The 107,187-nt window shown below is 40.3% G+C and carries 99 protein-coding genes, 1 tRNA gene, 1 other RNA gene and 1 riboswitch; of the genes, 28 read left to right on the forward strand and 73 right to left on the reverse strand.

Features of this window, described 5'->3' with window-relative positions:
• Positions 1-41: 41 nt before the first annotated feature.
• Positions 42-1,256, reverse strand: a complete 1,215-nt coding sequence (locus tag OMHG_RS08550; protein ID WP_010650111.1) for an ABC transporter permease — start codon at positions 1,254-1,256, stop codon at positions 42-44.
• Positions 1,249-1,995, reverse strand: coding sequence for an ABC transporter ATP-binding protein (locus OMHG_RS08555; RefSeq protein WP_010650112.1), 747 nt, complete (start codon positions 1,993-1,995; stop codon positions 1,249-1,251). The genes OMHG_RS08550 and OMHG_RS08555 overlap by 8 nt, the downstream gene beginning before the upstream one ends.
• 727 nt (positions 1,996-2,722) lie before the next feature.
• On the opposite strand from OMHG_RS08555, the gene OMHG_RS08565 reads away from it, so the two are divergent.
• The 3 genes from OMHG_RS08565 (at position 2,723) to OMHG_RS08575 (ending at position 4,386) form a co-directional block, all read left to right on the forward strand.
• Complete coding sequence (locus OMHG_RS08565) at positions 2,723-3,148, forward strand: HIT family protein (RefSeq protein WP_010650114.1); 426 nt, start codon at positions 2,723-2,725, stop codon at positions 3,146-3,148.
• Positions 3,149-3,314: 166 nt separating this feature from the next.
• Positions 3,315-3,836, forward strand: a complete 522-nt coding sequence (locus OMHG_RS08570; protein WP_010650115.1) for a tryptophan transporter — start codon at positions 3,315-3,317, stop codon at positions 3,834-3,836.
• 190 nt (positions 3,837-4,026) lie between these two features.
• Positions 4,027-4,386 (forward strand): YtxH domain-containing protein, encoded by a 360-nt coding sequence (locus OMHG_RS08575; protein ID WP_044476879.1) that lies wholly within the window; start codon positions 4,027-4,029, stop codon positions 4,384-4,386.
• A 49-nt stretch (positions 4,387-4,435) separates the two neighbouring features.
• Here the strand turns inward: OMHG_RS08575 and OMHG_RS08580 are convergent, their stop codons facing one another.
• A complete protein-coding gene (locus OMHG_RS08580; protein ID WP_237566163.1) occupies positions 4,436-4,804 on the reverse strand; it encodes a DUF1878 family protein in 369 nt (122 codons plus the stop codon).
• Between the two features lie 186 nt (positions 4,805-4,990).
• Between OMHG_RS08580 and OMHG_RS08585 the strand changes: the two genes are divergently transcribed.
• Positions 4,991-5,530, forward strand: coding sequence for a DUF3267 domain-containing protein (locus tag OMHG_RS08585; protein ID WP_010650118.1), 540 nt, complete (start codon positions 4,991-4,993; stop codon positions 5,528-5,530).
• Between the two features lie 439 nt (positions 5,531-5,969).
• Entirely contained in the window at positions 5,970-6,902 is a 933-nt protein-coding gene (locus OMHG_RS08595; protein WP_010650120.1) for a peptidylprolyl isomerase, read from the forward strand.
• A 56-nt stretch (positions 6,903-6,958) separates the two neighbouring features.
• On the opposite strand, the gene OMHG_RS08600 is transcribed toward OMHG_RS08595, so the two are convergent.
• The 11 genes from OMHG_RS08600 to OMHG_RS08650 all read right to left on the reverse strand — a co-directional run bounded on the left by OMHG_RS08600 (position 6,959) and on the right by OMHG_RS08650 (position 18,951).
• Positions 6,959-7,153 carry a sporulation YhaL family protein gene (locus OMHG_RS08600; RefSeq protein WP_010650121.1) on the reverse strand — a complete coding sequence of 65 codons (195 nt, stop codon included), beginning with the start codon at positions 7,151-7,153 and terminating at the stop codon, positions 6,959-6,961.
• Between the two features lie 67 nt (positions 7,154-7,220).
• A complete protein-coding gene (yhaM, locus tag OMHG_RS08605) occupies positions 7,221-8,168 on the reverse strand; it encodes a 3'-5' exoribonuclease YhaM (protein WP_010650122.1) in 948 nt (315 codons plus the stop codon).
• 24 nt (positions 8,169-8,192) lie between these two features.
• A complete protein-coding gene (locus OMHG_RS08610) occupies positions 8,193-11,162 on the reverse strand; it encodes an ATP-binding protein (protein ID WP_010650123.1) in 2,970 nt (989 codons plus the stop codon).
• 5 nt (positions 11,163-11,167) lie between these two features.
• Complete coding sequence (locus OMHG_RS08615; protein ID WP_010650124.1) at positions 11,168-12,388, reverse strand: metallophosphoesterase family protein; 1,221 nt, start codon at positions 12,386-12,388, stop codon at positions 11,168-11,170.
• A 309-nt stretch (positions 12,389-12,697) separates the two neighbouring features.
• A complete protein-coding gene (locus OMHG_RS08620; RefSeq protein WP_010650125.1) occupies positions 12,698-13,930 on the reverse strand; it encodes an NAD-dependent epimerase/dehydratase family protein in 1,233 nt (410 codons plus the stop codon).
• Positions 13,931-14,514: 584 nt separating this feature from the next.
• Entirely contained in the window at positions 14,515-15,084 is a 570-nt protein-coding gene (locus OMHG_RS08625) for a manganese catalase family protein (protein WP_010650127.1), read from the reverse strand.
• A gap of 199 nt (positions 15,085-15,283) precedes the next feature.
• The gene (locus OMHG_RS08630; protein ID WP_010650128.1) at positions 15,284-15,547 is read right to left on the reverse strand and encodes a spore coat protein CotJB; all 264 of its coding nucleotides are present in this window, start codon (positions 15,545-15,547) and stop codon (positions 15,284-15,286) included.
• Positions 15,540-15,767, reverse strand: a complete 228-nt coding sequence (locus OMHG_RS08635; RefSeq protein ID WP_010650129.1) for a spore coat associated protein CotJA — start codon at positions 15,765-15,767, stop codon at positions 15,540-15,542. The genes OMHG_RS08630 and OMHG_RS08635 overlap by 8 nt, the downstream gene beginning before the upstream one ends.
• A gap of 246 nt (positions 15,768-16,013) precedes the next feature.
• Positions 16,014-16,220, reverse strand: a complete 207-nt coding sequence (copZ, locus tag OMHG_RS08640) for a copper chaperone CopZ (protein ID WP_010650130.1) — start codon at positions 16,218-16,220, stop codon at positions 16,014-16,016.
• A 30-nt stretch (positions 16,221-16,250) separates the two neighbouring features.
• Positions 16,251-18,632, reverse strand: coding sequence for a heavy metal translocating P-type ATPase (locus OMHG_RS08645; protein ID WP_010650131.1), 2,382 nt, complete (start codon positions 18,630-18,632; stop codon positions 16,251-16,253).
• 16 nt (positions 18,633-18,648) lie between these two features.
• Positions 18,649-18,951: a metal-sensing transcriptional repressor gene (locus tag OMHG_RS08650; RefSeq protein WP_010650132.1), complete on the reverse strand. Its 303-nt coding sequence runs from the start codon at positions 18,949-18,951 to the stop codon at positions 18,649-18,651.
• A 345-nt stretch (positions 18,952-19,296) separates the two neighbouring features.
• Here OMHG_RS08650 and OMHG_RS08655 point away from each other — a divergent pair, with 345 nt between their 5' ends.
• On the forward strand, positions 19,297-19,518 hold the full coding sequence (locus OMHG_RS08655; protein WP_010650133.1) for a hypothetical protein: 222 nt from the start codon (positions 19,297-19,299) through the stop codon (positions 19,516-19,518).
• Positions 19,519-19,765: 247 nt separating this feature from the next.
• Positions 19,766-20,092 (forward strand): four-helix bundle copper-binding protein, encoded by a 327-nt coding sequence (locus OMHG_RS08660; RefSeq protein WP_010650134.1) that lies wholly within the window; start codon positions 19,766-19,768, stop codon positions 20,090-20,092.
• A gap of 203 nt (positions 20,093-20,295) precedes the next feature.
• On the opposite strand, the gene OMHG_RS08665 is transcribed toward OMHG_RS08660, so the two are convergent.
• The 4 genes from OMHG_RS08665 to OMHG_RS08680 form a co-directional block, all read right to left on the reverse strand.
• The gene (locus tag OMHG_RS08665) at positions 20,296-20,556 is read right to left on the reverse strand and encodes a metal-sensitive transcriptional regulator (RefSeq protein ID WP_010650135.1); all 261 of its coding nucleotides are present in this window, start codon (positions 20,554-20,556) and stop codon (positions 20,296-20,298) included.
• Entirely contained in the window at positions 20,546-20,917 is a 372-nt protein-coding gene (locus tag OMHG_RS08670) for a rhodanese-like domain-containing protein (RefSeq protein WP_010650137.1), read from the reverse strand. Before OMHG_RS08670 ends, OMHG_RS08665 begins: the two co-directional genes overlap by 11 nt.
• Positions 20,918-21,063: 146 nt before the next feature.
• Positions 21,064-22,317 carry an ABC transporter permease gene (locus OMHG_RS08675; protein WP_010650139.1) on the reverse strand — a complete coding sequence of 418 codons (1,254 nt, stop codon included), beginning with the start codon at positions 22,315-22,317 and terminating at the stop codon, positions 21,064-21,066.
• Positions 22,310-23,209 (reverse strand): ABC transporter ATP-binding protein, encoded by a 900-nt coding sequence (locus OMHG_RS08680; RefSeq protein WP_010650141.1) that lies wholly within the window; start codon positions 23,207-23,209, stop codon positions 22,310-22,312. The genes OMHG_RS08675 and OMHG_RS08680 overlap by 8 nt, the downstream gene beginning before the upstream one ends.
• 132 nt (positions 23,210-23,341) lie before the next feature.
• Here OMHG_RS08680 and OMHG_RS08685 point away from each other — a divergent pair, with 132 nt between their 5' ends.
• The gene (locus OMHG_RS08685) at positions 23,342-23,527 is read left to right on the forward strand and encodes a YhzD family protein (RefSeq protein ID WP_010650143.1); all 186 of its coding nucleotides are present in this window, start codon (positions 23,342-23,344) and stop codon (positions 23,525-23,527) included.
• A 99-nt stretch (positions 23,528-23,626) separates the two neighbouring features.
• Here the strand turns inward: OMHG_RS08685 and OMHG_RS08690 are convergent, their stop codons facing one another.
• Complete coding sequence (locus OMHG_RS08690; protein WP_010650145.1) at positions 23,627-23,977, reverse strand: YlbF/YmcA family competence regulator; 351 nt, start codon at positions 23,975-23,977, stop codon at positions 23,627-23,629.
• A 158-nt stretch (positions 23,978-24,135) separates the two neighbouring features.
• On the opposite strand from OMHG_RS08690, the gene OMHG_RS08695 reads away from it, so the two are divergent.
• Both OMHG_RS08695 and OMHG_RS08700 read left to right on the forward strand, forming a co-directional pair.
• Complete coding sequence (locus OMHG_RS08695; protein ID WP_010650147.1) at positions 24,136-25,029, forward strand: PucR family transcriptional regulator; 894 nt, start codon at positions 24,136-24,138, stop codon at positions 25,027-25,029.
• Between the two features lie 90 nt (positions 25,030-25,119).
• Positions 25,120-26,217: an ABC transporter ATP-binding protein gene (locus OMHG_RS08700; protein ID WP_010650149.1), complete on the forward strand. Its 1,098-nt coding sequence runs from the start codon at positions 25,120-25,122 to the stop codon at positions 26,215-26,217.
• A 173-nt stretch (positions 26,218-26,390) separates the two neighbouring features.
• Here the strand turns inward: OMHG_RS08700 and OMHG_RS08705 are convergent, their stop codons facing one another.
• Positions 26,391-26,591 carry an alpha/beta-type small acid-soluble spore protein gene (locus OMHG_RS08705; protein ID WP_010650151.1) on the reverse strand — a complete coding sequence of 67 codons (201 nt, stop codon included), beginning with the start codon at positions 26,589-26,591 and terminating at the stop codon, positions 26,391-26,393.
• A gap of 598 nt (positions 26,592-27,189) precedes the next feature.
• On the reverse strand, positions 27,190-28,575 hold the full coding sequence (gene fumC, locus OMHG_RS08710; protein ID WP_010650153.1) for a class II fumarate hydratase: 1,386 nt from the start codon (positions 28,573-28,575) through the stop codon (positions 27,190-27,192).
• Positions 28,576-28,873: 298 nt separating this feature from the next.
• Here fumC and OMHG_RS08715 point away from each other — a divergent pair, with 298 nt between their 5' ends.
• On the forward strand, positions 28,874-29,785 hold the full coding sequence (locus OMHG_RS08715) for a zinc dependent phospholipase C family protein (protein ID WP_010650154.1): 912 nt from the start codon (positions 28,874-28,876) through the stop codon (positions 29,783-29,785).
• A 342-nt stretch (positions 29,786-30,127) separates the two neighbouring features.
• On the opposite strand, the gene OMHG_RS08720 is transcribed toward OMHG_RS08715, so the two are convergent.
• Positions 30,128-31,432: an MFS transporter gene (locus OMHG_RS08720; protein ID WP_010650155.1), complete on the reverse strand. Its 1,305-nt coding sequence runs from the start codon at positions 31,430-31,432 to the stop codon at positions 30,128-30,130.
• A 383-nt stretch (positions 31,433-31,815) separates the two neighbouring features.
• Positions 31,816-32,049 carry an IDEAL domain-containing protein gene (locus OMHG_RS08725; RefSeq protein WP_010650157.1) on the reverse strand — a complete coding sequence of 78 codons (234 nt, stop codon included), beginning with the start codon at positions 32,047-32,049 and terminating at the stop codon, positions 31,816-31,818.
• A 295-nt stretch (positions 32,050-32,344) separates the two neighbouring features.
• On the opposite strand from OMHG_RS08725, the gene OMHG_RS08730 reads away from it, so the two are divergent.
• Positions 32,345-33,223, forward strand: coding sequence for a cation diffusion facilitator family transporter (locus OMHG_RS08730; protein WP_010650159.1), 879 nt, complete (start codon positions 32,345-32,347; stop codon positions 33,221-33,223).
• 273 nt (positions 33,224-33,496) lie between these two features.
• Here OMHG_RS08730 and OMHG_RS08735 read toward each other — a convergent pair whose 3' ends face one another.
• Positions 33,497-33,787: an AzlD domain-containing protein gene (locus tag OMHG_RS08735; RefSeq protein WP_010650160.1), complete on the reverse strand. Its 291-nt coding sequence runs from the start codon at positions 33,785-33,787 to the stop codon at positions 33,497-33,499.
• Positions 33,784-34,509, reverse strand: coding sequence for an AzlC family ABC transporter permease (locus OMHG_RS08740; RefSeq protein ID WP_010650162.1), 726 nt, complete (start codon positions 34,507-34,509; stop codon positions 33,784-33,786). The genes OMHG_RS08735 and OMHG_RS08740 overlap by 4 nt, the downstream gene beginning before the upstream one ends.
• A gap of 847 nt (positions 34,510-35,356) precedes the next feature.
• Here OMHG_RS08740 and nhaC point away from each other — a divergent pair.
• A complete protein-coding gene (gene nhaC / locus OMHG_RS08745; RefSeq protein ID WP_010650164.1) occupies positions 35,357-36,724 on the forward strand; it encodes a Na+/H+ antiporter NhaC in 1,368 nt (455 codons plus the stop codon).
• A gap of 299 nt (positions 36,725-37,023) precedes the next feature.
• Here the strand turns inward: nhaC and map are convergent, their stop codons facing one another.
• The 9 genes from map to OMHG_RS08785 form a co-directional block, all read right to left on the reverse strand.
• Positions 37,024-37,779 carry a type I methionyl aminopeptidase gene (map, locus tag OMHG_RS08750; protein WP_010650165.1) on the reverse strand — a complete coding sequence of 252 codons (756 nt, stop codon included), beginning with the start codon at positions 37,777-37,779 and terminating at the stop codon, positions 37,024-37,026.
• 254 nt (positions 37,780-38,033) lie between these two features.
• On the reverse strand, positions 38,034-38,153 hold the full coding sequence (locus tag OMHG_RS17900) for a YjcZ family sporulation protein (protein ID WP_010650166.1): 120 nt from the start codon (positions 38,151-38,153) through the stop codon (positions 38,034-38,036).
• Positions 38,154-38,457: 304 nt separating this feature from the next.
• Positions 38,458-39,213 (reverse strand): (S)-benzoin forming benzil reductase, encoded by a 756-nt coding sequence (locus tag OMHG_RS08755; protein ID WP_010650167.1) that lies wholly within the window; start codon positions 39,211-39,213, stop codon positions 38,458-38,460.
• A gap of 99 nt (positions 39,214-39,312) precedes the next feature.
• A complete protein-coding gene (locus OMHG_RS08760; protein WP_010650168.1) occupies positions 39,313-40,680 on the reverse strand; it encodes a dipeptidase in 1,368 nt (455 codons plus the stop codon).
• A gap of 91 nt (positions 40,681-40,771) precedes the next feature.
• Positions 40,772-41,905: a bifunctional cystathionine gamma-lyase/homocysteine desulfhydrase gene (locus OMHG_RS08765; RefSeq protein WP_010650169.1), complete on the reverse strand. Its 1,134-nt coding sequence runs from the start codon at positions 41,903-41,905 to the stop codon at positions 40,772-40,774.
• Positions 41,906-41,920: 15 nt separating this feature from the next.
• A complete protein-coding gene (locus tag OMHG_RS08770) occupies positions 41,921-42,847 on the reverse strand; it encodes a PLP-dependent cysteine synthase family protein (protein WP_010650171.1) in 927 nt (308 codons plus the stop codon).
• 30 nt (positions 42,848-42,877) lie between these two features.
• Positions 42,878-43,339: an S-ribosylhomocysteine lyase gene (locus tag OMHG_RS08775; protein ID WP_010650173.1), complete on the reverse strand. Its 462-nt coding sequence runs from the start codon at positions 43,337-43,339 to the stop codon at positions 42,878-42,880.
• A gap of 24 nt (positions 43,340-43,363) precedes the next feature.
• Positions 43,364-44,002 carry a class I SAM-dependent methyltransferase gene (locus OMHG_RS08780; RefSeq protein WP_010650174.1) on the reverse strand — a complete coding sequence of 213 codons (639 nt, stop codon included), beginning with the start codon at positions 44,000-44,002 and terminating at the stop codon, positions 43,364-43,366.
• Positions 44,003-44,170: 168 nt separating this feature from the next.
• Positions 44,171-44,773 (reverse strand): YhcN/YlaJ family sporulation lipoprotein, encoded by a 603-nt coding sequence (locus OMHG_RS08785; protein WP_010650175.1) that lies wholly within the window; start codon positions 44,771-44,773, stop codon positions 44,171-44,173.
• Positions 44,774-44,943: 170 nt separating this feature from the next.
• Between OMHG_RS08785 and OMHG_RS08790 the strand changes: the two genes are divergently transcribed.
• Entirely contained in the window at positions 44,944-45,177 is a 234-nt protein-coding gene (locus OMHG_RS08790; protein WP_010650177.1) for a YhdB family protein, read from the forward strand.
• A 43-nt stretch (positions 45,178-45,220) separates the two neighbouring features.
• Here OMHG_RS08790 and OMHG_RS08795 read toward each other — a convergent pair whose 3' ends face one another.
• The 6 genes from OMHG_RS08795 to OMHG_RS08820 all read right to left on the reverse strand — a co-directional run bounded on the left by OMHG_RS08795 (position 45,221) and on the right by OMHG_RS08820 (position 53,203).
• A complete protein-coding gene (locus tag OMHG_RS08795) occupies positions 45,221-46,474 on the reverse strand; it encodes an anti-sigma-I factor RsgI family protein (RefSeq protein ID WP_010650179.1) in 1,254 nt (417 codons plus the stop codon).
• Complete coding sequence (sigI, locus tag OMHG_RS08800) at positions 46,471-47,202, reverse strand: RNA polymerase sigma factor SigI (RefSeq protein WP_010650181.1); 732 nt, start codon at positions 47,200-47,202, stop codon at positions 46,471-46,473. The genes OMHG_RS08795 and sigI overlap by 4 nt, the downstream gene beginning before the upstream one ends.
• A gap of 548 nt (positions 47,203-47,750) precedes the next feature.
• Entirely contained in the window at positions 47,751-48,482 is a 732-nt protein-coding gene (locus OMHG_RS08805; protein ID WP_010650182.1) for a PRC-barrel domain-containing protein, read from the reverse strand.
• A 69-nt stretch (positions 48,483-48,551) separates the two neighbouring features.
• Positions 48,552-49,376, reverse strand: a complete 825-nt coding sequence (locus tag OMHG_RS08810; protein ID WP_010650183.1) for a S1C family serine protease — start codon at positions 49,374-49,376, stop codon at positions 48,552-48,554.
• Between the two features lie 45 nt (positions 49,377-49,421).
• Entirely contained in the window at positions 49,422-51,455 is a 2,034-nt protein-coding gene (locus OMHG_RS08815; protein ID WP_010650184.1) for an ABC transporter ATP-binding protein, read from the reverse strand.
• Positions 51,455-53,203: an ABC transporter ATP-binding protein gene (locus tag OMHG_RS08820; protein ID WP_010650186.1), complete on the reverse strand. Its 1,749-nt coding sequence runs from the start codon at positions 53,201-53,203 to the stop codon at positions 51,455-51,457. The genes OMHG_RS08815 and OMHG_RS08820 overlap by 1 nt, the downstream gene beginning before the upstream one ends.
• A gap of 882 nt (positions 53,204-54,085) precedes the next feature.
• On the opposite strand from OMHG_RS08820, the gene OMHG_RS08830 reads away from it, so the two are divergent.
• The 7 genes from OMHG_RS08830 (at position 54,086) to OMHG_RS08855 (ending at position 62,255) form a co-directional block, all read left to right on the forward strand.
• Positions 54,086-54,637: a beta-class carbonic anhydrase gene (locus OMHG_RS08830; RefSeq protein ID WP_010650190.1), complete on the forward strand. Its 552-nt coding sequence runs from the start codon at positions 54,086-54,088 to the stop codon at positions 54,635-54,637.
• 130 nt (positions 54,638-54,767) lie between these two features.
• Entirely contained in the window at positions 54,768-56,270 is a 1,503-nt protein-coding gene (locus OMHG_RS08835; RefSeq protein WP_010650192.1) for a spore germination protein, read from the forward strand.
• Positions 56,271-56,281: 11 nt separating this feature from the next.
• Positions 56,282-57,388, forward strand: a complete 1,107-nt coding sequence (locus OMHG_RS08840; RefSeq protein ID WP_010650193.1) for a GerAB/ArcD/ProY family transporter — start codon at positions 56,282-56,284, stop codon at positions 57,386-57,388.
• Positions 57,389-57,392: 4 nt separating this feature from the next.
• A complete protein-coding gene (locus OMHG_RS08845; protein WP_010650194.1) occupies positions 57,393-58,517 on the forward strand; it encodes a Ger(x)C family spore germination protein in 1,125 nt (374 codons plus the stop codon).
• 141 nt (positions 58,518-58,658) lie between these two features.
• Entirely contained in the window at positions 58,659-59,108 is a 450-nt protein-coding gene (locus OMHG_RS08850) for a MarR family winged helix-turn-helix transcriptional regulator (protein ID WP_010650195.1), read from the forward strand.
• Complete coding sequence (locus tag OMHG_RS19020) at positions 59,105-60,127, forward strand: MMPL family transporter (RefSeq protein ID WP_237566164.1); 1,023 nt, start codon at positions 59,105-59,107, stop codon at positions 60,125-60,127. Before OMHG_RS08850 ends, OMHG_RS19020 begins: the two co-directional genes overlap by 4 nt.
• 7 nt (positions 60,128-60,134) lie before the next feature.
• Positions 60,135-62,255 carry an MMPL family transporter gene (locus OMHG_RS08855; RefSeq protein WP_237566165.1) on the forward strand — a complete coding sequence of 707 codons (2,121 nt, stop codon included), beginning with the start codon at positions 60,135-60,137 and terminating at the stop codon, positions 62,253-62,255.
• A gap of 111 nt (positions 62,256-62,366) precedes the next feature.
• On the opposite strand, the gene OMHG_RS08860 is transcribed toward OMHG_RS08855, so the two are convergent.
• On the reverse strand, positions 62,367-63,440 hold the full coding sequence (locus OMHG_RS08860) for an undecaprenyldiphospho-muramoylpentapeptide beta-N-acetylglucosaminyltransferase (RefSeq protein WP_010650197.1): 1,074 nt from the start codon (positions 63,438-63,440) through the stop codon (positions 62,367-62,369).
• Positions 63,441-63,553: 113 nt separating this feature from the next.
• Here OMHG_RS08860 and OMHG_RS08865 point away from each other — a divergent pair, with 113 nt between their 5' ends.
• Positions 63,554-64,924 carry an MATE family efflux transporter gene (locus OMHG_RS08865; RefSeq protein ID WP_010650199.1) on the forward strand — a complete coding sequence of 457 codons (1,371 nt, stop codon included), beginning with the start codon at positions 63,554-63,556 and terminating at the stop codon, positions 64,922-64,924.
• A gap of 29 nt (positions 64,925-64,953) precedes the next feature.
• Here OMHG_RS08865 and OMHG_RS08870 read toward each other — a convergent pair whose 3' ends face one another.
• From OMHG_RS08870 to OMHG_RS08900, 7 genes are all read right to left on the reverse strand, one after another.
• Complete coding sequence (locus tag OMHG_RS08870; RefSeq protein WP_010650201.1) at positions 64,954-66,141, reverse strand: NupC/NupG family nucleoside CNT transporter; 1,188 nt, start codon at positions 66,139-66,141, stop codon at positions 64,954-64,956.
• 440 nt (positions 66,142-66,581) lie between these two features.
• The gene (gene odhB / locus OMHG_RS08875) at positions 66,582-67,844 is read right to left on the reverse strand and encodes a 2-oxoglutarate dehydrogenase complex dihydrolipoyllysine-residue succinyltransferase (protein ID WP_010650202.1); all 1,263 of its coding nucleotides are present in this window, start codon (positions 67,842-67,844) and stop codon (positions 66,582-66,584) included.
• Complete coding sequence (locus OMHG_RS08880; RefSeq protein WP_010650203.1) at positions 67,831-70,701, reverse strand: 2-oxoglutarate dehydrogenase E1 component; 2,871 nt, start codon at positions 70,699-70,701, stop codon at positions 67,831-67,833. Before OMHG_RS08880 ends, odhB begins: the two co-directional genes overlap by 14 nt.
• 461 nt (positions 70,702-71,162) lie before the next feature.
• Complete coding sequence (gene trmL / locus OMHG_RS08885) at positions 71,163-71,636, reverse strand: tRNA (uridine(34)/cytosine(34)/5-carboxymethylaminomethyluridine(34)-2'-O)-methyltransferase TrmL (RefSeq protein WP_010650205.1); 474 nt, start codon at positions 71,634-71,636, stop codon at positions 71,163-71,165.
• A 111-nt stretch (positions 71,637-71,747) separates the two neighbouring features.
• Positions 71,748-72,602, reverse strand: a complete 855-nt coding sequence (locus OMHG_RS08890) for an amidase domain-containing protein (RefSeq protein WP_010650207.1) — start codon at positions 72,600-72,602, stop codon at positions 71,748-71,750.
• An 86-nt stretch (positions 72,603-72,688) separates the two neighbouring features.
• Entirely contained in the window at positions 72,689-73,831 is a 1,143-nt protein-coding gene (gene queG / locus OMHG_RS08895) for a tRNA epoxyqueuosine(34) reductase QueG (RefSeq protein ID WP_010650211.1), read from the reverse strand.
• A 22-nt stretch (positions 73,832-73,853) separates the two neighbouring features.
• Positions 73,854-75,557 (reverse strand): ABC-ATPase domain-containing protein, encoded by a 1,704-nt coding sequence (locus tag OMHG_RS08900; RefSeq protein ID WP_010650213.1) that lies wholly within the window; start codon positions 75,555-75,557, stop codon positions 73,854-73,856.
• Between the two features lie 434 nt (positions 75,558-75,991).
• On the opposite strand from OMHG_RS08900, the gene OMHG_RS08905 reads away from it, so the two are divergent.
• Positions 75,992-77,182, forward strand: coding sequence for an IS110 family RNA-guided transposase (locus OMHG_RS08905; protein WP_010650215.1), 1,191 nt, complete (start codon positions 75,992-75,994; stop codon positions 77,180-77,182).
• Between the two features lie 565 nt (positions 77,183-77,747).
• Here the strand turns inward: OMHG_RS08905 and OMHG_RS08915 are convergent.
• A tRNA-Gly gene (locus OMHG_RS08915) sits at positions 77,748-77,821 on the reverse strand.
• Positions 77,822-78,187: 366 nt separating this feature from the next.
• Here OMHG_RS08915 and dat point away from each other — a divergent pair.
• From dat to OMHG_RS08930, 3 genes are all read left to right on the forward strand, one after another.
• Entirely contained in the window at positions 78,188-79,063 is an 876-nt protein-coding gene (gene dat, locus OMHG_RS08920) for a D-amino-acid transaminase (protein ID WP_010650217.1), read from the forward strand.
• A 187-nt stretch (positions 79,064-79,250) separates the two neighbouring features.
• On the forward strand, positions 79,251-79,754 hold the full coding sequence (locus OMHG_RS08925) for a DNA topology modulation protein (RefSeq protein WP_010650219.1): 504 nt from the start codon (positions 79,251-79,253) through the stop codon (positions 79,752-79,754).
• 89 nt (positions 79,755-79,843) lie between these two features.
• Positions 79,844-81,847 (forward strand): S9 family peptidase, encoded by a 2,004-nt coding sequence (locus OMHG_RS08930; RefSeq protein ID WP_010650222.1) that lies wholly within the window; start codon positions 79,844-79,846, stop codon positions 81,845-81,847.
• A 55-nt stretch (positions 81,848-81,902) separates the two neighbouring features.
• On the opposite strand, the gene carB is transcribed toward OMHG_RS08930, so the two are convergent.
• The 11 genes from carB to OMHG_RS08985 form a co-directional block, all read right to left on the reverse strand.
• Positions 81,903-85,133, reverse strand: coding sequence for a carbamoyl-phosphate synthase (glutamine-hydrolyzing) large subunit (gene carB, locus OMHG_RS08935; protein ID WP_010650224.1), 3,231 nt, complete (start codon positions 85,131-85,133; stop codon positions 81,903-81,905).
• A complete protein-coding gene (locus tag OMHG_RS08940) occupies positions 85,120-86,217 on the reverse strand; it encodes a carbamoyl phosphate synthase small subunit (RefSeq protein WP_010650226.1) in 1,098 nt (365 codons plus the stop codon). The genes carB and OMHG_RS08940 overlap by 14 nt, the downstream gene beginning before the upstream one ends.
• Positions 86,214-87,416, reverse strand: a complete 1,203-nt coding sequence (locus tag OMHG_RS08945; protein WP_010650228.1) for an acetylornithine transaminase — start codon at positions 87,414-87,416, stop codon at positions 86,214-86,216. Before OMHG_RS08945 ends, OMHG_RS08940 begins: the two co-directional genes overlap by 4 nt.
• Positions 87,409-88,212, reverse strand: a complete 804-nt coding sequence (gene argB / locus OMHG_RS08950) for an acetylglutamate kinase (protein WP_010650230.1) — start codon at positions 88,210-88,212, stop codon at positions 87,409-87,411. The genes OMHG_RS08945 and argB overlap by 8 nt, the downstream gene beginning before the upstream one ends.
• Positions 88,213-88,221: 9 nt before the next feature.
• Entirely contained in the window at positions 88,222-89,445 is a 1,224-nt protein-coding gene (gene argJ / locus OMHG_RS08955; protein WP_010650232.1) for a bifunctional ornithine acetyltransferase/N-acetylglutamate synthase, read from the reverse strand.
• A gap of 13 nt (positions 89,446-89,458) precedes the next feature.
• Positions 89,459-90,499 carry an N-acetyl-gamma-glutamyl-phosphate reductase gene (gene argC / locus OMHG_RS08960; protein WP_010650234.1) on the reverse strand — a complete coding sequence of 347 codons (1,041 nt, stop codon included), beginning with the start codon at positions 90,497-90,499 and terminating at the stop codon, positions 89,459-89,461.
• Positions 90,500-90,777: 278 nt separating this feature from the next.
• Entirely contained in the window at positions 90,778-91,734 is a 957-nt protein-coding gene (locus OMHG_RS08965) for an alpha/beta hydrolase (protein ID WP_010650236.1), read from the reverse strand.
• An 851-nt stretch (positions 91,735-92,585) separates the two neighbouring features.
• A complete protein-coding gene (locus OMHG_RS08970; RefSeq protein WP_010650239.1) occupies positions 92,586-93,089 on the reverse strand; it encodes a DNA-deoxyinosine glycosylase in 504 nt (167 codons plus the stop codon).
• Between the two features lie 47 nt (positions 93,090-93,136).
• The gene (locus OMHG_RS08975) at positions 93,137-93,697 is read right to left on the reverse strand and encodes a maltose acetyltransferase domain-containing protein (protein WP_010650240.1); all 561 of its coding nucleotides are present in this window, start codon (positions 93,695-93,697) and stop codon (positions 93,137-93,139) included.
• 80 nt (positions 93,698-93,777) lie between these two features.
• Complete coding sequence (locus tag OMHG_RS08980) at positions 93,778-94,392, reverse strand: YdcF family protein (protein ID WP_010650241.1); 615 nt, start codon at positions 94,390-94,392, stop codon at positions 93,778-93,780.
• Between the two features lie 119 nt (positions 94,393-94,511).
• Positions 94,512-94,901 carry a hypothetical protein gene (locus OMHG_RS08985; RefSeq protein ID WP_010650242.1) on the reverse strand — a complete coding sequence of 130 codons (390 nt, stop codon included), beginning with the start codon at positions 94,899-94,901 and terminating at the stop codon, positions 94,512-94,514.
• A 193-nt stretch (positions 94,902-95,094) separates the two neighbouring features.
• Here OMHG_RS08985 and OMHG_RS08990 point away from each other — a divergent pair, with 193 nt between their 5' ends.
• Complete coding sequence (locus tag OMHG_RS08990) at positions 95,095-96,051, forward strand: DMT family transporter (RefSeq protein WP_010650243.1); 957 nt, start codon at positions 95,095-95,097, stop codon at positions 96,049-96,051.
• Between the two features lie 32 nt (positions 96,052-96,083).
• Positions 96,084-96,653, forward strand: coding sequence for a nucleotidyltransferase family protein (locus OMHG_RS08995; RefSeq protein WP_010650244.1), 570 nt, complete (start codon positions 96,084-96,086; stop codon positions 96,651-96,653).
• A gap of 46 nt (positions 96,654-96,699) precedes the next feature.
• Here OMHG_RS08995 and OMHG_RS09000 read toward each other — a convergent pair whose 3' ends face one another.
• From OMHG_RS09000 to OMHG_RS09050, 13 genes are all read right to left on the reverse strand, one after another.
• The gene (locus OMHG_RS09000) at positions 96,700-97,998 is read right to left on the reverse strand and encodes a nucleobase:cation symporter-2 family protein (RefSeq protein WP_010650245.1); all 1,299 of its coding nucleotides are present in this window, start codon (positions 97,996-97,998) and stop codon (positions 96,700-96,702) included.
• Positions 97,995-98,582: a xanthine phosphoribosyltransferase gene (locus tag OMHG_RS09005; protein WP_010650246.1), complete on the reverse strand. Its 588-nt coding sequence runs from the start codon at positions 98,580-98,582 to the stop codon at positions 97,995-97,997. The genes OMHG_RS09000 and OMHG_RS09005 overlap by 4 nt, the downstream gene beginning before the upstream one ends.
• A gap of 133 nt (positions 98,583-98,715) precedes the next feature.
• Positions 98,716-98,817: riboswitch (purine riboswitch) on the reverse strand.
• 196 nt (positions 98,818-99,013) lie between these two features.
• Positions 99,014-99,382, reverse strand: a complete 369-nt coding sequence (locus tag OMHG_RS09010) for a VOC family protein (RefSeq protein WP_010650247.1) — start codon at positions 99,380-99,382, stop codon at positions 99,014-99,016.
• 159 nt (positions 99,383-99,541) lie between these two features.
• Positions 99,542-99,725, reverse strand: a non-coding RNA gene (ssrS, locus tag OMHG_RS17905) — 6S RNA.
• Positions 99,726-99,793: 68 nt separating this feature from the next.
• Positions 99,794-100,042 carry a hypothetical protein gene (locus OMHG_RS09015; protein ID WP_044476886.1) on the reverse strand — a complete coding sequence of 83 codons (249 nt, stop codon included), beginning with the start codon at positions 100,040-100,042 and terminating at the stop codon, positions 99,794-99,796.
• A 17-nt stretch (positions 100,043-100,059) separates the two neighbouring features.
• Positions 100,060-100,200, reverse strand: coding sequence for a small, acid-soluble spore protein L (sspL, locus tag OMHG_RS17910; RefSeq protein WP_010650250.1), 141 nt, complete (start codon positions 100,198-100,200; stop codon positions 100,060-100,062).
• A 66-nt stretch (positions 100,201-100,266) separates the two neighbouring features.
• The gene (locus tag OMHG_RS09020) at positions 100,267-101,871 is read right to left on the reverse strand and encodes an acyl-CoA synthetase (protein WP_010650251.1); all 1,605 of its coding nucleotides are present in this window, start codon (positions 101,869-101,871) and stop codon (positions 100,267-100,269) included.
• Positions 101,872-102,037: 166 nt separating this feature from the next.
• A complete protein-coding gene (locus tag OMHG_RS09025; RefSeq protein WP_237566167.1) occupies positions 102,038-102,673 on the reverse strand; it encodes a 3'-5' exonuclease in 636 nt (211 codons plus the stop codon).
• Positions 102,674-102,785: 112 nt separating this feature from the next.
• Entirely contained in the window at positions 102,786-103,478 is a 693-nt protein-coding gene (locus OMHG_RS09030; protein WP_010650253.1) for a CBS domain-containing protein, read from the reverse strand.
• A gap of 35 nt (positions 103,479-103,513) precedes the next feature.
• Complete coding sequence (locus OMHG_RS09035) at positions 103,514-104,452, reverse strand: nucleoside hydrolase (RefSeq protein WP_010650254.1); 939 nt, start codon at positions 104,450-104,452, stop codon at positions 103,514-103,516.
• Positions 104,453-104,497: 45 nt separating this feature from the next.
• Positions 104,498-105,427, reverse strand: coding sequence for an MBL fold metallo-hydrolase (locus tag OMHG_RS09040; protein ID WP_010650255.1), 930 nt, complete (start codon positions 105,425-105,427; stop codon positions 104,498-104,500).
• A gap of 382 nt (positions 105,428-105,809) precedes the next feature.
• Entirely contained in the window at positions 105,810-106,559 is a 750-nt protein-coding gene (locus OMHG_RS09045) for an amino acid ABC transporter ATP-binding protein (protein WP_010650257.1), read from the reverse strand.
• A gap of 15 nt (positions 106,560-106,574) precedes the next feature.
• Positions 106,575-107,187, reverse strand: a 613-nt coding sequence (locus OMHG_RS09050) for an amino acid ABC transporter permease (protein ID WP_010650258.1), incomplete at its 5' end; no start/stop codon positions are given.

A 107,187-nucleotide genomic window follows, 5' to 3' on the forward strand; every position in this document is an offset into this window, starting at 1 on the left:
GGATTTTTTTTTGGGCTAAAACCACATGTTCAGCCTCTTTCCTATTTTAATCTTGGTTTAATATAGCCGTTTACGAAGACAAAGGTAAATAGCAGCCCTGCGGGAAGTACCATAAAAAATCCAACGTATTCTCTTAATAATATAAAAATAATGGAGAATAGGATTGTTTGCGTAATACTGAGCTGATAAATGATTTTTAGGACAGCCTGCTTCCTATATTCCATCTTGACAGGATATAGATCAAGCCAAATATTTGTCCGATGGTGCTGATAAAGTGCCATCATCTGGAACGTGCTCAAGTAAAGAAACAGAATGGCAAATAAAAGTTTCATCCATAAATTCGGAATGAAATAAATAAATAATCCTCCGAGGACAATGAGTCTGACATACATTCCCAAGTAATCCCCGCTTCTGATAAAGGAAATGCGGAATAAATAATCATAGGTCGCTTTCTTTTCAAACGGCAGGCTTTTGCTGAAAATATTCACGAGCCATTGTCGCTTCTTTACTCGATTTTTCAGATGCGGAACATCGGCAAACATATTAGCCAGTCGATAAAACGCCTGCATCCGGTTTTGATCTTTCTCCACGAGTAAATCCCAGACGATGCCGGATTGTTTCCCAGAAAAATAATAATCATAAAGGAATACGATCACAAATAATACAGAGGTTATTCCTGCAAACATCATTTCTCCCTTAATGATAAAGTAAAATACAGCCATATTTAAGATGGTACGGATTAGGAGGTCTGTATTTCTGAGTGCCGTCTCCCTTACCTTAAGCATCCACCAGCTAGCCAATAAGTTCGCAACTTTAAAGACGAGCAGCAGTACAAGGGTCAGTAAATAGACATTTCCCTGCCTGTCCGGGTAAGATGCAAAGTATAATGGGCCGAAAGCAGCCGTAAACAGTAACACGAGATAAAGTTGGATGAAGAAACTGTAAATGATCGTATTACGGAAATATGGTCCCATTTTACTTTCCGCCACAATGATAAAAACAAGGTCAGGTTCCTTTAAAAGTGTTCTTACCGGACTGTAGCTCACAATAAGTCCAAAAGTAACCCCTATGAGAAGTGCAGTCGGAAAATTGTCAGGCAGCTCTGTGAGCCATTGCTGATAATAATAGGCTAATGCAGAGATAAAAAAAAGGATTGCAAATGCCATATGACCATTAAAGATGTACTTTAAATAACGGCTTGTCTCCTTGAGATGAGACGATAGCCGCTGTTTATAAAATTCCTGTGAATCAAACATGGCTATCTTCTTCCTTTGTTAACTGGACATAGAGATCATCCAGGGTCGAACCGGGCATCTGGAAGCTCTCCCTCAATTCTTCCAGTGTACCGATTGCTCTGATCTTCCCGTCATGCAGGATTACAAAGCGATCACAATAGCGCTCCGCAGTAGCTAGGATATGAGTGGACATCAGTACACCGGAGCCATTGCTTTTCATTCCGTCCATTAATTGCAGATAGGATTGAATGCCCAGCGGATCCAGTCCAACAAACGGTTCGTCCACAATATAGAGTGGAGGCTCAATCAAAAACGCACACATAATCATCACTTTTTGGCGCATGCCTTTAGAAAAGTGAACCGGAAACCAGTTTAACTTTTTTTCGAGACGGAATTCCTTTAACAAGGGAGGCAGCCGCTTCTCAAAGTCTTCCTCCGACAAACCATAGGCTGTTGCAGTCAAATGAAGGTGTTCATATAGTGTTAACTCATCATACAGTATCGGCATTTCTGGAATGTAGGCAAGCTGGTTACGATATGTTTCTGGATTTTCCTTAAAGGACTTCCCGTTTACTCTGACCAATCCTTTTTTCGGCTGCATGAGACCGATGATATGTTTAATGGTTGTACTTTTTCCAGCACCATTAAGGCCGATCAGCCCAACTATCTCCTTTGGCTGTACATTAAAGGAAATGCCATGCAGTACATTTTTATGTGTATACCCGCCATGCAGGTCATCAATATGTAATAATGGTTCCACAAAAGTCCCTCCTCATTATTAAATTTAATTTTATCATTATTGGGGAGCATTGCCAAAGTCAAACTGAAATTAAGTTTTCAGCAGAAAGTGACACCCGATGTCGAATAATGGACAACAGTGATCTTTTCTGAAATCAGTATTTAACCTGCCTGATAAACCAAAGCCAACTCTACATTTCATTTCGGAAATTTTCCATGTATAAGCCTTTCATTTCGGAACAAAATAGAAAGGAAGAAACGAGGGTGTCTCACATCAACAAAAATCTTGTCAAACGCAAATGAGGTGTCAGCGATCGAATATCTAATGTAATTTCGTGTAATAAACACAAAATGAGGTGTTAGTGTTCGATAATTGTTCTGAATTTCGTAATAAACAAGATGGGGTGTTAGTGTTGGGCTATTAATGAGATAAAACCTTCTTACCAAGATCCACTTCTTCTGAAATGGATAATTGGTATAACGGTTTTGTAAATGATGAAAAGCTTCATCCACAACATGATTTACAAATTGACTTACGAGTCCATGCATTCGTGCAGACATCCTCTTTCTTCTTAAAGCAGGCAGATTCGCTCCCCGCGGATCTGACCTGTTTCTTCATGTTCACCAGTTAAAAAGAACACCCTTCCCTCATTTTTAAGCCATTACCGCTTTTCTTAGAGGAATTGCTTTACTTTTCCGTCCTAACATTTATACAATATGAATAAATGATTGAAGGAGAGTCGATTGGGATGGGACATGAGGATTGTATTTTCTGTAAGATTATTAACGGGGATATACCTTCTGCAAAGGTATATGAAGATGAACAGGTATATGCATTCTTGGATATCAGCCAGGTAACAAAGGGACACACGCTTATTATTCCAAAAAACCACATGAAAAACATTTATGAGACAACACCTGAAGCGGCAAAGGAATTATTTGCCAGGGTTCCAGTCATTGCCAATGCGATTAAAAAGACCTATAGCCCGCTGGGGATGAACCTATTGAATAACAACGAAGCTGCTGCAGAGCAATCTGTTTTCCATCTGCACATCCATCTTATTCCGCGATATGGCGAAGGTGATGGCTATACACCAAACTGGACTGTACATACAGACAATTATACTTCAGAGGAACTGCAGACGATTGCCAAGGAAATTCATGCAGCCATCTGAATAAAAAATCGCCGTAAAATGAAGAGCCGAGACACAAACAGATTGCTGCAGCTAAATTAATGCTTTTGATTGCATGGTTCTTCTGTTATAATGTTTCTAACATTCCGCAGCTGACAACGAGTGTACAGCTGGGAATATAATTAGCTGAGTAGAGGAGAGTTTACAAATGAATACTAGAATTTTGGTTATTTTATCGTTATTGGTGGGGATTGGTGCTGTACTGCATACCGTTGTGCCACCTATGTTATTTGGAGTTAAGCCAGATATGCTGTTATCGATGATGTTTTTGGGGATATTACTCTTTCCAAAAGCGAAATACGTTCTTATTCTTTCTTTTGCAACGGGCTTCATCTCCGCATTGACAACATCTGCACCAGGTGGACAGATTGCCAATATGATAGATAAACCCATCACAGCAATGTTGTTTTTCGCATTATTTTTGCTGGTAAGAGACAAGATCACTACAAACATAAGTATCCCTGCACTTACTGCAGTCGGTACAATGATCAGCGGCTCTATTTTTCTTAGTGTTGCACTGTATATCGTAGGATTGATGGAAGGCGGATTTTTAGTCTTATTCGCAACAATCGTATTGCCTGCTGCAATCGTAAACACCATCATCATGATTCTTGTCTATCCAATTGTACAAAGAATCATGAAGAGATCAAAACCGATTACAGTTTCTTAATCTAATTGACAATCCTCCGGCATGATTAGCCGGAGGATTTTTTGCCTTAGAATATAGGGATGATAATGGCATTATACAGGAAGATTTTCTATAATAAACTTATAGGAAGACAGTTTTTGCAAAAATTATGTTTGATAACAGTATGAAAAGAGGAAATGATATAATAGAAGCAGGAAAGGAGCGCGTTGCAATGTCTAAAGGAAAATCATTAGTATTAGGGCTGCTTGTCGGAAGTACTGTTGGAGCAGCAGTTACATTATTAAGCACACCTGAGTCTGGATATGCGGTAAGAGGCCGTGTCAGAGACCAGGGAATGGAATTGAAAAATCTGTTATTTACTTTAAAAGAAGATGGTTTACGATTGAAGGATCAGCTTAAAAAGACCTCTAAAGAAGGTGCCGTTTTAATGAAGGATCTAACAGAAGAAATCAAGAAATCGGTCGAGGACTGGAAAGAAACGGTTGAACCTCATCAAGAAAGCATTTACCAGTCACTGGAACAGATTGAAACAAGCCTTAAGGACCTTGAAGATAAAATGAAAAATCAATAATGGCTGTAGAAGAGCTTCCCGCGAAGCTCTTTTTTACTGCTTCCTGAAGTTATTTCCTTCGGTTCTTCGTTTCCCCTTTTTCCACTATACGAATAAACTCTTCCATTAATTTTGTGTAATATCCTTCTTTCCTTAATGCCCGAATCGTTTGATTGGGATCAAGTTTTTCATTCAGCATACCTGCAAAATGGATTAAAAGCGAAGTGAAATCCAATAATCCCTCCTCTTGCTGAAGCTCATAGGTATCATTAAGCCTCTCCAGCATCTCCATCAGCTCATTATACTCCTCAAGTGAAATATTTTTTTCTATCATTAATTTAATCAAGGGGTATTGATTCATATCGATAATTTTTGAAAGCAATTGAATGTGAAAAGCAGTTCCGCCATTCATTTGATCGTATCCTTCCAATTGTTGCACCCCTCACTAAAAAAACTTTTCATATCATAGCAATTCTATTGTACAGCAACGGAAAATGACATGTAAAAAAATTTACAAATAAATACTTCAAAAACTATTGATTTTTATCCATAAACATACTATTATTCTCTAAGTGCTTATTACTGCATGTAATACATCTTATGAAAGCTGTGAGGTGATTCGAAAATGAATTGCTGGAAGTCTATTAATATAAATAAAGAAATCGGCCGTAATCGTCTCATTTTAATATCCCTGCTGATTGGCATTCTCTCATTCATGCTATTATTTGTTCCGTTTTCCCTTTTCCATGCTGGAGTCAATGTGACAGGGAATGGTTTACCATTTATTAACGTGTTATTATTATTGCCCTTATTGCATTCATGTATGAATATTTTACCACTGATTATCATGAAAAAAAGAATTAAAATTTCATTTAGACCAAGAAATAAACTTTTTCCAACATTCAACTACCATACCGAAAAACATCTGACAAAAGTAGAATCGCTGTTAGTTGGACTTGCTCCAACGCTATTCCTGACAATACCGGGATTGGCTGCAAGTTTCATTTTTACCGATTTCTATGTTTATACCTTATTGCTGACATGCATGCATATAGGTATATCGTACATTGACTTTCTACTGGTTATCCATGTAATCAAGGCACCAAAGAAAGCATATATACAAAATGTATATGATGGATTTGATATCCTTCTTAGAGAAAACTAGGAGACGGCTTTTGCCCGTCTCCTTTTTCGTATTCTTCCGATTAGCACATTCCATTTATTTTATCGAATATGCCTGTTCATAAGCAGGACTTTTTGGTAGAGTATAGAATATGAAAAGCAATGGGAGTGAAGGGGGTTGGTATCATGATGATTTTTTACATGATATTTGCATTTATCGTTCTGGTGATATTTAATTTTCTTACTAAAACGTTCTGTATAAAAATGCAATTGGATAAAGCTAAACAAGCTAAAAACTTTCGTGTAATCAATATGATCATGGTTGCATTGCTTGTATGTTCTTATCTGCGTGTAATAAATGTGGCAGTTTAAAGGTATTTTATAGGTTTTCTACATAACACTATTTTTTATCGGATGAAGTATGATATATTTATCATTGTGAAAGCTAGAAGTAACCAAAAGATTAGGAGTGTTTATAGAATATGAAGAAATTGGCATTAGCTGCTACCTTAACAGCAGGCGTATTTACATTGGCTGCATGTAACTCAGATGCAGATTCAGAAGTTGTAGCGGAAACAGCTGCAGGAGACATAACAAAAGAAGAATTTTATGACGAGTTAAAGGACCGTAATGGTGAAGCTGTTCTAGAAGAAATGGTTACCATTAAAGTACTTGAGGATAATTATGAAGTAACGGATGAGCAAATTGATGCAGAAGTCAATGCCGCTAAGGAGCAATTCGGCGATCAATTTGAAATGGTTCTTCAGCAAAGCGGATTCGCTGATGAAGAGGCATACAGAGAAGTTGTCCAAATAAGCTTGCTGCAGGAAGCTGCACTAACAGAAGACGTGGAAGTTTCAGAAGAGGAAATTAAAGAACGTTATGACCGTATGGGAACTGAAATTGATGCACAGCATATTTTAGTTGCGGATGAGGAAACCGCAAAAGAAGTAAAAACCAAGCTTGACGAAGGTGGAGACTTTGCAGAACTTGCTGCTGAGTATTCTACAGATTCATCTGCCCAGGATGGCGGAAACCTTGGTTATTTCACAGTTGGCGACATGGTGCCTGAATTTGAAGAAGCAGCGTACAGCATGGAAGTTGGTGCCATCAGTGACCCTGTTGCTACCGAACATGGTTTTCACATTATTAAAGTAAATGATAAGCGTGAAACCGAGGAAGAAATTGAGAAGTATGAAGATGTGAAAGAAGAGCTTAGACGTGATATTGCAGCATCTAAAGTAGATATGACGAATGCTCAAAGCAAAATTGACAGCTTAATTGAAGAAGCAAATGTAGATGTTAAAATAGAAGAGTATAAAGATATGTTTGCACCTGAAGAAGCTCCAGAAGAAGCAACTGAAGAACAACCAGCAGATGAACCTGCAACCGAAGAAGAAGAGACTCAAGAATAATAGCATCTGCCTATAAAACAGGCTGTCAAGGAGAATCACTCCCTGACAGCCTGTTTTTAATTTGATTCCTGCTGTTTACTTGCTTCACGCTTCTTCCTTGCTTCCTGTATGCGTTCCAGATAGATTTTCCCCTCTCGTTCGATAAATTGCTGATCCAGTTTCCTTTCTGCAAGCATTGCGCGAAAGGCCATATACCCACTAAGGAAAATCAGGATAATTACAGCGAATACCCAAAAAGGAATTGCTTCCATTATTTATCCCCCTTGTCCAATCCTTTCTATCATATATATGAACAAAAACCGGGAAAATAACTAGAGGTTAATTTTCTTCGAATAAAGGCTTATAAAATGAGCGGTTATCCATTGCAAATAAACGATCTGTGAACTCGCCAGGCTTCACTTTGTCCAAAGCACGATTGAGCATATTCATTTTTGCATCAATCAAATCGATAAAATGCAGCAGCTCTGCTTCACGCACTAACGGTGGGGTCGGGCTCCCCCATTCTGCCTTTCCATGATGACTCAAAACAAGGTGCTGAAGAATCAATACTTCTTCGCCTTCAATTTGCAGGTCTCCGGCCATCACACCGATTTCTTCTACCATAATCGGTATATGGCCAAGGAGTTTCCCTTCAAGCGTGTAGGATGTGGAGACAACTCCAGAAAGCTCTTTTAACTTACCGAGATCATGCAAAATGATTCCCGCATATAATAAATCTTTATTCAGCTGTGGATATAGTGTATGCAGTTCTCTTCCTATTTGCAGCATACTGACGATATGATGGGCCAGTCCTGATGCATATTCGTGATGATTTTTAGATGCCGCCGGATAGGTGAGCAGCCCTTCTTGATATTTTTTAATGAATGCCCGTACAAGTCGCTGGATTTTAGGATTTTCCATTTCAAAGATTGCTTCAGTCAGTTTTTCGGATAAATAGGACATCTCAACAGGTGCTTTCTCAACAAAGTCAGAGACCTGAACCCCATCTGTCGGTTGTGCAGGACGCAGAGATAAAATCTTCAACTGCGACTTTCCCCTGAACTGGTTTATCTCCCCCGTCACCTTGATGATCTGTTCAGGGACGAAAAGCGATTCATCTTCTTTCGTTGCATCCCAGAGCTTTGCTTCAATTTCTCCCGTAGCATCACGAAGTATTAGGGTCAGAAATGGTTTACCATTGCTTGCTACACCTTTCATAGATTCCTTGATCAATAGAAAGTCATCAAATGTATCTCCAACAGAATTGTAGCCGATTCCCTTTTTCATTTATTTCCCTCCCTAATTTATGGTTTATACACGCATGATATCGTGAAGATCAATACGATCCATACCTGACGCAGCGTCTGCAATTTCTTTTTTGCAAGTAAATAAGATTACCTGCTGTTTTTCAGCAGCATGACCTAGAATGTTCATCATTCTGCTTATCCGAACGGCATCAAAATGGACAAATGCATCATCCATGATAAATGGCAGCCCATGTTCCTTACTCATTATTTCGCTGATTGCCAATCTTAGCGAAACATAGAGCTGATCAATCGTCCCCTGCGATAATTCTTTAACAGTGTATCGCAGATTTTCATATGATTCTACCTGAAAGGGATTGCTTTCGGTTGGTGGATAGACATGCTGATACACGTTCCCTGTAATTTCCGTAAAATATTTCTCTGTTGTTTCAATTACTCTTGTTAAATATTTATCTCGATAGTCTTTCTTAGTCTTGCTCAGCATTTCCTTGGCTGTTTTTAAAATCGACCATTCCCTGGCCGTTTTCTGCAGCTGATCTGTTGCCATTTCATATTGATGGAGGCTTTGGGAATAAGAATCAGATGACTCCATTGCGGCAAGATTCGCCCTGAGCGATGCCAGTTCTTCCCTCACCTTTTCCAGTTCGTGTTCCAAATCCTCTATTGCTTTTACAGTGTACTCTTGGCGCATAAGCAGATTTTCTTCTGTTTCTGCCTTTTCAAGAGCCTCCTTCATACTATCTTCTGGTAATATTTTCAACAGCTGATCAACCGTTTTTTTCAGCTCCAGCTGTAATTCCCTCTTTTCATTAAATTGCTTTGCCCGGTAATAAAACAAATCTTCTGTTTCTGCTTCTGCAATTGTGTATAAGTGCCTGACTTCCATTTCATAGGCAGTTATTTTCTGCTTTAATTCTTCTCTTTTTTCTTCCATTTCGTTTAGCTGTTCCCGGTAGTTAGAGCGTTCCTGAAGTCTTTCTGATTGTAACTTAACCATATTTGCAATAATGTCCAGCATCGCATCCATATCCAAATCTGCAGCATTTTGCTGGCTAGCTGATCGCTCTATAAACTCTTCTGCCTTTAAACGAAAGGAAGCAAGCTGCCCCTCTATCTCAGCAGCTTCCCTTATATGTTTCTGCCGATCGTTGTTCATTTTTAATATCTGTTTCATGCTGTGATAGAATTCCGGCCAGTAGGCGATGTCGACCCTCTTTAAAAATGGATATGCGTCATATTGCTGATGTATCTGTTGCTCGAGTATCCTTTCTTTTTCATCAAGCTGCCTTTTCTTCTCTTTCCATTGAATGAAATGAATGCCGCTCAGCTTCTCCTGTTCTTGAAATGCTGCCTGCTCATTTTTGTTTGTACGATGCATCTCCAGAAGGTTTTCAGCTTCCATTTTTTCAGCTTCTGTTACGTCAATCGGTAAGGGATTGCTATCCGTTTGGAGCAGTTCGTCCATTTCGTCTACGGAATGTTTTGTCAACAGCCACTGTGCCATGCCGGCTGCAATGAAGAGCATCATTACAGCATATAGCCATCCAATACCAGCAATAATTGCAGCTCCTCCTGAACAAATGGCTGCAATAATACTTCCTGCCAATACGGTTGAAGAAACCTTTTTCCTTGCAGCTTTCTTTTTCACCCATGTCTTCTTTCCTTGATCCGATTCCCGTTTCATTTTCTGAAGTAAACTATATTCATTGAATGCATTCACTCTGTCATTTAGCTCGCGAACCTGGGCATCAGTTAAAAGACCACCTTCTATTTCTTTCATTTGGTTCAATATATAATTACGCTGCTGCTTTAATTGACTTTCTTCATTCGAGATTTGTTCTTTTTCCAATTTAAGCTGTTCATGTTCATTCCTCAGCTTATTCCAGGTTTTTTCCAGATAAAAAGGAAGTTCAATCCTATCAAGTTCCGTTAACTGCAATCCGATATTCAATCGGTCTGCTTCTTCGTTCAATTGGAGCTGTTCGTGATCGATTGTATTTCGGATTCTATTAAGTTCCTGTAATTGCATGTCAATCGTCGCTTTGTTATTCAGCAGGGTCTCTGCTTCCAATTGGGTTTCTTTGGAAAGCAGCCTATGTTCAGCTGCTTCCAACTTACCGTTGTATTTCGTTTCATTTTCCGCTAATATATTCCATTCACTTTGCAGCGGCAACAATAATTCTTTCCATTTCTCAAGACGTTCCAATCCACTTTCCGGAAATGATATCTGTTCCGGATAGCCAGCAAGTCTATTTTCTATTTGATGGTATTCCTGGATGAGCGGGAGCGCCTGTAATTGTTTGTCGATGGCGAACATCTTCGCTTTTTCGTCTTTTAGATTTGATTGCAGGGCAGTCAATTGACGATCATAAAGCTCAATGGATTCCGTCTTATCCCGGTAAGAGGCTTCCGTCTCGCGAAAGCTTTGTAAGGAGGCAGAAATAGTTTTCAGTTCGTTAATTTGCTGGTTAATCGCAGGTTTATTTCCTTTGGGTTTAAAAAGCTCTCCAATCCGTGTCTCCAAGCGCTTTTCAATCGAATAAATACTTGCTGAACCAGTTAATCCAATACCAAGGAGGATTTCACCTAAGTCCTCGTCCTTCATCGTCCGAATATCCGCCAAATCTAAAGCAGAAAAGGAAAAGATAGACTCGTATGTTTTGACTGTCATCCCGTTCAACCTTTTTTGCAGCCATGCCTCATCATGGACATTTCCATCCCGTGTAAAGCATATGGCGGCGCCGTTTTGGACTTCGTCAAAGCGCTCAATGTTAAAAACCCCAATTTCAGGGTCATCAAGGGTCATCCTTCCCCCCATCTTACCGCTGGTTTTAGGGCGGTAGAAGTTGCGCTGTTTTGGTGGAAGACCAAACAGCATAAATAGAATAAACTTTTGAATGGTAGTTTTCCCTGACTCGTTTTCACCATAAATGCATATTGCCGATTCCGGAGAAAAATCGACGTTATAATCAACCCATTTTCCAAATCCATTTATCGTTGCACTTCGGATCTTCAACTATTTCACCCTTTCAGCAGTTCATTGACAAGAAGCTGCTTTGCTTCTTCTTTTATCTCTTGCTCTTCCTCTTCAGACAGTACATTTAAATATTTCCTTGCCTGCCGATGCTGATAGAGCTCGCTGACAAATGGGAGAATGGATTCCTTTTCAAAGTGATGTGACAATTCTCCGATAAAATGTGTTTCTTTTAAAAGCTCCTGCCCATAAATGTCGGTATCTATATGTACGGAGACTCTGAAGATAAACTTCCAATTTTGCTGATTGCTTGTAGTTTCATTCACAAGATCTATCACATCTTCAACCAGTTTCTCGTTCTCCCATTCTTTTAACCGTATGGACTCGCTCCGCAAGGTCACATCCAACAGCTGCGGAGTATCCGCTTCTGCCAAAGCGTTCAGGATGAATTTTTCCAGATCATGTATTTGCTTGCATTCCGAGACGCTGATTTCGATTGCCTGAAACTGAATTGCCTGCAGAGGAAGGAAAGATAGCTTGGTCTCATTCTCCCGTAATATCACATGATAGCAGCCCTTCTCACCTGTTTCCTTCCTGTTCCGCCCTTGAAGGTTACCAGGATATAGAATTGGTGGGGATTGCTTTAGAATCTCCCGTTTATGGATATGCCCAAGCGCCCAATAATGGAAGTTTTCCTTAAGCAGTTCATTTATTTGAAATGGTGCATATACATCATGCTCGGTATTGCTTACAATACTTCCATGCAGCATCGCAATATGAAATGGTATCTGCGGATTGCATATTTTATATTCTGCAGCTTTCCTATCAAGAACTGCCCGGTTCTCATAGCTGAATCCATAAATCCGCGCTAATTCCTTGCCATCTTTCATAAAGGTAAAATGACTAACCTTTTCACCTGAAAATATAAAAACATTATCTGGATATGCCACCGGATGGACATTTCCTTTTATGTAATCGTGATTTCCATAGGACAAATAAACATTAATCCCGTGCTTCTGCAATCTTTCAAAAGATTTGCGTAGCCGGATCTGTGCTTTCAAGCTCTGCTTTTCGTTATCGAATAAATCTCCGGCAATCACTAAAAAGTCGACATTTCGGTCAATAGCCGCCTCGACCAGATGATCCAAGGCCATAAACGTACTTTCCCTCATTTCCTGGAAAATGGATGCAGGGGCATGTGCCATACCTTTAAACGGACTGTCCAGATGCAGATCAGCAGCATGGATAAAAGAAACCTGCTCTGCCATATAATTCCCTCCCTTGCCTTTTGATACTTATCTCCATTCTATCAAAGCAAACAATAGAATGCACGTTCTACATCAGAAAAAAACTTCCTAATATAGGTATAAAATCGACATACTAACCATCTCCTATGATTCTTTCATTACTCCCTTTGGCAGCAACTGGAATCGAAATACAAAAATTGATAGAAACAGGAAGACTCTTATGTGGGCAAGCGGTAAACATTCCTGGTAACGAAAAAGGGCGACAACGATACGCTATTGATATCGATGTCGCCCTTTTCACTTATTAGGTTATTGTATTTTTTCCACCTATTAAACCAAATCCTTAGACCTTCCAACAAGGACACCTGGCTGTTGTTCCTGTGTCCACGTGCTCTTCGCCGGAATTTTAGAATGGTCTGCTCGATGGGCATATTTTTTTGCAACCTTCGAAACTTCCTGCAGCAACCCTTCATTTAACGTAATCGGTTCTAGACCTTTTGATAAGAAGAGGTCATTTTTAACGTGCAGTTCATTTTCTGCAGACTCTTTTCGTGGATTAGAAACATATGCTATCTCGCCACCAGTAAGCTCACTGATAAGCTTGGCCAAATCATTGACTCGATGGGTTTCAGTCATTTGGTTAAATATCATCACCCGATCCTCGCGGCTTGGGGGATTCTCAATCGCCAGCTGGATACAGCGAACCGTGTCTTGGATATGAATAAACGCTCGAGTCTGTCCACCTGTTCCATGAACGGTAATTGGATGATCTACTGCAGCCTGCATAAGAAAACGATTTAATACGGTCCCATAATCACCATCATAATCAAAGCGATTGATTAATCTTTCATCCAATTTAGTTTCTTTCGTATTCGTTCCCCAAACGATTCCTTGATGGAGATCTGTGATTCTGACGCTATCATTCTTATTATAGAATTGGAAGAGCAGCTGATCTTGTGACTTCGTCATATGGTAGACTGAACCAGGATTTGTCGGATAAAGGATTTGCTGATCAACCCTCTCTCCTGTTTCTGTCTTAACTTCAACGTCAAGATAGCCCTCAGGAATCTTCATACCAGCAGTTCCATAACCATAGACTCCCATTGTTCCTAAATGAACAAGATGGATATCAAGTCCAGAATCGACAATGGCACATAACACATTATGTGTCGCATTCAAATTATTATCAATCGTATAACGCTTATGCTTTGGCGATTTCATGGAATACGGGGCAGAACGCTGCTCGGCAAAGTGTATAATGACGTCAGGCTGCTCGTCCTTCAATACTTTCAATAAATGATCATATTCATCTGCAATATTGATATTATAGTAACCAATCTTCTTCCCGGAAACCTCTTCCCATACCCTTAATCTCGTACCGATTGGCTGAATTGGTGTTAATGATTCAGCTTCCAATTCATTATCAATATTGCGTCGAGATAAATTATCAATGATAATAACTTCATGTCCCGCATTCGAAAGATGAAGACTTGTTGGCCATCCACAAAACCCATCCCCGCCTAAGACAATAATTTTTTTAAAGTTCTTATCTTCTAAGTTCAATTTCTATCATCCTTTGTCTGTTATTCTATCTTCAAATTTTAAAGAAGGTATAGGAGAACCAACTCTTATTATATTCAAAGTATAACTTGAATAATAAAATAAAAACAACAATTTACCATAACAGCGATTTTTGATACTGGTTTTGTTTATACACAATCGATAGCCTTTTTCGAAAATATCAGCCTGTTTCACCGGCTTAGCAATTTTTTTGGAGAACATCTATACCCTGGATACGTACGTTAATCAGTATTCATGAAAACTTATTCGTATTGTTGACGTTTTCCAAATTAGTATTTTATTCCCAGTTGAAAAGTGATTACCGTAATGCGTTGCTGCCACCTCCTATTCCATCAGTTGAATGCCTAAAAAATTGTCTTTAACGTATTTTACGTTTATCAATCAATAAAAATGAATAACGATTGAGGAAACAGACTCCACAATCGTTATTCACTATAAAGCTATGGATTTTCATAATGGAAAGCGAAGCTACTATATTTCTATAAAGAGAGGAATTTTACTAGGTGGGTTTGGAAAGGATGTTATTGTTTAATGGAATAGACTGCAGAGCAAGATCGGCGCTATTCTTAGAAAACTTTCTTTGTTGTTCTGTCTTCTATCAGAATCTCTACCGCTTCTCTAAAGCGCTGTGAATGAACAATCTCTCTTTCTCTTAGATATTTCAGACCATCATTTAAGTCCGGATCATCCGACATATCTATAATCCACTGATAGGTTGCACGGGCCTTCTCCTCAGCGGCAATATCCTCATAGAGATCTGCAATCGGGTCACCTTTGGCCTGAATGTACGAAGCTGTGAAAGGAACACCAGCTGCATCATGATAGAAAAGCGCCTTATCATGATTGACATAGTGGTCTCCAAGACCTGCTGCTTTTAACTGTTCTGGGGTAGCATCCTTGGTCAGCTTATAAACCATGGTTGCTATCATCTCGAGATGGGCAAATTCTTCTGTCCCAATATCATTTAACAGTCCTACTACCTTGTCTGGAATGGTATACCGCTGATTCAGATATCTGAGAGCGGCGGCCAGTTCTCCATCAGCACCTCCATATTGTTCAATTAGGAACTTTGCCAGCATTGGATTGCACGTGCCTACTCTAACTGGATATTGGAGCTTTTTTTCATAATACCACATTCCCATTTCCCCCTCGCCGTTACTTCATTCCCTTACATTATCAGTAATACAAACTAATAAATTCACTTGAAGACTTCAAAAAACTTGAATTTAGGTAGAAACTTTTAACAGCAACTTTAGATAAAAACTTCGAATTAAAAATTCAAATAGAACATTTAAGTAGAAAATTAAATAGAAACTTAAATAGAAACAAGTTGAATCAAACCTGCCACGGCCACGGTGTATCATTCCAATTCCAAGGATAACCGGAAAAACTTTTTCCAAAGTGCATAAGCGGACCAAATTGTTGTTCAAATTGAATCTTTAACTCCATACTCCTTTTCGAAAGATCGTTAAACTGCTTTATGGCTTCGTAATCGTCGGGATGGGTATCCAAGTATAAGTTTAATTCAAGTACGACAAAATCATTTGCTTGGATCTCTTCAAGCAGCACGTAAAATTCAGGTGGCATTTCCTTATTCATCATTATCCCCCCTTTGCTGTGGATTGGGATATGGACTATAAAGCTGCGGCCAGAGTGTGCCAGCATAAAGCGCTTCTTTTGCGGTTTGGAATTGTGCTAATCCCGGTGGCTGGAAACCCATATACAGCTGCGGCGGAGTGGAATAGCTCTTCACTCTTATTGGCTTGCAAGGATCAAATGGACTAATGTACGGCTCCCAATATTTATATTGTGTAGGCATAGTATCCTCCTTTCTAATGCAAACGTATCTCCAATATATATGTGCCTAATTCCAATTCTATTCCTTGAATCTTTCTGTTTGATACAACTTCAACCACCCTTCATTTCCCAGGAGAATCTGACCAAAGCCATCGTTTTATATTAAACACAACAGTGCAACTTTTATTTCATCACAAAAAAAAGCACTGCAAACGCAGTGCTGATTGATTTGAGAGTTGTTGAAACTCCATTATTTTCTGTAGCCTAATTAAGCTACAACATCATAGCCTTGTTCTTCTACAGCCAGACGCATGGCATCCAATGTTACTTCTGCTTCATCATATGTTACGTCAACCTTACCGGAAGCAAGATTCACTTCAGCACTTTTGACGCCATTCAATTCATTCAGGGCACCTTCCACCGACATTTTGCAATGCCCGCAAGTCATTCCTATTACACTTAAAGTAGTTTTCATTCTTTATCCCTCCTTCAAAATCAACGATGATTATATTTTAACCCGCTTTAGCCGAAGTGCGTTTGTAACGACACTCACTGAGCTTAAAGCCATGGCTCCACCAGCAATCCAAGGCGCCAATAATCCTAAAGCAGCTATCGGAATTCCTGCAGTATTATATCCGAAAGCCCAGAATAGGTTCTGACGAATATTTTTAATAGTGGCATGACTGATCTTAATTGCTTTTGGTATAAGCAATAGCTCTCCACCAAGAATTGTGACATCTGCTGCTTCAATCGCAACTTCCGTGCCAGTTCCGATGGCTATCCCTATATCTGCTGTCGCCAGTGCAGGTGCGTCATTTACCCCATCACCCACCATAGCTACTATTTTACCTTGCCGCTGGATTTCTTTCACTTTATCTGCCTTTTGCTCGGGTAATACTTGTGCCATTACCTGCTCAATTCCAACCTGATCGGCAATTGCTTTTGCAGTACGTTCATTATCTCCAGTCAGCATAAATACTTGCAGCCCCTGTTCTTTCAGCTGTCGAATGGCTTCTGGTGCAGTTTCCTTAATCCTGTCTGCTACAGCTACCGATCCTTTATATATTCCATTGACTGCAATCAGCATTGCTGTTTTTCCTTTTAATTCAAAATCAACCAGTTCCTGTTCCGCATTAACATTTATTTGGTTTTCACGCATCAATTTTCGATTGCCGACAATAATACGATTGCCAGAAATTGTTGCTTCGATACCCCTGCCCGGTAGTGCTGAAAAAGAATCTACAGCGATAAATTCGATATTCTGATCTTGTGCATAGGCCACAATTGCTTCTGAAAGCGGGTGCTCAGATCCCTTTTCCGCACTGGCGAGTAATTGAAGTGTTTCTTCGTTGCCTGTAAAGTCCGTTACTTCTGGTTTTCCCTTTGTGACTGTTCCTGTTTTATCCAGAACAATTGCATTTAATTGATGGGTCCGTTCCAGATGCTCCCCGCCCTTGAACAATATACCGCTTTGGGCTGCTCTTCCAGTTCCGACCATGATGGAGGTCGGTGTCGCCAGTCCCAGTGCACATGGACAAGCAATAACAAGTACAGCTATTGCAGCCACCAATGCTGGCTCAAATTCTCCTTGCTCGACAAAAGCAAGCCAGACAATAAATGTCAACACTGCGATTCCGATGACAATTGGAACAAAATATCCGGAAATCACATCAGCTAAGCGCTGGATCGGTGCTTTTGATCCTTGGGCATTCTCAACAGCTTTTACAATGGAAGCAAGTGCTGTATCTTTCCCAACCTTTGTAGCTTCCATTTCAATCAAGCCATTCTTATTGATTGTTGACCCGATTACCGGCGCATTGGTGCCTTTTTCAATCGGAATCGATTCTCCGGTTATCATCGATTCATCAATGGCAGTTCTCCCTTTGGTAACAATACCGTCGACAGGTATCTTTTCTCCCGGCTTTACAATAAGAAGGTCACCAGCAATCACTTCTTCAACCGGAATCATCAATTCCTCTCCATTTCTCACGGTACGAGCCTGTTTTGCCTGAAGGTTAAGCAATTTGGAAATAGCAGCAGATGTCTGCGTTTTGGCCCGTGTTTCCAAATATTTACCAACTAAAATCAGTGTGATCAGAATGGCACTCGTTTCAAAATATAGATGCGGCATGTATTCCGGATTACCGATGCTTTTGATTGCTTCATATAAACTGTAAAAATAGGCAGCACCTGTCCCCATAGCAACAAGGACATCCATATTTGCTCCACCATTTCTCAGGTTCTTATATGCACCAACATAGAATTGCCATCCAATCACAAATTGAACCGGGGTTGCCAAAGCAAATTGGAACCAAGGATTCATGAAAATTGCCGGTATATCTCTCCCTAATAAATGGACAACCATTGTTAGCAACAACGGTAAGGATAAGACAGCTGAAATCATTAGTTTTATTTTCATTTGACTTAACTGCTTCTCTTTATATGTCTTCTTCTGGTCTTTATCAGTTTTAGGATTTGCGTCATAGCCGATTTTCTGAATCCTATCAATGATTGCAGCTTCATCAATTATTCCCGGATTATATTCCACGGCAGCACTTTCCGTTGCAAGATTGACAGTAGCCAGCCTGACACCATCCTGTTTGTTTAGCACTTTCTCAATTCTCGTGGAGCATGCAGCACAGGTCATTCCGAATATATCAAACTCCGCCTTCTCAATTAAAACCCCATATCCAATATTTTCTATTTTTGAGGTGATTTCTTCGATGGACGTCTTTGCTGGATCATAATCAACTGTAGCCTTTTCTGTCGTTAGATTGACTTGTGCTTCAACACTGTCCATCCTATTTAGCACCTTTTCAATCCTGTTGGAGCATGCGGCACAGGTCATCCCGGTTACACCCAATGTTGCATGTTCAGAAGCACTCATTTTGAATCCGCCTTTCCTATTTAGAAAACTGTTTCATTACACCCATCAGTTCATCAATTGCTGCGTATCCTTCCCCCGATTTCACAGCATCACTGACGCAATGTTTAATATGTCGTTCAGCAACTTCAAAACCCACTTTTTTAAGCGCTGCATTGATAGCGCTGATCTGCACTAAAATATCTACACAATAACGGTCTTCATCCACCATTTTTTGAATACCCCGAACTTGGCCTTCTATTCGCTTCAAACGGTTGATGACTGCCTGCTTTTCATCCTTTGTTCTGGGAGTTGCTGGGTGTTCATGTAAAAATTCATCCATATTATTCACTTCCTTCTTATGATTATACTATACCCCCCTAATGTATTTCTAGTCAACAGAAATGCTTAGAAAGAGAAAGATACATTTAATATCAAAATCAAAGCATTGTAATAAGGATTATTTTTAGGCAAATAATATAAACTGCGAAGTAACGACCGATCTCCACTCCGAGCGCTCCGGAAATACACTGCGCTTTCCGCGGGCTCGCGCTGAGCCTCCTCGCTCGCAAAGTTCGCTCTCTGCGGGGTCTTAGCGTCTTCGCTTTCCCGCTGGAGTCTCCGTGTATTTCCTCCGCTAAGATTTAGCTTTCTGAATAGAATTACTGTTATTCAATTATTAAGATGATTGATTGTAGCGCAGGGCAGTCGACTCCAGCGGGAAAAGCAACGGCTGAAGATCCCGCAAGAAGCCGGGCTTGCTTCTGAGGAAGCTGAAGCGGTGCCCGCGGAAAGCGACTGCCCGGAGCGGAAATCGGCCGGAGCAGTTATCGTATTTACTGACTGCCTTCTTTATAGAAAAAAAATCATAAATAATTTGAGATGGTTGTTAGAAGCCAAGGAGGTCTAGCGGGAAAAGCAACGGCTGAAGATCCCGCAGGAAGTGGATTTCTTCCGAGGAAGCTGGGAGCGCCCGCCGCGGAAAGAGACTGTCCGGAGCGGAAATCGGCCGTTGCTGTTATGTCGCAGTTATATCAACTGAGAGGATGAAGCAAAAAAAATAGAATAACAGGTCGAGCAATATGGTTAATTTTACTTCACAGCGGGTAACGTATCTATGTAGGACAAAATATACAGATTCAGGAGGTTTTTTAGGAATGGCGCATGAACAGCACAAGGAATTAATCGGGACTTTACATGAATGTATGACAGCATGTAATCATTGTTTTGATGCTTGTCTAAAAGAGGATGATATTAAAATGATGGCTGAATGCATCCGTTTGGACAGGGAATGTGCGGATATCTGCAATTATGTGGAACAGGCACTTTCCCGAAACACTCCATTCGGCTCTGAGTTAGCCTCAGTTTGTGCCACTATTTGTGAGGCATGCGGAAATGAATGCAAAAAGCATGAACATGAGCATTGTCAGAAATGCGCAGATGCCTGCTTCAAATGTGCAGAAGCTTGTAAAAGTGTGGCATAATAATTTAAAAAAATTGCTCAAAAAAAGGTAATGCCTTTTTTGAGCAATTTTTTATTTACTTCGACAACATGAGGTTTTGAAAAAATCATTTGGTGCTAAATAATAATCAAGTAGTTAATCTCAACAATTTACCAGTCCAAAGCGGATTAAGGAACGTGCACGATTATCTCTGAACAGAAGCAAGAAGTGGAAGTCATAAGATTTTATCTGCTTTTAACAAGTAGATTCACCGCCTCATCAATAGCCGATTCAGAACTTTCCCCTTCTTTCTGCTTTTCACGGATGCATTGCTCCAGGTTTTTGCTGACAATTAATGCAGAAGTTCGATCCAAGGCTGTCTTTGCAGCTGACAATTGAGTAACAACGGCTTTACAGTCTTTCTCCTCTTCCATCATTTTCAGAACACCTCTAACCTGTCCTTCTATCCGCTTCATACGATTAAAGACTTTTTCATCATATTTCACAGCAGCACATCTCCTTTTTCTTCTTATAATCCAATAAACAATAACCTTGAATTTGGTATCCTTTATTCTTTAAGAATCTGGCTGCAAGATTTATTTCTACAGAATCTGCTGCAATTAAAACAACTGGTTTATGGGGTATTTCATTATAGTGTCTTCTTAAATATGGTACAGGTATACGATACATATCAGCTATCGATTCCTTTGAGGATGTCTGAAAATCCCTCGTATCAATCAGCAGTACATTATCTATGGACAGGAGATCACTTCTTGTATACCTTCTGGAACTGCCAAGGGCCGGGACATACCTTTTATAAATCAATACGGATGCATAAATTGCCAAACCAATAAGTATTATACTCATTACAAACTCCCTTCAACTTTAATACCGTTTATATCGTATACGCGTATATGAATCCCGTCAATGAATTAAACTTGAAGGGAGAGCCTTTTATAAGAATTAGCCCCCTATCTGTTTCGACAGGGGGCTATTGCTTCATCTATAATGTGTTACTTATCTTTTTTTGATAATGCCATTGCCTTCTTAATATCCTTGAATGAGCCGGAACGTCCATACATTAGAACTCCTCCGCTATACACTTTAGCACCAATATAAGCGAGAATGGCTATTGTACCAACAAGGATACCGATTGAGAGTGCAACTTCCCAGAATGGAAGATCGAGCATCCCCACTCGCAGAAACATGATCATTGGTGCAAAAAACGGAATGAATGAAGTGACGGTTATCAGTGTCGATTCCGGCATCTGCAAACCAAACATTGCGATTAAGAATGCTGCTACAATCATCATTGTCATTGGAGTGATTAGCTGATTGACGTCCTCCAAACGGCTTACAAGCGAACCAAGCATTGCTGCAAGTGTTGCATATAGCATATATCCCAAAAGGAAGAATATCACAGCATATATATAGATTGAAGGTGATGTATCCTGAACACCAAAGAAGCTGAAGAATCCTCCAGTCATCTCATCCTGTTTTGCTGCAAGGAATGCATAACCTACTGCCATAAATAAGACGACTTGCGTCAATCCGACAAAGGCTATGCCGATAATTTTGGCAAACATATGGGTTACTGGAGATGCACTTGAAATCAGAATTTCCATCACGCGTGATGATTTCTCTGTCGCAACATCTGTTGCTATCATCTGCCCATATATGATTACTGCCATATAAAGGACAAATAATATGACATAAACAATTCCTCTTGCTTGATCAAGCTCTTCTTCGGTTTTCGCAGTTTCATTCAATGCCACTGTTTCAAAAGGGATTGGTGAATAGATATCTGCTATTGTGGCTTCGTCAATTCCTGACTGCTGTGTTGCAATTGCAATTTTTAGCTGCTGCAAATGCTGTTCAATTGCTGCCTGATTCCCTGTCTCTGCAATATTATCTGCATAGTAAGCAGCTTCCGGGAGCTGATTATCATTCATGGATATGACAATTAATGCATTAAAATCTTCACTCTGTACAGCTTCCTTCCCTTCTTCCACAGAACCATCATAGGAGATTAATTCAAAGTCTTCTTCGGCAGCAGTAAGGCTTTCCTGCAGAGACTCACCCAATGCTCCAGATTCGTCAATCATTGCAATTTCTTCCTTATCCCCATCTGTGAATGTATCGATGATGGATTGGAAATTCGTAATGCCTACAATAAATAAAAGCGTTAATAATGTGCTGATAAGGAAGGATTTCGTTTTAACTCTTGTCAGGTATGTATGTGACAGAACAACCCAAAACTTATTCATAGGAAGCACCTACTTTCTCAATGAAAATATCGTTCAATGAGGGCTCTTCCAGGTCGAATTTACTTACGAAGCCTTTTCCCTGCAGTTCTGCAAAGATATTTTGAGAAACATCCTCATTAGTTATTTGCAGTTTACAACCCTGTGCCAGTTTCTTGTAATTGACAACTCCCGGAAAATCTTGCAGAAAATCGAAGTTAAAATCCCCATGTATCAATAGATTTTTCTTTCCGAATGTTCGTTTAATATCTTTCAGTGTTCCTTGTACGACCGGTGTTCCTTTATGCAGAATACATAAATGCTCACATAACTCCTCTACATGCTCCATTCGGTGTGATGAAAACACAATTGAAGTTCCCTGCTCTTTCAAATCAACAACAGCTTCTTTGAGCATTTCTACATTAACTGGGTCAAGTCCAGAAAACGGTTCATCCAAAATCAGCAATTTAGGCTTATGGATGACGGCAGTGATAAATTGAATCTTCTGCTGGTTTCCTTTTGAAAGTTCATCCACTTTCTTATTCATATACTCTGGCACCTTAAAGCGCTCCAGCCAGCCTTCAAGTTCTTTAATTATTGACTGTTTGTTCATCCCTCGGAGCTTTCCAAGATAGATTAATTGTTCCTTTACCGTTAATTTGGGATAAAGCCCTCTCTCTTCAGGCAAATATCCAATTAAGTGGCTCTTGTCATAGCTTATGGACTCCCCATTCCAGGTAATTTCACCTTCTGTAATATCCAGTAATCCAAGAATCATCCGAAAGGTAGTTGTCTTCCCAGCACCATTTCCACCTAAAAAGCCAAACATCTCTTTCTCCGGTATTTCAAGCGAAAGCCGTTTAACGGCTGTATGCTCATTGAATCGTTTTGTGACGTCCTTTAATAATAATGTCATATTCCATCTCCTCCCTGCTTCTTTATACGATTGAAATAAATTATTAGTTTCACCAAAATTATTCATTTACTAAAAAAATTCAATTATAATAGAACTATACCAGTGTAAGCGCTGACTAAAGGAGGAATACCTATGAAATCATACGCTTTAACAGTATTTGATAAGTCTGGAGAAAAATTACTTGATGAATCTTTCACTGCCGTTTCTGACCAGGAGGCAAAAGAAATAGGAAAGGCACAGCTTCTGGAGAAAGGATTTGCAGAGCACACACACCGGTGCGTAAACCCGCAAGCAAAACTAATCCTCTTCCACCGATAAATCCGGGTGCCTGTCACTTCCCGGTTTTTGTCGATATTTGTCGATTAATTACAATGCAAAGCCCGCAGAATTTAGTTCTGCGGGCCTCTATGTAATCGTCTAGTTTGTTGAATTGCCATATAGCTCTTCTAATGGCTTCGTGATGATACGGCTGATATCATTGATTACAAGGTTTAATTTTTGCTCCTCTTCCATCAATTTGGCGATATCTTGATGTTCCTGTACCGATTCCACGATCGCACGCGCTTTTTCAACTTCCTCTTCCGTAATTTCCATTCCCTGCATTTGCTTTTCCTGCAGCTCCATTTGTGTATCGCGGAAATCTTCAAACATCTGTTTTGCGCTTGGCTCGTTCATAACCGTCTCATAAGCTGTTTTTAGGTTTTTAAATTCTTCACTTTCGCGAATGGCTTTCTCTAAATCATATGCACTATCATAAATATTGGGCATCAATTTCCCTCCTAGTTATCATTTCTAAGGCTACTATAACAGAGGTTTTAACCCATGTATACCCTCAAGAAAAATATAGCAAATCGTCAAAAATCTTTTTTTCCCACACCAGGGACTGCTATAATTTAATATAGACTCAAGCAAAAAGGAGTTTTCCCATGCAGAATACGCTCAAAAAACTGTTTTCTACTTTCTTGATTTTTGACGAACTAGAGGAAATACCAGACAACTACCAATGGTATCTGACCGATTCAAACCAAATTATCGGTATCCATAAAGATGAATTGGGCGAAAAAGATTCAGCTATCCTATCTGCTTTTTTATTGCCGTACGATCTTAACATCCCAAAGCCTACAAAACTGGAAAGGATTTGGAAAAAAAGAATCACGGCACCTGCACCAGAACAGGCGGAAATGACTGGACAAGCATTCCGATTTATTTATTTCCACTTTAAGAAGGACCAAATCGAACCTTCCATATTTAAAGAGACGATAAAGGAATTCTATTCCAGTCCGGCTGCCGTCATGTGGGAGAGTGAACATGAAGGGATTATTATTGAACAGCAAGACTCCCAGCTGGAAGAACATATTTCCTACGAACAGATCAGTGACACTTTAATGAGTGATCTGTATGTAAAGATCAAATTTTTCGAAGGGCCTTTCCTGCATGACTATACCAACTTAACTGATCATTATACATCGATTATCGAATCTGCCAGAAGCGCATTTAACTATACGGAGAAATCAGCTGTCAGCTATGTCGATGCAATTCCATTCGAACTAATAGATGAGATATCTCCAACCAAACGGAAGCGGATTACACAACTAATATTGAAGGATTTTATGGATGATGAAGACTTCCTCCAAACCATCCGAACCTTCATTCAATGCAATCTGAATGTTTCTGTGACGGCAAAAAAGTTATACATGCATCGAAACAGCCTTCAGTATCGGATTGATAAATTCCATGAGAAAACGGGTATCGATGTGAGGCAGTTTGAACAGGCCGTGACGGTCTATCTCGCATTGCTATCAAACATGCACAAAGGATAGGGACAATCTTTGTGCATGTTTGCCATTCCCAAATGTAAGCCCTTTCGTTAAGCTATAACTATAGAAAAAATATACATTGGAGGGAATAAAATGGCTGAGTTACGCTTGGAACATATTCAAAAATCTTATGATAAAAACGTTATTGCGGTAAATGACTTTAATCTGGATATCAAGGATAAAGAATTTATTGTATTTGTAGGCCCATCAGGCTGTGGTAAATCCACAACATTACGGATGATTGCAGGATTGGAAGAAATCTCAGATGGTGAGCTATATATCGATGATAGGAAAATGAATGACGTTGCACCAAAAGACCGTGATATTGCCATGGTTTTCCAAAACTATGCTCTATATCCTCATATGAATGTATATGATAATATGGCATTTGGACTAAAACTTCGAAAATTTAAAAAAGATGAAATCGATCAACGTGTCAATAATGCAGCCAAAATCCTTGGACTGGAAGCATACCTGGATCGTAAACCAAAAGCATTGTCCGGTGGGCAGCGTCAACGTGTAGCACTCGGACGGGCAATTGTTCGGGATGCTAAAGTATTCCTTATGGATGAACCATTATCCAATCTGGATGCTAAGCTGCGTGTACAGATGCGTGCCGAAATTCAAAAGCTTCATCAGCGTCTGCAGACAACTACTATCTATGTAACCCATGACCAGACAGAGGCAATGACAATGGCCACCAGGCTTGTGGTGATGAAGGATGGCATTATCCAACAGGTAGGTGCCCCTAAAGACGTATATGATCTACCGGAAAATATCTTTGTTGGAGGCTTTATTGGTTCACCTTCCATGAACTTCTTTACAGCCAAATTAATAGAAGGATATTTAGTGATTGATGATGTAAAATTAAAAGTTCCAGAAGGTAAAATGAAAATGCTTCGCGAACAAAATTATGTAGAAAAAGAAGTTGTTCTTGGAATACGCCCAGAGGACATCCATGATGAGCTTGTGTTCATCGATTCCTCTCCAGAAAGCAAAATTTCTGCTACCATTGAGGTTGCAGAATTGATGGGGGCTGAATCCATCCTCTACTCCAAACTAAGTACACAGGATTTCGTAGCAAGAGTGGACTCCCGAACAGATATCAAGGGTGGAGACAATATTGAACTTGCATTTGATATGAACAAAGTGCATTTCTTCGATAAAGATACAGAACTGCGAATCAGATAATCATTTAGAGAAGTGGATAACACCACTTCTCTTTTCTTCTATAAATAGCCAAACTTCTGGCTATACTAGTCACAAAGGCATGTTTTGACTGTTAAATGATAAATCCTGGAAAGACACCCAATTATGTAAGGAAGGAAAGCCTTAAAAGACTTCCCCTCCAGCCATATTATTATTTAGAAGCTTCCATTCATTTGTTGTTGTGCAGTTTGAACAAGACGTTTAGTGATCTCTCCACCTACAGAACCATTCGCACGTGAAGTAGTATCAGCACCAAGATTAACACCAAATTCTTGAGCAATTTCATATTTCATTTGATCAAGAGCTTGTTGTACTCCAGGAACAAGTAATTGGTTTGAACTATTGTTGCTAGCCATGTTTATCACCTCCTGTAATTCTATTGTCTGCACATCGGAAAATCTTATGACAAAATAGTGCTGGTAAATTGTAGGATATCTACCACCTTCTGAAAAAAGAGACTGTTTTCTCAAAATTGTTATTTTCACATCAAATATATAAACTACGACGTAATAGCAATTCCCGATTTCCGCTACGGGCAGTCGCTTTCCGCGGGCACCGCTTCAGCTTCCTCGGAAGAAACCCACTTCCTGCAGGGTCTTCAGCTGTTGCTTTTCCCGCTGGAGTCGACTGCCCTGCGCTCCAATCAATCAGCTTAATAATTGAATATCAGTAATTTGATTCAGAAAGCCAAATCACAACGGAGGAAATACACGGAGACTCCTGCGGGAAAGCGAAGACGCTAAGACCCCGCAGAGAGCGAACTTTGCGAGCGAGGAGGCTTAGCGCGAGCCCGCGGAAAGCGAAATGTATTTCCGGAGTGGGGATAAATCACCAATCATATATTGTTGCGTCACAGTTTCCATCAAATACAAAGTCAGAAATAACAGCAATACTTACGAAAAGAGCCAAAAAGAAGAACAGGCTGCTATTAATGCCGCCTGCTCTTTTTCCTGATTATTTTGGATGTGTCATTTCTTTTGGATTGACATATTCGTCAAACTCTTCTGCAGTCAATAAACCAAGTTCAATAGCCGTTTCCTTTAAGGTAGAATTATCATTAAAAGCCTTTTTTGCAATCTTTGCTGCATTCTCATAGCCGATATGAGGGTTTAAGGCTGTCACAAGCATTAAGGAATCATTTAAGTATTTTTCGATCTGTTCCATATTTGGCTCTATTCCTGCAGCGCAACGCTCATCAAATGACATAATACTATCTGCAAGTAATTGGCTGGATTGAAGGAAGTTATACGCGATAACTGGTTTGAATACATTTAATTCAAAATTCCCCTGACTTGCAGCAAATCCGATTGCAGCGTCATTTCCCATCACCTGGGCAGCTACCATTGTTACGGCCTCACTTTGTGTCGGGTTAACTTTCCCAGGCATAATGGAACTTCCAGGTTCATTAGCAGGAATCGTAATCTCGCCAATTCCACAACGCGGTCCACTTGCAAGCCAGCGAACGTCATTGGCGATCTTCATCATATCAGCAGCCAATGCTTTCAGTGCTCCATGGGCATAAACAGTTTCATCATGACTCGTTAATGCATGAAATTTATTGGGTGCAGATACGAATTCCTTACTTGTATATTCACTGATTGCCTTACATACACGTTCGGAAAACTCTGGATGTGCATTGAGCCCCGTACCAACTGCAGTGCCGCCAATTGCCAATTCCCTTAGATGGTTTGCACTTTCTCGAATCATCATTTCTGATTTTTCCAGCATACGATGCCAGCCGCTGATTTCTTGACCAAGTGTTAGTGGTGTAGCATCCTGCAAATGTGTACGTCCAATTTTGACGATATCGGAGAATGCTTCCTTTTTCTCATTAAATGTAGCTTTTAACTGTTTGATTGCAGGAATTACGATGTCCTCGAGCTTTAATACAGAGGCTACATGCATCGCTGTAGGATATGTATCATTAGAGCTTTGCGATTTATTCACATCATCATTCGGATGGAGCCTTATCTTGCTCCCTTTCTCCTCCAGCCAGTTATTGCCGACGTAAGCCAATACTTCATTTACGTTCATATTTGATTGGGTACCACTTCCCGTCTGCCATACGACCAGTGGAAAGTGCTCATTCAATTTATCTTCAAGAACTTGATCTGCCGCGTAGTAGATTGCTTCAGCCTTGTCTTTTTCCATTAGTCCAAGATCACTATTGGCTTTTGCTGCGCTTCTCTTTAATATTGCAAACGCTTTTATAATTTCAGTTGGCATTTTTTGATCACCAATTGGAAAGTTCTCTTTACTTCTTTGCGTTTGTGCCCCCCAATATTTGTCAGCTGGTACCTTTATTTCTCCTATGGTGTCCCGTTCGACGCGATAATCCATTTCAATTCCTCCCATTGTCGGATAATATAACTGTTGAAACCCTCTCTATTGTATCAAATTTTTCAAATAAATTACTACTTATCCATCAAAAATAATGTAAAGACCTGCGTAAAATGGAGTCAAAAGATTGCAATGACACAAAATTGTACTACAATTCCTTCCAATTCAGCACGGTTTTTCGATATAATACGTTGTAGTTAGTTGTTAAAAAGACCTTTCGCATCACTGACTATACGTTTAAACAGAAGTCTTTCATACCATCATTTCTTAAAGTACCGTTTTAAAGGAGGATTTCTTTATGCCGAATATATGGACACATATACTATTCTGTGAAGATGTTGTAGATGCGGTTAAAAAACCATATCCATTTTCACCATACGAACCCTATATGAAGTTAGGAGCACAGGGGCCTGACCCCTTTTTCTATTATAATTTTTGGCCTTGGATCAAAAAAGATCCGGTAAACGAAGTGGGATCAGTTCTTCACACGGAAAATTGCGGGGACTTTCTGATGGAATTGATCGTTCATGCTAAGAATCAATGCAGGGAAGTCAAAGCCTACGTGACAGGCTTTGTTACCCATCATATATTGGACCGCAATACACATCCCTTTATCCATTATCGCGCAGGTTATGAAGGGAGCAAGCATCAAAAGCTTGAAGTGCTGATTGACACATTAATGCTGGAAAAATATTACAAATTGAAAACATGGAAGTCAGCGGTGTATAAAGAAATCAGTGTCGGAAAGTCATTGAATCCTGAAGTTCAAGCCCTGATGGACCAAACCATAAAAAAATACTACCCAGATTTAAACGTTCCCGCCGATTACATTCAGAAATCATACAGAGATATGCTTTTTGCATTAAAGATACTATCGGATCCCTACGGCTGGAAAAATAAATTGCTTGGCTCCTTGATTTCTTCCTATTCACATCAGCCTATCCATGACAGCATTGACTATCTGAATATGAACCGGACTACCTGGTATCATCCGGCAACAAATGAGCCTTCAAGTAAAAGTTTTATTGAATTATATGACAAGGCACGGGTGGAGGGAATTGAAATTTTGACAGAGCTGCAGAACTACTGGCAAAATAATAACCATTATTCCAAGCAACGGCTGAGTGAACTGATTGCAAATATTTCTTATGACACCGGCAAACCCCTTAAGCTTCTTCTTGAAAATAGATACTGTGATCCAATCGTGTAAAAGCAGCGTGCATCAGCACCCTGCTTTTTTAGTATTATTGGTTTTTTGCAGCTGGATCTGATAAATCGGAACGTAGCTCAAGATTACTTTGCTTCAGGTTCGGCAGCATAGCACGAGAGCAGAATTTGCGAAGTCTACGTTTTATTTGGTGCGATGTTTAGTGTTCATATAAATAATATACATCCTTGACATTCCATTTCTAAGCTAATGGATTGAAGCTTAGTGCAGTCGACTCCTGCGGGAATAGCAACAGCAGAAGATCTTGCAGGAAGCTAACACCATAAGCGGAAAGCAACTGCCCGCAGCGACTTGGCCAAAGCTGTTATAATGCACTTTTGACTATTACCTCGGTTTTACCCTTACTTCGCCTTCAGGTTCGGTAGCTTTTATCGCCTCCTGGACTCCCTTTTCTATGTCAACAAACCTCAAAAGAATGATACCAACGATAAAGAAGACAACGAGCGAAATAATTCCCAATCTGCTGTTGCCTGTGATTTGGCCAACAAAGGCAAACATAAATGGACCAATTACCGCTGCAAACTTCGAGGAAATCCCATAAAAGCCAAAGAACTCCGCATGTTTATCTGCTGGTACCATCCTCCCGAATATGGACCTGCTCAATGACTGGGCACCACCTTGCACCAAGCCAACACAGAAAGCGAGAATGTAAAAATGTAAGGATGAATTCATGAAATATCCGATAATGACAATTCCCAAATAAACAAAAAGCGTTATATTCAATGCTTTTTTTGCTGTGATTTTTGTTGCGAGCCAACCAAAGAAAAAGGTAAAAGGTATACCAACAAACTGGGTTATCAATAAAGCAAGTATTAAATCATTTGAAGCAATCCCTATTTCACTGCCATAAACAGTTGCCATACGGATAATAGTCGATATCCCATCATTGTACAGCCAAAAAGCCAGCAGAAAAATCGCCGCCTGCTTATATTGCCGGATTTCCTTAAATGTGCTGCCTACCCTCGAAAAACCAGTTGATAGATAGGATTGATTCCGTTTCACAAGTACCTTTTTCTCTTCTTTAATATTTTTGATTAAAGGGATAGAGAAAACCAGCCACCATACACCAACCGTGACAAAGGATACCCTGCTGGCCATTGCGGTGTCTGCTAATCCAAACCAGCCTGGGTTGAGAATCATAACAATGTTTACTGCAAGCAATAGCCCGCCCCCAATATAGCCAAAGGCAAAACCACCGGACGAAATACGGTCTATATCATCCTCCCCTGCTATTTCAGGTAAAAATCCATCATAAAAAATATTTGCTCCTGAGAAACCGATTGATCCTACAATAAATAATACCGATGCTAATATGTAGTCTCCTTCGCCAACAAAAAATAATAAAATACTGGCTATAATACCCATAAAGGCAAAAAACTGAAGGAATTTCTTTTTCGATGCAGAGAAATCACTGATAGCTCCTAAAATGGGTGCCAGTACTGCGACAATCAGGACCGATATTGATTGTGAATAGCCCCAATAACTCGTGGCCAGTCCTTCTTCCAGACCGGAAGCTGCAACACTTGAATAGTAAACAGGAAGTACTGCAGCCATAATCGTCGTTGCAAATGCGGAATTACCGAAATCATAGAGCATCCAGCTTCTTTGTAGCTTCTTTCTTTTCTCCATTGTCCTCCCCCTCTTTAAAAAAGGCTGTTGATTCGCTACCCATATTTTATACAATCTGATCGGACAGCAGCGAACACTTTCCAAATGACATCCTTCCCAGATTCAACTTTGGCTCCACCCCCACCATCTATTCACCTATTCGCAAAAGAGAGCCTTCCAGATTTAAAAAGCATATCAAATAAAAGTCCTTTAGACCTATCCATTTATAAAAATTTACAAAAAGAAAACAAAAAGCAAGGAAATCCGATTCCCTGCTTATCTTAGGACGGCACTTCCCAGTAGCAGTCGTGTTACTTTTTTCTTCGCTTGCCGTCACTAATTTAACCCAATTTCGAGTATTTCAGCAAAAAAAAGCCTCACCGACTGAGGTAAGGCTTCTGTTGTTATTCCCAAACAAAATGTCTATATGCTTTACTTAATTTCATAAATTGATCTTTATTGCCTTTATCAATGGAGCCATTAATATCTTCTTCCAATTGCTTTTTATTCCAGTTGAAACAAAGTTCATCCAAAACCAGTCGTGAAGCTATTCTTATTTCATAAGGAATTTCCCGTTTAGCATCTAATCTTTGGCCTTCATATCGAAAAAATCTGTAAACAATCTTTTCCTTCTTCATGGAACATGCCCCCTTTGTTCCTTTTTATCATTATCCTAAATTTTTAGAATAATTGCAACTGGATTCTGATATATTCAGCAATTTATTTTTTGAAGATTTTCTGATTTTCCTTCAGCAAACTTACTTAACAAATCGCAATATAAATTACCTTGTGCCTGATTTTTTCTCTAGACCCACCAATGTTCCTCTGATAGACTATTAAAGTTAACTTTTCCCTTACACTTAGGCCTGTCAATCTTTAAACAGGCTCAAAGAGGGTAATCTATATAAAGCAAGTGAATTTGGAGGCAGAACAATGGATCATTCAGAGAACTTGAAAAAGGGAGAAAAAGGAGCATGGATCAGTATTATTGCTTATATTTTTCTATCCTTCATTAAACTCTATATTGCTGCAATAGGCAGTTCAGATGCGCTAAGAGCAGATGGGTTGAATAACACAACCGATGTAATCGCGTCGATTGCCGTATTGATTGGATTAAAAATCTCCAGAAAGCCACCAGACGAAGTTCATCGTTATGGCCATTACCGTGCAGAAACGATTGCCTCCCTGTTTGCAGCATTCATTATGATGTTTATCGGTGTGCAGGTGATTTATGATACTTTTAAAAAGGTATTTAATCAGGAAGTAATACAGCCGGACATGCTCACAGCTTGGACAGCACTTGGGGCAGCATGCATCATGTTATTTGTATATCGTTATAATTCGAATCTGGCCAAGAAAGTAGAGAGCAGCTCATTAAACGCAGCGGCAAAAGACAATCTATCCGATGCATTGGTAAGTATTGGCGTTTTTATCGGGATTATCGGTGCACAATCCGGAATCAGCTGGCTTGACCCTCTGGCAGGGATGCTGGTAGGTCTGATTATATGCAAAACGGCATGGGATATATTTAAAGATTCGACGATAACGCTGACAGACGGTTTCGATGAGGAGCAGCTGCAGCGAATTCAGCGAAGTATTTCAAAGGATGCAGAGGTAAAAGAAGTGCTTGATGTAAAAGGAAGGGTTCATGGCAATCAAGCATTGATTGAAATAACCATATTGGTGGATCCGACGTTGAATGTTGAAGAGAGTCACAAAATTACAGAGAGAATCGAATACTACCTCGATAAAAAGCATGATATCACACATGCACATATTCATATTGAACCGTATACAGAAAAGCAAGGATGACCAAAAAATGGTATCCCTGCTTGATAGTACTTGATTGGCTACCAGCACCTTCTGGAATCTTCAATTTGAGAATGTGTTGGAAGGTGGTTTTCCAGCTCTATAAAATAATGGATAATCACGGATATATCACAAAATTTACTGATAAGTTGCCTAAAGATGCTGATATATGGTGTCTTTCGCTGTTATATTCCAAACAATGCTGATATATTCTCGGTAACAAGCTGATATAGATGTCACGGCTCATGAGACAGAAGCAGCCTTTTAAAGCAAGAATTATAATGAAAATAAAAAGACTGTAAGGATTGCTCCAATAACAACCAGCACAACATTCAATCCCATAAATGCAAGAACCGCAGCAACAACTCCACCTATCAACCCAATTTGCGGTTCCTCTGGCCTAACCGCTAATATTCCAGGGAATATCAATGCTCCTAATGCTGCGTAAGGTATCGATGCAAGCCATCTATTTACCCATGGCCTGTACTGCATTTTTTCTACGATGAAAGCCGGTATGATCCGTGGGAGCACCGTCACGATAGACATCCCAATAATAATCCAAATCATGCCCTGTCCTCCTTAAGCATAAAGATTCCACTCATTCCACCAATCACTGTTCCGGCAACAATCGCCCAGCCAGAGCTCATACCAAGCTGTACACATAAAGCATTCACCAGCATGGCAATCACAGCAATAGCTGCAATCCGCTTTTCTTTTTTGATGGTTGGAACAAGCAGACCAATAAACATAGCATATAAAGCAATCCCCATACTTTGACTAAGACTCTCTGGTATTATTTCACCTAGAAGCCCTCCGAAAAAAGATCCGAAAATCCAGGATAGATAAGCAATTATAATAATTGTCCCATAAAATACTGCTCCTTTTTCCTTTCTGCTCTGTTTGGGATTTACTGCAGACACAGCAAATGTCTCATCTGTCAGTCCGAATGACAGAGGAATTTTCCATTTTAAACTAATATCTTTGAGCAGACTCATAAAGGATAGGCTCATAACAAAATGACGGAAGTTCAATACAAAGGTCGCAATAATAATCTCCAAAGCCCCTGTACCAACTGCAACCATATTCACCGCCATAAACTGGCTTGCCCCGGCAAAAACCATTACACTCATTAATGTTAATTCAGCCAAGGTCATACCTGATTGTTTCGCCAGCACTCCATACGTAATTGCTACTGGAAGATATCCGAGCATAATAGGAAATCCTGTAGCGAGACCTTGTTTTATCATATGTATTGTTGCAGATGAATTCCCCTCTTCACTTTTTGTCACAATTTCTTACAATCCCCCTTTTGTAAAATTCTATTTATTATAACTGAATTTTTCGTAAAATTAAAGGCCTAAAAGAGGGAAATATATGTTATTGACAAACAAAGAATGAAAGATGTATAGTCATTATTATCATAATTAAAGGCTGTTTTCTCAAAGATAGTTGTTTTTCATAAAATATATTAACTGCGAAGTAACAGACTCAGCCGATTTCCGCTCCGGGCAGTCGCTTTCCGCGGGCACCGCTTCAGCTTCCTCGGAAGAAATCCACTTCCTGCGGGATCTTCAGCTGCTGCTTTTCCCGCTGGAGTCGACTGCCCTGCGCTCCAATCCATCAGCTTAATAATTGAATATTAGTAATTGGATTGAGAAAGCCTAATCACAACGCAGGAAATACACGAAGACTCCTGCGGGAAAAGCGAAGACGCTAAGACCCCACAGAGAGCGAACTTTGCGAGCGAGGAGGCTTAGCGCGAGCCCGCGGAAAGCGCAGTGTATTTCCGGAGTGGAGATAAAGGACCAATCATTTCTTGTTACGTCACAGTTTCCATCAAATATAAAATTAGAAATAACAACAATTCTTACGAAAAGAGCCTAATTAAATTACCTTTAATCCAAGGATACAGAGTAGATTATTGTCCAGCAAAAAACAGAGACAAAGCGGTTGGTGCAAGCTTTGGCAGATAATAATTGAATTACATATCCCCCGATTGCATGCAGCAATCCATGAACGGATTACATACAATGAGAGGGTGAATTCATTTCACCAATCAGGGTGGTAACGCGGAGTGAAGCTTCGTCCCTATTCAGGGACGGGGCTTTTTATTATTTTCAAGAAGGAGGAAACATCATGATTCCAATAAGTCCAAGACATCGTCCTTCCATCATGGAAGCAATCCTATTCTTTCTTTGTACGGTAGGTTTAATCAGCTATTTCATCATTGGTCTGGAAACAGTCCCACACATCCCCATACTGCTGGGAACGCTGGCCCTAATCGCATATGGACTTATGAAACAGATACCTTTTAAGGATTTACAGGCAGCAATGATTGCCGGGGCAAATTCCGGAATGGGGGCAATATTTCTCTTCTTTCTCATTGGAATACTAATTAGCAGCTGGATGATTAGTGGAACGATCCCAGCTTTAATCAATACCGGCTTTTCTGTTATAGGCAGCACTTGGTTTTATGGAATCGTTTTTGCTGTTACTGCCATTATCGGTGTAGCCCTCGGGAGTTCTCTGACAACCTCTGCAACCGTTGGTGTTGCGTTTATTGGGATGTCGGTTGCGATGGATGCTGAGCTGGCAATAACGGCAGGAGCCATTGTTTCCGGGGCGTTTTTCGGCGATAAAATGTCTCCATTATCCGATACAACCAATCTGGCATCAAGCATTGTTGGTGTGGATTTATTTGAACATATCAAGCATATTGGTCTTACAACTATTCCGGCATTTATAATTTCACTTGTTCTTTTTATTCTTCTTTCACCAGATGAAACGGTTTCTCTCGGAAAAGTAGAGCAATACCAAACAGCACTTCAATCGGCCGGTTTGATTCACTGGGCTTCCTGGCTACCATTAGTTGCCTTGGTTATTTGTACCATATTTAAAATCCCCGCATTTATTTCGCTTGCAGTCAGCAGTATACTTGCCACATTATCGGCAAGCTTCACGAGTGGAATCGGCTGGTTGGAAATCTGGAATATTTGGTTCAATGGCTATACCGGGACAACAGACTTTGAGCCTGTGAATGAGCTATTAACAAAAGGGGGCATCAATAGCATGCTCTTTACCATCTCGTTAGTTATCCTTGCTCTGAGCTTCGGTGGTCTTTTATTTGTCACCGGCATTCTCCCTAGCATGTTAGCCTCCTTTCAGGAAAAATTGCAAAATGCCCGTTCGATCATTCTTTCCACTGCTGCAACGGCGATCGGTGTCAATGTGTTAATTGGTGAACAGTATTTATCGATCTTGCTGACAGGAGAAACCTATAAGGATATTTATGACAAAGCAGGTCTTACTAAAAAGTCTCTTTCACGGACGTTGGAGGATGCAGGAACAGTAATTAATCCTCTTGTTCCATGGAGTGTCTGCGGTGTTTTTATAGCGGATGTGTTAGGTGTCTCTGTACTCTCCTATCTGCCTTTTGCATTTTTCTGCCTGCTCAGTCCTGTTATCACCATCCTATTTGGAGCCAAAACAGCAAAACAGAAATAAACCTAGAAACAAACAGGAAGAGCACCCCTCTTCCTGTTTGCTTCGTTTTATAAGACGCAATTATGATATATCGTGAATCGATGGTTTGTTCATCGGATAGTCGCTTTCAGATGGATAAATTATTTAAAATCCGCTGCATTTCATCAACTATAAATATGAATCAGCAGCAATTATAAAAATAAACTCTTCACTCGCCATTTACTTTCTCCCAAGAAAAAAAGGTTCCCCACTTAAGAGAAACCTCAAAATCTTATTGCTTACACTATTATCCTATAACCCTCATCAATTCCTTTTAAATGTTATTCTTTATCCTGATCCGTTATAATGAGGGGTCCCTCTTTGGTTATGACAATCTGATGTTCGTATTGTGCAGAGCGACCCTGGTCGATTGTTCTTGCTGTCCAGCCATTATCATCCATTTGGCTTTCCCATGTTCCTTCATTTATCATTGGTTCAATGGTAATAACCATACCTTCTTTCAGGCGAAGGCCTTTGTTTGGTAAGCCATAATGCGGTACATGCGGATCTTCATGAATTGTTGGCCCAATTCCATGACCTGTAAAATCACGCACGACAGAAAAGCCTTCACCTTCTGCATATGTCTGAATGGCATGACCGATATCGCCAATCCGATTGCCTGCCTGTGCCTGTTCTATCCCTTTATAAAGAGCAGTCTTTGTTACATCCATCAGACGTTTGCCTACTGCATCAATATTGCCTACTGCATAGGTCCATGCTGAATCGGCAAGACCGCCATTCAGATTCACAACCATATCAATCGTTACGATGTCGCCATCCTTTAATGGCTCATTATTCGGAAATCCATGGCAGATTTCATCGTTAACAGATGCACAGATGGCATACGGGTAACCGTTGTATCCTTTTTGCTCTGGTGTTGCACCATGTTCAGCCATGAATTTTTCTGCAAATGCATCTATTTCCAAGGTCGTGATTCCCGGTTTTATCATTTTGGCAATCTCTTTATGACATGCAACAAGAATGTCACCTGCTTGCTGCATCTGTTCCAATTCTCTTTTACTTTTCCTTGTGATCATAAATAAACTTCCTTTCTTATGTGTGTCACCATGTATCAACAGTCTATATAGCAAAGCAATCATTAAATCAGTAAAATATCCAAATTAAAGTGTATCATAAAACACCGACAAATACAGTAACGAAACACTCCTAAATAAGGCTGAGGCAATGTACTGGCCTGCTTACTTCTTCACTTATTATGATTATTCGATTATGTATGTACCCCATAGCATAAATAAAGGCAGCGGAATTGACCCGCTGCGCTTTTGTTTACTTAACAGTATCCCCCACCGTATCCGCCAGTATATGCAGTACCGATGATTATTAATAAAATGAATAATACGACCAGCAATGCGAAACCGCTTGATCCGAAATCTGAACCTTCTTTACTCATTCTGTTCCCTCCTCTATTTTCGAGACTACTTTACTTTATGCTGAGTCTTTAAAATGGGGAGGGCTATTTGCTTATTTATTTAGGCTCTTTTCAAAAGTATTGATGATTCTAATATTCTCAGGCTGACATTTTCAGTTTTCTCGGGTGCAAGGGAACAAGGGAGTAATCGTATGTAGTACACTGGCTTAGCGAGAGGCCGCGAAATGCACAGTGTGTTTCCATAGTGGGGATAGATCTCATCCCATGTTACCTCGCAGTTTATAAATTTTGTGTCATGAAACAACAATGATTTAACAAAATGGAGCTACAAATAATTCTTTACGTTATAGATTTTTCCATTTTTAATATTCTCGTCTGTCACAATATCAACGAGAACGCCACCAATGTGATCCGTATCCTTTAACAGATCTTGCTCTTTATATCCTTTGAATGTTTCCACTCTGGAGAATTCTGATACAGAACTGGAACGGATTTTTTCCTGCATCCCTGTATCCATAATTCCCGGATTGAATGCAATCACCTTATTATCGGTTTTCAGCTCTTGCTGTTCAAGGGCTGCCGTTTTGGTATACATATTTATGCTTGCTTTCGTGCTGCAGTAGGCACTCCATCCGGAGACCGGTGATTCGGCGGCTCCTGAAGTGATGTTTGCAGTAATGAGCGGAACACCCTTTTCAGTTGCTTTCCCCAAGAAGTAATTCGTAATTGCCATAGGTGCAATGGTATTTACATGGACATGCCTCACCAATTCATCTGTCTTAATGTTTAAAGATTGTTCAATAGGTTCTACAACGCCTGCATTATTGATCAGATAAATTGCAGTGGTATCTTCTGTGAAAATTATCTTACTGATTTCATGACAAGTTTGGTCCAATATTTGACTGTTTCCAAGATCACAAGGAATATGTTTAAACATCATATGATTTTCTTTTGCTATCGCAGCTAAATGATCATTTGCGGTTCGTGACAATCCAATGACATGTACATCAGATTCGAGAAACAATTGAGCTATCGATTCACCGAGCCCCCTAGAGGAACCTGTTACAATGGCATATTTCATCCTATCCACCCTATTCTGCTATTTAAGTAAAATACCCCGAATCCGATTCTCAGAAACAGGGTATTTAAATTAGTTATTCTTGTTTTATGGACGACTTCTTTAGTTCTTTACTCCATCCCAATAATAGATAAGTGTTTCCATGCCTTTATCAAAGCTGTCCAATGGAAAGCTTTCATTTGGTGAATGAAGACGGTCTTCAGGTGTGCCGAATCCCAATAGCACAATTGGAATATGATAGATTGCTTCAATCCATTCGACTACAGGAATCGATCCACCCATTCTTAGGTAGACGGTATCTTTTCCAAATGCCTTTGTATAACTGCTGGCAGCTTTTTCGATCAGTGGGTGTGTTGGTTCCACTTTGTAAGCTTTTGCTGATAGTTTTTCTTTTTTCACTTCTACAGTAATTCCAGATGGAGCAGCTTTATTGATATGATCCTCCAATAATTGCTGGATTTTCTCAGGGTCCTGTCCTGGAACAAGACGGCAGGTGATTTTCGCAGTGGCTGAGGAAGGGATAATAGTTTTTGTCCCTTCACCTTGATAGCCACCATATATCCCGTTGATTTCAAATGTTGGGCGGCCCATTGTATGCTCTTTTGGTGTATAGCCTGCTTCGGACACTGTCTCCGGAACTCCAGTTGCCGTAACAAAGTCTTCCCCAGGCGCCTTCTCCATTAATTTTCTTTCCTCGTCATCCAATGGTTCGACATCATCATAGAAGCCATCGACTGTGACTACTTCATTTTCGTCTTTCATGGAAGCAAGAATATGACTGAGAGCGATGATCGGATTCCGTATTGCGCCACCATACATTCCTGAATGCAGATCATGATCTGGTCCATTTACCGTAATTTCTATACCAGTAAAACCTTTTAATCCATATAGGATTGTTGGCTGGTTTTTCTCAGCCATGCCAGAATCGGAAATCACAGCAAAGTCAGCTTGAAACTTTTCTTGCTTCTCATTAAGAATGCGATAAAGATTCTCACTGCCGATTTCTTCCTCTCCCTCGATACATACTTTTACGTTGATTGGAAGCTTTCCTTCTGTCTTCATATACGCTTCAAACACGGCCAAGTGCATAAAGACCTGTCCTTTATCATCACTTGATCCGCGTGCATAAAGCCTGCCATCTCTTACCTCGGGTTTAAATGGATCGCTTTCCCATAACTCAATCGGTTCCGCCGGCTGTACATCATAATGGCCGTAGAACAGTACAGTTGGAGCGTCCTTGCCTGCACCATTGTATTCCCCATAAACAAGTGGATGCCCCTCCGTCTCCTGCTTTTCTACATTTTCAAAACCGATATCATTCAAATATGTAATAATGAAATCTGCAGCATTGCTTACATCTTTTTGATAGCTGCTGTCGGTGCTTACACTTGGAATCGATAGAAAATCATTCAATTTTCCAAGGAGGGTCTCCCGGTTTTCTTTTATATATTGCAATGCTTTTTCGCTCATTTGCCATTCCTCCAGTTCGTTTTAATTAATTTCATTTTAGCATAACAGAAATTAAAAAGGACAATCCATTGAAAAGGAATGTCCCCATTAATTAAGCCAAAGCAGCTTCCAAGTCTTCAATCAAGTCCTCTGCGTCTTCAATCCCAATAGAAATGCGAATCAATCCATCCGTTATTCCAAGCTCTTTCCTTCTGGCAGCCGGAATGGAGGCGTGAGTCATTTTAGCAGGCAATGAAATCAGACTTTCCACCGCTCCCAGGCTCTCAGCGAGAGTAAAATAGTTCACTGCGGCAAGTACTTTTTCTGCTGCCTTTCCACTGCCGACATCGAATGACACCATCCCTCCGAATCCAGCAGCCTGTTTAGAGGCAACTTCGTGTCCTGGATGACTTTCAAGACCAGGGTAATAAATGGTTGGCACTTTTTCATGGCTCTCCAGGAAAGAAACAATCTTCCGTGTATTTGCTTCAATTGCCTCCATGCGCAATGCCAATGTTTTGATACCCCGCATTAGCAGCCAGGAATCTTGGGGGCCGAGAACTGCTCCAACAGCATTCTGGATAAAATAGATCTCTTGCGCGAGTTCTTCTGTATTCACAACAACGAGCCCTGCAACTACATCGCTATGACCGCCAATATACTTTGTTGCACTATGCAATACAATATCTGCGCCCAGCTCTAGCGGTCGCTGCCAATAAGGGGTTGCAAAGGTATTATCAACAATCAACAATAAACCGTGCTTTTTGGCAATCTCTGACATCTTTTGGATATCCGTGATTTTAAGCAACGGATTGGTAGGGGTTTCTACATAGATGGCTTTTGTATGCTCATTGATTGCCGTCTCAACAGAAGCGGGAGAACTTGTATCTGTAAAGGTATGTTCCAATTTCAATCGGTTCAATACCTTTGTTATCAAACGATAGGAACCACCATACACATCATCGGTCATTATGATATGGTCTTCTGAATCAAACAGCATCATGACAGAGGTAATAGCAGCCATCCCGGAACCAAATGCGGCTCCGGCTTTCCCGTTTTCCAATTCAGCGATTACCGTTTCCAGGGCGTGCCTGGTCGGATTACCCGTTCTTGAATATTCATAGCCGCGATGATTGCCCGCACTATCCTGCTTATACGTACTTACCTGATAAATTGGAACCGACACAGCACCTGTTTGCTTCTCGCCTGTTATGCCGCTATGAATCATCTTCGTTTTTGCTCTCACTATGATCCATCTCCCTTACATTTCAGTGACTTCGTATATATTCTTGCTAAGATATCGGTCACTACCATCTGGAAAAATGGTTACAATTGATCCACCATTTGTTAATGTGCCCGCTTCCAGTAATGCAGCGTACATTACTGCACCTGAGGAACTCCCCGCCAGGACTCCTTCTCTGGAAGCTAGTTCCCTCACCATCTGGAAAGCATGTTCATCTGAAATTGTTTGGATTTTGTCGATATAAGAAAGATCCAGGAAATCGGGAATAAACTCCATCCCAATTCCTTCCGTTCGATGAGGTCCCGGTTTCCCACCGCCGATTATCGAACCATCGGGCTCCACAATTACTGTTTTTATGGCAGGATTTTTCTCTTTTAAATACTTGGCTATCCCCATAAAGGCACCGCCAGTTCCAGCACCAGCAATAAAAACATCTATTTTCCCTTTGAGGTCTCTCCAAATTTCTGGTGCGATGGATTTATAATATGTCATTGGATTGGCAGGATTAGAAAATTGCTTCGGAGAGAAACTATTAGGAATCTCTCGCAATAATGCTGCCGTTTTGTCTATTGCACCCTTCATGCCTGTTTTCTGGGGAGTGTGGACAATTTTGGCTCCCAAAGCCTGCATCAGTTGTTGCTTCTCCTTACTAAAATGCTCTGGAACACAAAAAATAACGGATAAGTTCTTCTCTCTTGCAGCGATTGCAATTCCGATACCTGTATTACCGGCGGTCGGTTCGATAATCGTACCGCCTTCCTTAACATAGCCTTTATCTAGTGCCTCATTGATTAACTCAACGCCAAGTCTATCCTTAACACTGCCACCTGGGTTGAAATATTCGAGTTTCGCAAATAATTGAACCCCTGCAGGTAAGTCAAAATTCATGATTTCCAGCAAAGGTGTTTCACCGATCAACTCAGAAACCGATTTATAAAGAGCCATCCATTTCGCCTCTCTGTTTAGAAATCTCTGTTAGAATACTTCATGCCATTCATTTTTATGATGGAGCATTTCCTCAGCTATCTCTTTTGCACCTTCCAGACTGTGATTTGCCGCCCAGCCGCATTGTACCTCATTGCATGCAGGAACTGCTTCAGCCTTAAGGACATCATTTAAAGTCTTTTCCAATATAATCAGAACATCATCATATTCCTCATGGTTGATGAGTGACAAATAAAATCCTGTCTGGCATCCCATTGGTCCAATATCCAACACGGAATCGGTATAGTTGCGAATATTTTCAGCCATTAAATGCTCCAGTGAATGAAGTCCAGCCATCTCCATATATTCCTTGTTTGGCTGCTTAAAGCGGATATCATATTTATATACTTTATCCCCATTCATTCCTTCTGTAATACCCACTAGCCGTACATATGGCGCTTTTACTTTTGTATGGTCAAGGTTAAAACTTTCTACATTCATCTTTTCTGTCATTTCTGTCATCTCTCCTCAGTGGCTTTATTTTTTGCTTGCGATTATTATCCAAACAAAATCATTCATTTGTCTAAATGATACATCAAAATTACTCGTTTCAAAAGTATTCTTCATTGTATCGATTGTTGGATAATATTCACGCTGCAAATCATCGGCCAAATCATGATGACTTTTTCTTATAGCTTCTGCTATTTTCTTTTGCTTGTCTTTCACCGTTCTAAACATCGTATCTGCGAAGATAATTTTACCTGTAGATGGGAGCAATGCCGCAAACTTATTTATTGCTGTCTTCTTTTCATTGTCTGTTAAGTGATGAAAAGCATAGGTACTTACAATTGTATCTATCTGTTCGGCAAATGTCGGATAGTCCAGAAAATCACCATCAATAATGCTAAGCGATGGTATTTTTTTCTTTGCAATTTCACGCATTGCTTTCGATGGTTCGATTGCGAATACATTATGACCTGCTTTGAGAAGCTTTATCGTCAGGTTCCCTGTTCCAACTCCAAACTCTGCAACCGTCCCTGAGCTTTCGCCAACGACCGCGTCAAGTATTTGTTCATAATTCGAAAAAACTTCCCTGTATTGCGGGTCTTCTCCTACTACACTTTTATCATAGTCGATTGCCCATTCCTCAAATAAATCAATAAATTCCCTGCCCAATACTAATCACCTCAAGGCGTTCTGAATCTTTACTATATTACTGTGGATACTTAGGATTATATGTAATTAAAACGATATTGGTTACCCACCCATCCGCTGCTGGTAAGTACGTAACACAAAATCAAAAAAACGAATGCAGCTGCATCCGTTTTTTAATCCGCTTATATATTATCTGTTTTGCGGGAAAATACGTTCAATCATCGTTCCCATTTGATCAAAGAAACCTTCAATCGGTTCACCGTTATCAACATCATTGACATAATTATTGGTTAAATCGACAAAATCCGGATTCGTTGAAACATATACATTTTCAATATCGTTATTAACGGATCTGACGATATCTCCTATTTGTCCTTTAACTTCATCAGAAAGTTCATTTTCCTGGTTGTTACCGTTGTTTCCATTATTGTTTCCTTCATTATTTTTCAAGGTTGCAGCAACATATGCGTTATTGTCAGTAGATAGCACATATGCACGGTCAACCTCATTAACTTCATTGGCGATTAATTCTGCTGCCTCTTCAGAAACGTCATATTGCTTGTTGCTGTTGTTTTCTGCATTTTGTCCAGTATCACGATCTTGGAATCGTTCTGAATCCCTGCTCATCATATGGTTACGATCACCAACCATGCCGTCACCAGTATTGTTCCTTGTCTGCTCTACATTATTTCCTGTCCCTGTTCCCGTCTCCTGATTATTATCATCCGCATTCTGACATGCAGCCAAAACAAAGAACAGCATTGACACTATAATTAAAAATTTAAATTTCATCTGAAAATCCTCCTTACATAAGTTTGTTCTTAGTATGCAGCGGAGGATGATTACTATTCAGTTTAAAGCAAAATCCTTATTATGGTATTCACACCATAATTGTTAATGACATTATATATACAAAGCAGGAAAACATAATTGTACCCTTGAAAATCAAGGAGGGGTAAACCATGATTCCAGATTACGACAAAGCGCTTTATTATACGTTGTGGGGTCAATGGGATGATCTACTGGTATTGATGGTTCGAACAAAAGATGACATTCTTTCCAAGAAAATTGAACAGTTTTTGAATGCATACCATTACTCGCTGGACCAGTCACAGGTCATTGATACACACGACACGCTTCTATATTATATAGACCACGCAATGAAATACAATCCACCGGTCATCCTGGAAATGTAATTAAAAGCAGTAAAAAAGGAAAAGCACAACTGTGCTTTTCCACTTAATTATGTCTATTTCCATGGTCCCCTTTACCATGATTAGCTTTCCCTTTAGGGCCGTTACTGTCCTTATGCTTGTTTTGGCCTTTCCAGTTTCCCTTGCCTTTGGAATGATTATTATGGTGTTTGTCCTTGTTTCCATTGTTATGCTTATTGATTTTCTCTTGATCGAATTTACCTTTGCTATCCTTAGCCCTTTGTTCGCTGGGACCTTTTTTATTGCGGTTATTAGAATTTTCTTTTGGCTTGGAATCATCTTTCGGCTTACCGTTATTTTCGGTAAGATTTTTCTGGGCTTTAATCTCAGAATTTTTTTGACTCGTATTGTTTGGACGGACACTTTCCTTTTGCTGCTTGCTTGGAACTGCTGCTTTCGCCTTTTTGCTTTCCTTTTTATTATCAGTTTTTTTTTCTGTTTTGTTAGTGCCTACTTTGGATTCTTTAGTTACATTTGTCTGTGTATCCACAGGCTTTATCATCAATTGTTCATCATTTGATTCAGAAGATGTTTCGTCAATTTCTTCGGTCTTACTTTTATAAAAAGAATTAATAATTGCTTTATCATCCGAATCAATTGAATCTTCAACCGTTTCATCTTCCATGATTTCCGATGCCATGACTTCATTCATCGAAGTCTCTTTGTCCTTTGCTTTCTCCCTGACATTTTCTGGAATAACAACTGTCGCTATTTTCCAGCCAGAGATGTTGGAAAAATACGAGTCCAGGTAACTAGACACATAAACATCTTCAGATTCTTGCTGATCTGTATAGCTGATACCAACAATCATATTTTTGTCTTCATTAATCATTCCAGTTTGTTCACTTTGATTCAGAATCATGTCGATTACCGATTCAATTTTTTCATTCTTATAATCAGTAAGGTTCTTGACAATTTTCTTGGCATCTTCATTTAATGGATGAATCATCTGCACTTTAAAATCCTTATTTACGTCCATTTCAATACTTGGATTTATATCTACCGTTACATATGCATATGTTTCATTCTTCCCCGAAAAAAAATATATGGGAAGGGCTAATAGCAGGATAATGCATGCCATTGAGGCAATCTTAACTGGTATGGGAATTTTTTTTCCAGAAAATAATATTGCGACTTTTTTGGCCTTCAATGGCTGATAGGAAACTTCAGAACCCACTATTGCCTTTTCATCCGTTACGATAGCTTTTTCAAAGGAACCATTTTTGGTCATAATGATTGAATAGTTGCGATGTTGTTCCATCACAATTCCTTTTTTCATTGCCCCACTCCCTTAAGATAATCCTTAAGATAGATATAGTCTTCACTGAGTACAATAAAGATCGCTAAAATGAATTTACGATTTCGCTCCAGTGTTTTTTTACTTACATCTACTTTTTTTACCAACTCTTTAATGGGGAGCTTTTTCTTTGCATGAACAAACTCCCGTAATTCTTTATCCCGATACAGGATTCTCGCGGTTCTGACAGCAGAATCACGTGCGTCTTTATGTTTTGGAGAAGTCTCCGTCAAATCGATAAGGGTAAGTTTATATTCCTTCAGCTTATCCTTGAAATCCATGATTTCTTCCTTGCGGTGGATTGTATCGATTTCCTGGCTGTATTTCTCTTTAACGGCAACAATTTCCAATGGATTCTCCATCTGCTCAGCGTCATAGGTTTCATCCAGCGAAAGCGGAAGAGGTCTCTTTTTATTATACCTTATGTAGTCAATGACCTTTCGTTTAACTACAAGCTTGGCAAATGACAGAAACGAGCTCCCCTTTTCAGAAGAATAGGAAAAGATTGCTTCATTAAAGGCCGATAAACCGATACTGAATTCGTCATCCTTCTTTGGATCGATATATCGCTTGCAGACTTCCGACACACTTTTAGCGATAAACGGCTGATAGGTGCTTAAAAGATAATTTTGCAGTTGCTTGTCCCCTTGCTGTATGGATTTCACCATCGCTTCAAGCGGTTTATCTTTTAACTGGCTGCTCATCATCATTCGGAAGACCTCCCAGCCATTATAGATTTCGTATGATTTTCACCCTTTTGGGGTGTAGTTTTTAGATAATTAATTTGATATTTTTTAAATTGGTTTCTATTTATATATGTCATATGATGTTCCCACCATTTTCATTTTATTTTTATCGACAAATCAAGCTATTTTTTTCAGTATATTTAATGTTAACCCAACAAGCATTCTGTTGCTATCTCATTTTGATTACATTTGTTTTAAGAAACGGTAACTATACAGCAAAATAATTGGGTACTGACGAATAATTGTAATACCACTTTACTGTCGATGCAGAAAATATTCCCGTAATAACAGCAGTGCTGTTGTCTCTGTTTTTCAAAATATATATCCCATGTACTATGCGGCACTTTATATTTTTTCCTGCCATAACCATACCCCCACTGTGCCTCGTATAGTACAGATAATGAAGAGTCATGCCGGAAAATTTTCATCAGCTGACAGATCAGTTTTACTTAGATAGCGCTATGTATGTACACACAAAAATGGCCTGCCATCTCTGCTGGCAGGCCCATTCCTTAAAGACTCGGTATAATGTCTTCCTTATCGAGGAACGGATTGTTTTCGGCAATCCCCTTTACCGAATCATTGATATACAGGTCGTTTTCATACCAATCTACTGTTTCAATCTGCTCTGTCCTGTATATATAGAATTCGTCCTCAATTAAATTGTCACTGCTCTTAACGACAATATATTTAATTTGCATTTGCTCCGTATCATAGATCATGTCGGCAAGCTTACCAATTTTCCCATCTTTAGCATGCACTTTAAAGCCTATCGTTTCGTCTTCGCTGCGCATTTTATTAACATCGGAAACCTCATATTCATCACGGAATAAATCGGGCTTTTGGGGAATGTTTTCCCTTACAAGGCCGTTCTCCTCAAAAGTGCCGAGCGGACCTCTCTCCACTCCTGCTAATGCATTGTCCCGGTAGCTGTTCCAACCAAAATAATCAATCAGATTGTTTTCCTGTTCGGCTGAAAGATTATCCTCTTCTGGGACAGGGGGACTATTGCGGATTTTTTCCTTGTCATATTCTACCTCAACAAATTCTTCGTCCTTATTAATCGTTTTGAATGTGCTTGGCGTCAATAGAACTTTTCTTCCTGGGAGCCACTTTCTTGTATCAACTATCGCATACCTGACATCCCATTTATCTTCATTAAAATATAAATCTTTAATTTTTCCCATTTCACCATCAGTTGCATGAATATTGAAGTCCTTAAGCTGAGATGTGTAAAAGAACAAAATAAACGCCTCCAAAACAAGGATTTTTTACTATATACCCTTATTTGGAGGCGTTAAACCATTCCATCCCTATTTTGTTGCATATTTGTAATACAAATCAATGGGAATGAATAAACCAACCTTCCCATATTCTTCATCATCTGCCGTAGCAAAAATTACACCAAGAACTTTTCCCTCCTGATTGATAATCGGACTTCCACTGTTCCCTCTATAAACAGGTGCTTCAATCATGATTACTTCTTCATCCCAATCGGATAGCTTCGTACCACCAATAATCTTCCCTTCATTGGCAATACCATTGAAGCGCAATGGGTTTCCGATAAAACGAATCGGTTCTGCTTTTGTATATTCAGCTTGCTCCGCCAATGTTAAATATGGCAGTTCCCTTCCCTCCACCTGCAGTACTGCGAGGTCAATTTCAGGAAATGTTTTGGTTACTTCCGCAGTAAAAAGACCGTCTTCAGGAAAAGCGACGGTCACATACTGCTCCCCTTCAACTACGTGATTATTCGTTAATATCGTTCCATCAGCTGCAATGGAAAAACCTGTTCCTTTACTATTTTCTGTTTCCACAACAACCACTGCCTTTTTATAATTTTCAACATCAGTATTGGTAGATAGTTTTGCAGATGTCATTAAAAAGTCGATGGCAGGAATCGAGAATGTCTGCGGCAATAATGCAAACATATTGAAAGCTAAAGCAATAGAAATTAACCAAAACGCCCATTTGTGAAATGGACGTTTTGGAACAAATTCATCTTCATTTTTAGCACGTTCAAGTGCCTTTCTCCGTTCTTCCTGAACAAGTTCATATAATTCTTCATCTTCAAATTCTTCATATAAATCTTCATCGATTATGTCATTATCTTTATTATTGTCATGATTATTATCCATATGCCACCCCGTGCTCTGAATAATGTTCAATAGTAACAGTCTGTTTTAGGTTACGGCAGCCGTTACATTCCCTTGCTGCATTTGATACATCTGATAATAGAGTCCTTTTTCGTCTATTAATGTATCATGGTTTCCCTGTTCCTTGATTGTACCATGGTCCAGGACAAAAATCATATCTGCCTGCTGAATGGTGGATAATCTATGGGCAATTACAAGGGTTGTTCTTCCCTCTTTCAGCACTTCCAACGCCTTTTGAATGATATTTTCTGTCTCTGTATCAATATTTGCTGTTGCTTCATCGAGAATTAATATTGCCGGGTCAAATGCCAGTGCACGCGCAAAGGAAATCAACTGACGTTCACCCAATGAGAAAGTAGTGCCCCCTTCTGTCACTAATTCATCATAGGTATGGGGTAATTTATCAATAAACCGATCCGCTCCAACTGCATTTAGGGCGTTTATTGCAGCTTCTCTTGTTATTCTCGGATCGTTCATGGTCACATTTGAAATGATAGTACCGGAAAATAAGAATGGATCCTGTAAAACAATTCCCATATGACTGCGTACCTGCTGTCTAGACCAATCCCTGGTATTATGGCCATCGATCATTACCCTGCCTTTTTGTGCATCATAGAAGCGGAATAATAAATTCATAATGGAGCTCTTTCCCGATCCAGTATGACCGACAAACGCTGCTGTCTGACCCTCTTTAATTTCAAACGAGACATCATGGAGCACATAATCTTCATCATTATAGGCAAAAGAAATGTGATCAAACTTAATTTTTCCGCGGTATCGATCAACTTTCTTGTTATTTACATTCTCCCCATCGTGGTCCAGCAATTCAAAGACACGACCTCCAGCAACACGTGCTTGTTCAAGCAATGGAAGCTGATTGACGATATCGGTAACAGGTTCAAATAGTCTTGTAATATAATCGACAAATGCATAAAGCATACCAATCGAAATGATACTGCTCAACTCTAGTGAAGAGGAACCATAGTACCATATAAATCCGACAAATGTCAGGTTTCTGATTACCGTAACCAAGTTATACGATGTCAGTGCACTTAATTTTATCAGCTTTTTCTGATACGTATAATTTCGTTCGTTTAACACTTCAAATTCTTCTTTTGTTTTCTTCTCGCGATTAAAGGCCTGGATGATTGGCATTCCCTGTATAGCCTCATTGATATTCCCATTAATTTGGCTAATGGTAGCCCGGATTACCTTGTTGTACTTCGTTCCGAAATACTTATACGCCTTCATCCATCCAAACAATAATGGAATGATAAGCATACACATCATAGCAAGTCTGTAATCCAATATGAAAAGCGCAGCCAATATTCCAGCCATATATACGGCACTGGTAACAATTATTGATAATACCCGTTCATATAAATCCCGAATGGCTTCTGTGTCATTGGTAATCCTAGCGACGATAGTACCTGCAGGCTGATCAACGAAATAATCAATTGGGATCCGCTGTGTATGGTCGAATAAATCATTCCGCATTTTTTTCACAATCTGATTCGCTGATTTCTGCAAATAGAATGTTTTAAAGAACTGAAATACCCCGGCAATAACGAGCAAACTCATATATAATACCAGCAGCATAATAATCGGCCGCTGCTCCGGTTTGAAAAATGGATATATTTCTGCTAATGATAAACGCTCGCCTTCATAACGATATGTTTCTTCAGAAGTCGTAATCGTTATTTGATTTTCTTCAGCAGTTCTTTCCCCCTCAAGAGGGGCCTGCCCATCAATCATGTAATAGGCCGTGCCTACTTGAAACAGTGTATTCGAATCATCGATTACGTTATCTGTATCGGCTAAACGGTCAGAGCGCTTATAATACCGGTTTTCATATTCCACCGTTTGTTTATCATTGTTTTCGGTAACTTCCTGCCAGTAGCCTTCCACGCCAAGAATATGATTATCTATAACATTCTTTGCTATCAAAGGTCCTGCCAATTCCAATACCACAGCAATGGTTAAACAGAATAAACCAATCAATATTCCTTTTTTATAATTCAATGCATACTGAAATAGTCGCTTTTCAGTTGATGGCTTCATTAGTTTGCCACCTCCCCGTCTTCAAGTTGCTGCTGCTGATACTGTTCCTTATACCAGCCATTTCGCTTCATTAATTCTTCATGTGTGCCTTCTTCTATAATTTTGCCGCCTTCCAGCACAATAATATGATCTGCATGGGTAACTGCTGACATACGATGTGCTGCTATAAAGGTCGTTTTATTTTTCCTTTCTCTTCTTAAATGCTCAATAATTTTAGCTTCCGTCTTTCCATCCACAGCTGACATGGAATCATCGAGTATTAGTATTTCCGGATTTTTTATGAAGGCTCTTGCCAATGCGACCCGTTGTTTCTGTCCTCCAGATAATGTAATTCCACTTTCACCAACCTGTGTATCGAGACCATTTGGAAGCTGTTTCATATCCTTAAGAAAATACGCAAGATCCATTACCCTAAATATCTCTTCATCGGTTGCATCCGGATTTCCAAACTGAATATTTTCTCTGATAGTTTTAGAAAACATCATCTGATCCTGTGGAACATATCCAATCCAGCTTCGGATGGCTTCTAAATTGATTTCATCCAGATTCGTATCTGAAATCCTTATTTCACCAATGATGCCCGGATACTGTCTTAAAAGTAATTTAAATAACGTTGTTTTCCCTGCACCTGTTTTGCCTACGACACCAATTGTTTGGCCTCTCTCAACGTACAGCGAAATATTTTCCAATTGCTTCCTTTCCACTCCAGGATAGGAGAAGGAGACATTTTTAAAGTCAATGGAATCTACCGCGCCGACCATTTTTGGCTGTTGTGGATTCTTTACATCTGCTTCATAGGATATCGTCTCATTTACTCGGTCCAAAGAGGCGTTGCCTCGCTGCAGAATATTGATCAATTCCCCTACTGCAAACATTGGCCAGATCAGCATTCCAAGATATACGTTAAATGTCACCAAATCTCCGAGAGTCATGGCACTTTCGAATACAAGAAATGCACCATAACCGAGTCCGATTGTGTAAGATAATCCGACGAGTATCTTCATTGTAGGCTCAAACAATGCATCGATTTTTGCAACTTCAATATTTTTATTGTATACATTGTCTGTCATAGCCTGGAATCTATCCGCATCCTGTTTTTCCTGGACAAAGGCACGAATGACCCGTACTCCCCGAATTGATTCCAGTACTTCATTATTCATATTTCCAAATGCTGCCTGTGCTTCTGTAAATCTGGAATGAATAGCTGAACCATATTTATTCATCACGACAGCCATAACCGGTAATGGAATTAAAGCCGCCAAGGTTAGTTCCCAACTAATCGTAAAGCCCATCATCGCGACAATCATCAGCATAAAGACACTCGAATCAACTAGTGTAAGCACACCGAATCCCGCAGTCTGACTGATTGCTTTCAGATCATTGGTCGATCTTGCCATAAGATCTCCTGTACGGTATTTACCATAAAATGTCGGTGTCATTTTAAGGAAATGGGAAATCAATCGACTCCGCATCCATCTTTCCAGAATGACAGCTCCCCCGAAAAGCGTGTAATCCCATAAAAAGGAAATTGCATAGTGTACGACAATCAGCACTAGATAGCTGATTATTAACACAATCAGCAGCTGCGCTGTCAAAGAATCAAATTGTATTTGATCAATCGTAAACCCTACGATTTTGGGTGGAATCAGTCCAACCGCACTTGCGATAATTAATGAAATAATAGCTAATAAATACCTTTTCCAATAATGTTTAAAGAACCAATCCAGTTTTTTAAAAACCTGAAACATCTCTTCACCCTCTTCTCTCTCTCTATTTGCAACAAAAAATAAGCATACGCCTATGACGTATGCATACAGTTGGACATAATTCGCCCACAATATAACAAAAGGTCACAGACATATGTGTGACCCTTAAATGATAAATTAACTTTTGCACTTATGTACTAAAAGACAAACTCATTCAAAGTGAAGGTCACAGAAAATAATATAAAGTTTGATGACTGATTATGATTAATTACGTTTTCCATGGTAGTGACCTCCTTTCGTTTTTTAATTCTCAATAATTATAGTATTTAGAAATTTTTTCGTCAAGAGTTTTTTTAATCTTTTTTAAATATCGCAGGAAAGAGACAGCCTGGAGCATAAATCGGCCGAAGCTGATTCATAAGCCTACGTAAATAAAATGATAACAAGAAAAAAGAGAATGCATCAAAAGGCTTGAGTCATTCTCTTGAAATATAGAGGGGGTAAACTCAATTCATTTCTGGTTCATATTCGCCTTTCCGATTAAGTCCTAGGCTAACCATGTATTCTATTTTATCAATACACACATTAGTCGATTGGGAGATATCTTCAAGAGACGCTAGGGGGTTTTTTCGGATAAAATTCCGGATTTGTTCACTATCCTTTAAACAGGTTGGACACATCATAAACAGACTGCTTTCCATTGGCTCTTTGCACAACCGACAATTTCGAACAATATCTTTCATTTCCTCACCCCTTATTAATTTGTACCTTCATATTAACGCACTTCAAAGCGAGATACAACGATATGTGGAAATTTTTAGAAAAATGATTCTTTAGTCATATTTCGATTCTTTCTTTCAAATATTTTTCTTATTTGCGGAAAAAGTGCTATAGTTTTTATCATAGAATAAAGGAGTTGATAGCATGCATTTAGATGAAATGCTGGAGTACAATAAGCAATTTGTATCCGAGAAAAAATACGAGGCATATGAAACCGATACATATCCAAACAAGAAAATGGTCATATTTACTTGTATGGAGTCGCGTTTAGTCGAATTGCTGCAGCGGGCATTGAATATTCAAAATGGCGATGTAAAGATGGTTAAAAATGCAGGTGCCATTATACGCAAACCCTTTGATAGTATTATGAAAAGTATCCTAGTAGCAGTATTAAAATTAAAAGCTGATGAAGTCGTAGTCATCGGGCACCATGATTGCGGTATGTCAAACGTTGATACCGAAGAACTCAAACGCACTATCGTTGACCGCGGCATCTCTGAAGACGTGATTAATAGCCTGACACATGGCGGTATTAACTTAGATGATGAGTTTCATGGTTTTCAAACAGTAGAAGAATCCGTCATGCAGAGTGTATCGATTATTCGCAACCACCCTTTATTGCCGAAAGAGATTAAAGTCCACGGCCTGGTCATCGATCCTGATACCGGTAAAGTGGATGTCGTCACAAGAGAATAGCACTTAACATAACTGCCACTTCAGTTGAAGTGGCAGTTTTTTATTTGCATTTAAGCAGAATTATTATTCATAAAACCAGAAAGGTTTCGGCATACTAACCAAATAAGAACTGCTAGTTCTGGAGGTTCCCATGAGAAAAAATCGCAAAAGCAAATCAACTGAAATCTTCCCGCTCAAAATCGATCAGCTGGAACCAATGCTGCAAAATAAATTTGATAGTAACAATGATTTAAGCTTTTCTGTATACGAACACCAAAACAAGAAAATTGCAGTATTTTATATCCCACATCTAGTGGCACCAGATAAAGTGGAGAACTTATTGCTTAAGTCATTGCTCGAAAGCAATTCCGATTGGACCGCTACGGCCATCTTAAATAATATTCCGTTAAGCTTTGGTCAAGAGATAAGCAAATTGGAAGAGATACTGACTGAACTTGTCAGTGGCAAAGTCTTTATTTATATAGAAGATGAAGATACTGCCGTCAATTATATGATGTTAAATGTTGAAAAAAGGTCATTGTCAAAGGCAGAAACTGAAACCGTCGTTATCGGCCCTCAAGTTGCTTTTACAGAATCCATTGTTACAAATATAAATATTTTACGCTGGCGTATCCGTACTCCCGATTTAGTATTGGAAAAAATCATGGTTGGAAAAAGATACCCAAGGGAGGTACGACTGGTCTATGTAAAATCAGTAGCAAATGAAACCGATGTTAATACCATGCGCCAGCGGATACAGGAATTGGATATAGACGAGATTGAGGATAACAATGTATTAATGCAATTTATAGAGGATTCCTCTGTCACTATATTCCCGCAGTTCTATTCTACAGAGCTTCCAGACCGTGCATCTTACGCAATAACCAAGGGAAGAGTCGGTGTGTTGATGGAGAACAGCCCGAATGCAATTTTGGCCCCTTCTACCATTTTTTCCTTTTTTGAATCAACCGAAGATATTTACATGCGCTGGAATCTAGGTTCTTTTTTAAGAATATTAAGGTTTGTTGCAATGTTTATTTCGATTACACTGACCCCCCTGTATGTTGCAGGAGTTACCTACCATTTTGAAACGATTCCTACACAATTGCTTGTTTCTGTGGGGCAATCACGGGCGAGTGTTCCATTCCCGCCGATATTCGAGGCAATTTTTTTGGAATTGATGATTGAACTTTTAAGGGAGGCTGGCGCACGGCTGCCTACCAAGGTTGGTCAAACAATCGGTATCGTTGGTGGTGTTGTCGTCGGTACTGCTGCCGTGCAGGCCGGAATAACCAGTAACATATTGATCATTTTTATTACAATAAGCGCTCTGGCATCCTTCACTTCCCCAAGCTATCTGATGGGTACGACAATTCGCTTACTGCGGTTTCCGATGATACTCCTTGCAGGTATGCTAGGAATCATCGGTATTATGTTTGGATTAAGCTTCCTGATCATTCACCTATTAAGGATAACTTCACTGGGGAGACCATATCTTTCACCGATTTACCCATTCAGGTGGATGGATCTGAATAAGGCTTTATTCCGGCTGCCCCAGCAATTTCAAGGAAAGCGCTTTGTTTCCTATCGCCCAAAGGAATTGCTCCGTTTTAAAAAGAGAAAAGGTATGGAAAAAAAAGACATCGATGAATAGTGGGAGATTGTATGGATATTAATGTAAAAAAGAAAATTAACCTGACTTTTGAAGCATTCTATTTATTCTTCATCATTTCTTCCATCCAATTAGGGGTTGGAATAATGGGCGCCCCAAAGTTTATCTTCGCAGAAGCGCACCAGGATTCATGGATATCCATTATCCTCATGACTGGTTATATTATCGTTATTCTATTGGTTATGCTTTATATCCTGAGACAATATGAAAATGCCGACATCATCGGAATTCAAATGGATCTTTTTGGAAAATGGATTGGCGGACTACTTGGCACTGTCTATATCGTATATTTCGCAATGACACTATTCTCTGTGATCATTACGTATATCGAAGTAGTTAAGGTTTTTATTTTTCCTGAGATCAGTTCCTTTATATTGGGTTTGATTCTCATTATTCTCGTCGTATATACCGTACTTGGCGGGATAAGGATTATTGTAGGTGTCTGTTTTTTATTTTTCATCCTTACCCAATGGTTGCTGTTTCTATTGATTGAACCTGCTATGCAGATTGATTTTTTGCATTTCCAGCCAATATTTGGCACATCGGCAATTGAAATCTTAAAGGGCGCCAAAGCGACCTCTTATACATTCATTGGCTTTGAAATATTTTTTATGCTTTACCCTTTCATACAGAATAAGGAAAAGATAAAATTGCCTCTCCTTTTAGGAGCGGTTTGGTCAGGTTTAATCGTACTCTTCACAACCTTCATTGCCATTGGATTTTTCAGTTCAGAACAGCTGTTAAGAAGAGAATGGGCCTTACTAGCCCTATTTAAGATCCAGACCTTTTCTTTTGTCGAACGTTTCGATTTCGTTGTAGTGGCAGAATGGATGATGGTTATTGTTCCGAATATGGTTCTCCTCATGTGGGGGATTACATATAGCATGAAGAGAGTTTATCGGGTGCCACAGAAACTTTCCTTGTATATAACAGCTATTGTACTCCTAATCGGCTCTACTTTCATCGATCACCATTTTCAAATACAAAAGATTATTGATTATGTAGCCCAGCTTGGGTTCTGGCTTGTGTATGTCTATCCATTACTTCTTCTCCCACTTGTCATCATCAAGAAAAAACGGCGTACCTCAGGAAGCAGGTGAAAAAATGTCAATTAAGCGAATAGCCATGGCAATATTTCCTTTAATCCTTTTAGCAGCCTGTGTGGAGCCCCATCCAATCGAAAGCCTGGGCATTATCCATACCAGAGGAATCGATTTATTGGAGGAAAATCAAATTGAAACAACCATTGTTGCATTCGAGTTCGATTCCGAGGCTAAAGAAATAACCTCCATCATTACCGGTAAAGGAAATTCCATCAATGAGGCATTGGGAGATGCAAGCTTCCATACTCGATTTTCGTTGACCCCCGGACAGCTTCGTGTAGAACTCTATGGGAGGGAGACAGCAGAATCCGGTATTTTGGAATATATAGCGACATTGGTGCGTGATGCCGGTGTATCAGACACCATGTATTTTGCAGTGAGTGATCAAACTGCTAAAGATCTGATTATTGATGGACAAGAAAAGCTAACTCCTAATATCGGTCAATTTATCCAGCAGATGATCGAGAAAGAAATTAATGAAGGATCGATACCAAAGTCTTCCTTATATGATTTTTCTCGTAAAGCCTTCGAGGTTGGCATTGATCCAATCCTTCCGATTATTGCTATAAATGAGGAAAGACCAGCAATTATAGGTTTGGGAGTATTCGAAAATGATAAACTTGTAGGTGAAATCAGCCGAGATGACGGATTATTAATAAATCTGTTTCAAAAAAGTCCCACGTCGACCCCTATGGATATCTCGATTCCCGCTGCACCTTTTGAGAAATATCTGGAGGGAAAGGAAACAGAGGAAATACATCTAAGACTAATGGTTGAAGGCAGTAAGACCAGAAGGAAATTGGTCGATTACGATTCTCTTAGCTTTGATGCAGATGTAAAAATTGAAACCGCTATATTCGAGATTTCAGATGCTATTTCATTAAAAAATGAAAAGATGCTTGAACTGCTGGAAAAAGAAGTCGGGAAAGAATTAACAAGAAGATATGATAAATTACTTGATCAGCTCCAGGAGGTTAATTCAGACCAAATCGGTTTTGGCACGTTATATAATGCGAAAACTCGGGACAGGGATCTTAAGGATAAGGAATGGCGGGATAAATACCCTGAGATTACCGTGAATTTTAATGTGAATGTGGAAATCCTCCACTATGGAACAATCCAATAAAAGCAGTTCAATATTCAATTTGGACTGTTTTTTTATATCTAATGAAAAAATAAGTTGAAGTTACTAATTGAAAGTGCTAGTATGTAATAGTTCACGTATCGAACTATTCACTATATGAACTATAAGGAGATGAGTAAGCATATGGATTTAAAATCATTGGTTGCCCGCTATCAGAATGCATCTAATGCTATTTATAGAAGCTTAAATGTAATCTTAAAAGAAAAAGTACATTCAGATATAACGACAGACCAGTTCTCTACCCTTAACCAGATTCTAAAGCAAGAACAGTGTACAAGTACAGATATTGCTTCTGCTTTTGGAATTGGCAAAAGTGCGGTCACTGCACAAATTAACAGACTTCACGCAAAAGGATTGATCAAACGGAAACGTGATGAAGCTGACCGCAGAGTGATTTATCTTTCTGTTACAGATAAGGGTAAGGAATTTGTCGAGTATACCCAAGACAAAGTGTACTCCTATATTGGTGAGCACTTATCCCATTTCGAGGAGGAAGAAATCATAGAATTTATGAGGTCATTGGAAAAACTGGCAAATCTTATGGAAAACAATAAAGAGGTGGACGGACAATGAAGCATATTATTAAATTTCGCTGGTTAATTGCCATTGCCTGGATTGCCGTTGCAGTTGGTTTATTCATCACTGCTCCGAATCTTCAGGACCTGGTAAGAGATAAAGGACAAATAGCTGTCCCCGAAGGATCGCCATCCCAGGAAGCTCAGAATCTATTAGAAAGTATGTCATCGGACAGCAGTGAAGATAATGCAAGTTCCGTGCTGGTTTTTCATGATGAAGATGGTATAGATGAATCCGAAAAAGAAGAAATTGCAGCAGCTGCTGACATTCTGAAAGAAAAACAGGATGAACTAGCAATTTCTGATATTCTTGCATTCAACGAGGATTCATTAATCGAAGAACAAACCGTTTCAGAAGATGGAACAACCATCATGATTCCTTTTCAGGTCTCACTAGAAGATCAAGATGTGGATGAGGCTAGGGAGAATATTTATCAGGCAGTTGAAGATATTCATGTTGACCATGAGTTGACTGGAGAAAAATTTATTTCCCAGGATATTATCAAGAATTCTGAAGAAGGACTAAAGCGGACTGAAATGATTACCGTTGGTTTAATTTTAGTTATCCTGCTTGTCGTCTTCAAATCCTTTGTAGCACCATTTGTTCCTTTACTGACTGTCGGTATTAGTTATTTGGCAGCACAGGGAATCGTTTCAATATTGGCGGATAAGGTGGATTTCCCACTATCATCTTTCACCCAAATCTTTATGGTCGTGGTCATGTTTGGTATTGGGACCGATTATTGTATTTTGCTTATCAGTCGATTTAAGGAAGAGGTGGCAAACAATGATTCGATTCAGGATGCCGTTCTAGCAACCTATAAATCTGGCGGGAGAACGATCTTCTTTGCAGGCATTGTCGTATTGATCGGTTTTTCCACTATCGGTCTTTCAACCTTTTCACTCTATCAATCTGCTGTTGCAGTTGCCGTAGGGGTTGCGGTTGTTTTAATAGCTCTGGCCACATTGGTTCCTTTTTCCTTGTTGTTTTGGGAAAAAATTGTTTTGGCCGTTTGATAAAAAGGTGGAACATGCCGAAAGCAAAATCTGGGGAGCGGCTGGAAACTTTGCCTGGAAGCGTCCATTTGCTGCACTCCTTATCATAGCGGTTATTGTTATCCCTTCATTGATTAATTATCAAGGGTCAACCTCCTATGACTCTTTGGCTGAAATTGGTGATGGATATAGCTCTGTCAGTGGATTCAATTGGATTGCAGACAGCTTTGGTCCTGGCCAGGCAATGCCAATGAATGTAGTGGTCGAAACAGAAAATGAAATTGATGCAGCTGAGGATTTCCAAGCGATTGCTTCCATTTCACAGGAGCTGGCTGAGCTGGACGGTGTAGAACAGGTCCGCAGTGCAACGCGTCCTACCGGAGAAATTATTGAGGACTTTTTAGTTGATAATCAAACCGATTCACTTTCAGAAGGAATAGGCCAAAGCACAGAAGGCATACAAGAAATTGAATCTGGTTTACGTGATGCCGCTTCTGAACTCGATCAATCGGCACCGCAATTGGAAGAAGCCCAAGAAGGTGTCGGACAGCTAATGCAAGGCACAGAGGATGCAAACAACGGCATATCTGAAATCAGCAGTGCATTAACCGAAATTGAGAATGGTATACAATCCGGTTCGCAGGGTGCCGAAGAAATAAGCTCCAACCTGCAGACAGTCAAGGGCAACCTTGATCAAACAATTTCAGGGAACCAGCAATTACTCCAAGGCTATCAGGCAATAGCAAAGGGCTTGTCAGACTTCGGCACATCATCTATGGATCCAGATGATTTGAATGAAATGATCAGCACATTGGAAAGCTCTAAAACAAATATGGAATCTGTATTTAATACAGCTGTTGCAGCCAATCCAGGACTTCAGCAGGACCAGGGCTTTATGGAAGCATACATGACAGCCCAAGGCCAAATTGACGGAGTAATTGAGGCAGTAGAGCAAATGCAGCAGCAGCTTGGACAGCTTGCGGGAATCCAAACACAGCTGGAGGAACAAGTAATTGCACCTCTCAATGAGCTAAATAGCGGCCTCGAAAAGTCCATTGACGGACAGCAACAGCTATCTGCTGCTATTGGTGAACTTATAACAGGTATCGAACAGCTTCAATCCGGGCTGAATCAGGCTGCTAGCGGCCAAGGCCAGGTTGTCGATAATCTACCAGGCTTACAAGATGGTCTAAGCCAGATTTATGGTGGACAGGAGGAACTGAATACTGCCTTCGCCTCCATGCAGGATCAGCTGGAACAACTATCTTCCGGTTTGAACGAGGGTTCTGATGGACTCCAGCAGGTTGATAACGGCCTTTCGGAAATCGGAAGCTACCTTGATGAGCTGGATATGGGCGACAATCCGCTTGTCCTTATACCTGAAGAAGCACTTGAAAATGAAGACTTTATGAAGGGAACAGAATCCTATGTTTCCGAGGATAAGACGATTACTAAATTTGAGGTTATACTTTCCTCTAACCCTTATTCAACAGAGGCCATGGAAATGGTTGATCTGGTTAAAGATACTGTTAATGATGCAAAAGACAATACGCTATTTGAAGATAGCGATCCAAAAATCGGCGGTATCAGCAGTACAAACAATGATCTGCAGAATATTTCCGATAAAGATTTCTCTCGAACTGTCATCTTAATGATCAGTGGAATATTCATAATGCTCGTCATCCTATTAAGAGGAATCATTATGCCGCTTTATCTAATTGGTTCATTAGTATTAACATACTTCACGTCAATGGGTGTAGGTGAATTCATCTTCGTTAAACTCCTGGGCTATGATGGAATGACTTGGGCAATCCCATTCTTTGCTTTTGTAATGCTGATGGCTTTAGGAATTGATTACAGTATCTTCCTGATGGATCGGTTTAACGAATACAGAGATATTTCGATTAAAGAAGCATTGCTTCAATCGATGAAGAAAATGGGTACTGTCATTCTCTCAGCAGCAATTATTCTAGGAGGCACATTCGGTGCAATGCTGCCATCCGGCGTGTTATCACTGCTGCAGATAGCAACGGTAGTATTAACCGGCCTGTTCCTGTATGCATTTATCATGCTTCCATTATTCATCCCTATAATGGTTCGCTTATTCGGTAAATACAACTGGTGGCCATTTAAACATCATATGAAATAGTAAAAACCCTGCTGATTTATAATAAATCAGCAGGGTTTTCATTTGTTGGCACTAGTAGAAGAGAGGGAAGAGATTTGGATTTTGCTGTCTAGCTCCCAAATCTTTACCTATTTACGATTTACTGACTCGATTTATTATTTCGATTACGCGGTCACGGGATTTTTCGCTTTTATATTCCTGCATTTCTTTAACCATCATTGGTCCGGATTCGATTAATTTTGATAGGTGATGCTGTAAAGTCTGTTCTGTTAGTTCCTCTTCCTCGAGGACTTTTGCATAACCCTTTTCAAGGAATGATTTGGCGTTAATAATTTGGTCTCCCCTGCTTGCCCCTTTTGATAACGGAACGAGAAGCATCGGGATTCCCAATGCAAGAAATTCAAAGATGGCATTTGAGCCTGCACGGGATAATATATAATCTGATGCTGCAAAGATATCCTTCAGCTCGTCGTTAATATATTCAAATTGGACATACCCATTTTCGTCGATCGAATCATCAATTTTATCCAGTCCGCAGATATGTATAATCTGAAATGATTTCAGCAGTTCTGGTAAGCTTTCTCTTACTGTTTGATTGATTTTATGGGAACCGCCGCTTCCGCCCATGATCAGCAGAACGGGCAGTTGACCGGTCAATCCTGCAAACTCCAAACCTTTTTCCCTGCTCCCTTTAAAGAGCTCATCACGTACGACAGCACCCACATATTCCGCTTTTTTCTCCGGGAGATATTGCATCGTTTCCGGAAATGTTGCCAGCACCTTTTTAGTAAAAGGTATAGAAAGCTTATTGGCAAGCCCCGGTGTAAAGTCTGATTCATGGATAACGGATGGAACACCGCGCAATTTTGCGGCAGCTACCACTGGCACTGAAACAAATCCTCCTTTAGAAAATATGACAGAAGGCTTCCGCTTGCCAATAATCCGATATGCCTGCATAGTCCCTTTGATTACTTTAAATGGATCTTTTAAATTTTCCTTGGAAATATATCTTCTCAATTTTCCGGTCGAGATAGGATGATATGTAACACCCTCCAGCTGTCCGATCAGCTTTCGTTCTATTCCATTATAAGATCCTATATAATCGATCTCCCACCCCTTGTCCTGGTAAAAAGGAATTAAGGCCAGATTAACAATCACATGCCCAGCAGTTCCTCCACCGGTAAATAGAATACGTTTCTTTTTCATAATCGTACTTCCTTTCTTTCACAAATCATCTTAACCAAGTATAATAATCTTTATGCTTCATTAGGATTACACTCTCTATCCTATTAGAAAATATGCAAAAAAGGAAGAGTTTAATGTACCAAACAACAAGCATCAAAGAAAAGATTAGACTTTTTATTATTATAATGCTCCCCATCTTAATTACACAAATAAGCTTAAATCTGATGACATTCTTCGATACCGTAATGTCCGGTCGGGCTGGTGCAGAGGAGCTGGCTGGTGTTGCAATTGGATCAAGCCTTTGGATACCAATATCGACGGGTATCAATGGTATTGTACTGGCAATAACGCCGATTATTGCCCACACAATCGGTGCTAAAAAGGACCATGAAGTTCCTGGAATTCTGCAGCAGGGAATATATCTGGCAATTGCCCTATCCTTTGTCATTATAGGATTTGGTGCACTGCTGCTTGAACCTTTGCTTTCATTGATGGAACTGGAAAGCGAGGTTCGGTATGTCGCCAAGTACTATCTTATTGCACTAGGGGCAGGGATTATACCATTATTTATTTTTAATACGATCCGGTCTTTTATGGATGGCTTAGGGCAAACACGCGCCTCCATGGTAATTATTCTTGTCTCTTTGCCTCTTAATATCATTTTTAATTATATTTTTATATTTGGTAAATTAGGACTTCCTGTATTTGGAGGTATTGGAGCAGGGATTGCCACATCCCTGACCTATTGGCTCGTTTGCGTGATTTCTCTGATTGTAATGGCGAGGGTACAGCCATTTAGTGGATTTTCTTTGTTTAGTAAATGGTTAAAACCATCGATAGCTGCGTGGCTCAGCCAACTGAAAATCGGTCTTCCGATCGGTGCGGCAGTATTTTTTGAAACGAGTATCTTTTCAGCAGTTACCTTATTAATGAGTGTCTATAACACATTCACACTTGCAGCACATCAGGCAGCAATGAATTTTGCCACACTGCTGTACATGATTCCACTGAGTGTTGGTATGGCTTTAACCATTACGGTTGGATTTGAGGCAGGGGCAAAACGTTTCAAAGATGCCCGCACCTATGGTTATATTGGAATGAGCGGCGGTGTATTTATTGCCATATTTGCAGGCATTATTCTTTATGTCTTCAATGGTCCGGTTGCAGCTTTATACAACACGGAACCCGAAGTAATCGAACTGACAAGGCAATTTATCTACTATGCGATTTTCTATCAGTTGGCAGATGCATTTGGAGCACCTATCCAAGGAGCACTTCGCGGCTATAAAGATGTGAACATGACATTTGTTATAGCATTTGTATCCTATTGGATTATTGGACTGCCTGTTGGCTGGGTATTGGCAAATTATACATCTCTTGAACCGTTTGGGTACTGGGTTGGCATTATCGTCGGACTCAGCTTCGGTGCGGCAGCTCTATTATGGAGACTGATTCAAATACAAGGAAGTTATGACAAAGCAAATAAAAACTCATCAGCAGATTGATTGCTGATGAGTTTTTATTATATATGATTCTATAAGAATAATCCTGCAACTGTTGCAGATAAGATAGAAGTAAGTATGGCACCTGCCAATAGCTTCATTCCAAATTTAGAAACAATTGCAGCTTTTGCTGTATCGATACCTTTTACTGTTCCAGCAATGATTCCAATGGAAGAGAAATTGGCAAAGCTTGTCAGGAATACCGAAACAATACCGACTGTTTTCTCAGACATCGTACCAATCATCGGCTCGAAATCAAGCATAGCAACGAATTCATTGGTAATGATTTTCGTACCCATTATCGCACCAGCATCCAGTACCTCACTCGGCGCTATTCCCATCAGTAACCCGATCGGCGCAAGGACATATCCCAAGATCTGCTGGAGGGTAACACCAGCAAATACTGCTTGGATAATCCAATTCACAAGTTCAAGTGAGGCAATAAAGGCTATCAGCATTGCAGCAACTATCAGTGCAATCTTCCCTCCTTCAAGTGCTCCATTACCCATTGCTTCGAAAATGCTCTTATCATTTGTAACATTTGAGACATCCACATAGTCATCTTCTTTAGATACATTCACAGGGGCGATAATCGAAGCAATCATTAAAGCACTGAACATATTTAACGGAAGTGCCACCAATATGTATTCAGCAGGCAGCATTTGAATATATGCACCAACGATGGATGCAGACACAGAACTCATTGCCGACGCACTTACAATATATAAGCGATTCGCTGTTAAATGATGGAACTGGGAACGGATTGCTATTAATGCTTCAGACTGACCGAAGAAAATACTATTAACCCCGTTAAATGATTCAATCCTTGGCAATCCGGTAATTCTTGAAATAAGTCCACCAATGTATTTGATAATGGTTGGAAGAATTTTCAAATATGTCAATACTGAGAGAATGGTCGCGAAAAAGACAATAAGCAGCAATACGTTAAAGAAAAATACGCCACCTTCTTCAAGCATAAATCCTCCAACAACAAAGCTAATTCCTTCTGTTCCAAATTCAATCAATTTATTAAACACTGCTGATATACCAGTTATGATTGTATTTCCAAGCTCTGTTGAGAACATGAACCATGTGATCAGCAGTTGGCAGACGAGCATGATCCCTATGCCTTTATAATTAATATTTTTCTTATCATTGGACATAAGAAAGGCTAATGCCAATGTTACGATAACTGCAAAAATACCGAGAAGAATATCCACGGTAGACCTCCTTTAGTTTGCTGTATTAATTTAGTTTTTCCCTAATTTCAGAATTGATTAACATATAAAAGTAAAAATTCCAACTTACTAAACCGGACATTCAATGCCTGACCAAGTTACCGGTGGAGAGGTTGCGTTTACATCCTACCTTCTTCCCCGGATAATTTCGTCCAATTGCTGACAAGATAAAAGCCGTTTTCCTTTTGTATAATTAACCAACGTTTACTATAATATTCGTTCCCGTACTATTTTGCAATGGTTATCTAAAAGGATTTATAAGTGTAAATATTATGAAGAGTAGTAGAATTTCTGCATGATTTGAAACTATATAGAACCAAACAGAAAAGTCCATTGCTGGGCTACTTATCAGCAATGGACTTCTATCATAAAGTCTGTTCATTTATAGGATTTTTAAGTCATTAACTCAGATGAGAATTAAATTAGCCTTCCAGCAATAAATCATATGGGTCTTCAAGCATTTGCTTGATTCGTACAAGGAATTGGACAGCTTCTTTGCCATCAACAATCCGATGGTCGTAGGATAATGCGAGATACATCATTGGACGAACTTCGATCGAATCGTCTGGCATCACCATTGCACGTTTAACAATATTATGCATTCCAAGGATTCCAACCTGTGGTGCATTCAGAATAGGAGTGGACATCATCGAACCAAATGTACCTCCATTGGTAATGGTAAATGATCCACCTTGCAAATCACTTAACGCTAATTTATTGTCACGCGCTTTTGTACCTAAATCAACGATATCACTTTCAATATCTGCAAAATCTTTACGATCTGCATCACGCACAACTGGAACTACTAATCCATCATCTGTTGATACAGCAATACCAATATCATAGAATTTCTTGATGACCAGTTCATTTCCCTGTATTTCAGCATTAAGTAATGGGAATTCTTTCAATGCTCCAACCACAGCTTTTGTGAAAAAGGACATAAAACCAAGTTTCACACCATTTTTCTTTAGAAATTTTTCTTTTCGTTCACTGCGCAATTTCATGACAGCAGTCATGTCTACTTCGTTAAATGTTGTCAGCATGGCAGATTCCTGCTGAACATTAACAAGGTTTTTCGCGATTGTTTGACGGCGTCGGGTCATTTTCACACGTTCAACCGGTTTTTCAAACTCTGTTTTTGCAGCTTTTGGAGCTTCCGATTTTGCTGGCTGGGAAGCTTTAGGCTCATTTCCTGCCTTTGCCGCAGCTTCTACATCTTCAGGACGGACACGACCTAATGGATCGCGCGCAGACACTTTGCTTAAGTCGATATTCAGCTCACGGGCACGTTTTCTCGCAGCTGGAGAAGCGATAAAGTCACCGGTGCCGCTCTCAGTGGCAGGTGCTTCTTTTTCAGATGCTTTTGATGCTTGCGGTTTTTCCTCTTTTGCTTCCGGCTTTTCTTCTTTTGGTGTTTCTTCAGCAGGAGCTGAATCACCGCCTGCCTCTCCATTTTCATCCAGTTTTGCGATGGTATCTCCCACTGCTACATCATCGCCTTCTTCACTTAGAATCTCAGTAATGACACCAGAGAATTCAGCGTTGACTTCTACATTTACTTTATCTGTTTCCAATTCAACGATTGGATCTCCCTTTGCAATTTTTTCACCTTTTTTAACAAGCCATTCAGCGATCGTACCCTCTGTGATGGATTCTGCTAGTTCTGGAATCTTAATTTCTTGCACTGGAATTTCCCCCTTCAGATGTGGTTAATGCTAGATTTATGATCTTATTTTGAGCTGTTTTATGAACACTTGGTATCCCTCCAGCTGGCGCAGACCGGTTTGGACGGCTGATTACACGTAATGTCTGACCTTCCTGCAATAGGTCTCTTAAGTAATCATCAACAAAATTCCAAGCACCCATGTTTCTAGGTTCTTCTTGCACCCAAACTATTTCCTTTACATTTGGCAGCTGTTTCAATTCCTCTGCCAATGCTTTTTGTGGAAATGGATAAATTTGTTCTAATCGAATTGCTCGCAACCACTCGAAGTTATCCTCTGAATTGTCAATCGCTTCTTCGATATCAATCATGACCTTCCCGCTTCCGATCAATAGACGCGTTGCTTTTTCCTTACTGATTTCAAGGTTAGGCTGGTCACGCAACGTTTGGAATTTCCCTTCAGAGAATTCCACAGCTGCTGATGCCATTCGCTGATTCCGGATCAGGCTGCTTTTTGGAGTCATTAGGATCAACGGTCTTGCCTCTTCACGGTCACGCAATGCTGCCTGTCTGCGCAATAAATGAAATAGCTGTGCAGACGATGTTACATTGGCAACAATCCAGTTGTTCTCAGCAGCCATCTGCAGATATCTTTCTAATCGGGCACTGGAATGCTCTGGTCCCTGTCCCTCATAACCATGCGGCAATAGCATAACCATGTTGGATTTTTCTCCCCACTTGGCCCTGGAAGAAGAAATGAATTGATCGAATATAACCTGTCCTGCATTCGCAAAATCACCAAATTGCGCTTCCCAGATAACAAGCGTATTTGGCGCCTGCACACTATAGCCATATTCAAATCCAAGCACACCTGCCTCTGATAATGGACTGTTGCGAATATCAAAGGATGCTTTCGCCTCCGATAATCCGTGCAGTGGGCTATACTTTTCATTTGTTTCCGTATCATGGAGTACGATATGTCTGTGGGCAAATGTACCTCTTTCGGTATCCTGACCAGTTAAGCGGATCGGGATACCATCACATAGAATCGAAGCATATGCCAATGCTTCCCCAGTACCCCAGTCTGCTTTATTTCCTTCATTTAAAGCATCGGCACGGCGTTTCAGGATTTTCTCTGTTTTTCTGTATCCATTAAAGCCTTCCGGACGTTTTAATAGTTCCTGATTCAATGCTTTTAAAACATCCAGATCTACGGCCGTTTCAAATTGATCCAAACCATTCAATAACACTTCCGGCATTAGCTTCGCTTCCGGATTTCCTATTTCATTTTCTACCATTGTGGAGTAGATATCACTTAATTTTGTATCAACCGTTTGTTTTATCTGCTCAAAATCATCTTCTTTTATAATCCCTTTTTCTTGAAGAGATTCAGCAAAAAGGGCAGATACCGATGGATGATTATCAATTTCACTATATAAATTGGGCTGTGTCGTCCTCGGTTCGTCCATTTCATTGTGTCCATAGCGACGATAACCAACTAAATCTATCAGAAAGTCTTTATTGAATTTTTTTCTGTATTCATATGCTATTTTAATAGCGGAGATGCACGAAATTGGATCATCGGCATTTACGCGAATGACCGGAATTTCAAAGCCCTTCGCCAAATCACTCGCATAGCGAGTCGAGCGGCCGTCTTCACGGTCCGTTGTATAACCAAGCTGGTTGTTCGCGATAATATGGAGTGTTCCGCCTGTACTGTAACCCGGCAATCCACTCAAATTCAAAGTTTCTGCAACAACACCCTCACCAATAAAGGCTGCATCACCATGGATTAAAACAGGAAAGGCTTTATTGGTATCACGCTTTGGATAGCCTTTTTCTTTACGCTCATCCTGTGCAGCACGGGCGAAGCCTTCCACAACCGGATTAACGAATTCCAAATGGGACGGATTGTGTGCAAGTGTTATTCTTGTTTTGATTTCCCCGTTTTCAACTTCTTTTTTTGCCCCATAGTGATATTTCACATCGCCAGTCCAGCCATAATTAATCCCCATTGAACCTTCTGAGGGCATTAATTCTTTATCTTTCGAATAATTGAATTCAGAGAATATCTTGTCATACGGTTTGCCCAGCACATTGGCAAGTACCGATAGGCGTCCACGATGGGCCATTCCCATCATGACATTTTCAATCTGATCCTCTGCCGCATAATGGACAATCCGATCAATCATAGGCACCATGACCTCAAGGCCTTCGATTGAGAAACGTTTCTGCCCAACGAATGTTTTTTGCAAGAATCCTTCAAATCCTTCCACATCCACCAAACGTTTCAGAACTGTTTTTCGTTGTTCATCAGATAATTCCAATCTGGCTTTTCCATCTTCAATTAAATCGAAAAGCCACTCCCGTTCTTCATGATTATTGACGTGATCATACTCGAACGTTATGGTACCTGTATAATATTTTTTTAATCGGTTTACAACATCTAAACCATTCTCCACATCACTTGCTGCTTTATCCCATAGCCATGCTGCCGGGATTTTTTTCAAATCATCTTCACTTAAATCGTATGTCGCTAAATTCAGCACTTCTCCATTATTGCCTCTATAGCCGCCGACAGGATAGATATCTGCCTCCATGTGGCCATAACGGCGAATAGCCTCAACAAGTTTCATCGCTGAGGTCAACTTTTTCACATCGTATTCAGATGGTGATTGTGATTGTGTTTCTGTCTGTCCTGCACCGTTCGGCTGATCCATCCATGCAGGAGCTCCATAAATATCGAAAATCTCTTTAATAGAAGATTCAACCGCTTCCGGATCCTCTTTGTATAATTCATATTGCTGCTCTATATACCCCGTGTTTGGACCATGAAACTGCCCCCAGAATCTTTCTACAGATTCTCCATTTTCTGCCACGTCTGATACCCCCATTAGAAGTTAACTTTTCCCGCTATGTAAACGGTTCAATTTCATTATAGAATTGACACTTCATTTCATCAACTAATATACCCTATTTTATGCATTGTTACAACATATGTTCAGAATTTGTTTAATATATAAATTTTATATTAACGAAATTAATGCGAATAAGTGTCTCAAATGTTTTTCTTGAATAAAACATACAGCTTTATACTCAAACTTCACAGAATCATTTTTTTTCGTTATAATAGGGAATAATAAATTGAAATATGTGTTATTTGTAGAGATTAAGGAGGATGTTTACATGAAATTAGCATTATTAATCGGTGTTATGGTAACATTTGTTATCTCCATGTTTACTTCAGGTTACGAATCAAAACCGGGAGTACCAAAACAGAATCAATAATAGATAAAACCGTCATGTTTGCGTACATGACGGTTTTTTGCTTCCTGAATGCTTATGTCAGGGCTGGAAATCCCTGTTGCCTTAATGCTTCATAAATAATGATAGCGGCAGTATTGGATAAATTAAGCGATCTCACTTTACCGTTCATGTGGATCCGCAGACATTTATCTTCTTTACCAATCAAGAGTTCTTTTGGTATACCTGTTGTTTCTCTGCCAAATACAAAGAATACGTCTTCTTCCTTTTTATTAAAGTCAAAATCCGTATAATGTGCCGTACCGAAGTTTTCTATATAATAGAAGTCACCATCCTGGTACTTCTGATAAAGCTCATCTATGGAATCATACTCATGAACATCAACGTTTTTCCAATAGTCCAATCCGGCCCGGCGCAGCATTTTATCATCTGTAGAAAACCCTAATGGACGAATCAGATGAAGGGTTGTATCAGTTGCCAGACATGTTCTTCCGATATTACCAGTATTAGCTGGAATCTCTGGTTGAAATAATACGACATGTAAGCTCAAAATTCATTCTCCTTAAAAATCCGTGTTCAAAAACATAAATAAAAAGCGGCCTCTTTTTTCATAGGGCTTTTGAACATCTTCTTAATAGTTAATCACGTATCTATTATATCACTAATCCTCACCAATCCGAAAAAATTTATATGCGATATCAGGTGTCCAAGCTGTGGAATCCTCATAGGACCAATACCTATTCCGGCTGTTATCTGTATGCGCATTGACCAGAGGCATTCCGTATTCATCTTTTGCCACCACAATGGTATTATGATCCCATCTGCCATCACCTTGAAAATCATAACAGATAACGTCCCCGGGAATCAGCTGGTCGGCGCTTTCCATTTCCTTGCCCTTAAGCCCTTGGACAGAACCGCTAAGATACCACCTTAATGAATGTGCGACTGCCCAGCTATAGCTCCAGCTTCCCGAACCATACCACCAACCCCTATCTCTAACAGTAGCTCCCCACATCGGAGCCCCGCCAGCATATAAACATTGGGAGACATAATTGGTACAATCGACATGAAAAACCCGGTAATCAGGATTACGGCTGTTCCACCACCGTTCCGCATACTGAACTGCCGCCAAGCGATCATAGGAAAAGCGCTCGTGAACCTGTTCCCTTGTCTTTCTCTCTATTTCCGGCAATGCCCCCTTCTCCTTTAGATCCTTATTCCTCGGTATTTCTTCATGATTTGTCACCGTACCGTTCACTAAATGAAGACGATACGGAATTAGTTGCTCTTCTACATGGATATTCCGTTTCTGTTTAATGACATATTTGAGATGCATGAAATAATGATATTGCGTTTCGTTATCGTATTGAAGTTTTCGGAAAACCTCCCCTTTTCCTCCTACACGAATAATTTCCGCCTCCCTCCCAGCCCATATATTCTGTTTTCTTTTCCACCAATTATCCGAATCTCTATTATCCCGAAAGAAATCCTGCCAAAGATTCTTGATTAATTCCATTAGAAAATCCCCTCCATAAGAAGTATATGGAAGGGATGCTTATTTAAGCATTATTTTTGAAATGCTTCCAAAACATTATTAGTTGACTAGACTGCAGACGTTTTCTGAAAGGCAAGACCTTTTTCCATTTCATATAATACCTGTTCGTCGATTTCCTTTTCCATTGCTGCTTCAATAGCATGATATGCCTCTTCGGTGCCGATTTTCCCAAGTGACCATGCAGCCGTACCGCGAATTACCGGTCTCGGATCATTGTTCATGACCTCTGCAATATCTGCAATTGCCGTCTTGTCCTTGTAATGGCCTAAAGCTATTAATGCATTGCGCTGCAGTGGTTTTTTTCCCCTCCACGATCCGGAAATATGGCCAAACTTTTCCTTGAATTCCCGATTGGAGATGTTTAATATTGGCTTCAGCTTCGGTTTAGCAACATCATGTTCTGGTTCAAACTCCGGATGAATATGAAAATCGATGCCTTTATTTCGTGGGCAAACCTGCTGGCATGTATCGCAGCCATAAACACGATTCCCGATTTTAGTCCTGAATTCATCTGGCAGAAAATCCTTGGTCTGTGTAAGAAAGGCAATACAGCGCTGTGCATTCAGCTGGCCACCGTCAACCAATGCTCCAGTGGGACACGCATCCATGCATTTTCTGCATTCGCCGCAGCTGTCTTCAAGGGGCTCATCCGGAATAAAAGGGATATTCGTAATCAATTCTCCGAGATAAACAAAAGATCCATATTCAGGTGTAATAATGGACGTGTTTTTCCCGCTGAATCCAATACCAGCCCTCTCTGCAACTGCACGGTCGGATAGCTCGCCGGTATCGACCATTATTTTATTGACTGTATCCGGCATTTTTTCCTGCATGAAAGCAGAAAGCTTTTCAAGGCGATCCTTAAGTACGGTATGATAATCAATTCCCCAAGATGCCCGGGCAAAAATTCCGCGGCGTTCTTCCTTTGTACTTTTTGGAGCATTCTTCATCCTTGATGGATATGCAATCGCTATGGACAGGATGGAGTGCGCTTCAGGCAGCAGGCGTTTTGGTTCCGTACGTTCTTCCAGTGAGCCTTTTTCAAATCCCGACTGATACTGTAACTCCTGCTGTCTCCGCAAACGTTCTTTTAATTCTGTGAAAACATCTGCTGAAGCAAACCCAATCTTGTCGATTCCAATTTCCTTGGCATACTGAATGATTTCCTGTTTTAGCTGTTCGGTTCTCATGAAATCCCTCCCTCCTTATAATTTAGAGCTGGCGAACGCTAGCTGTACGCATTCGATTGAGTACTGCAGCAACTTCATGTCTGCGCGGACGGGCCAACTCACCTGGATGCTGATCATTAAATAATGTCAATGACGCGAGACCAAATTGATCCATTTGTGTATCAACAGAATCAAGAACTTCACGCAGCGATTTATTTTCCAATCCATTTGTGCGATGCAGATAATTAATAATCTCTGCTATCATCCTTGTTTGCGATGAATCTACCAATTGCTCCGTATGGTTGAAAATAATATCCGTACTCCCCATTATAATCTGATGTAATCCTTTTGCCTTGATTTTCGTTCGTTTACCTTTATTTAACTGTATGGATGGTGGCTGAAAAAAACGATTCGTATTTACTCGGAAATCGATTTCAGCTGCCGAATCACGTTCAATCGGATATTTTTTCATAATCGCTGCAGCCTTGTCGGTTACATTATGTGGCACGTACTCATCCAGCATGATCACTGTATCCGCTGCAGCAAAATAATCGCCAGACCCTCCCATAACGAGGATTGTAGAAACCTGGAGCTGATCTGAGATTTGTTTTATCCGGTCTATAAATGGAGTTATCGGCTCTTTCTCCTGACTTACCAGCTGCTGCATCCGATAATCACGAATCATAAAGTTAGTCGCGCTTGTATCTTCATCGATAAGCAGTACTGTCGCTCCCGCTTCCAGCGCTTCGATAACATTGGCAGCTTGTGACGTACTTCCACTGGCATTGTCGCTTGAAAAAGACGTGGTCATCTGGTGATGCGGTAAATTATTTATAAACGGGGAAATATTAACGGCTGATACTTGTCTGCCATCCTCAGCACGAATTTTAACGGCATCAGGATCGGTTAAAACAAACTCACGGCCATCTCCTCTTTTATGAAAATAGACACCACGCTCTATCGCTTTTAAAAAAGTGCTTTTCCAATGATAGCCTCCGCCGGCAATTAGCGTAACCCCTTTTTTGATTGCCATCCCTTTTAAGGGGGCTTCCTGGTGTGGTATGAAGATTGCAGCTTCATCTTCCTTTGGACTTTGGAAAGGGATTGCATGATGAAGCGGTCTGTTGCTGATTCCGCTCTCCCTTGGAAGGATAGAGCCATTGGCTATAAACGCTGTCCAATTGTTCTTTCTCATTTCATTCCGAATTGCTTCCTGCTGATCAGCAAGTTTTATAGCCTCATCAATATCATGATCTCTAATTTTAAAGATGGAATTCTTGATGATCGATGGAATTACGTTTGCAAACAGCTTCTCAGCTTCCCTTCCATTTATACGTCTTCCATTTGCCGGCAGCCCTACAGACACACAGACGGTGATTGTATCTTTATGGATTTGCAAAGCAGACCTTTCCAGAACTTCCTGTCCAGGCCCATCAAAAAGTATCAAACCACTTTTCCCTGAACCCTTAACGCTAATAGATTCCCGAGCAGCAGCCTTGGCCACAGCCCTTGCAAAAGCATCCTCTACAGCAATCCTGCGTTTAGTTGATTGTAACCATTCATTATGGATGGCACGTTTTTCCTTTGGTACAACTGCTCGGATTTTGGAGGGTGATGCAAATGGGTCACCTTGAACATAGTCTATAAATAACTCAAAGTCTTCGTAGTAATAATGGCCCTGTATATTCTTATAGGCCTTATAGCCCTTGTTATCCATTTGAATTAATTGCTTTAAAAGGTTTTTCATAATGATCCCTCAGATTTTAATTGTATTTCCTTATAGGATAGTATGTATAACTGTAGTTTTCAATTGTAGAGGCGTTGCGGGGTGAAGTTCAATAATGTTTTCTCAAAGTTTGTTGTTTTCACATAAAATATATAGACTGCGACGTAACTTGATGATGAGCTTATCTCCACTCCGGAAATACACTGCGCTCGTATGATATAGGTAACCTTATTTAAGGATCCCCACTTAAATAGTATGATGGGGGTAATCAGGTGGAGGGTGTCGCTAGCTGCGCTTGAAGTATAATCTTCGTCGGAAAGTTTGACACCTCCCCTTTATAGAATACTCGAATTAGCTGGATGGCACGTGTTGTCGAATATCTAACGAGCATGATTATCTATAAAGAAGTGGAGGATTCTCCTATCTGGTTAATTTTTCATACAGGCGGTGTTAGTGTGCATTATCTAGGTATTGATATTGGTAAAAAGGAGCACGAAGCTGGTCTTATTGACAATAATGGTAAACCTATCGGTAAAAGTCTACGCTTCGCTAACTCTAAACGTGGTAGTGAGAAACTATTAACGTTTATAAACAACCATCAACTTACCAAAGAAAATTGTGTTTTTGGGTTAGAAGCCACAGGGCATTACTGGCTTTCTATATTCACATACCTAAACAAACTTGGTTTTAAAGTAACAGCATTTAACCCCTTAAGATCGGACGCTTTACGGAACTTCTTCATTCGTAAGACGAAAACAGACGCACGAGATGCTTTTCTTATCGCACAGGTTATACGTATTGATATGCCTGATGCCACGCCTTTTTTAGAAGAGGATTTACTTCAATTAAAACAATTAGAAAGGCTACGTTACTCTCTCGTTGACCAAAGTTCAGATATTAAGCGCAAGATTATAGCTCTTTTGGATCAAGTCTTCCCAGAATATGAAGATATGTTTTCAGAAGTTTTTGGCACATCTTCTTCAGAATTGCTTAAGCATTATCCTATGCCTGAAGATATCCAGGCTATTGATACAGAAACATTGGCTAAGTTTCTAAATGATGCGAGTAAGAATTCATACGGAGAGCGTAGAGCCCATGAAAAAGCAACTAAAATTAAAGAATCTGCGGAAGATACCTTTGGTATCAACATGGCAACAGATGCCTTCAGGATGCAGATCCATCTGCTTCTAGAACAGATATCTTTATTAGACGAACAAATAGATGAGCTTGATAAAAAGCTGATGAAACTTGTAGATAACCAAAATACACATTTAACAACTATAAATGGTATTGGCTATCCAACCGCAGCCGTAATCTTAGGAGAAATAGGGTCCATAAAACGTTTCGAACGCCCTGAACAGTTAGTAGCGTTTGTTGGGTTAGACCCGGCTGTGAAACAATCTGGTAATTTTGAGGCTTCCTACGTGAAAATTTCCAAAAGAGGCTCCCCTTATTTACGACGAGCTATTTGGTATGCCGCCTTCTCTGCAAGCCAATGTGACCCGGCATTATCACAGCATTATAAAAGGCTAAAAAGTAGGGGGAAAAGCCACCAAGTCGCTGTAGGAGCTGTAGCACGAAAGTTAACACACATCATTTTTGCCATTTTACGAGATCAAAAGCCATATGAGCCTCATGTGAAATAAAATATTAACGAACTTATGTTCTCCACAACACCTTGAAAGAGAGGTGTATTTTGGCATGAGATTTTTTAAATAAGCATTATTATAAAAAAATGTCTTTCTCTCCTTGACAACTCATAGCTGGTCTTTCCGCGGGCTCGAGCTAAGCCAGGGTACAGCTTGCGATTGCTCCTGTGCTCCCTTGCACCGAGGAACCCTGCTTCGAAGCGAAACTGGCAGACGCAGGTGCATCTAGCGGGGGCTTAGCGTCTTCGCTTTCCCGCAGGAGTCTTCGTATATTTCCTCCGCTATGATTTGGCTTCTGAATCCTGAATCAAATTACTGATACTCGATTATTTTGCTGATTGATTGGAGCGCAGGGCAGTCGACTCCAGCGGGAAAAGCAACGGCTGAAGATCCCGCAGGAAGTGGGGTTCTTCCGAGAAAGCTGAGAGCGCCCGCCGCGGAAAGCGACTGCCCGGAGCGGAAATCGGCCGAAGCAGGTATCGGGTAATTAATAAAACAGCCAAAATTAAAAACGCAACGCTTCGTAATCGGTTTTACGAAACACTGCGTTATCACATATGTATGGAGCGGGTGAAGGGAATCGAACCCTCATCATCAGCTTGGAAGGCTGAGGTTTTACCACTAAACTACACCCGCATATTCATTGTACAATTTCAATTACACTTGCCTTGTCTCTATTCGTGAAGCTTGCTGATTACTGCACGGATAAAACAAATTGTGTTTTTTTGATTGCAAAATTTATTATAGCAATTTCATTGATACTAATCAACCCTATTTTCAACATTTTTTTACAAAAACTTTAAAGTATGATTACAAACCCACATTAGACAATTCTTTTAAAGCTTCATTTAGGCTATATTTATCTTTACCACTCATACCTTTTAATCCAAATACAGATAATAATCCTTATTGAATAAATCAAATTTTAAAACAATTAATCATTTACATTCACTTCATGGAGCTATAAACTAGAAATATGTTTTGATGAGAGGAGCCAATAGTATGTCTGTTTACCCGATAATACTGACACAATCGAAATTTACCCATCACGATAAACTGAAATACCCATTCGAAGAACGTGGTCTTCAATTCGGAGATGGAATCTACGAGGTGATCCGAATTTATCATGGAAATTACTACTTACTGGAAGAACACGTCAACCGCTTATTCCAATCTGCAGATGCAATAAAAATACAATTACCCTTCAATAAAGAGGAAATAACCGATTTATTATATGAACTGCTGAAAAAGAATGAAATGAACTCTGACGGCAAAGTCTATATGCAAATCACCCGCGGATCTGCTCCACGTGATCATGTATTCCCCGAATCCGTAATGCCCAACATATATGCATATGTCCAAGATCAGCCTCGAAACATGACGGGTATGGAAAACGGTGTACATGCAATTACGCATAGAGATATAAGATGGGAAAATTGCTATATTAAAAGCTTAAACCTCCTGCCAAATGTAATGGCCAAGCAAACTGCTAAGGAAAACGGCTGTTATGAAGCCATCCTCCATCGGGACGGAGTTGTAACAGAGTGCAGTTCGTCGAATGTATACATGGTAAAAGATGGGCAAATCTATACACATCCCACAACAAACAATATTTTGCACGGTTGTGTAAGAATGGCAGTTGAAAGATTCACAAAAGATTTATCAATCCCATTAATCGAAGAGGGATTCGCGGTAGAAGATATCCGTATAGCCGATGAAATCTTCCTATCCAGCAGCACTTCAGAAATCACACCGATCATAAAAGTGGATAATCAGCAAATCGCTGATGGAAAGCCTGGGAAAATCACTCGTCAATTGCAAGAAGCCTACGAACTCGATGCCAACATCAAGGAAAACAGAATCAAACACACTGTCTGACAAGAATAGATTATTCTTTCAGGATAACATTCAATGCCTCCGCATCCTTGTGCGGTGGCGTTTTGCTTGTTTAGCACTCATGAGATTTACCATACACAAGATTACATGAAGAAAATTGATGTGATCATTTTATTCTTTTCAAGCTAAAACTAAAATCCTTAACCAATCTGATACAATGGAGGCTTTTATGAAAAAAATTGCTATTATCGGCAGCGGCGGTTCAGGAAAATCCACTTTAGCCCGACAGCTGGGTGCTAGACTGCATATCCCCGTCCATCATCTGGATGCACTATTTTGGCAGCCTGGCTGGATACCGACAGAAAAGGAAAAATTCATTAATGAACAGCAAAAGATTTATCAAAGTGATTCATGGATCATCGATGGCAATTACAGCAGCACAATGGACCATAGATTAACTCAGGCAGATACCGTCATTTTTTTGCACTATAAAACAGTCCGCTGTCTCTATGGCATTACTAAAAGGCGCATCCAGTACAGGAAATCGACCCGGCCGGATATGGGGAAAGATTGCCCTGAAAAGCTTGACTGGGAGTTCTTCCAATGGGTCAAAAATTTCAATAAAACAAAGGCACCTGCATTGACCGAACGTTTATCCCAGCTGGAAAATACATCCGTATACATCTTTAAATCCCCAAAAGAGCTAAGACTCTTTTTGAATGAAATAGAATGAAAAATCTAAATTCCGGATTGATTCGAAACTCGAATTAGTTTAGACTGATATAAAAGTTCTGATTATTCAACGATATTAGGAGGCCATTTATGACGAATCTCAAACGACCTATCACCTCGGAGGATCTGAAAAACATCGAGGTATATAGTGACCCTCAATTTGTACCGAACGCGAATGCATATACATATGTTTCTACCACCATTAATGAAAAAAATGAATATCAGTCAAATTTGTATTTTCACAGATTGGAAGAGGAAGATGCAAAGCAATGGACTTTTGGAAATGACAATACGAGCTGTCTTCGGTTCTCTCCTGACGGTAAGAAAGCTGTCTTCCAATCTTCCCGAAGCGGAATCATGCAACTGTGGCTGATGGAAGCGAATGGCGGCGAAGCAAGACAGTTGACTACATTCAAAAATGGGGCATCACGTCCCGCATGGTCAAAGGATGGCAAGTCTATTCTGTTCAGCGCTTCCCTTGACCAAGATGATAATGTGCAAGATCAAAGAGAACTCTCAAAAGAAGAACGCCAAAGTGAACAGAAAGAAAAGGAAAGCCAACCTTTACATGTCAACAGGCTAAAGTATAAATCGGATGCAAAAGGCTTTCACGATCAGAAAAAAACGCAGATTATTTTATACAGCCTGGAAAATGACTCATTCACACAACTGACATCCGCAGATAGCGATCATGGTTTCCAGGATATTTCTCCAGACGGCAGCCATATTATTTTTACAGCAAATTTGAGTGATTCATCCGATTATGAACTAATCAGTGATCTTTATAAATTAAATCTAAAAACAAAAGAAGTAACGAAATTGACCAATGGCAAAAGCAGTTATTACAGTGCAGCCTTTTCTCCAAGCGGCAGCAAGATAGCCTGTTTCGGGCATGATTTTCAATATAGTGGAGCAACATTAAGTGAGTTATACATAATGGATACCGATTCCGGTCAAAGGACTTCTCTAAGCACAGATTGGGATATAGAACTTGGTGACGCAATGGCTGGGGATACAAGGCTTGGAGAGTCCGCTGCAGGTCCTGTCTGGTCGGAGGATGAGGAGCGAATTTTCTTTATAGCTACAGATTTTGGAGCTACTGGACTTTATCAGGCTACATTGGCAGGCGAATTGAACGTATTATATAAAAATGATAATCATGTTTTTGGTTTCTCCTATAACCATGCTAACGCTGAATTCATAATTGGAATCAGCACACCTGCCAATCCATGTAATTTTTATAAATTGGATCAAGATTTCAACCTATCGCGTTTAACAAATGCAAACGCTGAATTCATCGAAGAAGTGGCCATTGCTGAGCCTGAAGCATTGACGTTTTCTACCGAGGATGGACTGGAGATTCAGGGATGGCTGCTTCGTCCTTTTGACTTTGATGAGAATAAAAAATATCCATTAATACTGGAAGTCCACGGCGGCCCCCATGCCATGTATGGGCAGACATTTTTCCATGAAATGCAGCTTTTGTCTTCACAAGGATATGCCGTTCTTTATACAAATCCCCGCGGCAGCCATGGCTACGGCCAAAAATTTGTCAATGCTGTCCGCCAAAATTATGGCCAAGGGGATTATACCGATTTAATGCATGCAGTTGACTATGCCCTGGAAAATTTTAGCTTTCTCGATGAATCCCGCCTTGGCGTAACGGGCGGTAGCTATGGCGGCTTTATGACTAACTGGATTGTTGGACATACCAATCGATTTAAGGCAGCTGTTACGCAACGTTCCATTTCCAATTGGCTCAGCTTCTACGGAGTCAGCGATATCGGATTCTTCTTCACGAAATGGGAGCATGGCTTAAACTTATTGGATGATCCTTCCAGTCTCTGGGATATATCACCTTTGAAATACGCCAAAAATGTGGAAACACCACTGCTTATTCTGCATGGAGAACGTGATTTCCGCTGTCCAATCGAACAGGGGGAGCAACTGTTCATCACATTGAAGCACCTTCATAAGGAGGTCGAATTTGTCCGTTTTCCGGGAGCAACCCATGAACTGAGCAGAAGCGGTAAGCCGGAAATGAGAATTGCGCGGCTCGATCAAATCTGCCGTTGGTTTGAAAAATATCTATAGACGATTAAAACAGCTGACAAAGCCATATGTCAGCTGTTTTTTTAGAATTCTTTTTCTATAATTTTATAGAGCTCTTGCTTACATACTCTTGCAGGGAGACAACCTGTTCAATCACATAATTGTCATACAGCCACTCCATTACAGATTCAAGAGTCTCGAGACTAGTGAAATAAGGCACCTGATGGCGTACAGATAATTCACGTATATAAAAGCCATCCTTCTCCTTTTCACGACCTTGATTGGAAATATTAAGTACGATGTTCGGTGTATCCTCTTCCCAATGCTCATGTAATGTATTCTTATTCTTCCACATCGAGACTGCTTTGATTCCGCTCAGCTGCAAGTATTTTGCTGTTCCGGTTGTAGCTGTAATTCTGGCACCACGTTTTGCAAATTCACGAATCAGACATATACTCTCTTGCTTCATGCGATCGGAAATAGAGACGAACAATTGAGTTTGCCTAGATTTCACTCCCGATTTGATCATGATCGAAGAAGCCTTTTTCAGTGCCTCATTTTTATCGTATCCCATTCCAATTATCTCACCAGTTGACTTCATTTCAGGTCCTAGTACATGATCAACACCCTTTAGTTTACTTGCTGAAAATACAGGTGCCTTGACAGTATAATATGCTGGTTCCTCGAGTAAATTGAATTCACCTGTCAGCTCCTTCAACGGTGTCCCCAATTGTACTTTAACCGCCCACTCTATCATCGGTATGCCGGTTACCTTGCTCATAATTGGAACGGTTCTTGAAGAACGGGGATTGACCTCAAGTACGTGAACATGATTTCCATAAATTACAAACTGAATATTCATCATCCCGATTACCGGCAGATGACGGCTTATTTTATCGGCAATTTCTATTATACTAGCCTTTGTATTTTCACTGAGAGAAACAGGTGGGAAGATACCCATACTGTCTCCCGAGTGTACCCCTGCCTTTTCAATATGTTCAAAAATACCAGGGACAACGATTTGTTTCCCATCACTGATGACATCAATCTCACACTCCACACCCGGAAGATACTGATCAATCAACAACGGCCAGCAGCGATTATTCGTGTCCTCCTGTATCCGTGTCACATAACGCTTAAGCTCTGCTTCATTATGGCAGATGAACATCGACTGTCCGCCAATCACATAAGACGGCCGGATTAACACAGGAAATCCGAGTTCCCCCGTAATAGTTGGCAATTCCTCTAAATGATGAACAATCCGGCCATCAATGTGAGAGATATCCAACTGATTGAGAAATTCATAAAATTGTTCTCTATCTTCCATTTGATCGATATGTTCTGGTGAAGTTCCCAACACCCGAATCCCCTCATCCTTCAATCCATTTGCGAGATTGATTGCAGTCTGACCGCCAAATTGAATCAGGACACCGGCAATTTTTTCCTTCTCAATTACCGCCAGAACATCCTCTAACGCCAAGGGTTCAAAATAAAGCCGGTCAGCTATCGAATAGTCTGTGCTGACGGTTTCAGGGTTATTATTGATAACCACTGCCTCATAACCGCTTTTCTTAAGAGCCAAGGCTGCGTGAACAGAACAATAGTCAAACTCCACCCCTTGCCCTATCCGGATTGGACCTGAGCCAAGAACAAGCACCTTTTTGGCATTTTCAGTTGGAACTGCTTCATCGATTCCATGCCATGTAGAATAATAGTAAGGTGTGATTGCGTCAAATTCTCCTGCACAAGTATCGACTAATTTATATGATGGCAGTATGGCATGTTTTTTATAGTATTCTCTTAAAGATTTCGTTGTTGTGCCAAGCCGTTCGCTTAGACAGACATCACTAATATTGAATCGTTTTGCTTCTTTTATCAATTCAATTGGCATCTCCGGCCAGCTAAAGTCTTCTAATTTCTTTTCACATGCCGTGATTCTTTCTATTTTCCTTATAAACCAATAGTCTATTTTCGTTATATCCATAACCGATTTTATTTCCGCTCCGCGTCTAAGTGCTTCCGCTATCGCAAACAAACGTAAGTCATTCGGAATTTCCAACAGTTCTTCTAATTCCTCTTTCTTCTTCGATATCATTCCCGGCCATCTGAGACTGTAAATATTCATTTCCAGTGACCGAATTGCTTTATTGAGCGCCCCTTCAAAGGTTCTATCAATTGCCATGACCTCACCAGTTGCTTTCATTTGCGTACCGAGTGAGCGATCAGCCTCCGTGAATTTATCAAATGGAAAACGCGGCAGTTTGACAACGATATAGTCCAATGCAGGCTCAAATGATGCATATGTATTTCCCGTAATCGGGTTTAATATTTCATCGAGTGCATACCCTACTGCACATTTCGCAGCAATCCGGGCGATTGGATATCCTGTGGCCTTAGAAGCAAGCGCCGAGGATCTGCTCACTCTTGGATTCACTTCGATGATGCAATACTCATCAGATTCAGGATTGAGAGCAAATTGGATATTGCATCCGCCAACCACATCAAGTGCGCGTATCACCTTCAATGAAGCCGTGCGAAGTAATTGATACTGGGTATCAGACAATGTCTGGGATGGTGCGACAACGATAGAATCACCGGTATGGACACCGACCGGATCCATATTTTCCATATTACACACGATAATACAAGTATCATTTGCATCGCGCATAACCTCGTACTCAATTTCTTTCCATCCTTTAATACTTCTCTCTACCAGGACTTGATTGATTGGACTTAGCATAAGCCCCTTATTAAGTAGGTTCTTAAACTCTTCCTCATTATGCGCAAATCCTCCACCTTCACCACCTAATGTATATGCAGGGCGAAGGATAACCGGAAAACCGATTTCTTGGATAAAATCAAATCCTGCTGCAACAGATTGAATAATCTTGGAATCCGATATCGGTTCATCAATATCGATCATTAACTGCCGAAATAATTCCCGGTCCTCTCCCTTTTGAATAGAAGGTACCGACGTCCCCAGCAATTTAACGTGATATTTCTCCAAAATTCCCTTTTCATGAAGTTCCACTGTAAGATTCAGCCCTGTCTGACCTCCAAGGCTTCCAATCAATCCATCCGGGAGCTCTTTCGCAATAATCTTTTCCAATGACTCCGTATCTAGAGGCTCCATGTAGACATGGTCTGCAATCTGGGCGTCCGTCATAATGGTCGCCGGATTATTATTGACCAATACTACTTCAATTCCTTCTTCTTTCAATGCCAGACATGCTTGTGTACCTGCATAATCAAACTCTGCAGCCTGGCCGATAACAATCGGTCCGGAACCGATAACCAATACCTTTTTAATGGAATTATGCTTTGACATATACTGGTGATCCCTCCTGAGATGCAGTAAATACTTGCTGAATAAATTCGTTAAAGATATATGCTGTATCACTAGGACCTGGATGTGCTTCCGGATGAAATTGCACCGATTGTACAGGCTTGCTTACATGCCTCATTCCTTCAAGTGAGCGATCATTGACATTTCGGAATAAGACCTGGAAATCACGGGAGTCCATACTATTCTCTTCGACGACATAGCCATGGTTCTGTGATGTCATGCGTACCTTTCCCGTAAGTACATCTTTTACCGGATGATTCCCGCCACGATGCCCAAAAGGCATTTTTGTCGTTTTGCCGCCATATGCCAAGGCAATCAGCTGATGACCAAGGCAAATACCGAGTGTAGGATATGTTTCCGTCAACACTTTGATAATTGGAAAATACGGCTTTAATTCCATCGGATCCCCTGGACCATTGCTCAGCAATATTCCGTGCGGATGCAAGGATTTAATAGTTTCCAATGACGTGTAATAGGGGACAACCGTCACTTTGCAGTGCTGTTTAAGCAATGCCTGCAGGATGGATTTTTTGTAGCCGAAGTCCATGAGTACAACATGGTAGTCGCCATCACCGAAGGATTCGGGGGACTTGACGGATACACTGTCAACAAGCTCCATGTCCCTTCTCTTTGCCCACTCTGAAGAAATCTGCTCCTTTCCCTTCTCGGTAACCAATTTCCCTTCCACTGTTTTATGCTTGCGGATGGCGGCTACCAATGAACGGGTATCCACATTCTTCAATCCGGGGACACCGGCTAGCTTTAATCTTTCAGAAAAGGAAGTCGCTGCCTGATAATGACTATGCTCATCACAAATATCACTTGCAATTACGGCGGAAACGGATAATCCTTGGCTTTCATCATCTTCTTCATTAACGCCATAATTGCCGATTATCGGATAGCAAAACGTTAATAGCTGACCTGCATAGGAAGGGTCTGTCATCATTTCCTGATAGCCGGTCATGCTTGTATTGAATACGACCTCTCCGCCTATCTCCTTTTCCGCACCGATCCATTCACCCTCGAATTCTTCTCCTGATTGAAGGATTAGGTATCCTTTACTCATAATGCTACACTCTCCACTTCTGTAATGACTTCTTCAAATAGCTGTATAAACAGCTCAAGTTCCTGTTTCGTAGTCGTTAGTGGAGGGAGAATCCGTAATACATTCGCTCCTGCTGACAGAACAAGGACGCCCTTTTTCCGGAATGCTTCTATCACTGCCGATGCTCCTATGTTCAGCTCAATCCCAATGAGCATACCAAGTCCTCGTATTTCTTTAACCATTTCCTCTTCTCTGATCAAAGTATGAAGCTGATCGATCAGCCATAGACTGCTGGAATGAACCTGCTGCAGGATGCCATCTCTCAATAAAACCTCCATGGTGGCTATTCCAGCACTTGCTGCCAGCGGATTCCCGCCAAATGTGCTGCCATGCGTTCCCGGCTGAAAGCTTGCTGCGGGATGGGTCTTCGCAAGCATTGCTCCGATTGGAAATCCAGAACCAAGACCTTTAGCCAGCGTCATCACATCCGGTTCAATCCCGAACTGCTCATAGGCAAATAACGTTCCTGTTCTGCCCATACCTGTCTGAACCTCATCCACCATGAATAAAATATCTTCCTTCTTACATATATTATAAAGTGTCTCAATCCATTCCTGTTCTGCTTTATTTACTCCGCCTTCTCCTTGAATAAGCTCAAGTAATACTGCTGCTGTCTTCCCGTTATGCACCTGGTCCAAAAAGGACATTTCGTTATACGGCAGGTAACGGAAACCAGGAGTCAGCGGGGTGAAGCCTTTATGAATCTTTTCCTGTGCTGTCGCTGCCATGGTAGTTCCCGTCCGACCATGGAAGGACTGCTGAAAGGTTATGATTTCGCTTCGCTCCGGATTCCCCTGATCTTTTGCATATTTTTTGGCCAGTTTGATTGCTGCTTCATTGCCTTCAGCACCACTATTGCAGAAAAATACCTGGTCAAAACAACTGTGCTCCACTAATAAGGCTGCTAGTTCATTTTGGGCAGGTATCTCATAGAGATTGGAACAGTGCCAAAGCTGATCAAGCTGATTTCTTAGCTTCTGACGGACATGTTCTGGTACATGCCCAAGATTGCAAGTAGCTATTCCAGAAGTATAATCGAGAAATTTTCTGCCTGCATCATCCCACACATAGCTCCCCTTCCCTTTTACTAGCGTGATTGGGAATCGTTGATACGTACTCATTACGGGGCTCACGGATTGATTGATTAATGTCTCAGACATGTTGTACCTCCTTTGTTTGGATAACTTTTGTTCCTGCCTGTTTGCCTTCCAGAAATTTTCTCAGATCCTCTGGTGCTAAGCCATTTAAAATGACCGATTCCTTAACACCGCCAGACAATCCATTAAGTGCGGATCGGACTTTCGGAATCATCCCACCATGAATAATACCGGATGCAATTTTTGCTTCTATTTCTTCCTTTGTCAGTTTTTCATGAACAATCTCTTTTCCTGCAATAGTTTCCATTACACCGGGTATATCACTTACTAATGCAAGCTTTCCTTTTAGAGACTGGGCAACTGCTGCTGCCGCCATATCACCATTAATGTTATAGCGCTGACCATTTGAATCAATGCCGATAGGAGAAATCACCGGTATCCCCCCGTTTTCCATTATCAGCCTCAGCCATGAAGTATTTACCTCCTCCACTTGTCCCGCGAAGCCGAGAATTCCGTTCGGATCTACAGCCTTAGTCTGCAGCAGGTTACAATCTACGCCACTCATTCCGATAGCCGTTCCGCCTTCTCCCTGCAGCCTGCTGACAATCCTTTTATTGATGGAGCCACTCATTACCATTTCTGCAACATCCAATACTTCCTCTGTCGTCACACGTAAACCATCTATAAATTCACTTTTCACATTTAATTGCTGTAGGGCTTTGTTTATTTCCGGCCCCCCGCCATGCACAATTACTGGCTGACACAAATTCATTTTCTTTATATTTACGACCATTCGATAAAAGGAATCCGGAAGCCTTGCTAAAATACTGCCGCCAATTTTCAACACAATGCTATTCATTTCTGCACCTCACGTCCGGTAGGAAGCATTTATTTTGATATAATCATACGTTAAATCACAGCCCCAGGCCGTTGCTTCATCGGAACCATTCTGTAAATCAATCAGCAGTTTAACGGTATGGTTCTCCAGATAACGTTTTCCTTCTGCTTCATCAAAATCCAGAGGCTGGCCATTTTTTACAACCTCTATATCGCCAAGTGAGATACAAACACTTTCCGGGTCCAGCGGCTGCTTGCTATACCCAATGGCACAAATAATTCTTCCCCAGTTCGGGTCGGCACCGTAAATTGCCGTTTTTACCAGATTGGAAGAAATGACAGCCTTTGCTACCTGAGCTGCAACGATCTCCGTGGGTGCACCTTTAACATGAACTTCAATCAGCTTGGTTGCCCCTTCACCGTCCCTGGCTATCATCTTGGCCAGTTCCTGACTAACGAATTGAAGTGCTTCTTTAAATAGATGCCAGTCTGAATGTGATTCATTCAATAATGCGTTATTTTGCTGACCATTGGCCATGACAAGCACCATATCATTTGTACTGCAGTCTCCATCAACTGTAATCATATTGAAGGATTTATCTGTAACATCACGAAGGGCAAGCTGCAGACTTTTCGCTTCGACTTTTGCATCTGTTGTAATAAATGAAAGCATTGTTGCCATATTCGGATGAATCATCCCTGAACCTTTTGCCGCTCCGCCAATGGTAATTGTTTGATTATCGATTTCCAGCTGTACCGCGATATGTTTAGTAGCCGTATCAGTCGTTAAAATCGCATGTTCAAAGTCCACTGCTGACGCTTTCTGATTATCTATAGAATTAATACCATATAGAATCTTTTCCATAGGTAATGGCACCCCTATTACACCAGTCGAGACGACAGCCACATGACTCTGATCCACCCCTATTTTATCTGCTGTCATTTTCTGCATGGTCAAAGCATCCAAATATCCTTGCTCTCCTGTACAAGAGTTAGCATTTGCAGAATTGACCACAATTGTTTGCAGCAGATTATCTTTTTCAATACTCTCCTTAGTAACCTTCACTGGTGCAGCCTGAAACGTATTCAATGTGTATACTCCGGCAGCTGCTGCGGGAGTTTCAGAATGGATCCATCCAAAATCGAGCTTTGTCTTTCTGAGCCCGCAATGTATGCCGCCTGCCGTAAAGCCCTTTGGACTTGTTACGTGTCCTTTCTTCAAAATGTGGATTTTGTTATCTGTCATTACCGGCATTGTATTCCCACCCCTATGGATAAATTGGTATTGACTGTAAACCGAGTGTTTCTTCCCATCCATTCATTAAATTTACATTTTGTATCGCCTGACCTGCAGCCCCTTTAACCAGATTATCAATCGCAGAAATGATGATGACTCGATTGGTTCTTTGATCGATATGAATGCCGATATCACAGAAATTACTTGCATAGACATTTTTTGTGGTCGGGAAAGTTCCTTCCTTATGAATTCGTACAAAGGGATGATTCTCATAATAGGCACGATAAAGCTGAATCAATTCTTCTTCAGTTGTTGCTTTTGTCAGTTGTCCATACATCGTACAGATGAGTCCTCTGGTCATTGGTATAAGATGGGGCGTAAATGCCACTTTCACCGGAGACTCTGCTTTCTCTGTTAAGTATTGCTCTATTTCCGGAATATGCTGATGCTTACCGATTTTATAGGCAGTTATATTTTCATTTGTCCCTGAATAGTGCGTGTTCTCTGTGAGAGTTCTTCCTGCTCCAGACACACCCGTTTTTCCGTCAATAATAATTCCTTTCCCTGCTATTATCTTGTGTTCCAATGCAGGAATCAGTCCTAGTAAGGCCGAAGTCGGAAAACATCCTGGGTTTGAGATGATATTAGCCCGCCTGATTTGTTCCGGGTAAATCTCCGATAAGCCATAGACTGCTTTGTCGATTAATTCCTGTGGCGCCGGTTCCTTTTGATACCAGAACTCATAGTCGGATATAGAAGACAGCCGCAAGTCCCCCGAAAGATCGACACATTGTATATTGGAATCAATCAATTGAGGAATGATATCTTTCGCTATTCCTGCTGGAGTAGCCAGAAAAAGGACATCCACTTCTTCTTTTAATCTTTCAATCTGTAACGCTTGCATTGGTTCCTCAATAAAATCGGTTAGGTGCGGATAAATAGAAGCAATTTGTTCCCCATACTGCGAATGAGACAGTATCTTTTTGACTTGCAGCTTTTCATGCATTTGCAGAAGCCGTATCAGTTCAATTGCACCATACCCCGTTCCCCCGATAATACCTACCTTCTTCAATGGATTCCGCCCTTTCATAAGTTTCGAATTATTCATTATTATAGTGATACACGTTCATTTATGCAAGTATATTTATTAAAAAATATTTATAAATATACATTAATGACAAGAAAATAACTCCATTTAATTATAAAACACGTATAAATAATGCATAAAAAATGATGCTTTTAGTGAACTGTTTTTTCCAAATAAAAAAGATAGTTCGCCAGCATTGCAGCGAACTATCTCATAAATGATATATTTTAAAGAAGGCACGTTTCCTTTTGGTTCTATTTGAATTAATCGATATATTTGTCCAGGAATGCATTTAGATTTTTAATATATTTTGCTTTATCTTTAACGAAAGATTCCCCATGATTGGCACCTTCGAATATCACAAGCTCAGCATCACTTTTCGTATTTTCATATAGTTCCTTTGCCATCGAAGTAGGTACGAATGTATCACCGTCTCCATGTATATAGAGAATTGGAATATCCGTTTTGCTTACCTGGTCCATTGCAGAGGCTTCTTTCAGCGTATATCCTGCCCTGAAATTCGTTACCATACCCGTAGTTGGAAGAATAGGAACAGCCGGAAGATGGAACATTCGATCAAGCTGATAGGAGAACAGTTCATAAACCCCTGAATATGGACTATCGGCTACAATTGCCTTCACATTTTCAGGCAGTTCTTCACCACTGGCCATCAGAACAGTTGCTGCCCCCATCGATACGCCGTGCAGTATAATTTCCGCATCCGGATTCTGTTTCACGATTCGTTCTATCCAGTCCACATAATCCAATCGGTCATGCCATCCAAATCCAATATAATCGCCTTCACTTTGTCCATGACCGCGAAGATCGGCAGTAAACATGTTATATCCTAGCTCTTCATAATAATATTGACCAAACAAGGACATATCATTGGCACGTCCCAAATATCCATGGGCGAAGACTACTACTTTATTTGTAGGTTCTTCAGCCTCAAGATAATCCCCTTTTAAGTTCAACCCATCGAAGGACTCCATTTCCCATAACTCGAAATCCTGTGCTGCCGACCAGTCTCGCCAATCTCCTTCAAGCAATTCATCCATTGTTTCAGCTGAAACCTCCAGATCAGCATTGCCGGTCAAGAAATCTTTAACATTTCGTTCGATTGCCAGGTTGTAAAAGTAAAAACCTGCAATTACATCTATAATCAAGAGAACCCCGATCAGTCCCGCTGTGATTTTTTTCCATTTATTTTTTCTTTTCACATCGATGCCCCTTCCACCTCTTTACATGTGTAATAGTACTCTATCATACTATTATACTAGAAATTGGCTTTTATATGGCATCCATGTTATGGAATTTTACTAAGCAAGCGGGCAGACTATTTTGGAAGCCCATTCATCGAAACGAAACCAGTTAAACAGCCTCGGCCGATTTCCGCTCCGGGCAGTCGCTTTCCGCGGCGGGCGCTCTCAGCTTCCTCGGAAGAAACCCACTTCCTGCGGGATCTTCACCTGTTGCTTTTCCCACTGGAGTCGACTTCCCTGCGCTCCAATCAATCAGCTTAACAATTGAATATCAGTAAATCGATTCAGACAAACAAATCATAGCGGAGGAAATACACGGAGACTCCTGCGGGAAATTGAAGTGTACTTCCGGAGTGGGATAAAGCTATTCATCAAATCACATCGAATATCAGTAATTTGATTTCAGAAAGCCAATTCAAGCGGAGGAAATTCACGAAGACTCCTGCGGGAAAGCGAAGACGATGAGACCCCACAGGGAGCGTTCTTTGCGAGTGAGGAGGCTCATCGCGAGCCCGCGGAAAGCGCAGTGTATTTCCGGAGTGATGAATACCACACCATAATTTCTTTAAATAATTTACAGAGCAGCATAGTAATGAGGAAATTCACTTTGTCTTTTTTGGCACTTTGGTCTGCCAGTAACGCTTCGAAGCAGGCTTCCTCGGTGCAAGGGAACAAGGAAGCAATCGCAAGTAGTAACCTGGCTTAGCGCGAGCCCGTGGAAAATGCAGTGAATTTTCACAGCACGAATAAGCACCAAGCATCACTTCTACTCCCGAAAAGGACCATTTAACAATCATACCCATTATCCCTTACAAATACTGTAGAATTTTACTCCATTCCTCCACTTTCCCCTCAAATGTTTTCGTATATCTGCCAGGAATCGGACTCGTGGAGGGCAGTTTTGCCACTTCCGCCTTGGCAAGTTGATCTAATGGGAAATTTTTCTTGAATGTCTGATAAGATTTCGTACCATTACAGGCGATTAGCTGAATCGATGGGTATGCTTGAAGTAATCCCATTATGTCGTTTGGTTCTTCCTCTTTTATGCTTGCATCAAGGCTTCCTTTGCGATAACACGAACCAATTGAATCCCAAAGGGCTATTCCTTGCCTTTTTATAAACTTGATTTTCTCATCATAATCCTCTATTGGATCTTCCTGAAATAATTCAAATAGTATCATCCAAAAATGATTTCTCGGATTTCCATAATATTCATTTTTGGCAAGTGACATTCCGCCAGGCATTGAGCCAAGAATAAGCACCTTTGGCACATCAGGCAAAACCGGTGGAAATGACTTTAATTTTTCATCCAAGACAATTCCTCCTTCAACACATCTTAAGCAATTCCTAGTAATCGTCTTTATATTTCTACTTCCTTTATTATTCTGGCTGGATTTCCGCCTACTACCGTGTTTTGCGGAACGTCCTTTGTCACGACAGCACCCGAAGCAATCACTGCATTACTCCCGATTGTTACTCCCGGATTAATGATGGCTCCCCCGCCAATCCAGACATTGTCACCGATTAAGACTGGTTTTCCATATTCAATACCAGCGTTCCTCTTCTCTGGATTCAATGGATGGGTAGCCGTGTAAATATGGACGCCTGGTGCCATGAAGCAGTTATCTCCGATCTTCACTTGACATACATCCAAAATCACACAATTAAAATTGGCATAGAAATTCTCACCGACATGACAATTGTATCCATAATCACAACGAAAGCTAGGTTCGATGTACAGCTCTTCACCAGTCGAACCAAACAGGTCCTTGAGCATTTTCTTGCGTATACCTGTCTCTTCCTCTGTCGTCAGGTTAAATAACCTCGTTGCTTTCCTTGCTTGTAATCGGTCTGCTACCAATTCAGGATCGGCAGGATTATAAATCTCACCGTCTATCATTTTTTGTTTTTCTGACTTCATCATCATTGCCTCATTTCTATCCATTTTCCACATCACTTATGATACATGATATTTCCGATAGGCATACTATAAAAAAACTGCTACTTAGCAGTTATGTCAATCACCTCATCGTTAAGTATACCCTGCTCCACATATGCAATAATCTTACGAGATTCCGTCTCCACTCGTTTCCGCCCATAGGAGGTTTGAAACCAATTGTCTTCCCTAGTATACATATCATTAACAGCACATAAAGAATATTCTATCCATGGCGGCATATATGTCTTTAAAGATAGGTGCATTCTTCGCATATGTATATTGGTTGTTACGACAATTATCCTTTCTATATTGTGCAGACCCAGCCCACGATCGAGCACAAGCAAGGAAGCGAGAACATTTTCCTTTGTATGCAGAGAAACATCCTCTACAAATATAGCCTTATCGGGCACACCCTGTTCGATTGCTTTTTCACGAAGCAGCTCCGCTTCGCACATATTCGCACCATCCCAGACGACTCCACCTGAAAACAATAGTTTCTTTGCCCTCCCGGCATGGTATAGCTGTATTGCTTTCGGCAAGCGATATATGACGGCCTTGCTGCTTCCAGGAACGAAAATGCAATCCCCCATCTTGTGATCATCTTCCGTACTCCCATACAGTAGTTCTGTCATCTGCAGATCTGTTAGCTTATCGGGCTGCAACTCTGAAATTTTCATCGGTTCCCCCCGTTTTAGTGAACTTGAGCGAAATACTTCTCTCCATTAGTAAAAAGGACACTTTGAATGTGAATAACAATCCATAGAGTTTATTTTACATAAATCATTTTTCCTTTTATTCACTCACTTCTTTCATCTGCTCTTTCTTTTTTTATATTCTTTACTTTATCGATGAGAAGATTTATATACTGTGGTGTCTTCTTTAGGTAAGTCCATGCGTCTAAAAAGATAAACCACCAAGCAATCAGATATAGATGTGCCATAACTATAAATACTGCCAAGTAGCTGCCTGTGCGGAACTCGGCAATGATGTATTGAAATTCATTCAAGCCCTCTGTCCTGCTGACGCCGTACACAAAAGAAACAAGCGGAACCAGCAGTGAAAATATAATGGTAATGGCTGCCAGCGGACTGTACACTTGACGTACCCAATTTATGATTCCGCTGCTGAGTGTAAGTAAAATATAAATACAGTAAATAATCCAGAACCAATTTGGTAAAGTTTCCAATGTCTATTCCTCCAATTATTTCTTCACAATTATTAATTCGGCAAAAAGATGAATCATCCTGCATGAGGGCGCTATATTTCTTAACGGTCTATACAAACACGTGGAATTTCATTATATTTTCATCATATTATAAGATTTTCTGTTATGATAGTCTATAAGTTTATTAACTATTGAAAAATTTCGGGGTGAGTTCATGAAAGCAATACTCATTGGCATATTGGGAGCCTTGTTTTTTTCCGTAACCTTCGTGTTAAACAGATCAATGGAATTAGATGGTGGAAGCTGGGTATGGAGTGCATCGTTAAGATACATATTTATGCTGCCGATTCTGTTTATAATACTTGGCACTAAAAACATCAAACCTGTTATGGAGCAATTGAAGGCTCAGCCGTCACAATGGATTGTATGGAGTACTGTCGGGTTTGGTTTATTTTATGCTCCACTCACATTCGCAACCATTTATGGACCCGGATGGCTTGTAGCTGCCACGTTCCAGCTTACGATTATAGCAGGGTCTTTGCTTGTACCGTTTTTGAATAAAAAACAGAAACAGCATATTCCCTTGCAAAGTATGCTTATCTCTCTGATTATCCTCGCTGGTGTAATGATGATGCAGCTGGAGCATGCTACAACAGTTCCTGCCATTACTGTTATTCTATGCGTTGTTCCCATTATCATTTCCGCATTTGCCTATCCACTCGGTAATCGCAAAATGATGATGCATGTAAGAGGAGAATTGAATACTGTTCAGCGAATACTTGGTATGACGCTAGCTTCTATGCCCTTTTGGGTTCTGCTTTCCATATATGGTCTAGCAACATTTGGATTACCGAGTTTAAATCAAATCATCCAAACATTCATTGTTGCTGTTTCTTCTGGAATTATCGCTACATTCTTATTTTTTTATGCTACTGAAATGGTGCATAACGATAATCAGAAATTAGCCGGTGTCGAGGCGACACAATCTGGTGAAGTAGTATTTGCATTAGCCGGGGAAATCTTAATCCTTAGTGCTCCATTGCCAAGTACTGTATCTTTTTTGGGAATGGGACTCGTTATCTTTGGAATGATCCTGCATAGTATTGTTTCTGCTTTAGGGAACCGTAAAAAAATCGCTATCTATCAAAAGATCAAACAGAAAAACGGATAGCTTGACTGTAATTCATTAATGAGGTGTGACAGATGAAACTGGAGAATGAAAAGGATATTATTCAATTAGTAATGAATGATCAACAAATGATGGACATATTAAAAACAGCCAGCACATTGGAATTACCCGATTGGTGGATTTGTGCAGGTTTTGTCCGCTCCAAAATATGGGATACATTGCATGGATTCCAAAAGCGTACGGCATTAGGGGATGTCGATCTCATTTATTTTGATAATCTGAATATAAATGAAACAGATGAAAAACGATTGGAAAAATTGCTCTTTGAGGTAATGCCTGAAGTTCCTTGGTCTGTTAAAAATCAAGCAAGGATGCACTTGAAAAATAATCTTAATCCATACACAAGCAGCACCGATGCCATCTCGAAGTTTACGGAGACCGCAACAGCTTTGGGAGTTAAACTGGATCAAACGGGAAATATCCTTTTAACCGCACCGCACGGAATAGACGACGTTCTCCAATTGATTGTGCGCCCTACACCACTATTCAGGGATTCGGCGGAGCTGCTTAAAATCTATAACAAACGATTGGCCGAAAAGAACTGGAGCAATACATGGCATAGGCTTACCTTTAAAAATAAATAGAGGGAAGGCGTACAATGTGCGACGCTTTCCCTCTTCCTGCTCCTATTTATGCTTCTTGTTTCCTTAATGCTGAAAGCTCAGCGGCAGCTTTCCTCCTGGATGGAGTCATATTGAAGACAATATTTAAAGTGATTGCTGTCACGCTCCCCGCTACAATACCATTACTTGTTAAGATTTGAATGCCGGATGGCAGTTGAGCGAATATTTCAGGGACTACCGTTACACCAAGACCCATTCCGACCGAACAGGCAATGATCATTGAATTTTCCGGTGAATTTGTAATGACTTTCCCTAACATCTTAATTCCCTGTGCTATTACCATTCCGAACATCGCTATCATAGCGCCGCCTAATACAGCTGTGGGAATAATCGTTGTTAATGCAGCAATTTTCGGAATGAATCCCAATGTAATTAACATAGCACCTGTCACTAGAATAACCTTTCGCGATTTAACTCCAGTCATTTGCAGCAAGCCTACATTTTGTGAAAAGGCGGTATATTGGAATGCATTGAAAATTCCTCCAAGAAAAATGGCTAAACCTTCTGCCCGATATCCTTTTGATAAATCTTTTTCATCTAGTTTCTTTTCTGTAATATCACTTAATGCAAAATAGACACCAGTAGATTCAACAAGGGACACCATAGCAACAAGTACCATTGTGATAATTGCAGACCACTCAAATGTAGGCGAACCGAAATAGAATGGCTGCACCATATGGAAATAGGACGCTTCCGCTACTGCAGTAAAATCAACCTTACCCATACATGCCGCTACAATGGTACCTACTATTAAACCAATCAATATCGATATTGACTTTACAAATCCCTCAGCAAAACGATACATCAATATAATGAACAACAGTGTACCAAATCCCAGTGAAATATTTGTGAGAGAACCAAAGTCAGGCGCCCCCTCTCCACCACCTAAATTATTGATGGCTACTGGAATAAGCGTGATCCCGATAATCGTTACAACTGTTCCGGTGACCACAGGAGGGAAGAATCGAACCAACTTCCCGAAGAAGCCACTGATTAGTACAACAAATACGCCAGAGACGATGATCGCACCATAAATGGCTGAAATTCCATATTGGACTCCAATCGCAATCATTGGGCCGACAGCTGTAAACGTACACCCAAGCACTACCGGGAGACCAATTCCAAAATAGCGATTGCTGACGACCTGGAGGATAGTGGCTACACCACACATTAAAATATCAATTGCTACCAAGTACGTTAACTGCTCTGCTGTTAATCCCAGCGATTCACCAACTATAAGTGGTACCAAGATAGCTCCTGCGTACATGGCAAGGACATGCTGAAATCCTAGTGCTGCTGTTTTCATCTTGATGGAACCTCCTCTTTAAAAGTAACTTGGCCATTTATGAGTGAGTCGATTATTGCCAAGGATTCAACCTTAATCCCTTGTTCTTTAAGCAGGCTGCTGCCATTTTGGAATCCCTTTTCGATCACTATTCCCACTCCAGCAATTCTTGCCCCTGCTTGTTTCAAAATACCGATAAGTCCCAAGGCTGCTTGTCCATTCGCAAGAAAATCATCCATAATCAGTACTACATCATCACTTTTAATAAAATCTTTCGAAACAGAGATTTCATTTGATTCTTTTTTTGTGTAGGAATAAACTTCTGCTGAATAGAGATGGTCTGTCAATGTCAGCGATTTTCTCTTTCTGGCGAAGATAACCGGCACTCCCAATTCAAGCCCCGTCATTGTTGCAGGAGCTATTCCGGAGGATTCAATCGTTAATATCTTAGTTATTCCTGTATTTGCAAACCTCCCAGCGAATTCCTTGCCTATTTCCTGCATGAAGACAGGATCTATCTGATGGTTTAAGAATGCATCCACCTTCAATACGGAATCCGATAATACTTTGCCCTCATCTATAATCTTCTGTTTCAGTAGTTCCATGATAATCCCCTTTCAAAATCAAAAATAAAAAAGCCCGAAAATAGACTTCTACCATGACCATGATAAAAGCATATTTCCGAGCTTAAAAGACGAAAATAAATAAAATGATTCCACCAGTAATCCGGCGTCCTCACATTGTTGCACTGCTTTTCATAGTCGGTTCATTTACGGCAAACCGGTAGAAACTTGCAGGCCATATCCCTGCGATTATATGAAAATTCATTATTAGAATGTTATTAGTATAGCATGTCATATTTTAAAAACAAGCCGATTGATAAAGTTGAATCATTCAAATAATTTAGAGAAGGTATTTTGATAGATCGTTGTTTCATCTTGCTTATAATTCACAGGCACATCTGAGATTTTCTTTACTGCATCCGTATTCTTCCGTGAGTATTATTTCCATCAAATCAGCGGATCAGTAGCGCTTGCTAAATCCATTCCAAAAACTCAATTCGATTTCCAAATGGATCGTGCATATAGAATCTGCTTGCACCCGGCAGCTTCCAGTCAATCTCAAACTCGATTCCTTTGGCGGCTAAGTGAGCTTGCATTTTCTCAATATGTTTCACACAGATTGCCGGGTGCGCTTTTTTTGCAGGAATAAAAGGGTCCTCTATCCCGATATGGATTGCCACTTTTCCTTCCTGAAACCATACGCCGCCATTTTTCTTAAGGGTGTCCGGCTTTTCCATTTCTTTAAAGCCGAGTATGTCCCTATAAAATCCGCGTGCTTCTGACTCCGATCCAACTGGTGCAGCTAATTGAATATGATCAATTCTTTCATATAGAAATTCCATCTCAAGATAACTCCTTATTGGTAGGATAGCTTTATCATATCCTTTTTCACACCATACGTATAATACAGATTTATTATCAAAACTACGTAAGAATTGCTTATCACTAAACACAAAAAAACCAGCCTCCAATAACGGAAACCAGTCTATTATAAATTATGTATACAGGCCACAATTGCCGTATTGTTATAAAAAGTTTTAAACCACCACTTCGCAAAGTGGGTGTTCGCAGAAACCTTCTTGTCTTCCACATCTTTGGCGGCACGACATTCCAATTTCGATGTAAAACTCCCTATACATTCATTAGAGGTTAAAACTTAATTTAATACGTACATCGTAGCTTGTAAATTTATATTAACCTTTTTCACCTGAAATTACAATGGTAAATATTTACTATATCATGAAATAGAGACGCTAAAATAATAGCTCATATACCTCATTCAACTCTTTGACTCTGCTGTCATTTTGGACATTTCTTGCATAGTCGAGCTCATTTTCAAGTATCATATCCAGGTAGCTCATCTCGTCTCCATCCAGTTCATTAACAAACTTTCCTTCGCCGGCATAATTGTTAGCTTCCAATTTGCTTAATATTTGCTGGCACATATCACTCTCAATATAATTTGATAAAGATTCACGTAAATATCCCAGCGTATTATCGATGATTATCACCTCTTTGCTTATATCTTCGTATTTTTCTTTTTGGCTCGTTGTTCTAACTGTGACTTCGGCTGCTGATCTGCTGCATCTTCAGAAATTCCCTGTGGGTTGATACTTGAATTCACGCGCTCTTTGCTCCAGGTATTATTTTTCTTAGCCATATCAAACACCTCCACTACCTATTCTTTCAAAAAATAATCCATTTTATCCGGCAATTTTTCCAGCCATTATCTTTCTCCCAAAGCTTCATATTGGTCCCGTAATGAACGCTTAAGCACCTTTCCACTTGGATTCTTTGGCAGTTCCTCGGTAAAATCGACATATTTGGGGATTTTAAATTTCGAGAGTTTTTCTTTACAGAATTGAATCACTTCTTCTGTTGTCAAACTTACTCCGGGTTTTGGCACAATTATCGCTGTTACAGCTTCAATCCAATAGGCATCCGGAATACTGATAACAGCTACTTCTGAGACACCTTCAAGTTGATATATCGCCTCTTCGACTTCCCTGCTGGAGACATTCACACCACCAGTATTAATCATGTCTTTTTTACGGTCAACTATGGTAATATAGCCATCTTTGCCCATTACTCCAAGGTCACCGCTATGGAACCAGCCATTCCGGAAAGCTTCTGCAGTCTTTTCGGGATCATGCAGATATCCTTTCATTGCATGTGGTGTGCGGTGGACTATTTCGCCAATTTCTCCTCTTGGAACCTCTTTATCATTGTCATCGAAAATCTTCGTCTGGACATTTAAGATTGAGATTCCTGCAGAGCCTAGTTTGGATAACTGATCTTCCGGCTGCAATACGGTGACAAGCGGTGCTACCTCTGTCTGGCCGTAACAATTCCAAAGCTTAGCATTCGGCAGCCGATCCGTGAGCTCTTTAATCACTTCCATAGGCATAATCGCTGCACCATAATAGCATTTCTTCAAGCTTGATAAATCACGTTTATCAAAATCCGGGTGCCGCAGTAAGGCAATCCATACAGTCGGCGGACAGAATAATTGGGTAGCCTTTTCTCTTTCAATGGTTTCAAGTATGTTCTCTGGTGTTGCATTGTCTAATATTATACCGCTTGAACCGATATATACACTCGGACCGAGGAAAACGTGAAGCTGTGCACTGTGATAGAGCGGCAATGCATGGATTGCAATATCATCTGCATCCATCCTGGCATCGACAATCGCACTTACATATTCACTGATAATGCTTTTATGGGAGAGCATAACCCCTTTCGGTCTTGATTCCGTTCCACTTGTATAAAGTACATGTGCAAGATCGTCATCAGCAATATCCACATCGCTAAGTTCCGTTGTTTGTCCCTCCCTTAGCTTTGAAAGCGCCGTCCAGGAAGACAGCTCACCCATATAATCAGCAGACACATTCATTAAGTAGCGATGGCTAATCTCAAGCCGTCCAGTTGACTGATCAAGTACTTTCGCAAATTCTTCTGATGCTATCAGTCCACAGACTTCTGCATGTTCAAGAATATAACGTACATCTTCAGTGGTCAGCATGTAATTGATTGGGATCATCACTGCTCCAATGCGTGCCAGCGAGAAATTCACAATAACAAAATCCAAGCTATTTCTGGACATCACCGTAACCATATCACCTTTGCCTATTCCATCCATCCTAAATCCATTTGCAGTTTGATTTACCAGATCGTCCAATTCGGCATAGTTTAGCCGCTCATCATTGTAAGCGATTGCAAATTTATCCGGCATGCGATCACGGGTACGCGCCAGCAAATCTCCTAACGTATTTCTTCTTGCACGCTGCAAAAGCCGGTCAACATTCCCCAAAACATTCTCTCCGTTTTTCATCTAACCACTCCTCCTCTAAAATCAGCACACAAAACATCAGAATATTCACTCTCTTATACTATCATAGGAATAGGTGCCTGTCACTTCCCGGTTTTTGTCGAATTGGCTGTTGTTTTTGGAGAGCATAAAAGAAAAAACTAAGCTGGTTAGCTTAGTTTTGATTTCGTTATTTCAAATAGATTTTTCTGCTCGTTTTTTGACGTCTTGATTTCGGAGGGGTATAGCCGCGTTCAAAAATTTTCCCTTCTTTGAGATTGGATTGATTGATAAAATCTCCAACCGTTTCTGTCCCGGAATCCTCCATCGCTTTCATTAGAACCTTCGCTGCAACCCGGGCATCTTCCAATGCATGATGATGCTCAAACAGGATACCATGATGTGCTGCAAGTGTATTGAGTTTATGATTCTCAAGCTCTGGCCATATCTGTTGTGATATCTTCACTGTACAAAGATAATCCATTATCGGATATGGCAATTTAAAGAAATCCAGTGTATTGCGGATTACGCTCATATCAAAGCTTGCATTATGCGCAATAACCAAATTGTTCATAAGATATGGTTGAAGTGTCGGCCATAGCTCTGCAAATGTAGGAGCGTCTATCACATCTTCCTCACTAATTCCGTGAATATATGTATTGAAGGAGCAGAAACCAGTCAATGGGTTTATCAGGCTGTAGTATTCATCGATAATTTCATGTTCATTGGCAACTACAAGACCCACAGCACATGCACTATGACGCTTCTCATTAGCCGTTTCAAAGTCAATGGCAACAAAATTCAAGGCATTCCTCTCCTTTTTCATTTATATTTATATATCTGGATTCCAAACCAGTACAAAGCCTCATTACGAATCAGCCTTGCAGCTTGGCTGTCGACACAAAGTCGAACCAAAAATCTGCTATTTAAAAACCGCCTTAGACTTCCATTATATCCCAGTTTGTGACAATCCCCAATAACTTTTCACTTTTTGTACCTTTTCTGGTGATCAGCAATGCCTCGATGCGGATCCCTTTTCCAATCTGTTCCTTGAAAATCTCAATTGCTTCATATACAGAGGTACCACTTTTTATAAATTTATAGTTATCTCCTGTTTCACATTGCAATATATCTGTCAATCGAGCATCCAGCACCGGTTCAGAACTATTCCTTAAACCTTTTGCCAGCCACTTGGTAATCCCCTTATGCGTAATTAATCCCAGAAATTCATCTCCCTTATAGATGGGAAACTTGGTAATCCCTTTTTGATTCACGACCTCCAGCATATTTGCCAAGGGTTCATCCTGTTGAAACACTACAACTTCCTTCATAAAAAGCGGGTCGACTTCTCTAGGCTGCGTGAGCTCCCTTTCGATTCTCTCAACTTGCTCAACGACAGAATCATGTGGTTCAGCAATCGCAAAAGCCACATCAATCTTATTATGGACAATGGCATTCCGAAGTTCAGCATATTCTAATAGATCATCCGTGTATCGCTTAATGACCGCATTTTCATCCCGAAGCACTCTGACTGCTCTTGAAAAACCCATTTCCTTCTTAATAAGCAATGATTTCAATACTTTTTCAATCCGGTTAAATGCTGATAAGAATCTTTCTGAGTTACTATACATGAGAAATTCTCCTATAATCGCTTTTTGAAAATCACTTAATTCTTTCTATTTTTCAATGCATCAATGAACATGTTGATAAATCTCTCATCGTCAATATCTGTACAAATTTCCACATTGGGAGCTTTCTTTAACACATTGTTAAAATCACAAATTGTCTGTCCATAACTCAATTCGCTTTTTGTTTCGACGTCAACATAATACTTGGCGGTCTTAACCAAAGAAGGATCCAGAACCACCCCAACCGTCAGCGGGTCATGTAAGGCACAACCATTAATCCCGCTGCTCTCTGTATATGCCCGTAGTGAATCCGTACTTTTCATTACAAAATCGTAATAGCGAGTCCCTTTAAGCTTTTCAATATGCTCTAATGAAAGGAATGTTTTCATGGTGACATCCAGGCTTACCAATTTAATTGGCAGTCCTGAGTGAAAGACAATCCTTGCAGCCTCTGCATCCGCAAAAATATTGAATTCAGAAGTCGGGAGCACGTTGCCTCGTCCACTTTCGGAAACGAGTCCACCCATCATCACGACCTGTTTGACCCAATCAGCGATCCTCGGTTCTTTGCGTACGGCGAGAGCCAGGTTTGTAGCAGGTCCGACCATGATTAATGTTAGTTCACCTCTATGTATACTGGCCTGTTCTATTATAAAGTCTGCAGCGAATTGACTGCCACTGCTGCTATCATCGACCGACACATCATTTAGTGACATGCCTATACCGTCTTCCCCGTGTACCTGGAACTCATGATGTGCCTCTTTCAATAGTGGTCTGTCAGCTCCCTCGAAGACTCTTATCGTATCGTTGCCAGCATGCTTTAAAACCTTCTTTGTATTTCTTGTAACGTAATCAAGGGGAACATTTCCATTTACAGCGGTTATCCCAAGAATATCCAGTTTACGGCTTTCCAATGCAAATAAAATCGCAAGCGCATCATCAATCCCAGTATCTACATCCAGTATTACTTTTTCCATCTGACCAACTTCCTTCCAACCCCGTACCTTCACAACGAAAGCATGTTATTTTTTGAAATAGACAATCCCATTTTCAGTTTTGCGATGTATCTTGCCTATCGATTCCAAATAAATTAATCTCGTTAGCGTTGCCATAAAAGAACTCAAATAAATATAAATATTTAACTTACTATAGACGTCCTCGCATAATTCCTTTGCAGTCATTTGTCTATCCGCTAGGTGTTCCAGGATTTGTTCCAGCCGATAATAATGTCTATCCATTATATCCTGAACTCGCAGATCTAAGTCAGAAATTATCTCCCCATGACCCGGCAAAGTAATAGTTGCCGGAAAATTCTTCATGACAGCAAGTGAGCCGAAGTATTCCTTCAGTGGATTTAATTCCTCTCCTGTCCAAAGACCGATTACTGGTGAGATATCTTTTAATACATGATCACCGATAATCATCACCTTGTTATCAGAATGGTAAAATCCATATTGATCCGGCGCATGGCCCGGTATCCAGATGACTTCGTAAAAATCATTTCCAAGTTGGATCATTTCATTTTCCTCAAAAAATCCATCTGGTTCAAAATCGTATATAAAGGAATCATCCTCCAGTTTGTCAGGTAAACCTGGCCCGCCATGTCCTTTAATTAAATGACTCAGCTTTTCTTTTCTGCCAATAAAGTCACGGCCCTTCAGCATTTCCTTATATCCAAGCTTTGAAGTAAAAATGGGAACACCGATTTGCTCCTGAAACCATTTGGCAAGACCAATATGATCCTGATGTGTATGCGTCAACACTACCTTTTCAATCGTAATCCCTGATTTCAGCACTGCTTTCCAAGTATCGATTGATTCTTTTGAGTATGTTCCTGTATCGATAATCGTGTAGCCTTTAGCCCCTTTAATCAGATAGCAGTTCACTTCACGCATCCCGCCCGGAAAGCGAACAACCAGTTTTTCTATGTTTTCTGTGATTTCTTTCAGCATAAAAGTCCCCTTTTCACCTAACCCAGCAGCACTTATTACTTTTTAAATCTTCTACTTCCCATTTTATCGTTACTGCTTTTAAATGCAACTTTCATTAACCACATCACATCTAAGCAGCCCGATTTAAGAGCATCAATCAATTCATAAATTGAATGAACTGCCTACCGAGTGTAACTGCCAAGGAATTGGAAACACATTAATGGCGATAGATATGAAAATTATCATGCAAAAACGCAAGGTCGCGAAATAACGCCCTTGCGTTTCTTTAAATGTTCAAACTGCTACACATTGGTATTTCAAAAACAGCTATGTTCAAGAAAATAGCCCTGGTTGATAGCAATCCCCATTTTTATCCTGCAGTATTTCAAATAAGTTCTAGTCTTTATAGCGGATTCAATATCCGCTGCAGAAATTGCTTGGTGCGTTCTTCCTTCGGTGCCCTCAATACTTCTTTGGGATGGCCCTGTTCTACAATATAGCCTCCATCCATAAAGAGCACTTCATCAGAGACTTCTTCTGCGAATTGGAGTTCATGGGTAACAATGACCATTGTCCAGTTTTCCTTTGCAAGATCCTTGATCACCTTCAAAACCTCTCCAATTAATTCTGGATCCAGTGCAGAGGTTGGTTCATCGAACAACATTAATTCCGGCTCCATTGCCAGCGCTCTCGCAATCCCGACCCGCTGCTGCTGACCGCCGGATAACTGATGCGGATAAAGATTCAGTTTATCCTTCAATCCAACTTTTTCCAGCAAGCCTTCAGCATGTTCTTTCACTTCTGCTTTATTTCTCTTTTGAACAATGTATGGGCCTTCTGTGACGTTTTCAATAGCGGTCTTATGCGGAAACAGATTATAAGACTGGAACACCATTCCCGATTTTCTTCTTAATCGCAAAATATCCTGTTTTGTGATTTTCTGTTCGAAATCCAGCTTAAAACCATCCTCAAAAGAATATATACCACTGTTCGGTTGTTCGAGAGCATTTAGGCAGCGCAAAAGCGTTGTTTTCCCAGATCCAGAGGGTCCTATGATGGAGAGAACCTTTCCTTTTTCAATTCCTACATCTATGTTTTTCAATACTTTTTGTTCACCAAATGATTTTGCCAGCCCTTTTACTGAAAGATACATGTTTACTCTTCCTTTCTACTTTGCGGTATACCGATCAAGCCTTTTTTCAAAACCAGCCTGGACAAGTGATAATATAAAACAGATCATCCAGTAAATAAGCGCCGCCTCGACATATAACAAGAGAAAATCATAGGTTCTCGCCGCTATTTCCTGCGCCCTGCGGAACATTTCCGATACAAGAATTAACGATGCCAATGATGTATCTTTCACTAAGCTGATAAATGAATTTGATAAAGGCGGTACAGAAACTCTTGTCGCTTGCGGAAGAATGATTCTTCTTAATGCTGTCATCTTCGTCATTCCTATTGTGTACGCCGCTTCCCATTGCCCATTTGAAATGGAAAGAATCGATGCGCGAATAATTTCCGATGCATATGCCCCAACGTTCAATGTAAATGCAATAATGGCACTAGGAAATGGATCTATTGTCAAACCGATGCTTGGCAGACCAAAAAATATAATAAATAACTGTACAAGTAATGGTGTACCTCTTATTGCCGAAACATATATAACGGCTGGAATTCGAAATATAGATGATTTAGAGAGCCGCATCATCGCCGTTAATAAAGCCAATACTAAGCCCAACACAAAGGAAATAAGGGTGAGCGGGATTGTATACTGTATTGCT

The sequence above is a fragment of the Oceanobacillus massiliensis str. N'diop genome, from assembly GCF_000285495.1.
In the GTDB taxonomy this organism is placed as follows: Bacteria; Bacillota; Bacilli; order Bacillales; family Amphibacillaceae; genus Oceanobacillus; species Oceanobacillus massiliensis.

Bases quoted from the DNA above. Each gene is read 5' to 3' on its own strand.
- argB (WP_010650230.1), bottom strand. From the start codon at position 88,212: ATGAATAGCATTGTGTTGAAAATTGGCGGCAGTATTTTAGCAAGGCTT.
- fumC (WP_010650153.1), bottom strand. From the start codon at position 28,575: ATGGATTATCGCGTCGAACGGGACACCATAGGAGAAATAAAGGTACCA.
- OMHG_RS09045 (WP_010650257.1), bottom strand. From the start codon at position 106,559: ATGTATCTTTCAGTAAAAGGGCTGGCAAAATCATTTGGTGAACAAAAA.
- OMHG_RS08900 (WP_010650213.1), bottom strand. From the start codon at position 75,557: ATGAAAAACCTTTTAAAGCAATTAATTCAAATGGATAACAAGGGCTAT.
- copZ (WP_010650130.1), bottom strand. From the start codon at position 16,220: ATGAAAACTACTTTAAGTGTAATAGGAATGACTTGCGGGCATTGCAAA.
- OMHG_RS08600 (WP_010650121.1), bottom strand. From the start codon at position 7,153: ATGGAAGCAATTCCTTTTTGGGTATTCGCTGTAATTATCCTGATTTTC.
- OMHG_RS08790 (WP_010650177.1), top strand. From the start codon at position 44,944: ATGATTCCAGATTACGACAAAGCGCTTTATTATACGTTGTGGGGTCAA.
- OMHG_RS08675 (WP_010650139.1), bottom strand. From the start codon at position 22,317: ATGAATAAGTTTTGGGTTGTTCTGTCACATACATACCTGACAAGAGTT.
- OMHG_RS08650 (WP_010650132.1), bottom strand. From the start codon at position 18,951: ATGGATGAATTTTTACATGAACACCCAGCAACTCCCAGAACAAAGGAT.
- OMHG_RS08890 (WP_010650207.1), bottom strand. From the start codon at position 72,602: ATGGAATTAATCAAGAATCTTTGGCAGGATTTCTTTCGGGATAATAGA.
- OMHG_RS08690 (WP_010650145.1), bottom strand. From the start codon at position 23,977: ATGCCCAATATTTATGATAGTGCATATGATTTAGAGAAAGCCATTCGC.
- OMHG_RS08850 (WP_010650195.1), top strand. From the start codon at position 58,659: ATGGATTTAAAATCATTGGTTGCCCGCTATCAGAATGCATCTAATGCT.
- OMHG_RS08570 (WP_010650115.1), top strand. From the start codon at position 3,315: ATGAATACTAGAATTTTGGTTATTTTATCGTTATTGGTGGGGATTGGT.
- OMHG_RS08735 (WP_010650160.1), bottom strand. From the start codon at position 33,787: ATGATTTGGATTATTATTGGGATGTCTATCGTGACGGTGCTCCCACGG.
- OMHG_RS08730 (WP_010650159.1), top strand. From the start codon at position 32,345: ATGGATCATTCAGAGAACTTGAAAAAGGGAGAAAAAGGAGCATGGATC.
- OMHG_RS08670 (WP_010650137.1), bottom strand. From the start codon at position 20,917: ATGAGTATAATACTTATTGGTTTGGCAATTTATGCATCCGTATTGATT.
- OMHG_RS09005 (WP_010650246.1), bottom strand. From the start codon at position 98,582: ATGGAACTACTGAAACAGAAGATTATAGATGAGGGCAAAGTATTATCG.
- OMHG_RS08615 (WP_010650124.1), bottom strand. From the start codon at position 12,388: ATGGCAGAGCAGGTTTCTTTTATCCATGCTGCTGATCTGCATCTGGAC.
- OMHG_RS08940 (WP_010650226.1), bottom strand. From the start codon at position 86,217: ATGAGTAAAGGATACCTAATCCTTCAATCAGGAGAAGAATTCGAGGGT.
- OMHG_RS08715 (WP_010650154.1), top strand. From the start codon at position 28,874: ATGCCGAATATATGGACACATATACTATTCTGTGAAGATGTTGTAGAT.
- OMHG_RS08830 (WP_010650190.1), top strand. From the start codon at position 54,086: ATGCATTTAGATGAAATGCTGGAGTACAATAAGCAATTTGTATCCGAG.
- OMHG_RS08795 (WP_010650179.1), bottom strand. From the start codon at position 46,474: ATGAAAAAAGGAATTGTGATGGAACAACATCGCAACTATTCAATCATT.
- OMHG_RS08925 (WP_010650219.1), top strand. From the start codon at position 79,251: ATGAAAAAAATTGCTATTATCGGCAGCGGCGGTTCAGGAAAATCCACT.
- OMHG_RS09010 (WP_010650247.1), bottom strand. From the start codon at position 99,382: ATGGAATTTCTATATGAAAGAATTGATCATATTCAATTAGCTGCACCA.
- OMHG_RS08835 (WP_010650192.1), top strand. From the start codon at position 54,768: ATGAGAAAAAATCGCAAAAGCAAATCAACTGAAATCTTCCCGCTCAAA.
- OMHG_RS09040 (WP_010650255.1), bottom strand. From the start codon at position 105,427: ATGCTGAAAGAAATCACAGAAAACATAGAAAAACTGGTTGTTCGCTTT.
- OMHG_RS08980 (WP_010650241.1), bottom strand. From the start codon at position 94,392: ATGAAAATTTCAGAGTTGCAGCCCGATAAGCTAACAGATCTGCAGATG.
- OMHG_RS08595 (WP_010650120.1), top strand. From the start codon at position 5,970: ATGAAGAAATTGGCATTAGCTGCTACCTTAACAGCAGGCGTATTTACA.
- OMHG_RS08945 (WP_010650228.1), bottom strand. From the start codon at position 87,416: ATGTCTGAGACATTAATCAATCAATCCGTGAGCCCCGTAATGAGTACG.
- OMHG_RS08625 (WP_010650127.1), bottom strand. From the start codon at position 15,084: ATGTGGTATTATGAAAAAAAGCTCCAATATCCAGTTAGAGTAGGCACG.
- dat (WP_010650217.1), top strand. From the start codon at position 78,188: ATGTCTGTTTACCCGATAATACTGACACAATCGAAATTTACCCATCAC.
- OMHG_RS08975 (WP_010650240.1), bottom strand. From the start codon at position 93,697: ATGAAGTCAGAAAAACAAAAAATGATAGACGGTGAGATTTATAATCCT.
- OMHG_RS08695 (WP_010650147.1), top strand. From the start codon at position 24,136: ATGCAGAATACGCTCAAAAAACTGTTTTCTACTTTCTTGATTTTTGAC.
- OMHG_RS08630 (WP_010650128.1), bottom strand. From the start codon at position 15,547: ATGAATAAGGAAATGCCACCTGAATTTTACGTGCTGCTTGAAGAGATC.
- yhaM (WP_010650122.1), bottom strand. From the start codon at position 8,168: ATGAAAAAGGGAATCGGCTACAATTCTGTTGGAGATACATTTGATGAC.
- OMHG_RS08720 (WP_010650155.1), bottom strand. From the start codon at position 31,432: ATGGAGAAAAGAAAGAAGCTACAAAGAAGCTGGATGCTCTATGATTTC.
- OMHG_RS09030 (WP_010650253.1), bottom strand. From the start codon at position 103,478: ATGTATAGTAACTCAGAAAGATTCTTATCAGCATTTAACCGGATTGAA.
- carB (WP_010650224.1), bottom strand. From the start codon at position 85,133: ATGTCAAAGCATAATTCCATTAAAAAGGTATTGGTTATCGGTTCCGGA.
- sspL (WP_010650250.1), bottom strand. From the start codon at position 100,200: ATGGCTAAGAAAAATAATACCTGGAGCAAAGAGCGCGTGAATTCAAGT.
- OMHG_RS08635 (WP_010650129.1), bottom strand. From the start codon at position 15,767: ATGCCTACACAATATAAATATTGGGAGCCGTACATTAGTCCATTTGAT.
- OMHG_RS17900 (WP_010650166.1), bottom strand. From the start codon at position 38,153: ATGAGTAAAGAAGGTTCAGATTTCGGATCAAGCGGTTTCGCATTGCTG.
- OMHG_RS08810 (WP_010650183.1), bottom strand. From the start codon at position 49,376: ATGGATAATAATCATGACAATAATAAAGATAATGACATAATCGATGAA.
- OMHG_RS08685 (WP_010650143.1), top strand. From the start codon at position 23,342: ATGAAATCATACGCTTTAACAGTATTTGATAAGTCTGGAGAAAAATTA.
- OMHG_RS08700 (WP_010650149.1), top strand. From the start codon at position 25,120: ATGGCTGAGTTACGCTTGGAACATATTCAAAAATCTTATGATAAAAAC.
- OMHG_RS08585 (WP_010650118.1), top strand. From the start codon at position 4,991: ATGAATTGCTGGAAGTCTATTAATATAAATAAAGAAATCGGCCGTAAT.
- OMHG_RS08990 (WP_010650243.1), top strand. From the start codon at position 95,095: ATGAAAGCAATACTCATTGGCATATTGGGAGCCTTGTTTTTTTCCGTA.
- OMHG_RS08865 (WP_010650199.1), top strand. From the start codon at position 63,554: ATGTACCAAACAACAAGCATCAAAGAAAAGATTAGACTTTTTATTATT.
- OMHG_RS08575 (WP_044476879.1), top strand. From the start codon at position 4,027: ATGTCTAAAGGAAAATCATTAGTATTAGGGCTGCTTGTCGGAAGTACT.
- OMHG_RS08930 (WP_010650222.1), top strand. From the start codon at position 79,844: ATGACGAATCTCAAACGACCTATCACCTCGGAGGATCTGAAAAACATC.
- OMHG_RS08705 (WP_010650151.1), bottom strand. From the start codon at position 26,591: ATGGCTAGCAACAATAGTTCAAACCAATTACTTGTTCCTGGAGTACAA.
- OMHG_RS09020 (WP_010650251.1), bottom strand. From the start codon at position 101,871: ATGAAAAACGGAGAGAATGTTTTGGGGAATGTTGACCGGCTTTTGCAG.
- OMHG_RS09000 (WP_010650245.1), bottom strand. From the start codon at position 97,998: ATGAAAACAGCAGCACTAGGATTTCAGCATGTCCTTGCCATGTACGCA.
- OMHG_RS08770 (WP_010650171.1), bottom strand. From the start codon at position 42,847: ATGGCTCTTTATAAATCGGTTTCTGAGTTGATCGGTGAAACACCTTTG.
- map (WP_010650165.1), bottom strand. From the start codon at position 37,779: ATGATCACAAGGAAAAGTAAAAGAGAATTGGAACAGATGCAGCAAGCA.
- OMHG_RS08645 (WP_010650131.1), bottom strand. From the start codon at position 18,632: ATGAGTGCTTCTGAACATGCAACATTGGGTGTAACCGGGATGACCTGT.
- OMHG_RS08725 (WP_010650157.1), bottom strand. From the start codon at position 32,049: ATGAAGAAGGAAAAGATTGTTTACAGATTTTTTCGATATGAAGGCCAA.
- OMHG_RS08680 (WP_010650141.1), bottom strand. From the start codon at position 23,209: ATGACATTATTATTAAAGGACGTCACAAAACGATTCAATGAGCATACA.
- OMHG_RS09035 (WP_010650254.1), bottom strand. From the start codon at position 104,452: ATGGAAAAAGTAATACTGGATGTAGATACTGGGATTGATGATGCGCTT.
- OMHG_RS08775 (WP_010650173.1), bottom strand. From the start codon at position 43,339: ATGACAGAAAAGATGAATGTAGAAAGTTTTAACCTTGACCATACAAAA.
- OMHG_RS08860 (WP_010650197.1), bottom strand. From the start codon at position 63,440: ATGAAAAAGAAACGTATTCTATTTACCGGTGGAGGAACTGCTGGGCAT.
- OMHG_RS08840 (WP_010650193.1), top strand. From the start codon at position 56,282: ATGGATATTAATGTAAAAAAGAAAATTAACCTGACTTTTGAAGCATTC.
- OMHG_RS08760 (WP_010650168.1), bottom strand. From the start codon at position 40,680: ATGAGCGAAAAAGCATTGCAATATATAAAAGAAAACCGGGAGACCCTC.
- OMHG_RS08845 (WP_010650194.1), top strand. From the start codon at position 57,393: ATGTCAATTAAGCGAATAGCCATGGCAATATTTCCTTTAATCCTTTTA.
- OMHG_RS08820 (WP_010650186.1), bottom strand. From the start codon at position 53,203: ATGTTTCAGGTTTTTAAAAAACTGGATTGGTTCTTTAAACATTATTGG.
- OMHG_RS09025 (WP_237566167.1), bottom strand. From the start codon at position 102,673: ATGAAAAAGGAGAGGAATGCCTTGAATTTTGTTGCCATTGACTTTGAA.
- nhaC (WP_010650164.1), top strand. From the start codon at position 35,357: ATGATTCCAATAAGTCCAAGACATCGTCCTTCCATCATGGAAGCAATC.
- OMHG_RS08815 (WP_010650184.1), bottom strand. From the start codon at position 51,455: ATGAAGCCATCAACTGAAAAGCGACTATTTCAGTATGCATTGAATTAT.
- OMHG_RS08565 (WP_010650114.1), top strand. From the start codon at position 2,723: ATGGGACATGAGGATTGTATTTTCTGTAAGATTATTAACGGGGATATA.
- OMHG_RS19020 (WP_237566164.1), top strand. From the start codon at position 59,105: ATGAAGCATATTATTAAATTTCGCTGGTTAATTGCCATTGCCTGGATT.
- queG (WP_010650211.1), bottom strand. From the start codon at position 73,831: ATGAGAACCGAACAGCTAAAACAGGAAATCATTCAGTATGCCAAGGAA.
- argJ (WP_010650232.1), bottom strand. From the start codon at position 89,445: ATGCCGGTAATGACAGATAACAAAATCCACATTTTGAAGAAAGGACAC.
- OMHG_RS08660 (WP_010650134.1), top strand. From the start codon at position 19,766: ATGGCGCATGAACAGCACAAGGAATTAATCGGGACTTTACATGAATGT.
- OMHG_RS08755 (WP_010650167.1), bottom strand. From the start codon at position 39,213: ATGAAATATGCCATTGTAACAGGTTCCTCTAGGGGGCTCGGTGAATCG.
- sigI (WP_010650181.1), bottom strand. From the start codon at position 47,202: ATGATGATGAGCAGCCAGTTAAAAGATAAACCGCTTGAAGCGATGGTG.
- OMHG_RS08785 (WP_010650175.1), bottom strand. From the start codon at position 44,773: ATGAAATTTAAATTTTTAATTATAGTGTCAATGCTGTTCTTTGTTTTG.
- OMHG_RS08995 (WP_010650244.1), top strand. From the start codon at position 96,084: ATGAAACTGGAGAATGAAAAGGATATTATTCAATTAGTAATGAATGAT.
- OMHG_RS08550 (WP_010650111.1), bottom strand. From the start codon at position 1,256: ATGTTTGATTCACAGGAATTTTATAAACAGCGGCTATCGTCTCATCTC.